The following is a 100182-nucleotide window of genomic DNA, read 5'->3' as shown; positions in this document are numbered from 1 at the left end:
GCTGCAGCGGTTTCTCTTGTGCTGTTTGCTCGGTCCGGCTGCCACCACCCCGTGACAGTGCTAAGGTTCCGGCCTAGCTTTTTGTATTCTCCAAGGAAGCCCTTATGCCGGACGCCTCGTCCCTCACCCCAGGTTTTATGGTGGTTCACGGTAACCGCCTGGACGAGTTGCGCAGCCTGGTGGTCAGCTGGATGCGGCGGTACCCGCTGGCTCCTCTGGAAAATGAAATCGCCCTGGTGCAGAGCAATGGCATCGCGCAATGGCTGAAGTTGGCCCTGGCTGAAGATCCTGAAGAGGACGACTCCGGCGGTTGCGGTATTGCCGCCGCCATCGATGTGCAATTGCCTGGCAGCTTCATGTGGCAGCTTTATCGCCTGGTATTGGGACGCGATGAAATCCCGCCTAAATCCCTTTTGGACAAAGCCCCGCTGACCTGGCGTCTGATGCGCCTGCTGCCAGAACTGATCGATGAGCCCCACTTCGAACCCCTGCAGCGCTTCCTGACCCACGACAGTGATTTGCGTAAACGCTACCAACTGGCAGAGCGCCTTGCCGACCTGTTCGACCAGTACCAGGTCTATCGGGCCGATTGGCTGGAGGACTGGGCCGCTGGACGCCATTCACTGCGTAACGTTCGTGGTGAAGCCAAAGCCCTGACCCCGGCCAACTGCTGGCAAGCCGAACTGTGGCGAGCACTGCTTCTGGATGTGGGTACCGAAGGCATGGCCCAGAGCCGAGCCGGAGTCCACCAACGCTTTATCGAGCGGATCAATAACCTGGATCAAGCTCCCGCTGGCCTGCCGTCACGGGTGATCGTTTTCGGTATTTCTTCCTTGCCGGCCCAGGCCTTGGAGGCTTTGGCCGGATTGGCCCGTTTCAGCCAAGTCCTTCTCTGTGTGCACAACCCCTGTCGCCATCACTGGGCGGACATCGTTGCCGACAAGGATCTGCTGCGCCATCAGTACAAACGCCAGGCGCGCAAAGCCGGTATGCCACTGGCCCTGGACCCGCTAACCCTGCACCAGCATGCCCATCCGTTGCTGGCCGCCTGGGGCAAGCAGGGCCGTGACTACATCAACCTGCTGGACAGCTACGACGACCCCAACAGTTATCGCGCGGCTTTCCGCGATGGCCGCATCGACCTGTTCAGCGACAGCCAGCCACGCACCATGCTTCAGCAGCTGCAGGACGATATCCTCGAGCTGCGTCCCCTCAACGAGACTCGCGAACTGTGGCCCGAAGTCGATCTCCAGCAGGACCAGTCGATCCGTTTTCACATTGCTCACAGTGCCCAGCGCGAGGTGGAAATCCTCCACGACCAGCTCCTGGCACGCTTCAGCGCCGAGCCCGACCTGCGGCCTCGCGATGTGATCGTCATGGTCCCCGACATCGACAGCTACGCCCCGCATATCCGTGCGGTATTCGGCCAGTTGGAGCGTGATGACCGACGTTTCATTCCCTTTACCCTCACCGACCAGGGACAGCGCGGTCGCGACCCGTTGCTGATCGCCGTCGAACACCTGCTCAAACTCCCGGACAGCCGCTTCCCGGTCAGTGAGATTCTCGACCTGCTGGACGTCCCGGCATTGCGTGCGCGTTTTGGTGTCGATGAAGCCGACCTGCCCACCTTGCACCGCTGGATCGAAGGTGCCGGCATCCGTTGGGGCATGAACGCCGAACAACGCGCCGAATTGGGACTGCCCCAGGAGCTTGAGCAAAACAGCTGGCGTTTCGGCCTGCGCCGAATGCTCCTGGGATATGCGGTCGGCCGCTCCGATGCCTGCGACGGCATTGAGCCTTATGACGAAATCGGCGGCCTGGATGCCGCGCTGATCGGCCCCTTGGTCGCGCTGCTGGATGCCCTGCAGATCGCCTACCAGCAACTCACCCAGCCTGCTGTGCCAGCCCAATGGGGCGAGCGCCTGCAGCACTTGCTGGAACAGTTCTTCCTGGCTAGCACCGAGCATGACGATTACCTGTTGGGCCAGCTCGAGGACCTTCGGGAAAACTGGCTGGAAACCTGCGACTCCGTCGGTCTGCAAGATCAATTGCCCCTGACCGTGGTGCGTGAAGCCTGGCTGGCGGGCCTTGATCAGGGCCGCTTGTCCCAGCGCTTCCTCGCCGGCGCCGTGAATTTCTGCACCCTGATGCCGATGCGTGCAATCCCCTTCAAGCTGGTGTGCCTGCTGGGCATGAATGACGGTGACTATCCACGGGCGCAACCGCCCCTGGACTTCGACCTGATGGGCAGCGACTACCGCCCCGGCGACCGTTCCCGACGCGAAGATGACCGCTATCTGCTGCTCGAGGCGTTGCTCTCAGCCCGGGACCAACTCTATGTCAGTTGGGTTGGCCGCAGCATCCGCGATAACAGCGAACGGCCTGCCTCGGTGCTGATCGGCCAGTTGCGCGATCATCTGGCCGGTGGCTGGCGATTGGCCGATGCGCGGCAATCCCTGCTCGAGGCCCTGACCCAGGAGCACCCGCTGCAGCCCTTCAGTGCCCGCTACTTTCATGACAATGACGTCCTGTTCAGTTACGCCCGGGAGTGGCAGGTATTGCATCAGGCCCCGGCAGAAACCGGCACCACCGAACGCCTTGAGCCTTATGTACAGGAGGAGCCCTTAAGCCTGGCCCAGTTGCAGGATTTTCTGCGCAACCCGGTACGGCACTTTTTCACCCAACGGCTCAAGGTGTTTTTTGAAGCCATGGAAGCACCACTGGCTGACGAGGAGCCCTTTGTCCTCGACGCCCTGCAACGCTACAGCCTCAGCGACAGCTTGCTGGAGGCCGCATTGAGTGATGCCGCACACCCGGATCAGGCCTTGCAGGCCCAGGCGCAAAGGCTGCAAGCCAGCGGCCTGTTGCCCATGGCCGGTTTCGGCGAGTGCCTGCAACGCGAACTCATGGAACCCCTGCCGGACTTGTTGCAGCGCTACCGGCAACTGCTGGATCTGTGGCCAACCCCGGTTACCAGTGCATTGCCTGTCAGCCTGGAATTGCAGGGCGTGCGCCTGGAAGGCTGGTTGAGCCACCTGCATCAACGGGCGGATGGCGGACTATTGGCCGTGACCACCATTCCCAACGGCATAGGTTCGCTCAAAACCCGCAAATGGCACCGCTTGATCAAGCCCTGGATCAACCATCTGCTGGCCTGCGCCAGCGGTTACTCCCTGACCACTGCGTTGGTGGCCAGCGATGACAGCCTGCTGTTACCGCCGTTGGAACAGGATCAGGCTCGGGCGATCCTCGGCAATCTGCTGCTGGCCTGGCAATCGGGCATGCGGCAGCCATTGCCGGTGGCCGTCAAGACTGCCTTCGCCTGGCTGGGCCAGACCGATCCTGACAAAGCCGCTGCCGCGGCCCGCAAGACCTACGATGGCGATGGCCAGAACAGTGAAGGCGAGCGTCGAGAAAGCCCGGCATTGGCTCGGCAATTCGCCGACTACAACGCCCTGATCGCTGATGAAACCTTCAGCGGCTGGGCCGAGACACTCTATCGCCCCCTGCTGGACGCCCCCTGGCGTTCAGCCCTCGGCGAGGAGGCCGGCGCATGACTCAACAAGTCCCTCTGGCCCTGGCCTTCCCGCTACGGGGTAGCCAACTGATCGAGGCCAGTGCCGGCACCGGCAAGACCTTCACCATCTCCGCGCTCTATCTGCGTCTGGTGCTGGGCCACGGTGGCGAGTCCGCAGGCTTTGGTCGCGAATTGCTGCCACCGCAGATCCTGGTGGTGACCTTTACCGATGCGGCCACCAAGGAGTTGCGCGAACGCATCCGCACCCGTCTGGCGGAGGCCGCACGCTTCTTCCGTGACGAAACCAGCGCCCCCGACAGCCTGATCGTCGAGCTGCGGGAGCAGTACCCCGCCGAACAATGGGCCGCCTGCGCCAACCGCCTGGACATCGCCGCGCAGTGGATGGATGAGGCCGCCGTCTCCACCATTCACAGCTGGTGCCAACGCATGCTCCGCGAGCACGCTTTCGACAGCGGCAGCCTGTTTACCCAGACCCTGGAAACCGACCACAGCGATCTGCTGGGGCAGGTGCTGCGTGATTACTGGCGCTTGTTCTGCTATCCGATGCAGGGCGATGCGCTCAACTGGGTGCGCTCCAACTGGGTCGGCCCGGCCCAATTGCTGCCCCGGGTGCGGGCGATGTTCGGCAGCGAGCGTCGTGAGCCGTCGGAACAGACCCCCAGTGAATTGATCGAAGCCTGTCTGCAGGAGCGTCGGGAAGCGCTGGTGCAGCTCAAGGCGCCCTGGCGGCAATGGGCGGTGGAGTTGCGGGAGATCTGTCTGCAAGGCGTTGCCAGCAAGAGTGTCGACGGCCGCAAGATGCAGGCTCGTTTCTTCGAGCCCTGGTTTGAAAAGATCACGGCCTGGGCCGAGGACGAATCCGTTGAGCAGTTGGATATTGGCACCGGCTTCACCCGCCTGACCCCAGACGGAATGAGCGAGGCCTGGAAAGGTGAAGCTCCGCAGCACCCGGGGCTCGATGCCATGGCTGGACTCAAGGCCAGCCTCGACGCCTTGCCCAGCCCGGACGCCGCGGTCCTGCAGCATGCTGCGCAGTGGGTCGGTGCGCGTTTTGAGGAAGAGAAGCGTCGCCGCGCCGAAATGGGCTTTGACGATATGTTGCTGCGTCTGGACAGCGCCCTGCAAAGCGACGGCGGCGAGCGCCTGGCGACTTTGATCCGCGAGCAGTTTCCGGTGGCCCTGATCGACGAGTTCCAGGACACCGATCCGGTGCAGTACCGGATCTTCGAAAGCATCTACCGCATCGAGGCCAACGACCCCGAAACCGGGCTGTTCCTGATTGGCGACCCCAAACAAGCGATCTACGCCTTCCGTGGCGCCGACATCTACACCTACCTGCGGGCCCGCCAGGCCACAGCGGGACGCTTGCATACCCTGGGCACCAACTTTCGTTCCAGCCAGGCCATGGTCAGTGCGGTCAACCATGTGTTCCTGCAAGCCGAACAGCGCCAGCAAGGGCAGGGGGCCTTCCTGTTTCGCGAAGAGGATGGCGAGAATCCGGTGCCCTTCCTGGCGGTAGCCGCTCAGGGCCGCAAGGAGCGCCTGCAGGTGGATGGCCAAGCGGTGCCAGCGCTGAACTTCTGGCAACTGCCTTCGGAGCAACCGCTGTCCGGGGCCCAGTATCGTCAGCAGCAGGCCGCGGCCTGTGCCAGTGCCATTGTCGATCTGCTCAATGGCGGTCAGCAGGGGCGCAGTGGTTTTGCCCGCGATCAGCAGGAACTCAAGGGTCTGTTGCCGGCGGATATCGCCATTCTGGTCCGCGACGGCAAGGAGGCCCAGGCGGTGCGCGGTGAACTGGCCGCCCGTGGGGTGCGCAGCGTGTATCTCTCGGACAAGGACTCGGTGTTCGCCGCCCAGGAAGCCCGGGACCTGCTGGTGTGGCTCAAGGCTTGCGCCGAACCGGATGTGGAGCGTCCGCTGCGAGCCGCCCTGGCCTCCCTGACCCTGAACCTGTCCCTGGTGGAACTGGAGCGGCTGAACCAGGACGAATTGGCCTGGGAAGCCCGAGTCATGCAGTTCCGCGGATACCGCACGATCTGGCGCAGCCAGGGCGTGCTGCCGATGCTCCGACGCTTGCTCCATGACTTCCAGCTGCCCCAGGCGCTGATGGCCCGCAGCGACGGCGAGCGGGTGCTGACCAACCTCCTGCACCTGTCTGAGTTGTTGCAGCAGAACGCTGCGGAACTGGACGGTGAGCAGGCACTGATCCGCCATCTGGCCGAGCATCTGGCGTTGTCCGGGCAGGCCGGTGAAGAGCAGATCCTGCGCCTGGAAAGCGACGAGCAACTGGTCAAGGTGGTGACCATCCACAAGTCCAAGGGCCTGGAATACCCCCTGGTGTTCCTGCCCTTCATCTGCTCCACCAAACCGGTGGATGGCAGTCGCCTGCCGCTGCATTACCACGATGCTGCCGGCAAGGCCCAGGTCAGTTTGCGACCGACGCCGGAGCTGATCGCCCAAGCCGATGAGGAGCGTCTGGCGGAAGATCTGCGTCTGCTCTACGTGGCCCTGACCCGGGCCCAGCATGCCTGCTGGCTGGGAGTGGCCGATCTCAAGCGCGGCAACCACAGCAGCTCGGTGTTGCACTTGTCGGCCCTGGGCTACCTGCTTGGCGGCGGTGCCCTGTTGGGCGAGTCCAAGGGATTGCTGCGCTGGCTCCTGGACTTGCAGCAAGGCTGTGAGGCCATCGGTGTCAGCGAGCTGCCTGCGGCCGATGACCAGCGCTTTTACCCGCCGCGCAATGACGCCAGGCTGCTGGCCCCGTTACAGCCGATTCGACGGGCGGCGGAGAACTGGTGGATCGCCTCCTACAGTGCCTTGCGCATCAGCGATACCTTGGGCAGCGGTAGCACCGAAGCACCGGAAAATCCCCAGGCACAGAAGCTCTTCGACGATGAGCGGCTGGACCCCGAGGCCCCTCGGGAAGTCGTCGCCAGTGGTGGCGATATTCACCGGTTTCCCCGGGGCCCGAACCCCGGCACCTTCCTCCACGGTCTGCTGGAATGGGCCGGGGAGGAGGGTTTTGCCGCCGCCCCCGCGGTGATCGAGGATGCCATCGCCCGCCGTTGCAATCGTCGCGGCTGGCAAGGCTGGATTTTGACCCTCAGCGATTGGCTGCAGCACTTGTTGCAGGCGTCCCTGCCTGTGGGGGATGGGCAACCGCCAGTGGTGCTGGGGCGACTGACCCAGTACCGGGTCGAAATGGAGTTCTGGTTTGCCAGCCACAAGGTCGACGTGCTCAAGCTCGACGAGCTGGTGCGCCAGCAGACCCACCAGGGCGCGCCTCGGGTCACCGCCGAGCCGGTGCTGCTCAATGGCATGTTCAAGGGCTTCATCGACCTGACATTCGAACATCAGGGCCGCTATTACGTGGCCGACTACAAATCCAACTGGCTGGGCGTGGACGACGCGGCCTACACCGAGCAGGCCATGGAGCAATCGATTCTCGACAACCGCTACGACCTGCAATACGTGCTCTACCTGCTGGCGCTGCATCGGCAGTTGAAGGCCCGGTTGGCGGACTACGATTACGATCGGCACATCGGCGGCGCCTTGTACCTGTTTTTGCGTGGCAGCCGTTCCGCGAGCCAGGGCGCGTACTTTGCCCGGCCGCCACGGCAGTTGATCGAACGCCTCGACCGCATGTTCCAGGGCCAGCCCGAGCCGCCCAAGGCCGAGCCCGCCTGGGAACAGGGAGTGCTGTTATGACCCAGGATCTGTTTGCCCAGTTGGCCGAGCCGCCAGCGCCCCAGTTAGCGCTGGCGCCCCTGGCTCGCGCCGAAGACCTGCTGTTGTTGCTTGAGCGCTGGGTCGAGCGCGGCTGGCTGCGGGCCCTGGACAAGGCTTTTGTCGGCTTCCTCCATGAGCTGGACCCCGGCTGCGATCCGTTGGTGCTCATGGCCGCGGCCCTGACCAGTCACCAGTTGGGTCATGGGCATGTCTGCCTGGACCTGTTCGAAACCCTCAAGGAGCCGGACTTCGCTCTGTCGCTGCCGCCGGAAGGGGATTCGCAAGGCGGTGCCACGGTGCTGCCTTCCCAGGTGTTGGCGAATCTGGAGGGAGCTCACTGGTGCAAGGTCCTGGCCGGCAGTCGGTTGGTGGCCCTGTCGGCTGATCACGGCGAGGCGTCCCAGCAGCGGCCGTTGGTGCTGTCCGGAAAGCGCCTGTACCTGCGGCGCTACTGGGCCTATGAACGGCGGATCGACAACGCCCTGCGCCAGCGCCTGGCGTCGACGGAAGCGACTCCGGAGAATCTGGCCCAGCGCCTGGACGGGCTGTTTGGCCCGGCCAAGGCTGCCGGGCCCATCGATTGGCAGAAACTCGCCTGTGCCCTGGCGACCCGAGGCGCCTTCAGCATCATCACCGGTGGCCCCGGCACGGGCAAAACCACCACCGTGGTGCGTCTGCTGGCGTTGCTCCAGGCCCCGGCGGTGGAGGCGCGCAAACCCTTGCGCATTCGTCTGGCGGCGCCCACTGGCAAAGCCGCGGCCCGCCTCACCGAGTCCATCAGCCTGCAAGTGCGGTCCCTGGCAGTCGCCGACGAGGTACGGGAAAAGATCCCCAGCGAGGTGACCACGGTGCACCGCTTGCTGGGCAATCGCCCGGGCACCCGGCATTTCCGCCACCACGCCGGCAACCGCCTGCCCCTGGATGTGCTGGTGGTGGACGAAGCTTCGATGATCGACCTGGAAATGATGGCCAATCTGCTGGACGCCTTGCCCATTCATGCCCGCCTGGTGCTGTTGGGGGACAAGGATCAACTGGCGTCGGTGGAGGCGGGGGCGGTGCTCGGTGACCTGTGTCGCGATGCCGAGGCCGGCTGGTACAACCCGCAGACTCGCGCCTGGCTGGAAGCGGTCAGCGCTGAGAACCTGGGCGCCAGCGGCTTGCAGGAAGACACCGGGCACCAGCATCCCCTGGCACAGCAGGTGGTGATGCTGCGCCACTCCCGGCGCTTCGGCGAAGGCAGTGGCATTGGCCAGCTGGCGCGCTGGGTCAATCAACAACAGGCCGAGGAGGCCCGGCGCCTGCTGGCGGCTCGCAGCCATGCGGACTTGTACAGCCTGAGTCTCAAGGGCGAGCAGGACAGAGCCCTTGAGCGCCTGTTGCTGGAAGGCCACGGCGAGGGGCCACAAGGCTATCGGCATTACCTGAATGTGCTGCGCAGTCAGCGTCCACCCGCGGACACCGCCCTGGAAGACCGCCGCTGGACCGATTGGGCGCGCAACGTCCTGCAGGCCTTCGATCGCTTCCAGTTGCTCTGTGCCGTGCGCAAGGGGCCGTGGGGTGTCGAAGGATTGAACCTGCGGATCACCCAGGCATTGTTCAAGGCTCGGCTGATCGACAGCGACCAGCAATGGTACGAAGGTCGCCCTGTGCTGATGACCCGTAACGACTATGGTCTGGGCCTGATGAATGGTGATATTGGCATCGCCCTCCAGCTGCCGGAACATGAGGGGCCGCAAGCCGGGCGTCAGGTGCTGCGGGTGGCTTTCCCGCGCAACGATGGCCAGGGCGGGGTACGCCTGGTACTGCCGAGCCGGCTCAATGACGTGGAAACGGTCTACGCCATGACCGTGCACAAGTCTCAGGGTTCGGAGTTCGCCCATACTGCGCTGATCCTGCCCGACGCCCTGAACCCGGTGCTGACCAAGGAATTGATCTATACAGGAATCACCCGGGCCAAGGATTGGTTCAGCCTGATCGAGCCTCGGGCCGGGGTGTTTGAAGAGGCGGTGCGGCGCAAGGTCAAGCGCCTTAGCGGGTTGATGCTGGAACTGGACTGAGCACTGCGTTGCTGTCCAGTGCCCAGCACCGTATTGGGGCGCTGGGCTCGCTGCATTTTCCCGGGCTGTGCTATCGTTGCGGCATCATTTCCGTGAAATTCAAAGAGAATCCCTGCATGGACGTGGCTGTCTTCAGGACAGAGCGCATTTTGGGGTGGAGGCAGTGTGTACTGTCGACCATTCTTTGCCTGTTCAGTCTGCTTGCCATTGCGCAACCAGAGCCGTCAGCCTCTACCAGCTTGGCGGAACAGCGGGCCAAGGCAGTGACGCAAGTGGTGTTGGGTATCCTCAGCTACGCTCGCTGGCCGGTGGAACCTGCAGAACTGCGCCTGTGTGTGGTGGGCCCGACCGAATACACCGACGATCTGCTCAAGGGCACTACTCAGGCTACCGGCCGTCCGGTGCTGGTGCGTCGCCTGTTGGCCAGCAGCCCGGCAATCGTCGGTGAGTGCGACTCGGTCTATGTCGGCAAACTGAGCAACGATGAACGGAGCCGCCTGTTCAATTCGCTGATCGGCCAACCCGTGCTGAGCATCAGCGAGGGTGGCGACCAGTGCACCGTTGGCAGCCTGTTCTGCCTGCGGGTCAGCGACAACCAAGTGTCGTTCGAGGTCAACCTGGATTCAGTGGCCCGCAGCGGGGTGAAGATCCATCCCAGCGTGCTGCAACTGTCGCGTCGTCGCCCGGCGGCGCCATGAAGCTGTTCAAGCCCAACGCCCGCCCGACCCTGCGGTCGGTTATAGGTCGCGGTCACCTGATCGTCGCCCTGTTGGCGATCTCCATGGCCAGCCTGTCCCTGACCTTCCTCGGGGTCCTGGCATTGCGCGTCTATGCCGATCACAACCTGCACCTGATTGCCCGGTCCATCAGCTACACCGTGGAAGCGGCGGTGGTGTTCAACGACAGTGTGGTGGCCACCGAGGCCCTGGCCCTGATTGCCTCAACCGAAGAGGTGGCCGATGCCAAGGTCTATGACAACCAGGGCCGTCTGCTGGCCAGTTGGCAACGTCCGGAAAGCGGTCTGCTGACCCGCCTGGAAATGCACGTTGCCAGTGCGATCCTGGAAAAGCCCATCAGCTTGCCGATTCTTCATCAGAACCGAGAAGTGGGCAGCGTCAACGTCACCGGCCATGGCGGCAGTCTGCTGCGCTTTCTGCTCAGTGGTCTGGTGGGTATCGTGCTTTGTACTGCCTTGAGTGCCTGGGTGTCGCTGTACCTGGCACGCCGGCAACTGCGGGGGATCACCGGGCCCTTGCGCAGCCTGGCGGAAGTGGCCCACGCGGCGCGGCGCGAGCGGGCCTTCGATCAGCGGGTACCGCCTGCGGAAATCGCTGAACTGGACAACCTCGGCAACGACTTCAATGCCCTGCTCGATGAGCTGGAAGCCTGGCAGACTCACCTGCAAAGCGAGAATGAGACCCTGGCTCACCAGGCCAGTCACGACAGCCTGACCGGCCTGCCCAACCGGGCGTTTTTCGAGGGGCGGCTGATTCGTGCACTGCGCAGCGCCAACAAGCTCAACGAGCGCATGGCGGTGCTGTTTCTCGACAGTGACCGGTTCAAGGAAATCAACGACAACTTCGGCCACGCCGCGGGTGATGCGGTGCTGGTGGCGGTGGCCACGCGAATTCGCGCGCAGCTGCGTGAAGAGGATCTGGTGGCCCGGCTGGGCGGCGACGAATTCGCCGTGCTGCTCAGCCCGCTGCACCGGGTTGAAGATGCCCAGCGCATCGCAGACAAAATCATCCACAGCATGGACGTGCCGATTCAATTGCCTGGCAACCTGTCGATCATGACGTCGCTGAGCATCGGCATTGCCGTGTACCCGGATCATGGCGTGACGCCCGGCAGCCTGTTGAACGCTGCCGATGAGGCCATGTACCACGCCAAGCGCGGTTCGCGAGGCGGGCAACACACAGTGGGGGCGGAGCTCCCTATCGTTCAGGTTCAAAACAGGAGCTAATTCCCTTGTTCTCGATGACGCAACGTTCGGTTCGACTGTTCAGCACCCTGGTGTTCATGGCCCTGTTGGCCCTGGCTGGCTGCCAGAGCGTGCCGCCCAAAGGTCTGACCCCGAAACAGATCGCGGTACTGAAACAGGAGGGCTTCGAACTGACGGATGAAGGCTGGGCCTTCGGCCTGTCGGGCAAGGTGCTGTTTGGCAGCGATGTGGAAACCTTGAACCAGGCCAGCACCGAGATCGTCCAGCGCATCGGCAAGGCCTTGCTCAGCGTCGATATCCAGAAGGTCCGGGTCGACGGCCATACCGACGCTTCGGGCAAGGAGGCCTACAACGTGCAGCTGTCGGTGCGCCGGGCCAAGAGCGTGGTCAAGGTGCTGACCCAGGTCGGCATGCGTGAAGAAAACATCCAGCTGCGCGGCCTGGGCAGCAGCGAGCCGGTGGCTTCCAACAGCACCGCAGCCGGGCGCACCGAGAACCGCCGGGTGTCGATCGTGGTGATCGCCGACTGATCGGCGATCCACATTTTCGCGGCTTTAGCTTGGCGGTCGCTAAAGATCAGGGGGCGGCGAACAGCATGCTGCGACTGTCCCCCATGAGCAGCGGCCGATTCTGCTCGGTCACCTCGCGGATGTAATCCCACAACAGGGTAATCCGTTTCAGTTTGCGCAGGTCTTCACGGCAGTACATCCAGAATTGCCGGGTCAGGTTGATCTCCTTGGGCAGTACTGGCAGCAGCCGCGGGTCCTGGGCCGCCAGGAAGCACGGCAGGATCGCCAGCGAGCGGCCCTGCTGCGCCGCCACGTATTGGGCGATGACGCTGGTGCTGCGCAGGTTGGCGCTGGCCCCGGGCACCACATTGGCCAGGTACAGCAGCTCGGAACTGAACGCCAGGTCGTCCACGTAGCTGATGAATTGATGTTCCCCCAGGTCGCTGGGGCGGCGGATCGGCGGGTGACGGTCGAGGTATTCCTGGGTGGCGTACAGCTGTAGGCGGTAGTCGCACAGCTTGCAGCACACGTAGGGGCCGTGCTCCGGGCGTTCCAGGGCGATGACGATGTCCGCCTCGCGCTTGGACAGGCTGATGAAGTGCGGCAGCGGCAGGATGTCCACTGAGATCGCCGGGTACTCATCGAGGAAGTGGCTCAACTGCGGGGTGATGAAGAAGCTGCCGAAGCCCTCGGTGCAGCCCATGCGCACATGCCCGGACAACGCCACCCCGGAACCCGAGACCTGCTCGCAGGCCATGTGCAGGGTGCTTTCGATGGACTCGGCATAACCCAGCAGGCGCTGGCCCTCGGCGGTCAGAACAAAACCGTTGGTGCGGGACTTTTCGAACAACAGGGTGCCCAGGGCGGTTTCCAGCGAACCGATGCGCCGCGACACCGTGGTGTAGTCCACCGCCAGGCGCTTGGCCGCGCTGCTGGCCTTGCGGGTGCGCGCCACTTCGAGGAAAAACTTCAGGTCGTCCCAGTTCAGGGTGCTCAGCGAGGTGATGTTTTTTTGCATGTTGGACCGGATTTTATGTGCGTTCTTATTAGGAATTTGCACATCTATACTCCAAAAACCGTCCGACACCAACTCGCGACAGCCCCTCTTTCAAGGCGCTTGCCCGCCTTGGTTCCCTGCATAAGAACTCAAGAAGTCAGGAGACCCCATGAACGCATCCCTCAAGCCCGACGGCACCACCCTGCAACAGGTCAAATTGCTGATCGACGGTGAATGGGTCCAGTCCCAGAGTCAGGAATGGCACGACATCGTCAACCCGGCGACCCAGGAAGTGCTGGCCAAGGTGCCCTTTGCCACCGCCACTGAAGTCGATGCCGCGATCGCCGCCGCCCAGCGCGCCTTCCAGACCTGGAAACTGACTCCGATCGGCGCGCGGATGCGCATCATGCTCAAGCTCCAGGCCTTGATCCGTGAGCATTCCAAGCGCATTGCCGCAGTCCTCAGCGCCGAACAGGGCAAGACCCTCGCCGACGCCGAGGGTGACATCTTCCGCGGCTTGGAAGTGGTGGAGCATGCCTGCTCCATCGGCACCCTGCAGATGGGCGAGTTCGCCGAGAACGTCGCCGGCGGTGTGGACACCTATACCCTGCGCCAGCCGATCGGTGTGTGCGCCGGGATCACCCCGTTCAACTTCCCGGCGATGATTCCGCTGTGGATGTTCCCGATGGCCATCGCCTGCGGCAACACCTTCGTCCTCAAGCCTTCCGAGCAGGACCCGCTGTCCACCATGCTGCTGGTGGAGCTGGCGGTGGAAGCCGGGGTCCCGGCCGGCGTGCTCAACGTGGTGCACGGCGGCAAGGACGTGGTGGATGCGCTGTGCACCCACAAGGACATCAAGGCGGTGTCCTTCGTCGGTTCGACCGCGGTCGGCACTCACGTCTATGACTTGGCGGGCAAGCACGGCAAGCGCGTGCAATCGATGATGGGCGCGAAGAACCACGCCGTGGTCCTGCCCGACGCCAACCGCGAACAGACCCTCAATGCCCTGGTGGGCGCCGGCTTCGGCGCGGCCGGTCAGCGGTGCATGGCCACCTCGGTGGTGGTGCTGGTGGGCGCTTCGAAACAATGGCTGCCGGACCTCAAGGCCCTGGCGCAGAAACTCAAGGTCAACGCCGGCAGCGAGCCGGGCACCGATGTGGGCCCGGTGGTGTCCAAGCGCGCCAAGGCGCGGATTCTGGAGCTGATCGAAAGCGGCGTGAAAGAAGGCGCCAAGCTGGAGCTCGATGGCCGCGGCATCCAGGTCCCGGGCTACGAGCAAGGCAATTTCATCGGCCCGACCCTGTTCTCCGGGGTAACCACCGATATGCAGATCTACACCCAGGAAATCTTCGGCCCGGTGCTGGTGGTGCTGGAGGTCGACACCCTGGATCAGGCCATTGCCCTGGTCAACGCCAACCCCTTCGGCAACGGCACCGGCCTGTTCACCCAGAGCGGGGCGGCGGCGCGCAAGTTCCAGAGCGAAATCGACGTCGGCCAGGTCGGTATCAACATCCCGATTCCGGTGCCGGTGCCGTTCTTCAGCTTCACCGGCTCCCGAGGCTCCAAGCTCGGTGACCTGGGCCCGTACGGCAAGCAAGTGGTGCAGTTCTACACTCAGACCAAGACCGTCACCGCCCGCTGGTTCGACGATGACAGCGTCAACGACGGTGTGAACACCACCATCAGCCTGCGTTGAGGAGCCTGACATGAACATTGCATTTATCGGCCTGGGCAACATGGGCGCACCCATGGCCCGCAACCTGATCAAGGCCGGGCATCAGCTGAACCTGTTCGACCTCAACCAGAGCGTGCTGGCGGAGCTGGCGCAACTGGGCGGGCGCGTTGCTGCCTCGCCCAAGGCGGCTGCCGAAGGTGCCGAACTGGTGATCACCATGCTCCCGGCTGCGGCCCATGTGCGCAGTGTGTGGCTGGGTGAAGACGGGGTGCTGGCAGGGATTGGCCGTGGTGTCCCTGCGGTGGACTGCAGCACCATCGACCCGCAGACCGCTCGTGAAGTGGCCGCTGTGGCTGCCAAGCAAGGTGTGGCCATGGCCGATGCGCCGGTGTCCGGCGGCACCGGTGGTGCACAGGCCGGGACCCTGACCTTCATGGTCGGCGCCAGTGCCGAGCTGTTCGCCACCCTGCAGCCAGTGCTGGCGCAGATGGGGCGCAACATCGTACATTGCGGCGAAGTGGGCACCGGGCAGATCGCCAAGATCTGCAACAACCTGCTGCTGGGGATTTCGATGATCGGTGTCAGCGAAGCCATGGCCTTGGGGGATGCCCTGGGCATCGATACCCAGGTGCTGGCGGGGATCATCAACAGCTCCACCGGCCGTTGCTGGAGTTCCGATACCTACAACCCGTGGCCTGGAGTGATTGAAACCGCCCCTGCGTCCCGGGGCTACACCGGCGGCTTTGGTGCCGAGCTGATGCTCAAGGACCTGGGGCTGGCCACCGAGGCCGCGCGCCAGGCGCATCAGCCGGTGGTGCTCGGCGCCGTGGCCCAGCAGTTGTACCAGGCCATGAGCCAGCGTGGGGAAGGTGGCAAGGACTTCTCGGCCATCGTCAACAGCTACCGCAAGCCGCAGTAAGGCAAAGATTGTGTAGGCGCTGCTGCAGGCTGCGAACGGCTGCGCAGGAGACGCAGCGATCTCAAAGCGGGATAGCGCCAAGCAAGGCCCTGCGGTCCTTTTCGCAGCTTCGCGGGCTCAGCAGCGGCTACAAGGATAGGTGTAGCCGCTGCCGCAGGCTGCGAACGGCCCGAAGGGCCGCAGCGATTTCAAGTCTGGCGAAGATTGGTATTGAACGCGGCCCCTTCAGCCGGGGCGTTTGCGGGAATCTGCGTCGGGCAGGTTCCCGCTTTTTTGTGGGTTCAGTTCGGGCGATTGGCAGCGGTGTGCGGGGGAGGGTTGAGACGGGTGTCGAGGCCGAAGCGTTCCTGGATCACCACCTGGTACAGCCCTTTGGCCAGCAATGGATTGATCAGAATGTTCCAGCTGTGCCGGGACACCGATGAGGGCACCAGCACGAATGGATGGTCGGCCAGCAACTGGTCGGCGAATTTCTGCTGGCCGGCACTGGGGATGCCCGGGATCAGCCAGTTGGGATTGGGCAGGCTGCGCTCATCCACGCGGTAGATGGCCGACGGGTCCTGGATCAGGGCGCCAGTGAGGACATGGGGCACGTTATCCAGTGCGGCAAAGCCCTTGTGCACCGCCACTTCCAGAATCGCCGTGGCCGGATCGGCGCTGCCATACACGGCCTTGATCCCTTTGGAGTTCCAGCGGCCGCCGCAGAGCTCGGCACCGATGCCACTGTCCCAGCTATCGGCGTGCCGGGCGGCGTCCAGTCGCCAGAAATGAATCTCGCTGCTGCCCGGAATACTGATCACTGATAGACCCCGTATTCCAGGCGGGTGAGGAACTCGTCCACCAGTTCGAAGCCGATGGGGTTGGTCAGCAGATCCACCGGTTTATGGCCGTCGAGGCCCATCACCGGCTTGGCCATCCAGTCCTGTGCCTCTTCACTGCTGCCGAAGACGTCCTGGGCCTTGGCCAGCACCTGGGCAAAGCGTACCGCGCGGGCACTCTGCTCCGGGTTCAGGGGTTCGTCCGGGGTTTTCAGGCGCCGATGCAGGGTGCGTTCGGAGAGGCCGATGATCTTGGCCAGGACCTGTTCGTCCTTGAGCATGGGGACCGAGGAGACGAACTTGATGATCGCCGTCAGGGGGATGCCTTCCTCGGTCAAGCGATAGATCGAAATGCGGTCGTCAAACCGTGCCCGGCCACCCAGGAGGATGTCCGCAGACTGTTCTTTCAATACCAGTTTGCCCCGCCGCTTGGGGGCAATGCCGGTGCCTGTCAGCGCAACCATGAGTGCTACTCCTGCCTTTGCCATTTGGCAGTGATTATATAGACATTTGGCGGAGCGCGTTGTGTTCAATGGCAATGCCGGAAGGGGAGCCCGGGTCGAAGGGGCCCCCCGGTGTGTTCTGACTCAGGCAAACACGAAGTATTTGCGCACGGTTTCCACCACTTCCCAGGTGCCTTTCATCCCGGGTTCCACCACGAAGATATCGCCGGCACGCAAGTGGATGGGATCGCGGCCATCCGGGGTGATCACGCAGTACCCTTCCTGGAAATGGCAGTACTCCCACTTCTCATAGGCCACCCGCCACTTGCCCGGGGTGCAGATCCAGGTGCCCATGATCTTGCTGCCGTCCTCGCTGGTGTAGGCGTTGAGGTTGACGGTGTGGGGATCGCCCTCGAGTTTTTCCCACTTGCAGGCGTCGAGGACGGGCAGTGGGTGGGTATCGCGCAGAACGGTAATGGGTTGCGACATGCTGTGCTCCTAGCGGGCAGAGAACTGAAGATGCACCCTATAGCGGCCCACGTTCAGGGGGATGTCTGTTCTCGACCTCGGGGTATCCAGAAGCGCAATGCGAGAGTCGCTGCCGGCTGGGGGATAACGGGCGGCTGGCGCTTGAAACATTCCCTCGACAAAGGGCGGTTTTTTAGCAGGATTTGCGAAATATCTGACGATGCCCGAGTTATTTCGCAAGAATCTTTACTGGTATCGCTCGTATCATTCAGTCCGGAGTGACCGAGAGCCGCACGAATGGAAAATACACCACGCTGGTGGGATATCAGCCCGCCTTTGAGTACCGCGACCCCGACCTGGCCGGGGGACACACCGTTCCAGGAGGAGCGCGTCTGGCAGTTCGGGCCCGAATGCCCGGTGAATGTCGGGCGCGTAACCCTGTCGCCCCACACTGGCGCCCATGTCGACGCACCCCTGCATTACCGGCCGGACGGCTTGCCCATCGGCGAGGTGTCGCTGGATGTCTACATGGGCCCGTGCCGGGTCCTGCATTGCCTGGACAGCGGCGCCCTGGTGCAGCCTGAAGCCGTGCTCGGACGCTTGGACAACTTGCCTGCGCGAGTCTTGTTACGCACTTATCCACAGGCGCCGCTGAGCACGTGGGACCCGGACTTTACCGCGGTAGCTCCAGCCACCATCGAACTGCTGGCCAGCCTCGGCGTGCGCCTGATCGGTATCGACACCCCGTCCCTCGATCCCCAGCAGTCCAAGACCATGGATGCTCATAACACCGTGGCCCGTCACGGCATGGCGATCCTTGAGGGGATAGTCCTGGATGAGGTGGCCGAAGGCGACTACGAACTGATTGCCCTGCCACTGCGCTTTGCCCACCTGGATGCCAGTCCGGTGCGGGCGATCCTGCGCCCCCTGGCCGATTGATTCCTACAATAAATACACAGCTGGCCGTCCGCGCCGTTGTGCATCCCGCCCCGGGTTGCACAGCCTGCGGGTGGTAACCGCTGCCTGAGGCGAGGAGCCCACGCCATGAGCCAATGTCCTTTTTCAAGCAACCCACCGGATGAATGGCATAACGCCGAGCTGAATTTCTCCGATTCCATGAGCTACGGCGACTACCTGGACCTGGGGCGTATTCTCAGTGCCCAGCATCCGCTGTCGCCGGACCACAACGAAATGCTCTTCATCATCCAGCACCAGACTTCGGAGCTGTGGATGAAGCTGATGCTTCATGAGCTCAAGGCCGCCCGCGAGCAGGTGCGCCAGGGCCAGTTGCCCCCGGCGTTCAAGATGCTGGCGCGGGTCTCGCGGATCTTCGACCAACTGGTGCACGCCTGGGCCGTGCTGGCCACCATGACGCCGTCCGAGTACAAGTCGATCCGCCCGTACCTGGGCCAGTCCTCGGGCTTCCAGTCGTTCCAGTACCGGGAAATCGAATTCATCCTCGGCAACAAGAGCGCGGCCCTGCTGCGGCCCCACGCCCACCGTCCCGAGCTGCTGCAGTCCCTGGAAGAATCGATTGCCACGCCGTCCATGTATGACGAAGCGATTGCCCTGATGGCTCGCAGCGGCTTGAGCATCGACCCCGCGCGCCTGGCCCTGAACAGCACCACCACGACTCAGCATGACCCGTCGGTGGAGGCGGCCTGGCGCGAGGTATACGCCAACCCTTCGGCCTATTGGGACCTGTATCAGTTGGCGGAAAAGTTCATCGACCTGGAGGATTCCTTCCGCCAGTGGCGCTTCCGTCACGTGACTACCGTGGAGCGCATCATCGGCTTCCAGCCTGGCACCGGCGGCACCGAAGGCGTGGGCTACCTGCGCAAGATGCTCGACACCGTGCTGTTCCCCGAATTGTGGCGAGTGCGATCCTCGCTCTGACCGCCCTGTTCGCTCAACAAGAAACGGCGCGTCCTCACCTTGGGGACGCGCCGTTTTTGTAGTGTTTGCCGATTGCCCTGTGGCGAGGGAGCTTGCTCCCGCTGAGGGGCGCAGCACCCCATCTACGGCCTGTAAGCGTTTTCAGGCATCCCGCGCCAGCAGGCTTTGCGATTGCTGCGCAATCGAACGGGAGCAGGCTCCCCCGCCACATTCCTCGTTCGCCATCAGCGACGGTTGCAACAGCTGACGTGGGGCCGTTGTGCGGCTAAAGTGGTCGCCCCTTGTGCGTTATTTTCATTTGATCAGGCAGACCACGTGGCCCGGACCTTCGAGCTTGAAACCCTCAACATGCGCCTCAACGATCCGCAGTTCGCGCCCCTGGACCTGCATCAGCGCATCCAGCGGGCCTTGCGCGGGCTGATCCTCGACGGTGCTCTGGGCCCTGGGGTGAAACTGCCGGCCACCCGGGGTCTGGCCAAGTCGCTCGCGGTGTCCCGGGATACGGTGGAGAACGCCTATGTGCAGTTGCAGCGCGACGGTTTCATCGTGCGCCGCGAAGGTTCGGGGAGCTACGTCTGCGAAAGCATCGGTGCCCAGTTGCGCGGAGCCGCCCGGCGTCGCCTGCGTTTGCAGGAGCAGCCCCACAGCGCCCGGGAGCCGGGCTCGGGGCTGAGCCGCCGGGGCCGGATGCTGGTCGAGCGCGGCGGTGTCACCGACCAGCAGGCGGTGAGTGCATTTGCCACGGGCTTGCCGGAAACCCGCAGCTTTCCCCTTGATGTCTGGGAGCGCCTGCAACGCCAGGTGCTCAAGGCCTATCGCGGCAACGTGTTGCTGCACGGCGATCCGCAAGGCGCCGAGCCGCTGCGCCAGGCCATCGCCGCCTACCTGAACCTGGAGCGCGGGGCCAAGGTGCGTGCCGAGCAGATCCTGGTGCTGAGCAGTACCCGGCAGGCGCTGTACCTCTGTGCCCAACTGCTGGTGGATGCCGGCAAGCCGATCCTGATGGAGAACCCCGGCTACTTCGGGGCTCGCAAGGCCTTCGAGGCCGCCGAGGCCTGGATCAATCCCATCGATGTCGACGACCAGGGCATTCGCACCGACCTGCTGCGGGCCGATCGCAGTGGCGGTCAATGCGTCTACGTGACGCCGTCGCACCAGTACCCCAGCGGTGTGACCCTGTCCCTGGAGCGCCGCCTGGAACTGACCCGCTGGGCCGCCGAGCAGGAGAAATGGATCATCGAGGACGACTACGACAGCGAGTTCCACTACGACGGTTTGCCCACCGCCTGTGTCCAGGGCCTGGACCCGTATCAGCGCACCCTTTACATCGGCACCTTCAGCAAGACCCTCTACCCGGGCCTGCGCATGGGCTACATGGCCCTGCCCAGCGAGCTGGTGAACGCCTTCAGCGCGGCCCGCAGCATCATGGACGGGCACACGCCGCAGATCCTCCAGCTGACCTTGGCGCGGTTCATGGAGGAGGGGCACTACAACGCCCATGTGCGGGCCATGCGCAAGCTGTACGCCGAGCGTCGGCAAGCCATGCTCGATGCCATCGGGCGGCATTTGCAGGGCATTGCCGTGGCCTTGCCGCCACCGGGCGGGTTGCAGATTCCTTGCCTGCTGGAGCCCGGCTGGAGCGAAGCGTTGACCCTGCAACGAGCCGCCAGGGCCGGTATCCAGTTACCAGGGCTCAGCCGGCTGTATGCCGGGGAGCACAAGCAGCCAGGCTGGTTGCTGGGCTACGCCTCGCTCAGCGCCCATGAAATCGAAACGACCATGGCACGCCTGGCCCAGGCCCTGAGAAAGGCCTAGCCAGGTGCTGGCCTTCAGGGTTTGACGGTACGGGCGGTCAACAGAGTGGCCCGGCCATGGATCAGCAGGTGCGCGGTCAAGCCGGCCACCAGCCCCCAAAAGGCACCGCCGACCCCGAGCAGGGTGACGTTGGCCGCGGTGGCGAGGAAGGTGATCAGCGCGGTTTCCCGGGTGGCCGCGTCGGCCATGGCATTGGCCAGGCTGCCGCCGATGGCCCCCAATAGCGCCAGGCCCGCCAGGGCGCTGATAAAGGTCTTGGGCAGCACCATGAACAGGCTGGCCAGGGTCACGCCGAAGGTGCCCACCAGGATGTAGAACAGCCCGCAGGCGATACCGGCGATGTAGCGTTTTTTCGGGTCAGGATGGGCGTCCTTGCCGGTACAGATCGCCGCGGTAATGGCCGCCACGTTGAAGGCATGGGCGCCGAACGGTGCCATCAGCAGCGAACCCAGGCCGGTGACCGTGAGCACTGGATTGGCGCTGGTGCTGTAGCCGTCATTGCGCAACACCAGCATGCCGGGCATGTACTGGCCGGTGAGGGTGATGACGAACAGCGGCAAGGCCACTCCGAGCAAGGCCTGCAGGGAGAACTGCGGCGCGGTGAATACCGGCACGGCCAGGCTCAAGTGCACGGCAGAAAAGTCGATCCGCTGCTGAGCGATGAGCAGCCCCAGGCCGATGACCAGGATGCCCACCACGGCAAAGCGCGAGGTGAAACGCCGCAGCAGGGCGTAGGACACCAACAGCACTGTCACCAATAGCGGGTCGGCGCTGGCGCCGCCAAAGGCATTGATCCCGAACTGCAACAGAATGCCCGCCAGCAGGCCGGCGGCGATGCCCTTGGGGATCATCCGCACCAGTTTGTCGAAGGCCCCGCAGCCGCCGAGGATGATGAACCCCAGGGCCGAGATCAGGTAGGCGCCGATCACCTCGGCGTAGGGCGTGAAGGGCATCACCGTGGCCAGGAAGGCCGCGCCGGGTGTGGACCAGGCAGTGATGATCGGCGCTCGGTAACGCAGGCTCAGCCACAGCCCGGTCAGGCCGACACCGACCGACACTGCCCAGACCCAGGACGCGGTCTGGGCCGCTGACAGCCGCGCCAGCTCGGCGGCCTGGAACACCAGGACAAAGGTTCCGCCGTAGTTCACCAGCACTGAAATCAGCGCCGCCACGGTGGGCGAGAAAACATCGGTCCAGCGCAGGCTTGTCGCCGTTCTGTTCATCAGCCGCTCTCCATCCAGAAACAGGCTCCCAGGCTCAGGTGCCGGGAGGGAGTCGATTCTAGAGAGAGGGCGGACTGTTGTTTCAGGCCACATTCACCCTAATTGGCAGACCGCTTTTGCGCCGCCAACAAAAAAGCCCGGCCTTGATCCCGGCCGGGCTTTCGGGTGTTGCAAGCCTGAGGCTTAGTGCAGGGCGGGCTGTCCGGCCTTGCGTGCATGACTCAGGCGGTAGAAGCCCCAAATCACCAGGACCCACACCGGAATCGCATACACCGAGGCGCGGATGCCCGGGATCATCCACATCACGCCGATGATCATCACCATGAACGCCAGGCACAGGTAGTTGCTCAGTGGCGACCAGAAGGCCTTGAACGACGGCACCACGCCACGCTCGGCCATGGCCTTGCGAAAGCGCAGGTGGGTCAGGCTGATCAGCGCCCAGTTGATCATCAGTGCAGCCACCACCAGGGCGAACAACAGCTCCAGCGCTTCATGGGGCGCCAGGTAGTTGACCAGTACGCAGAGCAGTGTGATCAGCGCGGAAATGCCCAGGGCCAGAATCGGCACGCCCTGCTTGTTGAGCTTCATCAGCGCCTTGGGTGCGTCGCCCTGTTCGGCCAGGCCATAGAGCATGCGGCTGTTGCAGTACACACCGCTGTTGTACACCGACAGTGCTGCGGTCAGGACCACGAAGTTGAGGATCTGCGCCGCCGCATCACTGCCGATCAGCGAGAAGATCTTCACGAAAGGGCTGCTGCTGTAGGCGTCGCCGCCGGCGTTGAGGCTCACCAGCAGTTCATCCCACGGATACAGCGACAGCAGCACGGCCAGGGCGCCGACGTAGAAGATCAGCACCCGGTACACCACCTGATTGATGGCCTTGGGAATCACTTTGCGCGGCTCGGCGGCTTCGGCAGCGGTGATGCCCACCAGTTCCAGGCCGCCGAAAGAGAACATGATGAAGGCCATGGCCATCAGCAGGCCGGTGCCGCCGTTGGGGAAGAAACCGCCGTGGGACCAGAGGTTGCTCACCGACGCCTGGCTGCCGCCGCTGCCGCTGAACAGCATGTAGCAACCGAGGACGATCATGCCGACGATGGCCACCACCTTGATGATGGCGAACCAGAACTCGGCTTCTCCGAAGAACTTCACGTTCATCATGTTGATCAGGTTGACCAGCACGAAGAACACCGCCGCACTGACCCAGGTGGGGATTTCCGGCCACCAGAACTGCACGTACTTGCCCACCGCGGTGAGCTCGGCCATGCCCACCAGGACATACAGCACCCAGTAGTTCCAGCCGGCGAGAAAGCCGAAGTAGCCGCCCCAGTACTTGTGGGCGAAGTGGCTGAAGGAGCCGGCCACCGGCTCTTCGACGATCATTTCCCCCAACTGGCGCATGATCAGGAAGGCAATGAATCCGGCAATCGCATAGCCGAGGATCATCGAAGGTCCGGCGGACTTGAGCACCCCGGCCGAGCCGAGGAAGAGTCCGGTGCCGATCGCCCCGCCCAGGGCGATCAACTGAATATGGCGATTCTTCAAGCCACGCTTGAGTTCACCTTGTTGCAAGGTTTGATCCACTAATGTGCGCTCTCTTCTAGTTGTTATCAGGACCGATCCCGTGGTGAACGGGACCGATCGCGGCTCAATGCTGACGGGATCAGATATTACTCTCGGTAAACCGCTCGTAATACAGCTGAACGCGGTTAAGTTGCTGTTCTTGCAGCCAGGTTCGGATCGAATCGACCATCGGTGGCGGTCCGCAAACGTACAGGTCGCTGTCTTGGTCGCGCAGTTCGCTGCTGTCCAAGTGCTCGGTGATGTAGCCGCGCTTGCCCGACCAATCCGGGTCGACGTCGCTGATCACCGGGGTGAAGCGAAACCCTTGCAGGCGCTCGCCCAGCGCCTGGATACGCTCCAGTTCGCACAGATCGGCACTCTGGCGCACGCCGTAGTACAGGTGCACCGGTTGCTGGCAGCCCTGCTCGACGATCTGTTCGAGCATCGCCAGCAGCGCCGACAGCCCGGTGCCGCCGGCCACCAGCAGCAGCGGCCGGCTGATCTGGCGCAGATAGAAAGCCCCCAGCGGCGCCTCCAGTTCGATGCTGTCGCCCACCAGGCAACGCTCGCGGATGTAGTTGCTCATTACCCCGTCGGGCAGCAGGCGGATCAGGAACTGTAACTGGTTGTCCGCACCCGGCCGGTTGGCGAAGGAGTAGGCCCGGCTGCTGTCGGTGCCGGGAACTTGCAGGCGCGCGTACTGGCCGGGGAGAAACTCCAGCGGTGCCTCGCTGCTGCCCAGCTCCAGGTGCAGGATGGCGGTGCTGTCCGAGACTTGGCGCACGTCGATCACCGAGCCGGTGCGTCGCACCGGATCGGCGTTGTGGCACAGACTGGAATCGAAGTCGAAGTAGAACGCTGCATCGGACTGCACCCGGGTCTGGCAGGTGAGCATCTTGCGTTGCTCCAGGTCCTGGGGCGAGAGGGCTTCCTCGTCCACGTAGTCCTGGCTGTACTGGCCCGACTCGCAACGGCCCTGGCAGGTGCCGCAGACGCCTTCGCGGCAGTCCAGGGGGATCTTGATGCCGTTGCGCAGGGCAGCGTCGAGCAGTATTTCATTGGCCTTGACCGGGAAGAACAGGGTCTTGCCGTCGGCAAAGCTGAACGCGACCTTGTGCGTCATGAAGGGATGTCCGTCGAGTCAGAGGTGGTAGAAGTCGAGCACCGAGTTGATCGTGTCGTTGAGCAGCAGCACGTGCTTGCGCTGGATCAGCCAGCTGTCGCCATGGGGCTTGAGGTCGTAGGTGGCGTGACCGTAGAAGTCCTCGGAGGTGGCCAGGCGATAGAACAGCGTGTGCCAGTTCAGGCGCACCTGCAGCAGCCCGTTGGCGCCCTCGGCGATGCGCAGGTTGCTGACCATGTGCAGGGTGCGCGGCATGGGAATGGTCGAGGCCGCCTTGCCGGTGCGCAGGCGGAACACCCTGTCTTCCAGGCCCGAACGGTTGGCGTAGTAGATCAGCGACATCTCGCGCTTCGGGTCCCGGGTGTAGACGTGTTCCGAGTCCCACTGCGGCAGGTGGAACTCGCTGTCCACGGCGAACAGCTGCAGGTAGGCGTCCCAGTCCTGGGCGTCGCAGAGTTCGCACTTGCGATAGAAGAATTGCTCGATCAGGTACTGCAATTGCGCATTCATGTTCATACCTCACGCAGTTTCAGGGACTGGCGCTGCAGGCCGTCGAGGAGGAATTTCTGCCAGTTGCGGTGCTGGTTGACGTACAGCCCTTCATGGGTGATTTCGGTGCCGGTCATGGCCGGCTGGATGCCCAGGTTCTCGCTGTTGGCGGTGGGGCCGGTGGCCCAGCGGTGATGGCCGCGCGAGACATCGCTCCAGCGCTCCAGGCGTCCCTGGAAGCCGCGCTGGGCCTCGCGAAACTCCACCAGGTCATCCGGCGTGCCCATGCCCGAGACGTTGAAGAAATCCTCGAACTGGCGGATGCGGTTTTCCCGGTCGGCATCGCTCTCGCCCTTGACCCCGATGCACTGGCTGATGATCTCGGTCTTGTTCCAGGCGATGGGGCGGATGATCCGCAGCTGGGAGCTGATCTGGTCGAGGAAGAACAGGCTGGGGTAGATGTTCAGGTTGCGCAGGCGGTGCATCATCCACTCGGCCTTGGCCTGGCCGTGCTCTTCCACCAGGCGGGGCATGATGCTGGCGTAGCCGGAGCGCACCGCCGGGTTGGGCATTTCGCTGAACAGCACGCTGTGGCCGTTGTTGAAGGCGAACCAGCCGTCGTCGGTGCTGGCGTCGCCGGCGCCGAGCTTGCTGTAGTCCAGGGTGGTGCTGCTGCCGCTGCCGTTGTCACGGTTGACCTGCTGACGGTGCTGCACCGTGGCCACGTAGTTGTAGTGCACGGTGCTGACGTGATAACCGTCCAGGCCGTTCTCGTTCTGCAGCTTCCAGTTACCGTCGTAGGTGTAGGCGGACTTGCCCGGCAGCACTTCCAGCTCACCGTTGGGGGACTGGGCGACCATCATGTCGAAGAAGATCCGCGCGTCGCCCAGGAAGTCTTCCAGGCTGTTGTCGGCGGCCACGTCCAGGCTGATGAAGACAAAGCCCTTGTAGCTGTCGATGCGGGCCTTTTTAAGGCCGCGGGTGGCCTTGTCGAAGCCTTCGTCGTATTCCCCCGGCGCCTTGACCTTCACCAGGCGCCCGTCGCTCTTGTAGCACCAGGCGTGGAACGGGCAGGTGAAGGTCGACTGGTTGCCCTTGCCCACCCGGGTCAGGGTGGTGCCGCGGTGTTGGCAGGCGTTGATCAGGGCATTGAACCGGCCCTCGCCATCGCGGGTGATGATCATCGGCTGGCGCCCGGCGCGCAGGGTGATGAAGTCGTGGTTGTTGGGCAGTTCGCTTTCGTGACAGGCGTAGATCCAGTTCTTCTCGAAGATCAGTTCCATCTCCAGATCGAACAGCTCGGGCTCGGTGAACATCTCCCGGGCGATACGGAACACTCCGTCCGCGGGGCGAAAATCCAGGCAGCCGTGGATGAAGTCCTGCCACTGCTCGACGCTTCTTGCACCACTCATGAGTCGGTACCTTTTTTATTCAGGTCAATCGGGTGCCGTCATTAGAGAGAGTGCGGGGCGCCGGTGGCTATCCGCTTAGTCGGCCAAGGCCATCCATAAAATTGCCTGGGTAGTTGTGACCCAGCTGCGACCCACCTTTGAGCGGATCGGCGATCGACAGCTGCACCACGGGGCGCCGATGGGCTACTGTGGGCCCGGCCAGATGAGGACGATGGGGGCGGGTTATCCACTTAGTGGGCGATTGCTATCCACTGGGTTGGCAGCGTTGCCGGCTGGCGCAAAACTTGCCCTGTCACACAAGACGCGCCGTCAGAGCGCGCTGAATAATAATTGCCGTGGGTGCGCCGTGATGAATAGCAAGGCTGATGGGCTGTTTCGCGAGATTCGTATCGATCGCTATGACCTTGAAGGGGCCAGGAACTGGATGGCGGGTATCTGTGGGCCGCACCGCCTGGAAACCGCTAACCCCGAACGCATTCGTTTCCACCACAGTGCCAACGTCCTCAGGTCACGCGCCACGACCCTGGGCATCATCGAATACGGCACCGATGTGGTCGTCGATATCGAGGACACCGAGCGCTTCAGCAGCTACAGCCTGAGCCTGCCCCTGTGCGGCGAGCAGGAGCTGAGCAAGGACGGTCGCCTGCTGCGTTCGGACCCGGACCAGGGGGTGATCGTTGCTCCCAACGAAAGCCAGGTGCTGGCCATCTCCGGCGACTGCCGCAAGTTGCAGGTGGTGATCTCCCGGCCGGCCATGAGCGAAGCCCTGGAGGCATTGCTGCAACGCCCGGTCGAGCAGCCGCTGCGCTTCGAGCCTGCCATGGACGCACGGCAGGGCGCCGCCGCGGCCTGGTGGCGCATGGCGCATCACTTCATTGGCGAACTGGCCCAGGGCAACGAACTTTACGAGCAACTGGCCTTCACCCGGGAAATCGAGAGCTCCCTGATCAAGGGCCTGATCCTGGCCCAGCCCAACAACTACTCTGCGGAGCTGCAGGCGATGCTCGGGGTCAAGCTGCCGCATTACCTGGTGCGGGCCCGCCAGTACCTGCACGAGCATGCCCGAGAGGCGGTGCACCTGGAGGACCTGGAAGCCGCCGCCGGTGTTTCACGCTTCAAGCTGTTCGAGGCCTTCCGCAAGTACTTTGCCCTGTCGCCCATGGCCTATCTCAAGCGCTATCGGCTCAATGGCGTGCGCCAGGACATTCTCGAACACGGCGCGGCGCGCAATATTTCCGAGATTGCCCTGGCCTGGGGCTTTACCCACCTGGGGCGGTTTTCCGCGGAGTACCGCAAGCTGTTCGACGAGGCGCCGAGCGCCACAGTCCAGCGCCACCAGGCGCGGCGCCCGGTGGGGTTCTAGGACGTACTACTTGCGCAGCACCAGATCCAGCAGGCCGTCCTGTTCCTTGATCTTCTGCAGGACGATTTCCGAGCGGATATCGGTAACCCCGGACGCGCGGTTCAAGTGATTGACGATGAAATCCGAGAAGTGCTTGAGGTTGCGCGCCTGCACCCGCAGCACGTAGTTGCTGGCGCCGGTGATCACGTAGGCGGCCACCACTTCCGGCCATTGCTGGACCTTGCTGATAAAGGTCTCGTGCCAGCCCTCCACATCCTGGCGCAGGGACACATGGACGATGGCTTCCAACTCGATCCCCAGGCGCTCGGCGTTGAGCTGGGCGCGATAGCCGCTGATGATCCCGTCGCCTTCGAGCATGCGCAGGCGGCGCAGGCAGGCCGAGGGTGAAAGGGCGACTTTCTCCGCCAGTTCCTGATTGCTGATACGTCCATCCTGTTGCAGGAAGTAGAGGATGCGCAGGTCGGTGGAGTCGAGGGTCATGGCTGGCATAAATCCGCGTTTTTTATTGGAGGATTAGAATTTTATTCGAGATTAGTACGATAACGCGCTGCACTTTGCACGAAAATTCTAGCTGGCTTCGTCCATTATTTCCTGAGTTTGCGGGTCGTCCAGACCCCGTGCCCGGCCTGTTCCAGGCGGGCATGACCTTGACCAAGACAGGACTTCCAATGATCGATAAAAACCACTGCCTGCGTCTCGATGAACAGGACCCACTGGCGCCGCTGCGCCAACAGTTCGCCTTGCCCGAGGGGGTGATCTACCTCGATGGCAACTCCCTGGGTGCTCGCCCTGTGGCCGCCCTGGAACGGGCCCGGCAAGTGATCGAGCAGGAGTGGGGCGACGGCCTGATCCGCAGTTGGAACAGCGCCGGCTGGCGTGACCTGTCCCAGCGCCTGGGGGATCGCCTGGCCCCGCTGATCGGCGCCGGCAGCGGCGAAGTGGTGATCACCGACACCACGTCCATCAACCTGTTCAAGGTGCTCAGCGCCGCCCTGCAGGTGCAGGCCCAGCGTGCCCCCGAGCGGCGGGTGATCGTTTCCGAGAGCAGCAATTTTCCCACCGACCTGTACATCGCCGAGGGCCTGACCCGGATGCTTGAGCAGGGCTATTCCCTGCGCCTGGTAGACAGCCCGGAACAACTGCCAGCCGCCATCGACCAGGACGTGGCGGTGGTGATGCTCACCCACGTCAACTACAAGACCGGCTACATGCACGACATGCAGGCCGTCACCGGGTTGATCCACGAAGCCGGCGCCCTGAGCCTCTGGGACCTGGCCCACTCGGCCGGCGCAGTGCCGGTGGAGCTGAATCGCAGCGGCGCCGACTACGCCATCGGCTGCACCTACAAATACCTCAACGGCGGCCCGGGTTCGCAAGCCTTCGCCTGGGTTGCTCCTGCCCTGTGCAACCTGGTGACCCAGCCGCTGTCCGGCTGGTTCGGCCATGCCCGGCAGTTCGACATGGCCACCCAGTACGAGCCCGCCAGCGGTATCGCCCGCTACCTGTGCGGCACCCAGCCGATCACTTCGCTGGCCATGGTCGAGTGCGGCCTGGAGGTCTTCGAACAGACCGACATGCAGAGCCTGCGGCGCAAGTCCCTGGCCCTGACCGACCTGTTCATCGAACTGGTGGAACAGCGTTGCGCCGGCCACGACCTGAAGCTGGTGACCCCACGCGATCACGCCAAGCGTGGCAGCCACGTGAGCTTCGAACACCCTGAAGGTTATGCCGTGATCCAGGCCCTGATCGCCCGGGGCGTGATTGGTGATTATCGCGAGCCGCGCATCATGCGTTTCGGCTTCACCCCGCTGTACACCCGTTTCAGCGAAGTCTGGGACGCGGTGCAGATTCTCGGTGAAATCCTCGATCAGAAAACCTGGGCCCAGGCGCAGTTCCAGGTGCGTCATAGCGTGACCTGAGACGCGCTTTATCCCCTGGTTGCTGCTGCATGCGGCAACCAGGGCAGCGGCACAAGGACGGGCCGTCACAACGATTCATACGTGCACACAACAATAAAGAGGCACTCAAAGTGACCACCTCCAACAAGGGTTTCGAAGCGATTTCCAATCGCGAGCACGGCCTCAGGCGGCAGTTGACCGCCGGCCAGATGAGCATGATCGCCATCGGCGGGGCCATCGGCACCGGCCTGTTCATGGGCAGTGCCTATGCCATCGGCTATGCCGGCCCCAGCGTGCTGCTGAGTTACGCCATCGGCGCGTTGATCACTCTGCTGCTGATGGGTTGCCTGGCGGAAATGACCGTGGCCCATTCCACTTCTGGCTCCTTCGGCGCCTACGCCGAGTTCTACATCGGCCCGCTGGCCGGGTTCCTGGTGCGTTATGCCTACTGGGCGGCCATCGTGCTGGCGGTGGGCGCCGAGGTCACGGCCATCGCCATGTACATGAAGTACTGGTTCGCCAACGTTCCGGAGTGGGTGTGGATTGTTTCCTTCTCCAGCGTGCTGATTCTGCTTAACGCCATCAGCGTGAAGACCTTCGGCAACTTCGAATACTGGTTCTCCACCATCAAGATCGCCGCCATCGTCGGTTTCATCATCCTTGCGGTGTATGTGGTGTTCGGCTCCGGCAACCCCGATTACGGCGTGCACAACTACAGCGCCCACGGCGGCTTCTTTCCCAATGGTTTCCAGGGCATGTGGATCGCGGTGATCGTGTCGATCTTCAGTTACCTGAGCGTGGAAATGATCGCGGTGGCGGCGGGGGAGGCCAAGGACCCGCAGCGCGCGGTGAAGCAGGCGTTTCGCGCCACCATCGTGCGCCTGGTGGTGTTCTACCTGCTGACCCTGGCCCTGATGCTGGCCATCGTGCCCTGGGTCCAGGCGGGCAAGGCCCAGAGCCCGTTCGTCACGGTGATGCAGACCATCGGCATTCCCGGGGCCACCGGGGTGATGAACTTCGTGATCCTGATCGCGGCCCTGTCGGCGATGAACAGCCAGCTCTACATCACCACGCGGATGATGTTCAGCCTGTCCCGCGCCGGCTTTGCGCCCAAGTCCATGGGCGCCCTGAGCAAGACCGGGATTCCGCTGAATGCCTTGTTGCTGTCCAGCTCCGGTATTGCCCTGGCCACCTTGATCAACGTGCTGTACCCGGAGAGCTCATTCGTCCTGATGATGGCGATCTCGATGTTCGGCGCGATCTTCACCTGGTTCATGATCTTCCTCACCCACTACTGCTTCCGTCGTTATCACCAGCGCCACGGTGAACAGCAACTGTCATTCCGCATGCGCCTGTTTCCCTACAGCACCCTGCTGGGGCTGGTGCTGATGGGGGCGGTGATGATCACCACCTTCTTCACCGAGGCGTTCAAGATGACCCTGGTGTTCGGGGTACCCTTCCTGCTGTTGCTGACCCTGGTCTACTACCTGTGCTTCCGTAAGCCCAGGACGGTCGCCGGACTGTCCGAGGTCTGAGGCCACGCCTCCCGGATGTCCAGCAGCTTGGCGTGTTCTCGTATACGTGGAGGCCGGTGTACCGGCCGATCACCCCATTCATGGGCTTCGCATCCTGGTCGATACGATTCTCCGCGAGCTGAGCGATCTGCTGGACACCCGCCATGCGGACGCTGGGCGGCCGTCGAATCCGTCTGAGCGGATTCTCCGGGCATCGCTGGTGCAGGTTGTGTATAGCGTGCGTAGTGAGCGACTAAGGAGGGTGGTGAGGCCTCGCCACCTTGCGAGGTTGGGTCACCTGGGCCTTAGCGGCTTACAATGCGATCCGCCTGGGCGCAATCGCTGGGTGGTGGCAGCCATCCCCGACATGAGTTGTGGTGAGTGTCGCGCTTGCGACGAACGAGCCGACTTGAAAATCCAAAACCTTCAAAGGTGCTGCGCATGACAAATTGGCAACGTGGTGACTTAGTCGAGCTGGACGGCCTTCTTGCGGTCGTGGTCGGCATTGAGGGGGACCCAAATGTCCCCGAGGAACACATCGCAGTTTGGTTTGGTGCCCCAAGTTGCCTCCGAAAGTCTAAGGGCGGAGCTGGTGGAGCGAGTCCGGAGGTCTGGACGGTGCCAGCGGACTTGTTCGTGCGAGCCGCTGAGCCTGATTGGCGTCACTAATTAATTGAATTTTCTATCGGAATGCACCTTTCTGCTCCTTTCTCAACGACCCGCTAGAGGCTGCCCAAGGGGCACTCTTCGCGAGCCTGTTGCAGGCTGGTCTCGAAGACTTCGAGCCGGCCCTGCAACTGCTGCAAGTCATCGATCTGTTGTTGCAGCTCGCGCCTCTTTTGCGCCAGGGCGGCCTGTGCGCGGTCCCAGGGAAAGGCCTGGCCCTGGTGCGTGGCGAACACCTGCTGCAATTCCTTGAGTTTGAAACCCAACTGCTGCGCGCACTTGATGAACATCAGTTGCTCGACGCTCTGGGCGTCATAGAGACGGTAGCGACCCTGACGCGGAGCTTCGGGCAACAGGCCGATGGCTTCGTAGTGACGGATGCTCTTGACCGTGGTCCCGGACAGTTGCGCGGCTTGGCCGATGTACATGAAAACTCCTTGTTCAGTACCGATTTCGGGCGGTGGACAGCCTTGCGCATTATCCGGTGGATTCACTGCCTGGCAAGGTATTGCGCCTGCATCAGCCAATCCGCCTTGCGTTCTTCGCTGGCGTCCAGCACCGGGCCAAAGGTCAGGGTGCGCAACGGCTTGATGCCGCAGAAGGCCAGGGTGGTGCGGCGCATCTGCTGCAAGCCGGGCATGCGATAGAACCAGCGGAAATACCAGGGCGGGGTGTCCATGGTCACCATCAGGTGGGCGGTGCGGCCCTTGAGCAGTTGCTCGGGAAAGGCCTTGCCGGGGCGGTACTTGAAGGCGAAGCCCGGCAGCAGCACACGGTCGAGAAAGCCCTTCATCAGGGCTGGAATCCCGCCCCACCAGATGGGGAAGACCCAGGTCAGGTGCTCGGCCCAGAGGATGTCGGCCTGGGCCCGTTGCAGGTCTTCCTCCAGAGGCTGGATCTGCCGGTAGCCTTCGCGCAGCACCGGATCGAAGCGCAGCTCGCCGAGCCTGAGCTGGCGCACGTCATGCCCGGCTTCCTGCGCCGCCTTCACATAGCGCTCGCTCAATGCCGCGCACAGGCTGTTGCGCGAGGGGTGGCCGAGAATCACCAGGATGCGTTTGCTCATTGCCGTGGTCCTTGAGGGATTAAACCCCAAGGCTAAAGTCTGCCCCTAAGGGGAGAGTCAAGGCGGCAGCAGTGCCGCGCACAAACCTTGGGCATACAGCGGCAGCGTTGCGAAGTCACGGGCGCACAACAGCAACCGGCGCCGGGCCCAGGCTTCGCTCAGCGGGCGCGACTGCAACGGCAGGTGACGGTTGCGCTCCAGGGCCGCCAGGGGCACCAGCGCCAGCCCGGCACCACGGGCCACCATGCGCAGCAGGGCGTCGAAGCCTTCGGCGCGGATGCGCAATTGCATGCGTCGTCCCAGGTGCAGGGCCTGTTCCTCCAGATACACCGCCAGGGCGCTATGGCTGGCCAGGCCAACGTAGTCGTGGGCCAGGGTGTCGTTGAAGCTGGGGTTGGGCTGCAGGCTCAGCGGGTGATCCTGGGGCATCACCAGGACCAGCGGATCATCACGGAAAGGCCGGCTCATCAGTCCCTGAATGTCCACCGCGTCGGAGACGATACCCAGGTCTGCCGCACCCTGGCGCAGGGCGTGGGTGATGCGTTGGCTGGGCAGTTCCTGCAGGTCGATATCCACCTGGGGCTGGTTGTGCAGGTAGTCCGCCAGCAGCTCCGGCAGGTACTCGCTGAGGGCGGTGGTGTTGCACAGCAAGCGCACCTGGCCCTTGATTCCCTTGGCGTATTCGGCGAGGTCCTGTTGCAGGTGTTCGGCGTACAGCAACAGCGTCCGGGCATGTTGGGCCAGGGCCTTGCCGGCGGGCGTCGGGCGAATGCCGCGGCGCCCGCGTTCGAGGAACTCGATGCCCAGGGAGGCTTCCATGGCGCGGATTCGAGCGCTGGCGGCGGCCAGGGACAGATGGCTGCGAGCGGCCCCGGCGGTGATGTTGCCGGCGTCGAGAATGTTCAGGTACAGCCGCAGGTCGATCAGGTCGAAGTGCATGGGGCATTCCTCGGGGAACGGGGTCTCTTACGGAGGCCGTGCAGATGTTTTTGTAGGAGCCGGCTTGCCGGCGAAGAGGCCTTAGGATTTTGCATCGGGCTTGAGCGCGCCTTCGCTGGCAAGCCAGCTCTTACGGAGGTACGGGCAATAGGTTTTGGTATGTGCCTATTGCCTGGCAAGAGGCTGGCTCAGTATATGGCAGATTTTCAGCGCGGCGTGCAGGGCGCAGGATAGGCCCATGAACAGCTCTCTCGCGTTTTACCAGAATCTTGGCATGGCCCTTTCTTTGCTGGTCATCGGCACCTTCGTACTGGCCGGTATGGTCAAGGGGGTGATCGGTCTCGGCCTGCCCACCATCGCCATGGGGTTGTTGGGACTGGCTATGGCTCCGGCGCAGGCTGCAGCCTTGCTGATCATTCCGGCGACCCTGACCAATCTCTGGCAACTGGCCTTTGGCGGGCACCTGCCGGCCTTGCTCAAGCGCCTGTGGCCGATGTTGCTGGCGATCTTCGTCGGCACGGCCGTCGGTTCATTGTGGCTGGGCATCGAGGGCGGGCATTGGGTGGTGCGGGGGTTGGGCGCGGCGTTGCTGCTGTATGCCCTGAGCGGCCTGCTGTTGCCGACCCTGCGCGTGTCGCCGGCCCAGGAGCGCTGGCTGGCGCCGCTATGCGGGCTGATCACCGGGGTCATCACTTCGGCCACCGGGGTGTTCGTGATCCCGGCGGTGCCCTATCTGCAGGCCCTGGGCTTGAACAAGGATCAGTTGGTGCAGGCCCTGGGCCTGTCGTTCACCGTCTCGACCCTGGCCCTGGCCGCCGGCCTGCTGTGGCGTGGCGCCCTGGGCAGCGCCGAGCTGGGGGCTTCCTTGCTGACCCTGGCCCCGGCGCTGTTGGGCATGTGGCTGGGGCAATGGTTGCGCCAGCGCATCAGCGCCTTGCTGTTCAAGCGGGTGTTCTTCATCGGCCTGGGGCTGCTGGGCGGGCATCTGTTGATCAGCGGCTAGACCTTTGGCTCAGCGGCCAGCCGTGGCCGGGCTGAGCATGTCGATGGCGCGGATCTCGAAGTCGCGCTCCAGGTAGTCCATGCGCGCGTCGAGAAACTGCTGCATGTGCGGCAGGCCAGAGTGGCTATCCAGCGCCTCCTGGGAGGCCCAGACCTCATAGAAGATGAACAGGCTCGGGTCTTCCCGGTCCCGCAGCATGTGGTACTCGATGCAGCCGGCTTCAGCGCGGCTGGCGGCGACATGGCTCAGGAAGAACGCCTGGAAGGCGTCGGCGCGCTCGGGACGGGTCTTGGCGTGAAGGATAAAGGCCTGGGGCGTGGACATGCGCAAAGCACTCATTGACGGGGAAGGTGCTGAAGATCCTAAGGCAAAGATCGGCTATCGATTCGTGCGTTTTAGTCAAATGTATTTTGAGCACCCCGGGCTTATTCTCCGCGCCCTGCCTGATTAACCTGCCGCCATCGTTTGCAACCTTCACAACCCGTCGCTGCCGATGCGCGATGGGCTGTCCCCGATGAGGCCGGATCATGAAAAAAGTACTGCTGCTCAATGGCGCCAAACAATTTGCCCACTCCGATGGCCGTTACAACGCCACCCTGCACGACACCGCCTTGGCGGTGCTGGATCGCGGCGGCCTGGAGGTCAAGGTCACCCATATCGACGAGGGCTACGACATTCAGGAAGAAGTGGCGAAGTTTCTCTGGGCCGACGTGATCATCTACCAGATGCCCGGCTGGTGGATGGGCGCGCCGTGGATCGTCAAGAAGTACATCGACGAAGTCTTCACCGAAGGCCACGGCAGCCTCTACGCCAGCGATGGCCGGACCCGTTCCGACGCCTCGCAGAAATACGGCAGCGGCGGCCTGATCCAGGGCAAGCAGTACATGCTGTCGCTGACCTGGAACGCGCCGCAGCAGGCCTTTGACGACCCGACCGACTTCTTCGAAGCCAAGGGCGTGGACGCGGTGTACTTCCCGTTCCACAAGGCCAACCAGTTCCTCGGCATGCGCGGCTTGCCGACCTTCCTCTGTGTCGACGTGATGAAGCGCCCGAACATCGAAGCCGACGTGCAGCGCTACGCGGAGCACCTCAAGGCGGTGTTCAATCTCCAGAGCTGAATCCGGCTACTATTGAGCGCCTTGAAGCGGGCCTGCGGTTTATCCAGGGCCCACCCGCGCCGATAAAGGACTCCTGTGAAAGCCCGATCCGACGAGTTGCAAGTCTTGGTTTGCGTCATCGAGTGCGGTTCGATTTCCGCCGCTGCCGAGCAATTGGCCCAGACCCCTTCGGCGGTCAGTCGCAGCTTGTCGCGGCTGGAGGCCAAGCTCGACACCACGCTGATCAACCGCACCACTCGACGCATGGACCTGACCGAAGAAGGTCGCTACTTCTTCGAGCAGGCCAAGCGCATTCTCGACCAGATGGACGAGCTCGAAGAGCGCCTGTCCTCGCGCCAGCGCAATCCGTCCGGGCGCTTGCGGATCAACGCCGCAGCGCCCTTCATGCTGCATGCCATCGTTCCCCATGTGGCCGAGTTCCGCCGCCTGTACCCGGATATCCAGCTGGAGCTCAACAGCAACGACCTGATCATCGACCTGCTGGAGCAGAGCACCGACATTGCCATCCGCATCGGCGTGCTGGCGGATTCGACCCTGCATGCCCGCTCCCTGGGCTGCAGCCCGTTGCACATTCTGGCCAGCCCCGATTACCTGGCCCGCCACGGCACCCCGCAGAGCGTGGCGGAACTGGCCGGGCACACCTTGCTCGGCTTCACCCAGACCGAAACCCTCAACCACTGGCCGTTGCGCCATGTGCACGGTGATCGCTGGCAGATCCAGCCGGGCATCAGTGCCTCCAGCGGCGAGACCTTGCGCCACCTGGCGCTGGAGGGGCAGGGGATTGCCTGCCTGTCGCATTTCATGACCATCGACGACATCCGCGCTGGGCGCCTGCAACCGGTGCTGGCCTCGTTCAACAGCGGCTACCGCCAGCCGATCAACGCGGTGTACTACCGCAACTCGCAACTGGCCCTGCGCATCCAGTGCTTCCTGGATTTCATCCAGGGCAAGCTCGCGGACTACGCCAGCCCCGAGTTCCAGGGCTGAGCCCAGTTGGTACGAGCGTACTGCGATTGGCGATTGCTCGAAATGCAATAGCAGGCCTATGTTCTTGCCGTTCAAAAACAAGAAAAGGAAGGACTTTATGCGCATCCTGTTGTTCAAGACCCTGGCCCTGACGGCCGCCATCGCCGCCAGCAGTTCGGCGTTCGCCGTGACCCTGGAAGGCGGCGCGGTGGCAGCGCCCAACCAGTACGGCGCCGATGTCGCGGCGCAGATCCTGAAGAAAGGCGGTAACGCGGTGGACGCCGCGGTGGCCACGGCCTTCGCCCTGGCAGTGACCTACCCCGAAGCCGGCAACATCGGCGGCGGCGGTTTCATGACGATGTTCGTCGATGGCAAACCCTACTTCCTCGACTACCGGGAAACCGCGCCCAAGGCCGCGACCCGGGACATGTACCTGAACGAAAAGGGCGAGGTGATCGAGAACCTGAGCCTGGTGGGCGCGCGCGCCGCCGGGGTGCCGGGCACCGTGATGGGCCTGTGGGAAGCCCACCAGAAATTCGGCAAGTTGCCGTGGAGCGAGTTGATCACGCCGGCCGTGGGCTACGCGAAAAACGGTTTCAAGGTGGCGGACAAGCAGTACCAGTACCGCGAGGATGCGTTGAAGCTGTTCAACGGCAGCACCAACTTCGGCGACTACTTCGGCAGCATGAAACCCGGTGAAACCTTCCGTCAGCCGGAGCTGGCCGCGACCCTGGAGCGCATCGCCGACCAGGGCGCCAAGGAGTTCTACAGCGGCAAGACCGCCGATTTGCTGGTGGCGCAGATGCAGGCCGACAAGGGCCTGATCACCAAGCAGGACCTGCAGGACTACAAGGTCCAGTGGCGCCAGCCGCTGCAGGTCAGCTTCCGTGGCAACACCCTGTACACCGCACCGCCACCCAGCTCCGGCGGGGTGGCCCTGGCGCAGTTGATCAGCATCAAGGAAGAGCGTGCCGCGGACTTCAAGGGCGTCGAGCTGAACTCGGCCAAGTACATCCACTTGCTGGCGGAAATCGAAAAGCGCGTGTTCGCCGACCGTGCCGACTACCTGGGCGACCCGGCGTTCTCCGACGTGCCGGTCAAGCAACTGACCGACCCGGCCTATCTGAAAAAACGCGCCGCCGAGGTCAACCCCAACGCTATCTCGGCCACCGAGAAAGTGCGTCCCGGGCTTGAGCCGCACCAGACCACCCACTTCTCCATCGTCGATGCCCAGGGCAACGCGGTGAGCAACACCTACACCCTGAACTGGGATTACGGCAGTGGCGTGGTGGTCAAGGGCGCAGGCTTCTTGCTCAATGACGAAATGGACGACTTCAGCGCCAAGCCAGGCGTAGCCAACGCCTTCGGCGTGGTGGGTGGCGATGCCAACGCCATCGCCCCGGGCAAGCGCATGCTGTCGTCCATGAGCCCGAGCCTGGTGACTCGCGACGGCAAGGTCACCCTGGTGCTGGGTACCCCCGGTGGTTCGCGGATCTTCACCTCGATCTTCCAGGTGCTGAACAACCTCTATGACTACAACCTGCCCCTGGAAAAGGCCGTGGCCGCGCAGCGCGTGCATCACCAGCTGTTGCCCAAGGACACGATCTACTACGACGCCTATGCGCCGCTCACCGGCAAGGTCGCCGAAGAGCTGAAAACCATGGGCTACACCCTGGAAGACCAGGGCTGGGAGATGGGCGACATCCAGGCGATCCGGGTCAACGGCACCGCGCTTGAAACCGCTTCCGACCCCCGCGGTCGTGGCGTCGGCAAGGTCGTCAAATAACCGCTGAACCGCTGTAGGAGCCGGCTTTCCGGCGAACGGGCCCGTCAGCCTGGCGCCCGATCGAGCGCCGCTTCGCTGGCAAGCCAGCTCCTACTTTTGTTGTTCACGCGCCGACGAGCGGCTGTTCGGCGGCGCTTCAATTCCGTACCATTGCCCGCCTTTTTCCGCTCTCCCCCAGGACCGCGTCCGCCGGTTTGTCGATCAGGTCAACCATGAAAGCAAAACGTCTGCGCGCCGATGTCCTGGCCGGACTCACCACGTCCTTCGCCTTGCTCCCCGAATGCATCGCCTTCGCCCTGGTGGCTCACCTCAACCCGTTGATGGGCCTGTACGGCGCCTTCTTCATCTGCACCCTGACCGCGCTGTTCGGTGGTCGGCCCGGGATGATCTCCGGCGCTGCCGGTTCCATGGCGGTGGTGATCGTCGCCCTGGTGGTGCAGCACGGGGTGCAGTACCTGCTGGCCACGGTGTTGCTGGGCGGGCTGGTCATGGTCGCCTTTGGCCTGCTGCGCCTGGGCAAGTTGGTGCGCATGGTGCCGCACCCGGTGATGCTGGGGTTCGTCAACGGCCTGGCAATCGTCATTGCCCTGGCCCAGCTGGAGCATTTCAAGAGCGGTGAACACTGGCTCAGCGGCCAGGCGCTGTACCTGATGGCCGGGCTGGTGGCGCTGACCATGGCCATTGTCTACCTGCTGCCACGCCTGACTCGGGCTGTGCCACCGGCCCTGGTGGCGATCCTCGGCGTCGGCGTATTGGTGTACCTGCTGGGCCTGCCGACCCGCACCCTGGGGGACATGGCCCACATCGCCGGCGGTCTGCCGAGCCTGGCGCTGCCCCAGGTGCCGTGGAACCTGGACACCCTGGGCATCATCGCGCCCTACGCGTTGCTGATGGCCATGGTCGGCCTGCTGGAAACCCTGCTGACCCTGAACCTCACCGACGAAATCACCGAGAGCCGTGGCTACCCGGACCGCGAATGCGTGGCCCTGGGCGCGGCCAATGTGGTTTCGGGCCTGTTCGGCGGCATGGGCGGCTGCGCGATGATCGGCCAGACCGTGATCAACCTCAGCTCCGGTGGCCGCGGGCGCTTGTCCGGGGTGGTGGCCGGGGGGCTGATCCTGCTGTTCGTGCTGTTCCTGTCGCCGCTGATCGAGCGCATTCCCCTGGCGGCCCTGGTAGGGGTGATGTTCGTGGTGTCGCAGCAGACCTTTGCCTGGGCCTCGTTGCGGGTGATCAACAAGGTGCCGATGAACGATGTGCTGGTGATCCTCGCCGTGAGCGTGATCACGGTGTTCACCGACCTGGCCATAGCAGTGTTCTGCGGCATTGTGATCGCGGCGCTGAACTTTGCCTGGCAGCAGGCCCGGGAGCTGTACGCCGACGCTCACCTGGAGGCCGACGGCAGCAAGCGCTATCAGTTGCACGGCACGTTGTTCTTTGCTTCCACCACGCCGTTTCTCAATCAGTTCGACCCGGCGGGTGATCCACAGCATGTCACCGTCGACTGTCGCCACCTGAGCTTTGTCGACTACTCGGCCATCGCCGCCCTGAAAACCTTGCGCGAGCGCTATGCCAAGGCCGGCAAGCAACTGCGGGTGCTGCACCTGTCGGAGCGTTGCAAGAAGCTGCTGAAACGAGCCCGGGTACAACACGACTGAAGCCCGGGGCGAGTGGCAGCGCTCGCCCGTTTTTCAATGCGCGGGGATGAAAATAGCCACTACCGATTTTCATCCCTCGCGCTTTTGCATAGCTGTTCGCGACAAGGCCTGCCTCTTTACGAAAATTAGTTTCACTTGGTTTGAAACAAAACTCCTTAAGTGATTAAAGAGTTTCACAACCATTCAAAAGTGACGCTGTTTTCAAGGAGAACACCATGGCTCCCGCAACGGGTTATTGGCTGCTGGGCTACGCCGCAGTCGCCATCATTGCGTTGATCGTGTTGATCGCCCGCTACCGACTCAATCCCTTTATCGTCATCACCCTGGTGTCCGTCGGCCTGGCGCTGATGGCCGGCATGCCGCCGTCCGGCGTGGTGGGTGCCTATGAAGCCGGGGTCGGCAAGACCCTGGGCCATATTGCCCTGGTGGTGGCTCTGGGCACCATGCTCGGCAAGCTGATGGCCGAATCCGGCGGCGCCGAGCAAGTGGCGCGGACCTTGATCGACCGCTTCGGCGAGCGCAACGCCCATTGGGCCATGGTCTGTATCGCCTTTCTGGTGGGGCTGCCGCTGTTTTTCGAAGTGGGTTTTGTACTGCTCATCCCCATTGCTTTCACCGTGGCGCGGCGGGTGGGGGTGTCGCTGCTGATGGTGGGTCTGCCCATGGTCGCCGGGCTGTCGGTGGTCCACGCTCTGGTGCCGCCGCACCCGGGGGCGATGCTGGCGGTGCAGGCCTATCAGGCGTCGGTGGGGCAGACCCTGCTGTACGCGATCCTGATCGGCGTGCCCACGGCGATCATCGCCGGTCCGGTGTATGCCCGGTTTATCGTGCCGCACATTCATCTGCCGGCCGAGAACCCCCTGGAGCGTCAGTTCATTGCTCGCGAACCCCGGGCGCGCCTGCCCAGCTTTGGCCTGACCATGTTCACCATCCTGCTGCCGGTGGTGCTGATGCTGATCGGCGGCTGGGCCAACCTGCTGGCCGAGCCCGGCACCGGGCTCAATCAGTTCCTGCTGTTTATCGGCAACTCGGTGATCGCCCTGTTGGTGGCCACCCTGGTGAGTTTCTGGACCCTGGGGCTGGCCCAGGGGATCAACCGTGAATCGATCCTCAAGTTCACCAACGAGTGCCTGGCGCCCACGGCCAGCATCACCTTGCTGGTGGGGGCCGGTGGTGGCCTGAACCGGATTCTGATCGACTCCGGGGTCACCGAGCAGATCGTCGGCCTGGCCCATGAATTCCAGCTGTCGCCGCTGTGGATGGGCTGGCTGTTTGCGGTGTTGATGCGGGTCGCCACCGGTTCCGCCACCGTGGCCCTGACCACCGCTTCCGGGGTGGTGGCACCGGTGGCCGTCGGCCTGGGGTATCCCCACCCGGAACTGCTGGTGATTGCCACCGGGGCCGGTTCGGTGATTCTGTCCCACGTCAACGACGGTGGCTTCTGGCTGGTGAAGGAATACTTCAATATGACCGTCATTCAAACCTTCAAGACCTGGACCGTGCTGGAGACGCTGATTTCGCTGATCGCCTTCGGCCTGACCCTGGGACTCGCGGAGCTGTTGTAGATGGACATTCTTTATCAGATCCGTTCGCGCCTGGATGACTTCAGCGCCGGGGAAGGGCGGATCGCCCGCTTGCTGCTCGACGACGTGGGCTTTGCCGCCTCCGCCAGCCTCGACGAACTGGCCCAGCGCGCCGAAGTCAGCGCCGCCACCCTGTCGCGCTTTGCCCGCAGCGTCGGTTGCCGCGATTTGCGCCAACTGCGCTTGCAACTGGCCCAGGCCAGCGGTGTCGGTAGCCGCTTTCTCGACCCGGCGGGAGCGCCCGAGCAGTCCGGTTTCTACCGGCAGATCCTGGGCGATATCGAGTCTGCGCTGCATCAGCACCTGGCCGGTTTCGAGGAAACGCAGTTTGCCGATGCGGTGCGCTTGCTGGGGCGCGCACGGATGATCCACGCCTTCGGCATGGGCGGCTGCTCGACGCTGTGCAGCGATGAACTGCAGGTGCGCCTGGTGCGCCTGGGCTACCCCATCGCCGCCTGCCACGACCCGGTGATGATGCGGGTGACCGCCGCCGCCCTGGGGCCGCAACACGCGGTGATCGCCTGTTCCCTGACCGGCATCACCCCCGAATTGCTGGACGCGGTGGCCCTGGCCCGCAACTACGGTGCCGGCATCCTCGCCATCACCCTGCCCGAGTCACCCCTGGCGCAACTGGCGGACGTGGTGCTGCCTCTGCACAGCGCCGAAACCTCGTTCATCTACAAACCCACCGCGGCCCGCTACGGCATGCTGCTGGCCATTGATGTGCTGGCCACCGAGCTGGCCCTGGCCCTGCCCGATGACAGCCAGGAACGCCTGCGGCGAATCAAGCTGGCCCTGGACCATTACCGGGGCGGCGACGACTGCCTGCCCCTGGGAGACTGACATGCGCTACGACACGCTGATCCGCAACGCCCTGATCATCGACGGCAGCGACCGCCCGGGCTATCCCGCCGACCTGGCGATCGGCGACGGTCGCATCCAGCGCATCGGCGACCTGTCCGCGGCCACCGCCGAGCACGAGATCGATGCCGGCGGCCGGGTCCTGGCCCCGGGCTTCATCGATGTGCACACCCACGACGACACCGTGGTGATCCGCCAGCCGCAGATGCTGCCCAAGCTCAGCCAGGGCGTGACCACAGTGATCGTCGGCAACTGCGGGATCAGCGCTGCGCCGGTGAGCCTCAAGGGCGATCCGCCGGACCCGATGAACCTGCTGGGCGAGCGCTCGATGTTTGTCTATCCGCACTTTCGCGACTATCGCGCGGCGGTGGATGAGGCGCGCCCGGCGGTGAACGTCGCGGCCCTGGTGGGGCACACGGCGCTGCGCAGCAACCACCTTTCGGACCTGCATCGCACCGCCAGCGCAGGCGAAATCGCGGCCATGCGCGAGCAACTGCGCGAAAGCCTGGAGGACGGCGCCCTCGGCCTGTCCAGCGGGCTGGCCTATGCCAGCGCGTTTTGCGCCGAGACCGATGAAGTGCTGCAACTGGCCCAGGAACTGACGGCGTTCGGGGCGGTGTACACCACCCACCTGCGCAGCGAGTTCGAGCCGGTGCTGGAGGCCATGGACGAAGCCTTCCTGATCGGTCGCGCGGCCCGGGCGCCGGTGATCGTCTCCCACCTCAAATGCGCCGGGGCCGGCAACTGGGGACGCAGCCCGCAACTGCTGGCGGCCCTGGAACAGGCGGCCCAGGATCATCCGGTGGGCTGCGATTGTTATCCCTACGCCGCCAGCTCTTCGACCCTGGATCTCAAGCAGGTCACCGATGCGTACCGCATCACCATCACCTGGTCCACGCCGCACCCCGAACAGGGCGGTCGTGATCTGAACGAGATTGCCGACGAGTGGGGCGTCAGCCTGCTGGTCGCCGCCGAGCGCCTGCAACCGGCGGGGGCGGTGTACTACGGCATGGATGAAAGCGACGTGCGGCGCATCCTCGCCCATCCGTTGTCGATGATCGGCTCCGATGGCCTGCCGGAAGATCCCTTCCCTCATCCACGGTTGTGGGGGGCCTTCCCTCGGGTACTGGGCCACTTCAGCCGCGACCTGGGCCTGTTCCCGCTGTACACCGCGGTGCACAAGATGACCGGGCTTTCGGCGGCGCGATTCGGCCTGCACCAGCGCGGCGAAATCCGCGAGGGGCATTGGGCCGACCTGGTGCTGTTCGACCCGGCGCGGGTGCGCGACGTGGCCGATTTCAAGCACCCGCAGCAAGCCGCGCAAGGGATCGACGGGGTCTGGGTCAATGGCGTGCGCAGCTACGCCGAGGGCCAGGCCAACGGTCAGCGCTCGGGACGTTTCTTAGCGAGGGAGGGGGACTTGCGCCGGGGCTTCACATTCGCAGTCTGATTCTATGATCTTCGTCACAGCGATGGCGCTGTGCCATTAAAGAATCCTGGCGCGGCGCCGAAGTGCTGGGAATCGCCGCCTGTAGAGTCGGCCTATTTCAGTCAGGGAGTCATGCAATGAGCTTTGGCAAAACCACCCCTATCCTGCGGATCTTCGATGAAGCCAAGGCCCGGGAGTTTTACCTGGACTTCCTGGGGTTCAACCTCGATTGGCAGCACCGCTTCGAGGACAACTTCCCGCTGTACATGCAGGTATCCCGGGGCGATTGCGTGCTGCACCTGTCCGAGCATCACGGCGATTGCACCCCGGGCGCGGCGCTGCGGATCGAGACCGATGAACTGGAAGCCTTCCAGCAGCAATTGCTGGCCAAGCAGTACCGTTTTTCCCATCCGCAGATCCAGGCCATGCCCTGGGGCAGCCAGGACATGGCCATCAGCGATCCGTTCGGCAATCGGCTGGTGTTCACCAACGCCATCAGCGTCTGAGCGGGCTCAGGCCTTGCCGGCGCTTAGCGCGGTCTGACGAAACTGTCCCGGGGTCAACCCGGTGCGGCTCTTGAAGCTGCGGTGAAATGAACGGGATTCGGTAAAGCCCAGGCAATCGGCGATCCCCTGGATCGACAGCTCGCTGTGGCACAGATAGTGCTCGGCCAGCTCCTGGCGCAAGTCATCGAGAATCTGTTGGTAGGACGTGCCGGCCTGTTGCAGCTGGCGCTGCAGCGTGCGTTCGGACATCTGCAACTGCTCCGCCACCTGCTCCTTGCGCGGCAGACCGTCCTTGAGCAACTGGCGCAACACGTTCTGCACCTGCAACGCCAGGGGCGCATCGGCCAACGAGGCCATCATCGCCTGGGCGTGATCCTCCAGGGTCTTGAGCAGCCGCGCATCGGCCTGGCGCAAGGGCAACTGCAGGTAGTGCAGCGGTGCCACCAGGGCCGAGCAGGCTTGCCCGAACAGCACCGGGCAGCCGAACAGGGCCTCGTACTGCGTCACCTCGGCCGACTCCGGCCGCGAATGCTCGAACCACACCGTAGTGGGGGAGAGCTGCGAGTCGGCGATCCAGCGCGCATACAGCAGCCAGGAGGCCAGGACGTTTTCCACCAGATGCCGGCGAATGTCCGGGCGCCGATGACGACAGCTCCAGATCAACCGCACCTGATCGCCCGCCACCTCGGCCCGGCTGGTGCCCATGTCCCCCACCAGTTTTTCGAACGGCATGATGCGGCCCATGGCTTCGCCCAGGGTCGCGCAGTTCATGGTGATGTAGCCCAGCACGTTCCAGGAGCTGGGTTTGACGAAGCGCGCCGAATTGAGCCCGAACAGCGGATCGCCGGAGTGCTGGCAGAAGTAGTCGAGCAACCGCTCATGCACCTCCACCGGCAGGCGCAGGCTGGTGTCGTTCAACTGCGCGGCTTCAAGCCCCGCCGCCGCTAGCGCCGGCGCCGTGGCAATACCCAATTGCTCGGCATAGAGCAGATATTTGAGCAAGGGTGGGACCGAGGTAAAACCGAGGCTGGGCATCGAGATATTCCTGGTGACAGATCCTTCGGACAGCAGGACGCAGACCGGGAAAGGTAAGGGCAAACCCCAAGTGCTGTAAATGGCCGGCGCCCCCGCTTCTTGTAGCCGCTGCCGCAGGCTGCGAACGGCCCCGAAGGGGACGCCGTCCTTGAGGGCCTCTGAAGGCCCTGCGGGCCTTGTCGCAGCCTGCGGCAGCGGCTACAGGGATGCGATAAAGTTTGCCTCTGATGGCGGATTTTCGCTTTGATTTGTAGGGCATTTCCGCGAGAATCCACCCGTTACATTTCAACTGTTTGCATGGCTTGTGCCTATCGAATGTCCAGGGCTAGTCTTCGGCCGTCGCTGCATTTCAGCGATCGGGTTTGGTAGCCCGCATCACTTCAGGCACAAGCGCCGCTGACTTTCGACAGGCCTTAATCTGTCGACGTGTTATGGCGGCTGTGCGCAGGGCACCTCGTGTGCGCTGGGTTTCCTGGAGTCCCGGTCTACCAACCTGCGTATGGCCGCCACCTTGATCGTTTGGTAGCGATGCGTGGCGGTTCAACTTCTCCAGGAGTTTTGCCGTGAAGAAGATCGTTCCCGATCCACCCGTTCTGCAACCCAGCCGTGAGTTGATCACTGCGCTGGAAGAACCCAACAAGACCTTGCTACAGGCGCTGCAAAACACCGCGCTTTCGCCCCCTTTGCATGAGCACTTCACTGCCACTGGCAGCAACCGCTTTGGTTGCCGGGATGGCGAGGGCCGTCCGCTGTTTGCGGTATGCGAAGGGGTCAATGCCGAAGAGGCGCTGCTGCACGTTTCATTGCTGCTCAAGTGCGCCGAAGAGACGGCCGACGAAATCACCAGTGCCAGCGGCATCGAGCGCGGGCTGATCTGGTCGATGATTCATTCGGTGGAGATGGCGCGGGCGGTGGTGGATGCGCTGCTCGACGGTGCCGAACAACCCTCTGTAGCCGCTGCCGCAGGCTGCGAACGGCCCCGAAGGGGACGCCGCTCTTGAGGGCCTAGGAAGGCCCTTCGGTCCTTGTCGCAGCCTGCGGCAGCGGCTACAGGACCGAAGGGCGCGCCGCGAATCAGACGCGGAAGTGGCTGACCATCATCTGCAACTGGCCGCCCAGGCGCGCCAGTTCAACACTGGAGGCGGCGGTTTCGTCGCTGGCGGCGGCGGTCTGTTCGGACACGTCGCGCACGTTGATGATGCTGCGGCTGATCTCTTCGGCCACGGCGCTCTGCTGCTCGGCCGCGGCGGCGATCTGCTGGTTCATCGATTGGATGTTGGACACGGTGCGGGTGATGCTTTCCAGCGAGGCACCGGCCTTGCGGGTCAGCTCGACGCTGCTGTCGGTCAGGCTGCGGCTGTTGTTCATCACCGTGGCCACTTGCTGGGTGCCGTTCTGCAGGCCGGCCACCAGTTCCTCGATCTCTTCGGTGGACTTCTGGGTGCGCTGGGCCAGGGCCCGCACTTCGTCGGCGACCACGGCGAAACCACGCCCGGCTTCACCGGCACGGGCGGCTTCGATGGCGGCGTTCAGCGCCAGCAGGTTGGTCTGTTCGGCCACGGCCTTGATCACGTCCATGACGCTGCCGATCTTGTCGCTTTCCTGTTGCAGCACGGTCATGGCATCGGTGGAACGCACCACTTCGCTGGCCAGGCGCTCGATCTGCTCGATGGCCTGGGCCACCACTTTGTCGCCTTCGCGGGCTTCGCCGTCGGCGGCGGCTGCGGCCTGGGAAGCTTCTTCGGCATTGCGCGCGACTTCCTGCACGGTGGCGGTCATCTCGTGCATGGCGGTGGCCACCTGGTCGGTCTCGACCTTCTGGCTGTTGACCCCGGCGCTGGTTTCTTCGGTCACGGCGGACAGTTCTTCGGCGGCGCTGGCGATCTGGGTCACGCCGTCGCGGATGCCACCGATCAGTTCGCGCAGGGTCACGCCCATGCGCACGATGCCTTGTTGCAGCACGCCCAGTTCATCGCGACGGGTCACCCGCAGGTTTTCGGTGAGATCGCCCGAAGCGATGCGCTCGACCACGGCCAGGGTTTCCCGCAGCGGACGGGTGATCTGCCGGGTGATGATCACGGCAGCCAGTACGCCCACCAGCAGGGCCAGCAGGGTGCTGATCAATTGCAGGCTGCGGGCCTGGGCGCTTTCGATGTCGCGGCGCTCCAGCTGGATCTGGTACAGGGCGTCGCTGCGGCTGACGATGTCGGCGCCCTGCTCGGTCATTTCCTTGCGCGCCTGCACGGCGTCGGTGAAGGCGACCTTGAAGGCCTGCAGCGAACTGCGGTAGCCGCTCAGTGCGGTTTCCAGCTGTTGCAGGGCATCACGCTGGGTGCTGCTGAAATGGCTCTTGAGCTGATCCATTTCGGCAATGGCCGCGTTGAGCTGGGTGACGGCTTTCTGTTCGGTGTCCGGGTTGTTGGTGGTGACGTAGCCGCGCACTTCATAGCGCGCCAGTTGGAAGGCTTCCTTGGCCTGGGTGATGGCCTGGAACTGTTCGAAGCGCGCGTCGCTCAGGGGCAGTTGCTTGACCCAGGTGTTGATGCCATTGATCAGGTCATTGGCGCGTTCGGCGTTCTGGTTCATCGCCAGGCGCGCAGCGTCGCCGGTGCGGTAGGCATTGCGCATCTTGTTCAGCGAGTCCTGATAAGCGCTGATGGTGGCGCCCAGACCTTGCAGGAGCTTGATGTTTTCCGGGCTCTGGAACGTGGCCAGGAGTTTTTTCTGCTGGGCGCTGAAATCATCCAGGGTCTTCTGCACGCCCTGGGCGGCGGTTTCGTCGCCGTTGGCCAGCATGTACTGCAGACGGGTGACCCGCAGTTTGGTCAGGCCGCTGTTGAGCTGGGTGATGTCGCTCATCCAGTTACTGCGGTCGATCAGGTTGCCCAGACTGGTCCAGCCGGTCAGTGCCAGGATGCCGGTGAGGGCCAGAACCAGGCCGAAACCCAGGCCCAGCTTAAGGTTGACGCTGATGTTGGCAAACCAACTACTCATTGAATTCCTCCAGGAACGTAGCTCTTCTTGATCTTGAGTTGGCTGGAAGATTGTTGTTGTTGGTGACCAGCAAGGTGTTTTGTAGGGGGTGTATCGGCGGGATGTGCCATAGCTGAAACGATTTCGTCCGCATTGTCCCAAGACAATGTTTTCGGCGATGGACGGTTATTTTGCGGGATGAACCACCCGTGCGTTGAGCTTTTTTTCACATTGATTTCACCGCTCCCCAACGGTGTGCGCCCTAGAGTCGGTCCGGTTGCTGCCAGCGTGCCCGGCCGCGCTCAATGGTCATCCGGGTTCTGTAGCCTCGCTACGCGCTGCTCAAAACCCCGGATCACTCTCAAAGGGCGGCAGGACTGTGGCTACAAGACTCGTGCTGGCGGTGGCCAAGCGTCCGCCCTTTAGGCGTTCCCTGGTCCGTTACAAGAACGCGCTGGCGCTGCTGGGCGTGGTGCTGCTGCTCCCCTTGAGTCTGTACCTGCTCAAGCCGGCGGCGGTGCCGGACCTGGCCCACGGCAACGTGGCCGGGATCAGGGCCTTGACCCGCAGTTGGGCCAAGGGCGACATGATTGTCCTGGTGCGTCACGTGGAGCGCTGCGATCGCTCCAGTGCCACCTGTCTCGGGCCCGCCGATGGTATTACCGATCGAGCGCGGGAGGTGGCGGTGAGCATTGGCGCGCAGTTCGAGCAGTTGGGCCTGGAACGCACCGACCTCTATAACAGCCCCCTGACCCGCACCGCGCAGACGGCCGGCTATATGTTCAGCAAGGTCAGCAGTGGCGATGACTGGCTGTACAACTGCAAGAACGGCCTGCTGCGCGACGTGCTGGCGCATAAGGTCGCTGGCCGCAATCTGGTGCTGGTGACCCACAGTGAATGCATGGACCAACTGGAGCAGGAACTGAAACTGTCGACCCCGACCCTGGGTTACGGCGCCTCGCTGTTTGTGTCTACCGATACCCTCAACGGGGCGCCGAAGATGCTCGGGATGATCGAGGCCAGTGACTGGCGTTCGGTAAACCTCAAGCCCTGACGGCCCCCGGGGCCGGCCGTCGCGGCCGGTGATCAGGCTCAGGGGGCCAGCAGGTCCGGATCGGCGGGAGGGGGTGCCGCGGGAGCCAGCGCGCCGGGCGCAGGACCTTCATTGATCCGCTGTGGACTGATCAGATTGGTGAACTCCTCGATCAGGCGCTGGATCGCCTCCGGCGGCTCGCAGTCGCGAAACTCCATGCAGATCTGCACTTCGTCCGGATCGCGCTCCTGGCCTTCGCGCTTGCCGCTGCCGAAGGTGACGAAAAACTTCTCGCTCTGCAGTTCGCCATTCTCCAGGTCGTGGCTGGCCTTCTGCAGTTCGGTGCCCTGCATGCGCACCGACAGGTCGACGGTCATCTTGTGCAGGGCCAGGCCCTTGGGCGAGACCAGGGCAATCAACGGGACGTTGATGATGTGCTGTTCGTTGAGGGCCACCTCGACCATCTTGGCCTTCATCGGCGTACCCAGGTCGTTGACGTTGTAGTCGAAGAACTGGTCGAACAACTTGATGTATTGCTGGGCGATCAGGTTGTGGGTCGCGGCGGCGGCCTGGTGCATGCCACGGGTGATGTGGCTCAGGTCGCTGGCGGACATGGGCTCCTTGCGACGGGAAAAAAACGCCATGGATCATGCTCCTTGTTCGATGGCTGAAGTGCCCCGCCGTGGCGGCGGGGCGGGTGGGTCAAACGTGGTTGTCAGGGCTTGTCGCCGCTGTTTTGCGCCGGAGCATCGGGCATTTTCAGCGCGTTGGCGGTGGGCAGCTTGTCGGTGTCGGTGGCGGTGGCGCTCGGCAGCATCACCGGTTTGGTGGCGGCGTCGGTGAGGAAGTCGATCACCCGCATCAGGGCTTCCGGTGGGTCCTGGCGGACGATCTTGGTGCTGATGGCGTAGCGTGCCCGGGTGTCGGTCTTGCGGGTCTGCGTGGATTTGTGGCTCGCCGCACCCTTGACCGAAACACTGAACGGGCCCCAGCCCATCTTCGCCTCGAAACTGCCGGAGGCTTCAGTGGAACTGGTGTCCTCGGCCATCTGGCTGATGGTCAGCTCGAACTCGATGGAGCCTTCCTCGATGGTGATGTTGGGGTGACTGATGGCCGCCAGCAGCGGGATGCGCATCGACTTCTTCACCGTACCCTTGTAGACGCCCTGGTCATCCACCAGGGTTTCGTCGTAGTCGAACTGCACCGATACCGCCTGGCCGTTCTGGATACACACACCCATGAGGAAGTCCGCATAGGCTTTGCTCGCGGCGACCTGCGCCTGGATCATTGCCATCAACGGACCGGTGATCATCTTGTCCAGGGGCAGGGCGGCAATCACGCCGCCGATCAAGCCCTTGTCGATATCTGGCATGGTCAATCTCCTTATCGTTTATGCGCGAGTTGCGCCCTTGCACCTTAAGCAAGCCCGCGCCGCCGATTCAGCGGGAATCGATTACCGGTGAGTGTTGGCTTCCAGGCGGCGGATGTTGCCGATCTGCCGCAGGCTCAGGCCGTACTTGTCCGCCAGGACGCTACGGGAGATGCCTCCCAGGCTTTCCAGCTGGATGTGCTGATTGCGGATCTGCCGGCAGAAGTGGTCGGCCTTGGGGATCTCCAGGGCCAGTCCGGCGAAGCGTTCGATCAGGGCGTTGAGAGCATCGGGAGGCAGGATCAGCGCCAGCGAAGTGCGCTCGGCGTGCTTGGGGATGTACTTGGGACGGCCGCCGTATTCACGTGTCAGGCGGTAGGCGTTTTCCAGGCCGATGCAGTCGATGAGGGCCTGGAGTGAATGGGGTAGCTGGCGAATATCGATAAGACTGAGGTCTTTCACGTCCATTTGGTACCTCCTTGGAATTATGAATACAGCTGGTTCGATCCTAAGGAGGTGTGTCGTCCTCTGTTCAGTGGGAAATTTCCCCCCTATTAAAGGGAACTATTACATTCTGATGTTGTATCGGTCGCTGGTGATGCACTGGATTTTCTTCAACTGGAGGAGGAAATATCCATGTCACGCTATGCGATTGATTTCAGTTTTATCGCCGCTCTGGAAGGCGGTGCCATGACCCGCGGTTATGTGCCCGATGCGGCCAACAGCAAGAGCGGGGTCACGGTGGGCACGGGCTTCGATCTGGGGCAGCGAGGGGTGAAGGATTTGCAGGCGCTCAATCTGCCGGCAGATCTGGTGCGGCGCTTGACGCCCTACCTGGGCCTGACGGGGCTCAAGGCCAAGGCGTTTCTCGATGGTCAGCCCTTGAGCATCGGCAGTGACGAGGCCGAGCTGATCGATGAGGCGTTCAAGGCGCCCTTTGTCGATCGCCTGGCGGCGAACTACGCCAAGGCCAGCGGGGTGGATTTCGCCCAACTGCCGGCACCGATGCAGACCGTGATCGCCTCGGTGGCCTTTCAGTACGGCGACCTGGCCAGCCGCACGCCGAAGTTCTGGGCCCAGGTGGTGGCCCGCGACTGGAAGAGTGCCCTGGCCAACCTGCGTAACTTTGGCGACAGCTACGGCACCCGCCGGCGCAAGGAGGCCGATCTGCTGAGCTCGCAGATCGCTTCATGAGCCGTTGCCGCCCAGGCTAACGGCCTGGGCGGCTTGTCGGTTTCAGGGGCAGGGGATGATTTGCAGCAGGCTCGCACTGCCCATGTGGCTGGTGTCATCGGGCCGGGTGCCAGTGGGCAGCGAACGCCAATCCACCAACAGGCACAGCGCCTTGAGGGACTTGCCCCGGGCCTGGCCGATGGGCGTGGCAAACTCATGGCGGTACAGCGCCTGGGTGGTGTTTTGCGCGGTTACGCTGCTGGCATTGCTCAAGGTGGTGCGAGCCATGTCCGGCAGTTTGTCCTGGGTGATGGTGAAGCGCGGTTGTTCGCCCGCGGTATTGAAAGCGCCCTGGTCCCGGGCGCGTTTCCACAGCTGCTGCCATTGGCTGCTGCCGGCGGTGCTCCCCAGGGTGGCGGCGTAGGCCTTCAGGGTTTCGGCCGGGGTGCTGGTGGTGTCCAGGGCGTGGGCGGCGCTGGCCAACAGGCTCAGGCCGATGATCAGTGAACGCAGAATCAACATGGGGCAACTCCTTTTGCAGGCCGCTAGGGCCCGACATGAACACAGGGAGGACCCCGGCGACAGGGCATCGCCGGGGGACAAGGCTCAGCGGGCGTCGAGGTAATCCCAACGCAGGCCTTCCTTGTTGTTTTTCGCCGTCAGCTCCTTGGCCACGGTGTTCTCGATGGCGTTGACGTTGATGTTTTCCACTTCAAGGATGTTTTTGTCCGCCAGTTGCTTGCGGAACTCGGCCTTGTTGGTGAGGAACTGGCAGGCGTGCCCCAACTCATGCATCAGCACCAGGGCCGGGGACAGGCGCTCGACCCGGTCACTGGCGAACAGCGCGAGGAATTTCTGGAAGTTGCTCAGGTCCGGCTGTTTGTATTTTTTCTCGATGGCGTACACCTGGGACTTGAGGTTCCACACCACGCGTCCGGCGGACGTGGTGGAGTTGGCGGCCGGAGGAATCCAGCGGTCGGTCTTGTCCGCTGCCGACGAGTTGGTGACTTCCACGATCAGCTCTTCCTTGACGGCGATCAGTTCGTCGATCAGGAAGTTGGCCAGGTCGGATTGGCGCAGATAGTGGCAGGCATCGTCGAAACGCTTCTGGGCGACGGCCTGGTCCAGGGTAGAGGTGGTAACGGTGATGCTCATGACTGACTCCTTCGGGGATTGCCCGTCGTTGGGCAGGAGTCATGGTTTCAAGGGCGGTGAGCGGGTATCAGCGGGAAAGGGTTCAAGGGGTATGGGCGGCGGGGATGGGCAAACGGCACCTGATTCAGGTGCCGGTTTTTGCGCTTCAGCCGGCGGGCGCCAGGCTGACGAAGTAGTAGGCCTGGCGCCCGACCATGAGGGTCTGTTGGATCTGCAGCGGCGGCTTGGGTGCCTCGGCGCCGCCCAGTACCGCCATGTGCTGCGGCGACTCGGCGAGAAAGGCCAGCAACTGCGCCTCGGTCTGCAGGTCCTTGAGCAGGCTCTGGGTGTAGAACACGCTGGCGCCGGCAATGCGCTCGTTGGCCTGGTACAGCGCCAACTGGTGCCCGCTCCCCTGCAACGCCATGATCCGGTCGGTCACCGGGACGAACGACAGTTCACGGTCGGCCCGGGGCGCGGCCCATTGGGCGTTCACCAGATAACCGCCAATGATCAGGCTCATGAGGGCGATCGCCAGGCCCTGGCGCCGACGCCCCACCACGCTCCAGAACCCTGCCCCCTGGGCCCGCTGCGCGAGACGCTGGTACAGCACCGCGGCATATTCCGCCGCCAGCACCGCCGCCGCCGGGGTCAGGGACATCAGGTAAACCGTGCGTTTGCTGGAGGCCAGGCACAGCAGGGTGAACTGCGCCAGCAACCAGAGGCTGAAGAACAGCAGGTAGCGGTTCTGCAGCAGGGTTTTACGGAAGTGCCACAGCCCCAGGTAGACCAGGATGTTCCACGGCAGGAAGGCCTGGGGCAGCTTGGCCAGGTAGTAATAGAAGGGTTCGTAGTGCCCGGCCTCGACAAAGGAGCCGCCGAAGCGCCCGACGCTGTTGGTCCACAGCACTTCGCCCAGGGCTTGCAGGCCGCCGCGCTGGTAGAGCAGGTACAGCCAGATCATCAGCGGCACCAGGCCCAGCAGGGTCAGCAACCCGGGGCGCAACCAGTGGCTGAGGGTGAAGTGTTTTTCGATCAGGCTGTCGGCCAGCAGGTAGGCGAAGATCACCACCCCCGGCATGGCCAGGCCGAGCACGCCCTTGCTCAGGGTGGCGATGGCAATGCCGCCGGCGAACGCCAGCCAGGCCAGCCGCGCCGGTTGCTGTTCGGCCTGACGGCGCTGGGCCTGAAAGAACGCCAGCAGGGCCAGGGTCACTCCGAGGCTGAGCAGGGCATCCTCACCCACGCCGCGCACGTTGCTCCAGTAACTGGCCATGGTCGCCAGCATCAGCCCGGCCACCGCGGCCAGGGTGGCCGGCCGGCCAAAACGGCGCAGCATGGCGTACAGCAGCATCACGCTGAACAGCCCGGCGAAGGCCGAGGCCAGGCGCACTGCCAGCGGCGTGCCGCCGAAGGCGCGGATGGCGCCGGCGTCGAGCCACAGGCTCAGGGGCGGCTTCTCCAGAAACGGCGTGCCGAACAGGCGCGGCGTGACCCAGTCATCATCCAGGTGCATTTCCATGGCGATCCCGGCCACCCGGGCCTCGGTGGAGCCTTGCAACTGGTGATTGCCCAGGGCGAAGAAGAACAGCAGGCAGGCCAGCAGGAACAACAGCGGAGCGGGTCGTGACATGGGTTGTGCGCCGGCAGATCAAGAGGCGCAGCCGGAAGGCTGCGGGCAAGCGCCAAAGTATACGGAGGCAAGTCTTAACAAATTGTGAACAAGTAGGGGGAAATAGTCGGTTTGTCCGAGCACGGCCGAATCACCCCGGGGCTTTCAGGTAGGCGGCCACGGCATGCGGGAACAACTGCTCGTAGAGGGGGTAGCCAATGCCCAGCACGCTGATCTCGATGGCCTCTGCACCGCACTCGGCAGAGTAGTCCTGGAGGCTCACGCCCATGGCCGGCACGGGCTGGTCGAGGTGATACACCTGCAGTTGCAGCGAGCTTTGGTCCGCGCCCCCCGTCAGTGCCCGCACCTGCTCCTGAAGCGCGGCCTAGGCCGGGGCGGCGATGAATTGGCCCCAGGCCACGCCCATCGGCGGGTCGTTCGATTCCAGCGCGGACCCGCCGAGCAGGGTCGTGCCTTGGTAGATCTTGAACCTTGGATAAGCATCCGCTTGGGCTGGCATGGCGAGACCTGCTGTAAGGGGAACAATGGCGGCTAGTGAAGGGCGGCTTCCTGCTGGCGGCGCTGGAGGCGCCCGTGGCCCCAGGCGGACAGCGCCTCGATCACCGGTTGCAGCGATCGGCCTTCGGCGGTCAGTCGGTATTCGACCCGTGGCGGCACTTCGGCGTACACCGTGCGCGAGACCAGCCCGGCGCCTTCCAGGTCGCGCAATTGCTTGGTCAAAAGGCGTTGGGAAATCCCCGGCAGGCGGCGTTGCAGCTCGTTGAAACGCAGGAACTCATTGGCCAGCAACTGATGCAGGATCACGCCTTTCCAGCGGCCGTCGATCAGGTCCAGGGTCACCTCCACCGGGCAGCCTGGAATGTCCTGGTAGTGTTTGTTTTTCATCGCCTGACGGTCCTTTTGCGTAGCAGGTACGCAAAAGTACCCTACTTGTGCGAGCAGGGCATGAGGGATTTAAGTGTGCGCTTTCCAACGCCAAGGAAGCTCTGCAATGAAGGCCATCGCCTACCTCAAAGGCTCGTCGCTGTCCGACCCCCAAGCCCTCTACGACCTGGATCGGGACGAGCCGTCACTCGAACCCCATGACCTGCTGGTGGCGGTCGAGGCGGTGTCGGTCAACCCGCTGGACACCAAGGTCCGCGCCGGCAAGGTCGCGGTGCCGGACGACGTGCGCACCCTGGGCTGGGACGCCAGTGGCGTGGTCCGCGCGGTGGGCAGCGCGGTGACCCTGTTCGCTCCCGGGGACGCGGTGTACTACGCCGGCACCTTCACCCGCGAGGGGGCCAATGCCGAGCTGCACCGGGTCGATGAACGCCTGGTGGGGCACAAGCCCAAGCGCCTGTCCTTTGCCCAGGCGGCGGCCATGCCGTTGACCGCGCTGACCGCCTGGCAATTGCTCTTCGAGCGCCTGGGCCGGGTGCCCGGCGAGCTGTCCCGGCAGGGCACGCTGCTGATTGTCGGTGGCGCCGGTGGCGTGGGTTCGGTGCTGATCCAACTGGCGCGCCAGATGACCGGGATGACGGTGATCGCCACCGCCTCGCGGCCGGACAGCCGCCAGTGGTGCCTAGACCTGGGGGCCCATCGGGTGCTGGATCATTCCCGCTCGCTGGTGCCGCAAGTGGCCGCCCTCGACCTGCCGCCGCCGAGCCATATCGCCGCCCTGACCCACACCGCCCGGCACTATGCCGAGCTGAGCGAAATCATCGCGCCCCACGGCCATTTCGCGCTGATCGACGATCACGACTTCTTGGATGCGCTGCCGCTCAAGGCCAAGAGCGTGTCCCTGCACTGGGAGATGGTTTTCACCCGGGCGCTGTTTCAGACCCCGGACATGATCGAGCAGCACCACATCCTCAACCGGCTGGGGCAACTGCTGGACCAGGGCGTGATACGCAGCACCTTGAATGAAGTCATTCACCCCTTCAGCGCCGACAGCCTGCGCCGGGCCCATGCCCGGGTGGAGCAGGGCGGCCTGCTGGGCAAGGTGGTGGTGGCCCGCGAGGCCGAGCCCGGCGCCTCGTTGTAGAGGCTGTCGCGGTCAGCGCAGGTGGCGCCCGCTGCGCCACCAGAAGACGCCGCCGAGGAAGGCCCCCGCACAACCGAACAGCGGCGCCAGTGGCAGGTAGCGCGGCAAACCCTCGGGTAGCGGTTCCTCTTCGGCCGGGTCGGAATAGAAGCTGGAAGGGGCCAGGCTCGCGACCACGGGGATGGTCGGCATGGCGGCCACAGCGCCGCTGAACAGGTAGATCAGCACGTTGCGCCAGGCAAACCGTTGGGCCAGCCAGAAGAACAGGGCGCAGGGCAGGGCCGTGATAATGCCGATCAGCACGCCACTGACCACCAGGGTCAGCAGGCCCACGAACAGCGTCTGGGTAATGATGTCTGCGTTCAACGAGCCGGCGCTGGCCAGCATCGCCAGCATGATCAGCAAGGCCAGGATCACGGCCATGGCCGTGACGCCGATGAAGTAGGCGGCGAACCAGTCTTCTGGCTGCACGCTGCGTTGGGGTGGAGTTGTTGTGGACATGGCAAAGATCGCTGTATGGGTGGCTGCTCTGGCCCTGTTCAAGGGTGCCTTGGCGTCGGGCCGCTGGTGAATAAAGGCTCGGTTCAGCGCAAGTGACGCCCGCTGCGCCACCAGAACACTACCCCCAGAAACACCCCACAGCCGCCGAACATCGATGCCAGCTGCAAATAGTGCAGCGCAGCGCTGACGCCGTGCGGGAGGTTGAAGAGTTCGGGGAGCAGCTGGGTCATCACGGGAATGGCGAACTGCGCCGCCAGGGCTCCGCTCACCAGGTAGATCCACAGGCGGCGCCAGGTAAAGCGCTGGGCCAGCCAGAAGAACAGGATGCACGGCAAGGCGGCGATCAGGGTAATCAGCACCAGGCTCACCATCAGCACCGCCACGCTGAACGACAGGGAGTTGAGCAGCGATTGCCACGGCGTCTGGCTGGTGCTCAGCAGGATCAGATTGACCACCAGCATCAGGGCCAAGGCCAGTCCCGCAACGCCGATGAAGTACGTGGCGATCCAGTGATAGGGGCTCAGGGTGCGAACGGAATTGGGCGTTTGGGGCATGGTGGGCACGGGCTTCAGGCTGAGGATGACCGGACCCAGGCTATCGGCAAGCAGGCGGTTTGATTGTGGAGTTTGCGTGGTTTTTTTGCGGTCAATGTTCTTTGGTGGATGACGTCGGGGCAGAAAATCCCTTATACAGGCAGCGGCCCGTCGACTGTTCACGGGCCCGGCTTGCGTCACCCACCCAGAAGGAGATGGACATGTTCAAGTTCCTGACGATTACCGAGTTGCCCCGTACCCCTGCGCATCGAGATACAGGCTCCGTTAGCGGAGCGATCAATGCCTGGGAGCTGAAAAATCGGGCTCTCAATACCAAGGGGTTTGTTACATGTCCAAAGAATTACTCGGAGTTTCTGCTGTAGGGCTGATGGTGCTGGGCGAGTTTTGCGCCATCTACAGTGAAGTGGTGGTGGCGCGGCTGGCCCATTCCGGCAACACCTCCGGTGCCGAACTGGCGTTGCCGGTGCTGATCATGTGCCTGGGCGGTATCTGCCTGCTGGCGGCCTACTGGCTGGGTTACGTGGCGGTGGGCGACATCTGGATCATCACCGTGGTCTCGGTGACCTCGCTGCTGCTTCTGGAGCCGCTGGTGATCTGGGCGCTGTTCCAGCAGGCGCCCGGGCGCGGTGCCTTGATCGGCTTCTGCCTCGGTGCGCTGGGGATGTTGTCCGCCGTGTTCCTGTAGCACGGCCTCGCTCAGGCTCGGGTCCTTCAGGCCCGGGCCCGGGCAAAGTAACGACTGGGCGCCTCGCCCAGGACCTTGCGAAACACACTGCTGAAGGCACTCGGGCTGCTGTAGCCCAGGTCGCTGGCGACCCGGGTCACGGCCTCGCCCTGGCCCAGGCGCACCACGGCCGCCAACAGGCAGGCCTGCTGGCGCCATTCGACGAAACTGATGCCGGTGTGCTGGCGAAACAGCCGGGTGAAGGTGCGACGGCTCATGCCGGCGCGCTCGGCGATGGCATCGATCCCCAACTCCAGCGATGGCTGTTCCAGCAGCTCGCGACAGACCCTGGCCAGCCGCGGCTCGTCCGGCAGCGGGGCGTTGAGGGTCAAGGCCGGCATGCTGGCGACTTCATGCAGCAGCAGGTTCATCAACTGCCCCGGCACACCGTCCCTGGCGTAGAGCGTGGGGAGGTGCATGGCCCGCAGCAGTAGCTGGCGCAGCAACTCGGACACTTCCCGCACTTCGCATTGCTCCGGCAAGCCCAGGCGCTTTGCCGCCCGGGGACGCACATAGGTGTTGAGCATGGTCACCGGCCCGCTCATGTGCATGGCGTGGGTCACCCCGGCCGGCACCCAGATCGCCCGTTGCGGCGGCACCACCCAGTTGCCCTGTTCGGTATAGACGCTGATCACCCCGGTAGCGGCGTAGGCGAACTGCCCGCGTCGATGCTGGTGTGCGGCGAAGTGCTGGCCGTGCGCGTAGTCGATGGCCGTGACCAACGCGTCTCGGGGGATATTTTCGTAGGGATCGATATCGATAGGGTGCATGGCCCGAATCTACTGATAGTTGACCTGATACTGCAAGCGGGCCATGGCGTGCTCCGGCGATAGTTCGCCCCCGGCCGGGGATTTGCTCGCGGCCGCCTTTCCTGGACCGCGCGACATGCAGAAAAAACACCTGTTCCTGGCCTTGCTGGTGACGGCCTTGTGGGGCCTGAACTTCCCCATCACCAAGTTTGGGCTGGCGAGTATCGATCCATTGCTGCTCACCGCCTTGCGCTTCACCCTGGCGGCGTTGCCCTGGGTATTTCTGGTGCCGCGCCCGCCGGTAGGGTTTGGCTGGCTGGCGGCCTACGGGCTGATTTTCGGCGTGGCCATGTGGGCGCTGATCAACCTGGGAATTGAGCAGGGCGTGGCGCCGGGCACGGCTTCGCTGTTGATCCAGTTCAGCGCGTTTTTTTCCCTGGGCTGGGGCGTGTTGCTGTTCGGCGAGCGCCTGCGCTGGCAGCAGGTTCTGGCCACGGCCATTGCGCTGTGGGGGCTGTTGCGGATCATCGGCGACAGCCCCGGGCACGCCACCAGCCTGGGTTACGCCTTGCTGCTGGTGAGCGCCTTCAGCTGGAGCGTGGGCAACGTCATCATCAAGCGTTGCGGGGTTCGCGAGGTGTTCGCCTTCGTGGTCTGGGCCAGCCTGTTTGCGCCGTTGCCGCTGCTGGCGTTGACCTGGATAAGCCATGGCAGTGCGCCGTTTCTGCAACTGGCCGGGCAGGTGTCCGTCAGTGCGCTGCTGTCGCTGATGTTCCAGGTCTATGCGGCAACGCACTTCTGTTACTGGGGCTGGAACCTGTTGCTGCGGGAGTATCCCGTCTCTCGGGTGGCGCCCTTGTCGTTGCTGATCCCGGTGTTCGGCATGGCCGGGTCGGTGTTGATCCTGGGGCAGCCAGTGGGCATCGATGACGGAGTATCCATGGGCCTGATCCTGCTGGCGCTGGCCGTGGGGCAGCTCGACTGGCGCCGGTTTTCGGCCCTGGGGCGCCGGTCCCTGTAGCCGCTGCCGCAGGCTGCGAACGGCTCCGGAGGAGGCGCGGCGATCTTGAAGGCGCCGGAGGTTCGGCCGGTAATCATCAAGTCGGTGGCGCAGGCGGGTTTCTTATCCTCGTTCAGTCACCGTTCAGGGGTATCGCGCGCACCATGTCCAGCCTTACGCCGAGCTTATGGCACGGCACTTTCTGGTGGGGCGAAGATGGTTCGAGAAACGCGTTTCGGGATTGAGTCCTGGGGTATCTACCTGGTGGCCCTGCTGCTGTTCACCTTTGGCATCTGGGACGAGCAGCCCCAGGGTTTCGACGGCCGTTGGGCGCTGTTTCTGCAGGAGATGTTCCGTCACGGGCCGAGCCTGTTCCCCACCACTTACGGCCAGCCCTATCCGGACTATCCGGCTACCGCGACCTTCTTCAGCTACCTGTTTGCCCAGGCCTTTGGCGCCCCCAATCACTTGGCCAATATCCTGCCCACCGCGCTGGCTTCGGCCGGGGTGCTGGCGTTGCTTTATCGCCTGCTGGCGCCCTCGGGGCGCACCTGGGCGCTGCTCGCGGTACTGCTGACGGCGCTGACCAGCCAGCTGTTGGACAAGTCCCGCTCGGTGTGCCTGGACCAGATGGTTTCACTGCTGTGCCTGGGGGCTTTCTACCTGCTGCACAGCGGCGAACAGCGTGGCTCGCGGCTGCGGCCATTGATGGTGCTGCCGCTGTTCGTACTGGCCTTCGCCATTCGCGGGCCCTTGGGGCTGGTGGAAGTCTGCGGCGTGGTCTGCACCTACTGGCTGCTGGGAGAGAGTCGTACCCAGGAGGCACGCCGTATCTTGTTCAAGCGCGTGCTCGGCTACGGTTTCAGCGGCCTGCTGTTGCTGGCAGCCTGCTGGTGGCTGCTGCTGAAGCTGGCTTATTTCAGCGGCGGCGAGGCCTTTGTGCAGCAGGTCTACCACATGCAGGTGGGCGGGCGTCTGGATGAGAGTGGCGAGCCGTTCTACTTCTACTTTCAGTTGGCGTTGTACCGCTACTTCCCTGTGGTGCCCCTGGCCCTGGTGACGCTGTGGATGCTGCGCCACCAAGTGTTCCGGCGCCATGCCGACCCGCAGCTGCGCCTGGTACTGCGTCTTGGCGCCTGCGGACTGATGATTCTGCTGGGCTTGTCGGTGCCGCATTTCAAACGCGCCTATTACATCTTGCCCATAGTGCCGATGTTCGCTGCAGTGGCCGCCTACGGCCTGCTCATGGCCCGGGGCCGGATGGGCAAGATGCGCAGTGCCTACCTGTGGCTGGTGGGTGTGCTGCCGGGGCTGTGCATCCTGGTGCTGTTGGTTCTTAAACACAGCTGGCACAAACACGGTTACTGGCCGCCGGTGTCCATGCCGTTGCTGATCGCGATCTTTGTCCTGTTGCAGCTGCTGGCTCTGTACTGCTGGCGCAAGACCCTGGGCAGTTTCGGCCGGCGGCTGGTACTGCTCAGCGGCCTGGCCCTGGCGGCGCAATGGACGCTGCTGGTGGCAGTGGTGGACCCGGCCAAGGATCTGCAATTCGATACCCAGGGTTTTGTTTCCCAGGTGGAGCAACGGCGCGCGGCCGAACACGGTCCCCTGGTGTTCTTCAACCTGGGCCAGGACACCTGGGCCGTGCGCTACATGATGAACCTGGACCACGACGAACAGCCGCTGTTTGTCAGCGGCGATGCCCCCGGACAACTGGACACCTTGCCCCACGGCTCCTGGGTGATCGTGGCGCGCAAGGATCGAGAGAAGCTGTTGGGCACCTCGCTGGAAAACCAGCAGCCGGTGTACGAGGGGCGCTTGAATGACAATCCCTGTTTGGTGTTTCAGTTGCAGTAAGTCCTTGGCAGCGAGTGGTGCGGGTCGTATTTTTGGCCCCTGCGATCCGCGTTGAAACCAGGGAGTGGTCATGGAATGCCAAGTTCGTCCGGCCCTAGAGGCCGATGCCGCGAGGGTCAGCCAAGTGATCCTCGCGGCTCTGCTCACCAGCAATGCCCAGGACTATCCCGCCCATGTGATCGAGCGGGTGCAAGACAGCTTTACCCCGGACGCTGTCCTGCAACTGATGCGGCGTCGGCAAATGTTCGTCGTCCTGGTGGACGGGGAATTGCTGGGCACCGCCAGCCTCGACGGGCGCGCGGTGCGCTCGGTGTTTGTCGATCCGGCGTACCACGGCCATGGCCTGGGCCGGCAACTGATGGCTGCGGTCGAGCAGGCGGCGCTGGACTCGGGTTTGACCTCGCTGGTGGTGCCCTCATCGGTCACCGCCGAAGGCTTTTATGCACGCCTGGGGTTTGTTCGGGTCCGCGAGCATTACGAGGGCGAGGAGTTGACGCTGATCATGGAGCGGGGCCTGTCCGGGCTGGCTTGACCTTTCCCGCGATGAGCCTTGTAGGAGCGCGCTTGCTCGCGGTGGACGTCAACGATAACGTGCGTTCGCTGGAGGAATGCGGCGCTCTTGGGAGCTTCGCGAGCAAGCTCGCTCCTACAGGGCTGGGTTGAGCTCAAGGCACCTGGATACCTCCCGGGTGCCGGAGCCATCAAGTGCTTATGCCGCCGCCAGCCGCCGGGGCCGCAGCCAGCCGATCACCACCGCGGCAATCAGCAGGAACCCCAGGTAGCCGAAGAACGGATAGACCTGCCCCACCAGGCTGATAAAGCCCACCAGGCTGCCGACAAACGCCAGGGCACCGGCGGCAATGGAGCCGAGGCGGAACTGCCGGGTGCCGGCCGGCAACAGCCGCGCGGAGAAGGAGTACAGGGTGCCCACGGCGGTGTTGAGGATCATGCAGAAGATGATCAGCGCCATCAGCAGCCCCAGGGCCGGGGAGACTTCGCCGGCGATCGACAGCATGGGCATCGGCAGATCCGTCACGCTGTCCAGGCGCGACAGCAGGCCCAGGCTCATCACCAGCATCAGCAGGCCCAGCAGCGCGCCGCCGAGAATGCCGCCCCACATCGCCTGTTTCTCGCCCTTGGCCGCGCCGCCCATGATCGCCAGGATCGGCACCCCGGCCACGATGTTGTAGGACACGTAGAGCAAGGCGCCCAGCAGCCAGTGGCTGGCGCCGGCTTCTTGCTTGGCCGCCAGTTGATTGAGTTCACCGAAGCTCAGGTCGCGAGTGGCGGCGCCATACAGGGCCACGCCCACCGCGGTGACGATCAGGAAGGGCGTCACCGCGCCGATCATGCCGATGACCTTGTGCACGTCCAGGCACACGATGGCGACCACGATCAGGGTCACCAGCACGCTGCCGGCGATGGCTGGAATGCCGAACTGCTGCTCCAGCAGGGCACCGCCGCCGGCCAGCATCACCACGGTCACGGCGAACATGAAGAAGGTGATCATCAGGTCCACCAGCGCGCCCAGGTGCTTGCCGCACAGGGCTTGCACCACGTCCTTGTGCGACGCTGCCCGCAGGCGGCTGCCCATGCTGGCCAGGGCCATGCCGAGGAAGGTGAACAGCGCCGCGCTGACCACCGCGCCCGCCAGGCCCCAGGCGCCGAAGTCGACGAACATCAACAGCAGTTCACGACCGGAGGCGAACCCCGCGCCGACAATCACACCGACGAAGGCGCCGGCGATCTTCAGACTTTCTTTCATGACGATTAGCCTCGATTTGTTGTTGTTATGTGGGGTGGACGGCCGCGTCATCTATTGGCGTGGCGGTCCTGGGCATCGCACTTGAGGGCTGGGGCGGGTGACTCAGCTTTCGCCGACCCAGGCCTGGACTTCGATCTCGACATCGACCCCCAGCGCCAGTTGGGCGCTGACGGTGGAGCGCACCGGGAAACCGTTCTTGAAGTGACGCTGGTAGACCTCGTTGAAGCCGGCGAAGTGCTGCATGTCGGTGAGCCAGACGGTGCTCTTCACCACCTGGTCGAAGCTGGCGCCGCACGCGGCCAGGGTTTCGCCGATGCGCGCCATGGCGGCCTCGGTCTGCACGCGGATGTCGCCGTGCACCACTTCGCCTTCGGCGCTCATCGGCACCTGGCCGGAGAGGAACAGGAAGCCGCCGACGCGGATCGCCCGGGAGAAGGGGTAGGGCAGGTGGCTGGGGTAACGCTGGATATCAGTGGACATGGCAAGGGCCTCGTGGGCTGGGTGGGTTAACGCAAGCGAGCGGGGGCCAGGGCCTGGGCATCGACGCCCTGGCTCAGCAGTTCTTCGGGGACCGGGTGGCCCAGCAGCAGGGCGCAGGCCAGTTGCGAGACGCCGGCCGCCGACTGGATGCCGTAGCCACCCTGGGCGGCGAGCCAGAAAAAGCCTTCGCAGTTGTCATCCCAGCCCACCACCAGATCGCCGTCGGCGACGAAGGAACGCAGGCCGGCCCAGCTGTGGCGCGGGCGGCGGATGCTCAGGGAAGTGACGTTCTCGATGTGGTAGATGCCGGTGGCGATGTCCAGCTCTTCGGGCATCACGTCCTGGGGCGGCACCGGGTCGGCATTGGCTGGGGAGCCAAGCAACTGGCCGGCGTCGGGCTTGAAGTAGAAGCTTTCGTCAATGCCGATCACCGCCGGCCAGCGGCTGAAGTCTTCATCCGGTGGGCCGTCGAAAGTGAAGGCGCTGCGCCGGCAGGGTTGCAGGCCGATGGGGGCCACGCCGCACAGCTGGGCCACGTCATCGACCCAGGCGCCGGCAGCGTTCACCAGATTGCGCGCCTGCAGGGAACGGCCATCGCTGAGCGTGAGGTTCCAGTGGCGGTCTTCGCGGCTGGCTTCGACGACGTGCGTGTCGCACTCCAGTTGCCCACCGGCCCGGCGCATGGCCCGCAGGAAGCCCTGGTGCAGGGCGTGCACGTCCAGGTCCTGGGCGGCGGTTTCCAGCATCGCCCCGGCGACGGCGTCGGGGCGCAGGCAGGGCACCAGGGCCCGGGCCTGCTCGGCCGTGATCAGGCGCACATTGGCGGAGCGGGCGCGGGTTTCGTCGTAGGTCTGCTGCAACTGTTCCAGCTGTTCCTCGCTGGCGACGTACAGGCAGCCACGGGGCTCCATCAGCGGGTGTTCGCAGAAACCCTGCGGCGGCCGCTGGTAGAAAGCCCGACTGGCGCGAGTCAGGGCCTGGATCTGCGGGGTGCCGTAGGCCTCCATGAACATCGCCGCCGAGCGCCCGGTGGCGTGATAGCCCGGCTGCGATTCACGCTCCAGCACCAGCACGCTGGCCTGCCCGGCCAAGCGGTAGGCCAGGGAAGCACCGGCAATACCGGCGCCGATGATGACGAAGTCGAAGCATTGGTTTGCGTGCATGCCGGGGTTCCTGAATCGCTGGAAAATGACAGGGGTTAAAATTCTCACATACGAGAAATGTAAGATATGAGAATTTTCCAGTCAACCCGGGGTCATGGGTTAATATTTCGCCACGTGCCCCGGCCAGCGTCGCGGTTGCCCTTATTTGCCTGACAGAGAGCCCCAATGAGTTCCGACCGAGCCCAGCCCGCCTCGAGCTCCCACGCCCATCCACTGATCGACCGGACCCAGGTCGGCGCACGCCTGCGGACCATTCGCAAAAGCCAGAAGCTGACCCTCAAGCAGCTCTCGGAACGCTCCGGCGTCGCGCTGTCGACCCTGTCGAAAATGGAGCTGGCCCAAGTCTCGGTCAGCTACGAAAAACTCGCCGCCGCGGCCCGCGCCCTGGGCGTCGACATCGCCCAACTGTTCACCCCGGCGCCGAACCTGACCCAGACCCGCAGCGCCCAGGTGCAACCGACCGTGGTCAGCACCACCATCGCCGACGCCCCCGGCTACAGCACCGGCAACTACGACTACCACCCCATGGCCGGCGACTTTCCCGGGCGCAGCATGACCCCCATGTACGCGCGGATCTTTGCCCGCGAGTTGCAGCAGTTCGAGGACTACATCCGCCACCCGGGGCAGGAATTCGCCCTGGTGCTGTCGGGGCGGGTGCGGATTCAGTTTGAGACCGGAGAGGCGGTGAGCATCGGATCGCAGGAGACGGCGTACTTCAACAGCAGCGTCGGCCATATCTACCTGGCGGAAGGGGAGGAGGATGCGGAAGTGATGGTGGTGATGTCGGAGCGCTGAAGCCCCTGATCATCCTCTGCGCCCTCCTGAGTCATAGGCGGTTGGAGTTGAAGGTAATTAGAACTGTTGTGCAAAGCCCGGATTGTATTTGGTGCAGTTCAAATCCTGATCCTCGCCAGCATATCTTCGCCGTCTGCATCCATACCAACCTCGACAAACCCGAAACTGGAGTAAAACCCTTTAGCTACGATGTTGTTGGGGTTGTAGCAAATTTCAATTTCTTTCAAATCTGCGATCTGTTTTATTTCATGTAGGGCGAGGCCCAACGCTACTCTGCCGATGGATTTCTGCTGATGTTGTTTATCCACCATAAAGCGCCAGATAGAAACTTTGCCTTTTGACTCTTGCACCCACATAAAGAAGCCTACAGGCTCTCCATCCGCGATTATGGCGCGTGTGAAGTAACCTGGGTTGTACGCAGCCTCAACGAGCGACCAGGTATTACTTGCCACGTAGTCTTCCTGCTCTTCAGTGACCTCCAGTTCACAAATCGCTTCATAGTTTTTTTGCGTTACTTGGGTAAGTGAGATTTTCATAAAGTCTCCTGAACTGGGGTGTGGATAAGGCTCAATTAACTTTCACGGGCATTCAGTTCCTCCTGCGCCTTCGCCAGCAGCGCGACGAACAGTTCGGCGCTGTCCTGCGGCAGGCTTCGCACTCTAGCTGTTGCAGTTCGCGGCAGTGCTGGGGCGGCGGGGGATTCCGGTTAGTTCTCCGTGCAGCTCCAAGTAAGGTTTGAACTCCTCTGCGGCGTTCGTGCGGTATACGTCGTCACCAGGCTGCGTCCGTCGGTTGTGGCCGACATTCACCGGTACCTTTGGTTTGTGTCCTTACTCTTTCGTATGGTCCAGCCATTCTTGGTAGGTGATACGGCTAATGTGTTCTGTCCGATAGTCTTGGAGGAACTGGTTGTATTTGTTTTCTTCTGTGTGATGAAAGCGAAAGCCACACTTCGATTGAGCAGCATAGGACTGGATGTTGTTGGCGAAGTAACCACACCAAAGTGCTTTGAGATTCAGGTTTTCAAAGGCGTGTCGCATCACTTCACGCACGGCTTCCGGAGTCAGGCCTTTGCCCCAGTACGGCACACCGATCCAGTAGGCGATTTCACCTTCCTGCTCACTGATTTCAAAATTGCTGTTGCTGCCTATGAGAATGCCCACACAACCAACAGCACGGCGATTTTCCTTCAGTTCGACCGCGTACACCTCGGGGTGATTGAAGACCGTACGGATGATGTCGGCACTGTTCTCCACACTGGTGTGGGGGGGCCAGCCAGCGATAGGGCCGACTCGGGCGTCTTTGGCATATTCGTATAGATCGGCGGCGTCTGCGTCCTGCCAGGGGCGCAGCAAGAGTCGTTCTGTTTTAAGTGTCATGTCCTGTACCCGAATGGATTGGTTCGTTCGGGACAGAGTATTGGGAGTCAGATCATCGGTACACGCCAGTACCTCGGCGTTTTCGGTACTTTTAGAAACAGCTACGCCAAGCGGTGATACGATTTTGGCTCTTGTTTGTTCTAGCGCTGGGTCACTATGCATCACATTCCGAAACTTTCCGCTCCTGACGACTCGATGCCGATGGGAGAGACCACGCTAGCGGAAGGGCAAGGTTTGCCGCTCTCCTTCGGCCATGCTTACTTGACGTTGCTGGTATGCCTCTGCGGTAGTGCCCACTTCACTCTTAACTTCAAAGAGCATGCGGTTAGGAGCGGTGATGTGATGCTGCTGGCTGAGGACACTATTGCCTTACTCAAACGTCGCTCGCGCCGCTTCAAGGTGTTTTTCTGCCTTATGCCGAAAAGTTTTGCAGCGGAGGTTGCCTACCCGCTACCCAATACCTTGTTCGTATTTCTGCATGACCATCCTCATTGCACTCCATCCAAGAACGACATGCCGCTGATCGAGGGATGGGTGACGCAGATGCGGAACATTGCGCAGACCTGTCCCACCTACCAACGCATCATGTTGCGCAATCAGCTGCAGAACCTCTTTTTGAAAATAGCCGAGCAACTTCCAGCCAACCAGATAGAAAACAGGGGATTCAGCCGGAAGGAAATGCTCAGTTGGCGCTTCTGGGAATTGATAGGCAAACACTGCATCCGCCACCGAGATGTGAAGTTCTACGCCGACGCACTGAATATCACGCCGTTCTACCTGTCGCAGTTGACCAAAGCGTTTTTCAATGACACTCCCAAGGGGTTGATCGATCGGCAGGTGACCTTGGAGATCAAGGCTCTTCTTTCATACAGTGACTTGGCCATTGGCCGTGTGGCCGACGAACTGAACTTCGTCGATGCGTCTTACTTGTGTCGCTACTTCAAGCGCCAAACGGGAATTTCGCTCTCCCGTTATCGTAAGCACAAGAGAGAGGAGGGAGGTAGGACTGACCTGCAATCGAAATAGAGAATGGAAGGCGCACTAGGGAAAAGGTTTCCTTCCTAGATACAAGATTGATTCCAGCACGCCATCGGTTGTCCATAGGACGAAGCCAATTTCATCAGAAGCTGACCCTACAACAGCTCTCGGAACGCTTCGGCGTCGCACTGTCGACCCTGTCGAAAATGGAGCTGGCCCAGGTCTCGGCCAGCTACGAAAAACTCGCCGCCGCGGCCCGCGCCCTCGGCGTCGACATCGCCCAGCTGTTCACCCCCGCGCCGAACCTGATCCAGACCAGCAGCGCCCAGGTGCAACCGACCGTGGTCAGCACCACCATCGTCGACGCCCCTGGCTACAGCACCGGCAACTACGATTACCACCCCATGGCCGGCGATTTTCCCGGGCGCAGCATGACCCCCATGTACACTCGAATCTTTGCCCGCGAGCTGCAGCAGTTCGAGGACTACATCCGCCACCCCGGGCAGGAATTCCCCCTGGTGCTGTCGGGGCGGGTGCGGATTCAGTTTGAGACCGGGGAAGCCGTGAGCATCGGCCCGCAGGAGACGGCCTACTTCAACAGCAGCATTGGCCATATTTATTTGGCGGAAGGGGATGAGGATGCGGAGGTGATGGTGGTGATGTCGGAGCGCTGAAGCCCTTCATCATCAAGCAACAGCGCGCCAGATCGTGCTGCCGCGCCGTGCTTTCGTGGGGCGTTCTACTTCAGTGTGGGTATAGGGCGACTGCCATCGAGCAGGGCATCCACCACTGCCCGCGCCATCTCCACCGAGTGCACCAGGGACCAGATCAGACCGCGCTCGATGCCGCTGCCGCGTTCGGTGATTTCATCGGAAACCTCTTCGGCGCTTTTCAACAGCAGGGAGACGTGGAGCAAGGCTTCTTCGGCGCTGATGCCGCCGCGTACCGAGAACAGAGAATCGCGACTCACCGGGGTACTGATGGTTTGCTTCAGTGACTGGATCAGAGAGGCATCGGCAGGCTGAAGTGACAGCTTCTGCCGGATCTGCTGATTGGCCAGATCGTGCTCGGGGTTTCTGTCGCGCTGGGTTGCAGTGTGGGGCGGATCGGGGACGAGCTTTTTCATGGCGTAACTCCTAATCGATGGTAGGAGCCTTCACCGTCGCTGCTAAACGATGGGGTGGCGGCCGTTCGCAGGTTAGCAGTACCGGTCGATTAGGAACCCGGCGCACCCGAAGATGCCCTGCGCACGGCCGCCATAAAACGGAGCCCAAAAACGCCGCGTAGATGGCGGCGCTGTGCGCCTAATCGATTGCGGGCTGCTAAACCCGGTCACTGAATGTGCAGTGACGGATCGAGGCTAGCCAGCGGGTACACCAGGCGCAAGCGGCTAGGAGTTTCTAGGAAAATTCGCACAATAGAAAGAGACTTAACGCTGCTTTGGGGCAACCAATGCTCGGTCCGTGAAAGCGGGGAGGGGCGGTTGGCGATGGTGGCGGAACGTTAAGGCCAGAAACAACAAAGCCCGCACAAGGCGGGCTTTGTTGGTGCTTCGTTTGGTGGAGCCGGGGGGATTTGAACCCCCGTCCGCCAGTACTCCGCTGTCGGTACTACATGCTTAGCCGTGTCTATTGAGTTAACCCTCAGCGACCCGACGGGCAGGGTGCTTTGGGCGAGTTGTGTAAGTTTTAGCCGCTTCGTCCACAACGTACTGCACGGCGATTCTGTTCTATATGACAATCATTTTGGGTTTACAGACATCCCCTGATGATTGCTGGACCCGAAGGTACCAGGGGGGAAGGGCTAAGGCTGCTTACGCAGCGAGAGCGTAATCCCCGTAGGTTTCGTCATTGGCAACTATAGGAAGTTGCAACAGTGGATTTACGAGTTCTGTTACCAACTCGGCATGCACCTAAAGTTTCGCAACCGGCGTCGAATCCTAAACGGCCCCGAACCTGTTGTGCATTACCAACAGGTGGGCGGATTCTACGCTAAGCGAGCGCAGAAGGCCAACCCGAAGGTTGGCCGATGTATCGCCTATTGACCGCCCTTGGTGTTGTTCTGCAATTGCTGGATCGCCTGGGTGGTCAGGGAGATGCAGTTCTTGGTGCCTTCCTCGGTGCCTTTGGCCTGTTCGGCGGTGGCTTGCTGGACCTTGGCGTCGATGTCGCTGCTCAGGTCCGAGCTCATGGCCTCGGTGCTGACCTTGGCATCCTTGATCTTTTGCAGGTTGATCTGGCACAGGTCCTCTTGCCCGGCGGCAAACACCGGGGAGGCCAGCATCGCGGCGGTGATGAACAGTCCAGCCAGTGCGGAACGCTTCATGGTTATCTCCTTGATCGCAGGGGCTCGGCGTTGCCGGTCAACAGGACGGGCGGCCGAGTGGGGCTAAGCCCTTTTTGTGCGGGCCTGGAAAATGGACTACAGCGGTGCGCCGGGGTTCTGTTTTTTTTGCGATGAACTGGAACAGTCGTTATCGCGTTTAAGCAGGTACAAAAAAGGGGCGAAGCCGCCCCTTGTTGTCCTGCCCCTGAAGTCAGACGGCTTTGGCCCGGGTGACCCGGTCCACCAGGTAGACCAGCCCGTGATAGTCGATCCCACCGTGCTGGCTGAGGCCGATTTCACAGGTGCGGCTGGTGGAGATGCCTTCGCTGCAGTACTGCACCGCGTCCTTGAGGCTGCGCAGGGAGTGGGCATTGAGCTCGGGGGTGGTGAAGCCCTTGTCGCCGGCGAAACCACAGCAGTGGATGCCTTCGGGGATCACCACATTGTTGCTGCAACGCCGGGCCAGTTCGATCAGCGCCTGGCTCTCGCCCAGGTGCTGGGTACTGCAGGTGACGTGCACCGCGATCGGTGCTTCTTGTGGGGTGAACTCCAGGCGTTCCAGCAAGTGGGTGCGGATGAAGCGCACCGGGTCGTAGAGGTCCAGGCGCACGTCCCCCAGGTCCTGCACCAGGCGCAGGGTGCAGGGGCTGGTGTCGCAGTAGATCGGGTCGAGGCCGCCCCGGCTGGCGTGGAGCAGGGCGCCGATCAGTTCCTGGCGCTTGTCCTCGGCCTGGGTGGCGTAGCCCTTGGAGGCGAAGGGCTGGCCGCAGCAGAGGTTGTCCAGGTTGTCCGGCAGCACCACTTGATAGCCGGCCTTTTCCAGCAGGCCGCGGGTTTTTTCGTAGAGCGACGATTGTTCCTTGTCGCCTGCTGCTGGCCCCATCACTCGGGACACGCAGGCCGCCAGGTACACCACTCGCGGGCGCGCGTCGCTGACGCTCGGGCTGAAGCGAATGGCCTTTTCCGGCTGGGGCATGGCGTTGTTCCACTGCGGCACCCGGCCTTTGGACAGGCGCGTCAGGCTCGCCGACAGCTTGCTCAGTCGCGGCGCGCCCAAGAGCATGCGCGCGCCGTTGGCCACGTGCAGGGTGAAGCGCGCGCCCTGCAAGGTGCTGGCGAAGTGCGAGCTGAGCCATTCGGCGGTGCCGCTGTGGGTGGCGTGCTCGCTGCGCAGTTTCTTCACCAGCTCGCCGGTGTTGATGCCCACCGGGCAGCGCTGGGCGCACAGGCCGGTGGCGGCGCAGGTGTCGATGCCCTGGTACTGATAGGCCGCCTCTAGCTCGGAGGTGTCGATGCCGGCGCGTTTGCGTGCCTGGATGTCGCGCCAGATGACGATGCGCTGGCGCGGGCTCAGGGTCAGGCCCTTGGATGGGCACACCGGCTCGCAGAAACCGCACTCGATGCACTTATCCACAATCTCGTCGGCCGCCGGCAGCGGCTTGAGATGCTTCAGGTGGATCTGCGGGTCTTCGCTGAGCACCACGTCCGGGTTGAGGATGGCGTTGGGGTCCAGCAGGCGCTTGAGCTGCCACATAAGCTGGTAGGCATCGCTGCCCCATTCCAGCTCGACGAAGGGCGCCATGTTGCGCCCGGTGCCGTGTTCAGCCTTCAGCGAACCGCCGAATTCCACCGCCACCAGTTGCGCCACATCGTCCATGAACGCCTGGTAGCGGTTCACTTCCTCGCTGCTGTTGAAGCCCTGGGTGAAGACGAAGTGCAGGTTGCCCTCCAGGGCATGGCCGAACAGGATCGCTTCGTCGTAGTGGTGCTTGTCGAACAGCTCGATCAGGCGGTTGACGCCGATGGCCAGCTGCTCCACGGGGAAGGTCACGTCCTCGATGATCACCGTGGTGCCGGTCTTGCGCACCGCGCCCACCGCCGGGAAGGTGTCCTTGCGGATCGCCCAGAGCTTGGCGTTTTCCTGCGGGTCTTCGGTGAAGTCCACCTGTTTTTCCACCGGGAAGGCGGCCAGGGAATTCATGATCTGCGCCAGTTGCTCGTGCAGTAGCGACGAGGACGCGGCGCGGGACTCGATCAGCAGCGCGCAGGCGTTGGCCGAGAGTTGCTGGACGAACGCCGGCATACCGGGCTTGTCCTGCACCGAGCGCAGGCTGCGGCGGTCCAGCAGCTCCACTGCCGACACTGGTTGGCTCTTGAGCACGGTCACCGCGTTGCAGCAGGTTTCCACGTCGGGAAAGACGATCAGCGCCGAGGCCTTGTTCGGGTGGTCGATCACCGTGTCGTAGGTCACCGCGCTGATAAAGCCCAGGGTGCCTTCGGACCCCACCAGCAGGTGGCTGAGGATGTCCAGCGGGTCGTCGAAATCCACCAGGGCATTGAGGGACAGGCCAGTGGTGTTTTTCAGCCGGTACTTGTGGCGGATCTTCGCTGCCAGCTCGCTGTTGGCGCGGGTGCTGCGGCCCAGTTCGGCCAGGCGCTCCAGCAACGGACCATGGCTGGCGCGGAAGGCGCTAACGCTGGCCTCATCCTCGGTGTCCAGGCGCGTGCCATCGGCCAGCACCAGACGGATGCCGGCCAGGGTGTGGTAGGTGTTCTGCGCGGTGCCGCAGCACATGCCGCTGGCGTTGTTGGCGACGATGCCGCCGATCTTGCAGGCGTTGATCGAGGCCGGGTCGGGGCCGATCTTGCGCCCGAACGGCGCCAGCCAGGCGTTGGCCTGGGCGCCGATCACCCCGGGCTGCAGACGAATCTGCGTACCCTGATGGCGAATCTCCTTGCCGTTCCAGTTATCCCCCAGAACGATCAGCACCGAGTCGCTGATGGCCTGCCCGGACAGGCTGGTGCCGGCGGCGCGGAAGGTCACCGGCACCCGGTCGCGCTGGGCCAGCTGGAGCAGCGCGACCACTTCATCTTCGGACTCGACGCGGACCACCAGCTTGGGGATCAGCCGGTAGAAGCTGGCGTCGGTGCCAAAGGCCAGGGTCGAGAGCGGGTCGTCGAAACGCCGCTCCTGGGGAATCAGTTGCTGGGCATCACGCAGAAAAGCGGCCGGTAGGCTCATTGGTCCTCCAGGATCAGCACCACCAGGTCTTTCGGGCCGTGGGCGCCGTAAGCCAGGACTTGTTCGATATCAGCGGTCTTCGATGGGCCGGACACCAGCAGCGCGTTGGTCGGCATGCCGGCAGCCCAGTTCATCTGTTGCTGCACCTGATAGAAGTTGTCGCGGATTTCGCTGGCCTTGAGCAGGGCGAAATGCACCGGCGGCACCAGGCTCATCAGCCGCGGTTCTTCCCGGGTCGGCCAAAGGATCAGGCTGCCGGTGGCGGCGATGGCACCCAGGGTGCCGGTGAGGCTGGCCGGGGTGTCGTTGAACAGCTCGGCTTTCCACTCTTCCACCGGGCGGTCGTAGGCCTTGAGCGCCGGCAGGTGCGGGTGCTCGGCCCAGTGCTGGGTGACCCGCTGGCCGTGGGGCGTGCTCGGGGCGATCAGCAGGCTGGGCAACTGGCGCTCCTGCAGCAGCTTTGCCAGCAGCTCCGGCCAGCCGGCGGCGGTGCTCAGGTGGATCTCGGTGTGCACCGCTTCCATCTGTTTGCGCAGCTGTGGAATGCGTTGCTCCGCCGTGTAGCTGTAAGGCTCGGTGACCAGCGCCTCGTCGAAGTTATCCACAATCGGCGTGGTGCCGGTCAGGCTGTTGCGCAGCTTGGCGAGGATGTTGTGTTTCGCGCTCATCAGCGGTCTCCCTGCTTGTCCAGGTGCTCACGGGCCAGGTCATGCAGCGACCGGGCGGCGGGTTTTGGCGCGCTGTGGTTCTGCGTCCAGGGGCCGACCTTGCTCGGGGTGAGGGCGCGCAGGCGGGTGGCGGCCAGGGTGAACAGGCGATACAGGGTCGGCGAGCTGTTGAGGCGGGCCCAGGCGTTCCAGATGAAGCGCTCCTTGCGCGAGTACTTGCTGCCCTGACCGCGCATCACTTGATGCGGGCTGTCCGGAGCCTTGACGTTCTCTTCCCGCAGGCGTCGCAGCAGTGCCGGGATCGGGATCTTCACCGGGCACACTTCGCCACAGGCGCCGCACAGCGAGGAGGCGCTGGGGTGATCCGGCACCTTGGCCAGGCCGACCATGTGCGGGGTGATGATCTTGCCGATCGGCCCCGGGTAGACCTCGCCGTAGGTGTGGCCGCCGACCCGGGTGTAGACCGGGCAGTGGTTCATGCAGGCGCCGCAGCGGATGCAGTTCAGGGTCTGGCGCAGTTCGCTGTCGGCAAAGGCCTGGCTGCGGCCGTTGTCCAGCAGCACCAGGTGCACTTCCTGAGGGCCGTCCAGCTCATGCTCCTTGCGCGGGCCGGAGATCATGTTGACGTAGGTGGTGATGGGCTGGCCGAGGGCCGAGCGGGTCAGCAGTGAAAGCAGCGGCACCACATCGCGCAGGTTCTCGACGACTTTCTCGATCCCGGTGACGGCAATGTGCACTGGCGGCACGGTGGTGGACATGCGCCCGTTGCCTTCGTTTTCCACCAGCAGCAGGGTGCCGGTCTCGGCCACGGCGAAGTTGACGCCGGAGACGCCGATATCGGCTTCGAAGAATTTCTGCCGCAAGACCTTGCGACCGATCTGAATGAGTTGGTCAACGTCCTTGGTGTACTCCACGCCGAGTTTGTCGTGGAACAAGGACGCGACCTGACCGGCATTCTTGTGGATCGCCGGCATAATGATGTGTGAAGGCTTCTCGTGGTCGAGCTGGACGATGAACTCGCCCATGTCCGACTCAAGGCATTCAATGCCTTGTTCAGCGAGGACATGGTTCATTTCCATCTCTTCGCTGACCATCGATTTGCCCTTGATCACTTGCCGCGCCTCGTGAGCACGGATGATCGAGAGGACGATGCCATTGGCTTCGTCCACCGTTTCCGCCCAGTGCACTGTCACACCGTTGCGGGTCAGGTTCTGTTCCAGGCGCTCGAGCAGGTCGGGCAGCTTGGATAACGCCCGGGCGCGAATCGCGTTGCCCAGGGCGCGCAGGTGTTCTCTTTCGTGGGCATCGCTGAACGAGGCCGCACGCTTGGCCATGAGTGAATCCATGGCACTGCGAAAGTTGTTTCGCAGTTGTTTATCACCCAGGGCTTGGTGGGCCCGGGTTCGGAAATCGTCCGCCACGTTGGTGGTCGGAATCAGCTCGGGGGTGCTCATTGCGCACCTCCGGTACGTTGCCAGAGGAAGCTCGCCAGGTGCTGGCCGCGCAAGGCCTCTTGCTGTTTCTCCAGCGCGCCGTTGATGTTCATCAAGCAGCCGCAGTCGGCACTCAGTACCTGATGCGCGCCGGATTCCTTCAGCGCGCGGGTCTTGTCCGCGACCATGGCGCCGGAGATGTCCGGCATTCGGACGCTGAAAGTCCCGCCAAAGCCACAGCATTCGCTTTCGTGGCTGTGTTCTACCCGTTCCACATTGCTCAGCTGTGACAGCAACTCACGGCCGTGCAGGTGGGTGTTCATTTCCCGACGGGCCGAGCAGGAGGTGTGCAGGGCCACCTTGACCGGCGCGCCGCTGTCCTTGAGCTGCACCTTGCACACGTGCAGGAGGAACTCGGCCAGTTCATAGGTGCGGGCTGCCAGGGCCTGCACTTGTTTCAACGTCTCGGGCTCGTCTTTGAACAAGTCCGCGTAATGCTCGCGCAGCATGCCCGCGCAGGAGCCCGAGGGCACCACCACCGGATAGTCACCGGCAAACAGCGCCAGTTGCGAGCGGGCCACGGTGCGCGCCTGCTCGGTGTAACCCGAGGTATAGGCCGGTTGTCCGCAGCAGCTTTGCCCTTGTGGGTAGTCCACGCGAATGCCTTCGCGTTCCAGCAGGTGAATCGCATCCATCCCGGCTTCGGGATAGAACAGGTCGACCACGCAGGTGCCGAACAGGTAGACCCGCGCAGGTTTCGCGCTGGGGTACTGCCGAGGTGCGGCCAGCGGCGGTGCGACGCGGGTCGCATTGGGCACGGCGTTGTAGAAAAGCTCGCTCATCAGGCGTGTCTCCGGGTGGTCCCGGTTATTCGTCCGTTGCGGCGGCTGAAAGATAAACCAGCAAGCTTTCAGCAGCCTTGCAGACCGGGTGGTGAATGCGGACGCCGCGGGTGAATGCGGCGTCGGTTCTTTCGGTGTTGCTTAGTGCACCAGCATGCCGGTGAACCAGTAGGCCTGGGCCAGGGTGATCAGGCCGACAATAGTGGCAAAGAACAGGCTGTGCTTGAGGGTGAAGCGGAATAGATCCGACTCCTTGCCCACCAGGCCGGTGGCGGCGCAGGCCACGGCGATCGATTGCGGCGAGATCATCTTGCCGGTCACGCCGCCGCTGGTATTGGCCGCCACCAGCAGGGTGTCATTGACTCCGATCTGGTGCGCGGTGGTGGCCTGCAGCGAACTGAACAGGGCGTTGGACGAGGTATCGGAACCGGTGAGGAACACCCCGAGCCAGCCGAGGAACGGCGAGAAAAACGGGAACGCCGCGCCGGTGCCCGCCAGGACCAGGGCCATGGTCGAAGACATGCCCGAGTAGTTGGTGACGAAGGCGAACGCCAGCACCATGCCGATGGACAGGATCGGCCAGCGCAGCTCGTAGAAGGTCTCTTTTAAAGTGGTCAGACCAGTTTTAACGTTGATCTTCAGCACCAGCATGGAGACCAGCGCGGAGAAGAAAATCGCCGTGCCGGTGGCGGAGATCGGGTCGAGCTTGAACACCGCCGGGATGGCGGTGGGGGTGGTCACGATCGGCGCCATCTTGATCACCAGCTGATCCAGATGCGGGATGGCGAAGTTGAACACCCAGCCGTACATCGAGCCGCCGGCGGCGAACATCGCCTTGAAGGGCTTGAGGGTCCAGATGGTCACCAGCACGGTGAGGATCAGGAACGGCGACCAGGCCTTGAAAATCTGCCCCAGGCTGTAGGGTGAAGCGACGGTGTTGCGTGGCTGACCGAAGCCGCCGACGCTGGCGATGACGGCCTCGCTGGAGGTGGCGCCGGCGATCTGCGCACCGGCGGTGCGCTTGGGCTGCCAGATTTTCAGGAACAGGGTCAGGGAGATCAGGCTGGCCAGGGCCGAGGTGATGTCCGGCAGTTCCGGGCCGATGAAGTTCGAGGTGAAGTACTGAGTGATGGCAAAGCTCAGACCGGCTACCAGCGCGGCGGGCCAGGTCTCTTTGACGCCGCGCATACCGTCCATCATGAACACCAGCCAGAACGGCACGAACAGCGACAGCAGTGGCAGTTGGCGGCCGGTCATGGCGCCGATCTTGAAGGCGTCGATGCCGGTCACCTGGCCGGCGACGATGATCGGAATCCCCAGGGCGCCGAAGGCCACGGGCGCGGTGTTGGCGATCAGGCACAGGCCGGCGGCGTACAGTGGGTTGAAGCCCAGGCCCACCAGCAGGGCGGCGGTGATCGCCACCGGTGCGCCAAAACCTGCCGCACCTTCGAGGAAGGCGCCGAAGCAGAAGCCGATCAGCAGCACCTGCAGGCGCTGGTCGTCGGTGATCGACAGTACCGAGCTGCGGATGATTTCAAACTGGCCGCTTTTCACCGTCAGTTTGTAGAGGAACACGGCGGCGACGATGATCCAGGCGATGGGCCACAGACCGTAGGCAAATCCATAGCCAGCGGCAGCGAAGGCCATGTCGGCGGGCATCTTGAAGGCGAAGATCGCCACCAGGATCGACAAGGCCAGGGTGATACTCCCGGCGACGTGTCCTTTGAGACGGAACACGGCCAGAGCCAGGAAGAAGAACACGATCGGGATAACGGCGGCGAGGGCGGACAGGCCGAGGCTGCCAAGCGGGCTATAGAGCTGTTGCCAGGTTTGCATAATGGGGTGGCCCCTAATTGTTGTTGGTCAGGCACTGCTAGCGTCTTGGTTAATTGGTAAGACCAATTTACAATCGCTGTTGGCTAGGGTAAAAGCGTTGTGCGCGGTGTGTCAATTTGCCGCCCTAAAACTTTTGTCGAATGCGCTATGGCGCGGCCATCTGATGGGTACAAATGGCTGCGTTCTGCCAGGTGTTGGCGCGCCGTGAATAGGCCAGAATAGAGCCCCCCGGCGATGGGTCGGGAGGGTGGAGAGTGAGTCATGGGGTTTGATCAGATACGCCAGCGCCGTTTGTCCGACGATATTGTCGAGCGTCTGGAAGGGATGATTCTTGAAGGCACCTTGAAGGCTGGCGAGCGGCTGCCGGCCGAGCGTGCCTTGGCCGAGCAGTTCGGTGTCTCCCGTCCCTCACTGCGCGAGGCGATCCAGAAGCTGACGGCCAAGGGCTTGTTGATCAGCCGTCAGGGCGGCGGCAACTACGTGGTGGAATCCCTGGGCTCGACCTTCAGCGATCCTTTGCTGCACCTGTTGGAAAACAACACGGATGCCCAGCGCGATCTGCTGGAGTTCCGCCATACCCTGGAGGCGTCTTGCGCTTATTACGCGGCGTTGCGCGCGACGGCGGTGGATCGTGAGCGGCTGACTCAAGCTTTCGAGGAGCTGCAGGATTGTTATTCCCGCTCCGACGATGTCAGTCGTATCGAGGAGGGGGCGGCGGATGCCAAGTTCCACCTGGCGATTGCCGAGGCCAGCCATAACGCGGTGTTGCTGCACACCATTCGCGGCCTGTTCGACCTGCTCAAGCGCAACGTGGTGACCAACATCGGCGGCATGTACAAGCAGCGCACGGAAACTCGCGACATGCTTATCAGTCAGCACCGCGATCTGTACTTGGCGATTATTGAAGGGCGTGCGGAAGAGGCTCGGGAAGTTTCCAGTCGGCACATTCTTTATGTGCAAGAGGTGCTTGAGGAAGTGCGTCAGGAAGTGCAGCGAGTAGCCCGGGCCGAACGGCGCAAGGGCATGTAATGCAAATCGCCGGCAAGCCGGCTCCTACCTGGGTGTTGTAGGAGCCGGCTTGCCGGCGAAAGCGACCTCAAGGCAGGAAGATCAGTCTTCCTTGCCCTTGGTCCGCACCGCACGCTGCAGCTCGCGATCGGAATCGCGCTCGCGTTCGGTGTGACGCTTGTCGTATTCCTTCTTGCCCTTGCCCAGTGCGATTTCACACTTGACCAGGTGCTTGCTCCAGTAGAGCGAAAGGCACACACAGGCGTAACCCTTCTGCTGCACGGCGGCGAACAGCTTTTCCAGCTCGCGCTGGTTGAGCAGCAGCTTGCGCGAGCGCGTCGGGTCGGCAATGACGTGGGTACTTGCAGTGGTCAGCGGGGTGAAATGGCTGCCGAACAGCCAGGCCTCGCCATCCTTGAGCAGCACGTAACTGTCCACCAGTTGCGCCTTGCCCGCCCGCAGACTCTTTACTTCCCAGCCGGCCAGGACCAGTCCAGCCTCGAACCGATGTTCGATGAAGTAATCGTGACGCGCCTTTTTATTTTGCGCGATGGTCCCTGTTGGGTGTTTCTTCTGTTTAGCCATAGGGGCGGCATTATAGGGAGTTGCGCGCGCGTCGGCTACGGTGACGCAGCGTGCTTGAGCAGGTTGATTGAATCCCGGACAATGCGGCCTCTTTTTTTTCGGTTGGGCGCGTTAACGATGTCGACAGACAGGGTCTCTGTCCACGGCGGCTGGGCAAGCCGCTGGGTCTTTATACTCGCTGCAACTGGTTCGGCCGTGGGCCTGGGGAGCATCTGGAAATTCCCCTACATGGTCGGTGTCTATGGTGGTGGTGCTTTTGTCCTGGTGTTTCTGGCGTGTATTGCGCTGATCGGCTTGCCGGTGATGCTGGCGGAAACCTTGATTGGCCGTCGGGCACGGCAGAGTCCGGCCAATGCCCTGAAGGTGCTGGCTCTGGAGGCGGGGCATTCGGCTAAGTGGTCCTGGGGCGCCTTTGCCGGAATGATCACGGCGCTGCTGATTCTTTCCTTCTATAGCGTGGTGGGTGGTTGGTCCCTGGACTACATCATCGATATGGGGCGCGGCGATTTTCAGGGTGTCACGGCGGATCAGGTCAGTGTGTACTTCTCCGCGGTGACGGCCGACCCGTGGCGACTGACGCTTTGGCACACGCTGTTCATGCTGCTGTCGGCATTGGTGATTGCCAAGGGAGTGGTCGCTGGGCTTGAACGCAGTTTGCGGATCATGATGCCGCTGCTGTTCGTGATGCTGTTGGTGCTGCTGGGCTACAGCATGACCACCGGGCATTTCATGCAGGGCCTGCATTTCATGTTCGACTTCAGCCTGGACCGCTTGTTGGACGGGCTGCTGCCGGCCATGGGGCATGCGTTCTTTTCCCTCAGCGTGGGGGTTGGTTCGATCATGATCTACGGTGCCTACATGCCCAAGCATTCGTCCCTGGCTGGCACCGTGGTCGGTGTGGCGCTGCTGGATACCTTCGTTTCGCTGGTGGCGGGGATGGCCCTGTTCCCCATCGTATTCGCTGCCGGGCTGAATCCCAGCGAGGGGCCGGGCCTGATGTTCATCAGCCTGCCGTTTGCCTTCGGCAATGTGGCGTTCGGCCAGCTTATGGGCGTAGTGTTCTTTATCCTGGTGGCGATTGCTGCCTGGAGTTCGGCGATTTCCTTGTTGGAACCGATGGTGGCTTATCTCGTCGAGAGGACTAAAATCCGCCGCGGCTGGGTGACATTCTGGCTGGCGTTCAGTTGCTGGTTCGTGGGATTGGGAACGGTGTTCTCTTTCAACATCTGGCAGCAGGCCAAATTCTTCGTGAACGAAGGCGGTGTTTTTCATCTCTATCGATGGGGCGCGGCCGGCGGTCTGGATTTCTTTGGCGTAATCGACTTTTTCACCTCGCGGATCATGTTGCCTCTTGGCGGTTTGTGCTTCGTGGTGTTTGCAGGTTGGGTGATGGGCCGTGAGGCTGTTCGTGATGAGTTGTCGTTGCGTAGTCCGTTGTTGTTCACCCTGGCCTTGTTTTTGATGCGCTATGTGGCGCCCGTCGGCATTCTTGTGGTGTTTGCCGCCCAGTTGTGGAAATGAAGCTCACATGACGACCCATATTCAACGTTCGGCCCTTTTGCCCTATCCGGCGCAGTTTCTGTATGACCTGGTTAATGATGTGGCCCGTTACCCGGAGTTTCTGCCCTGGTGCTCTTCGGCCGAGGTGCTGGAAAATAGCGAGGAACGGATGCGTGCCAGTCTGGCGGTGGCCAAGGGCGGCATGAGCCAGCGTTTTGTGACTTGCAATACCCTGGTGCCGGGACAGTCGATCGAGATGAACCTGGAAGAGGGGCCGTTCAACCAACTGCATGGGTTATGGGTGTTCAAGCCGTTGGGGGAGAAGGCCTGCAAGATCAGCCTCGATCTGTCGTTTGACTACGCCGGGCCGTTGGTGCGTGCCACCCTGGGGCCTCTGTTCAATCAGGCGGCCAATACTCTGGTGGATGCATTCTGCCAGCGGGCCAAGCAACTGCATGGTTGAGCCTCTGATTGTCATCGAGGTGGTTCATGCTGCCGTCGACCGCCAGGTGCTGCTGAGTGTGCAAGTGCCCCAGGGTTCGACCCTGCTTGCAGCGTTGGAGGCTTCTTCTGTAAAGGAGCATTTTGCGGGGCTGGATCTGGCGGCGTGTCCGGTGGGAATCTTCGGAAAGCAGGTATCCGATCCTGGGCAATATGTAGTTCAGGCCGGAGATCGAATTGAAATCTATCGTCCGCTGTTGGCCGATCCGAAAGAGGTGCGGCGTCTGCGTGCCGCCAAGGCGGCCGAGGCTCGTAAGCGTGAGCAGTGATCGTTAGCGACAGCCAATAAAAAGCCCGGGCATGCCCGGGCTTTTTTATTCGCCACAAATTATTGCGGAGAAGTGTCCAGTGGTTCAGGAGTAGGCACTGGTACGGTTTCGACGCCATCCACATCCTTCTGGATCTGGTCCAGCAGCGAACCCGGTTTGACCGGTTTCTCGGCTTTTGGCTTCTCGGCGTTCTCGGCAGGGGCGGTAACGGTGTTGCCGCTCTCCTTGCCCAACAGGGCTTCGTCGCGGCTTACGCCTGGCATGAAGTCGCCGGCCAAGCTAACCAGTTGGTCGTTGCCGTTGAAGATCAGGCTGACGCGTTCCTGTTGGCGTTCACCACCACCAGGTTGCAGGCTGTAGAGATAATCCCAGCGATCGGCATGGAACGTGTCGGTCAACAGAGGGTTGCCCATGATAAACCTTACTTGCCGTCGGGTCATTCCAGGGCGCAACTGGTCTATCATGTCCTGCGTCACGACATTGCCCTGCTGGATGTCGATTTTGTAAACCCCGGGGAATGAACAACCGGCGAGTGCGAGCAGTCCCACGAAGGTGAAACTGGTTAGCAAGAGCTTGGTGTTTTGCATCGGTGGGCGACTTCCACTATCTTGGCTGGGACAACGTAAACCCCGATCATACCCGCATTAAGAGAAGCTGCGAAGCAGCATCGGCGAGAAAGCTGACCATGGTTGAAAATAGCGAACTACGTAAAGCCGGCCTTAAAGTGACTCTGCCACGGGTCAAAATTCTACAAATGCTCGACTCCACCGAGCAGCGGCACATGAGCGCTGAAGATGTCTACAAGGCGCTGATGGAAGCTGGTGAGGATGTGGGTCTGGCCACGGTTTACCGTGTACTGACTCAATTCGAAGCAGCCGGACTGGTGGTGCGCCATAATTTTGATGGCGGTCACGCTGTATTCGAGCTGGCGGATGGCGGTCACCACGACCATATGGTCAACGTGGAGTCTGGCGAAGTGATCGAGTTCTTCGACGAAGAAATCGAAAAGCTTCAGAAGGCGATTGTCGAAAAGCACGGTTTCGAGTTGGTGGATCACAATCTTGTGCTGTATGTGCGCAAGAAGAAGTAAGCCTCTCACGCGACTGGCATAGTCGTGAAACGATCGAAGGCGACCTCAGGGTCGCCTTCGTGCTTTGTGCCTATATAAAAGAAGCGCTACAACCTCAGGCCTTGGTGGTTACTACCATTTTCTTGGCGTGGGCCAGGGACTCCTTGGTCAAATCGATACCGCCCAGCATGCGGGCAATTTCCTCGATTCTTTCGTTCTTGCCCAGTTTGGAAACGGCGGTATGGGTCGCGTTGTTGCCACGGACCTTGTGCACGAACAGATGTTGATGCCCCTGGGCGGCAACTTGTGGCAGGTGAGTAACCGTCAGCACCTGGCCGCGCTCGCCGAGACGCCGCAGCAATTGGCCGACGATCTCGGCAGTCGGGCCGCCGATCCCTACGTCGACTTCGTCGAACACCAGGGTAGGCACTCGTGAGGTTTGTGCCGTGATGACCTGGATCGCCAGGCTGATGCGTGACAACTCGCCACCCGAGGCGACCTTGGCCAGTGCCTTGAGCGGTTGTCCCGGGTTGGCGCTGACCAGGAGTTCGACCTGCTCCAGGCCGTTGGGCAGCAGCTCATCGCTGGTGTTGGCTCGCAGCTCGATCGTGAAGCGTCCGCCGGGCATGCCCAGGCGCTGAATTTCAAGTTCTACCGCGCTGGCCAGTCCGGTGGCCGCCTGCTCCCGCAAGCGACTCAGTTCTTGGGCTTTCTCCTGATAGTGGCGGGCGAAGGACTGCAGCTCTTCGCCGAGGCGCTCGATGCTCTCGTCGTTGGCGTCCAGGGTTTCGATTTCATCCAGCAGGGTTTGCTGCATGGCCGCCAGTTCGAAGGGCTGGATGCGATGCTTGCGTGCCAGGGTATAGATGGAGTCCAGGCGTTCCTCCAGCTGTTGCAGGCGTGCCGGGTCGGCATCGAAGTGATCGAGGAAGCGATTCAATTCGCCCACGGCTTCTTCCACCTGGATCTGGGCGCTGGCCAGCAGGTTGGTGGCCTCGCCTAATGCTCCTGTCGAGTTGCCGATGCTGGACAGGCGGTTGAGGCTGACGGTCAAGGCGTTGAGGACATTGCCGGAGTCGCTTTCGCTGCACTGTTCGACCACCTGGCGGCAGATGCCCAGCAGGGTTTCGGCGTTGGTCAGGTTCTTGTGTTCCTGCTCCAACTCTTCGAGTTCGTTTTCTCCCAGGCCGAGATTCTCCAGCTCTTCAAGCTGATAGCTCAGCAGTTGATGGCGGGCGCGCTGCTCATCGCCGGAATTGGACAGGCGCTCCAGCTCCTGGCGGGTCTGGCGCCAGCGTTGGGCTGCCAGTTGTACCTGGCGGGCAAGATCGGTAGCGCCGGCATATTCATCCAGCAGGCGTCGATGGGTATCGGTCTTGAGCAGTGACTGGTGCTCGTGCTGGCTGTGGATGTCGATCAGCAGTTCGCCCAGGGCCTTGAGGTCTCCGAGCGGGCAGGGCGTACCGTTGATATAGCCGCGGGAGCGTCCTTCGGCGGTGATCACCCGGCGTAGTATGCACGGCCCGTCGTTATCCAGATCGCGCTCGGCCAGCCAGCTGTGGGCCTCGGGAATGTCCGACAGGTCGAAGGTGGCAAGGATGTCGGCCTTGTCGGCGCCGGGTCGTACCACGCCACTGTCGGCGCGATCGCCCAGGGTCAGGCCGAGAGCGTCGAGCATGATCGACTTGCCGGCGCCGGTTTCGCCGGTAATGACGCTCATTCCGCGATCCAGTTCCAGATCCAGGTGTTCGACGATGGCGTAATTGTGTACGGACAGGTGCACCAACATTAAGGCCGCTCCCAAACTAGATGTCTGGTTATTTATACAGTGTTTTGTTTCGGGCTGACAATGCTTTCCCTTAGCTCGATTTGCTTGGTCATTCTGGCTTTTTAGTGCCTCGGGAGTGTTCGCGTACAGGATTTATCCGGTCGGAACAACTTTTGCTGTGGCTGCGGGCTTGAAGCCTGAAAATGCGACCCCATATAGCTGTGCAGAAGAGTGAGCCTGGCTCACAGACGATATTGAAAGGAGAATTTCATGGCTGATGAACAGACGCTGGATACGCAAAATCTAGACGCCAATCAGGCCCCCGAGGCTTCGGGTGAAGACCTGGCGGCTCGTGTACAAGTGCTCGAAGAGCAACTGGCTGGTGCGCAGGATCAGGCTTTGCGTGTTGCAGCCGATCTGCAAAACGTCCGCCGCCGCGCCGAGCAGGATGTGGAAAAGGCTCACAAATTTGCTCTCGAGAAATTTGCCGGTGACCTGTTGCCGGTGATCGATAGCCTGGAGCGTGGCCTGGAGCTGTCCAATCCGGACGACGAAAGCATCCGCCCAATGCGTGAAGGTATCGAACTGACCTTGAAGATGTTCCACGACACCCTCAAGCGTTATCAGTTGGAAGCCATCGATCCTCACGGCGAACCATTCAACGCTGAACAGCATCAGGCCATGGCCATGCAGGAAAGCGCGGATGTAGAACCCAACAGTGTTCTCAAAGTGTTCCAGAAGGGTTATCAGCTCAATGGTCGCCTCCTGCGCCCGGCCATGGTCGTGGTCAGCAAGGCGCCTGCACCGGTTTCGCCTTCGATTGACGAAAAGGCTTGAAAACGGCTGTAGAGCCCCCATCTAACAGTCAAGCGTTTAAGTGCTACCGCAGTTTGCCACCACAACTGCGGCATCCAAATCTAAAGTTTCGGGAGAGTTAACATGGGCAAAATTATCGGTATTGACTTGGGGACCACCAACTCGTGCGTCTCCATTCTTGAAAACGGCAACGTAAAAGTTATCGAAAACGCTGAAGGCGCGCGTACCACGCCGTCGATCATCGCTTACGCCAACGATGGCGAGATTCTGGTAGGTCAGTCGGCCAAGCGTCAGGCTGTTACCAACCCGCACAACACCCTGTACGCAGTTAAGCGTCTGATCGGTCGTCGTTTCGACGAAGAAGTTGTGCAGAAAGACATTCAGATGGTCCCTTACAAGATCGTCAAGGCTGACAACAACGACGCCTGGGTTGAAGTGAACGGCCAGAAAATGGCTCCGCCACAGATTTCGGCTGAAATCCTTAAAAAGATGAAGAAGACCGCCGAAGACTACCTCGGCGAAGCAGTGACCGAAGCGGTCATTACTGTTCCGGCCTACTTCAACGACAGCCAGCGTCAGGCCACCAAGGACGCCGGTCGTATCGCTGGTCTGGACGTCAAGCGCATCATCAACGAACCAACCGCAGCCGCTCTGGCTTATGGCATGGACAAGGCCAAGGGCGATCACACCGTGATCGTTTATGACCTGGGTGGCGGTACGTTTGACGTTTCCGTGATCGAGATCGCTGAAGTCGACGGTGAGCATCAGTTCGAAGTACTGGCCACCAACGGTGACACCTTCCTGGGTGGTGAAGACTTCGACATCCGTCTGATCGACTACCTGGTTGATGAGTTCAAGAAAGAAAGCGGCATGAACCTCAAGGGTGACCCGCTGGCCATGCAGCGTCTGAAAGAAGCTGCCGAAAAAGCCAAGATCGAGCTGTCCTCGAGCCAGCAGACCGACGTCAACCTGCCGTACATCACAGCAGATGCCACTGGTCCTAAGCACCTGAACGTGAAGATCTCCCGCGCCAAGCTGGAATCTCTGGTTGAAGACCTGGTTCAGCGCACCATCGAGCCATGCCGCATCGCTCTGAAGGACGCCGGTATCGACGTTGGCGCGATCAACGACGTAATCCTGGTCGGCGGCCAGACTCGTATGCCGCTGGTACAGAAAGCCGTAACCGACTTCTTCGGTAAAGAAGCTCGTAAGGACGTCAACCCGGACGAAGCGGTTGCCATGGGTGCTGCGATCCAGGGTGCGGTTCTGGCCGGTGACGTGAAAGACGTACTGCTGCTGGACGTTAGCCCGCTGACCCTGGGTATCGAAACCATGGGTGGCGTGATGACCGCGCTGATCGAGAAAAACACCACGATTCCTACCAAGAAATCCCAGGTGTTCTCGACTGCCGACGACAACCAGGGCGCCGTGACCATTCACGTGCTGCAGGGCGAGCGTAAGCAAGCCGCGCAGAACAAGTCTCTAGGCAAGTTCGACCTGACCGACATTCCACCTGCTCCACGTGGCGTGCCGCAGATCGAAGTGACCTTCGACATCGACGCCAACGGCATCCTGCACGTAGGTGCGAAGGACAAGGCTACCGGTAAGACTCAGTCGATCGTGATCAAGGCCAACTCCGGCCTGTCGGATGAAGAAATCCAGCAGATGATCCGTGACGCTGAAGCCAACTCGGAAGAGGATCGCAAGTTCGAAGAGCTGGCCACTGCCCGTAACCAGGGTGACGCGCTGGTGCACTCGACTCGCAAGATGGTGGCTGACGCCGGCGACAAAGTGACTGCGGAAGAGAAGACCGCGATTGAAGCTGCCGTGGTTGCTCTGGAAGCCGCTGTCAAAGGTGACGACAAGGCTGCCATCGACGCCAAGGTCGAAGAGCTGTCGAAAGTCTCGGCCCCGGTTGCCCAGAAGATGTACGCCGAACAGGCTCAGCCTGCTGAGGGTGCAGCACCGCACGCTGAGTCTGCTGAAAAAGCCGACGACGTCGTCGATGCCGAGTTCGAAGAAGTAAAAGACCACAAGTAATGGCTTGTTGGTCGGCCGGTTGACTGCCTTTGGGCGGTGACTGGTAGGATGTCGCCGCGCGGGAGCTTGCTCCCGCGTTGGCGTGTCTGGAGTCAGCGAATTTTGATGGTGTGCAACTTCCGTTTGTGCACTGGCGGTCGGGTCGGAGAAGCTCCTGCTTTCCGGCTGCGATGACCGCAATGATCGACCTGCAACCGGGTCGTCTATCCAAGACCAGGATCGTTGAATTGACGTGAGTTGGGTCCGGGCCTGTATTGGGGCTCAGCGAGTTTGGCAGAGCTCAGGAGGGTTTGCCGGGCGTCCTTAAGAGTGCAAAGACTTATGGCAAAGCGTGACTATTACGAAGTATTGGGTGTGGAGCGTGGCTCCAGCGAAGCGGAGCTGAAAAAGGCTTACCGTCGCCTGGCGATGAAGCATCACCCGGATCGTAATCCCGGCGACAAAGCGTCGGAAGACATGTTCAAGGAGGCCAACGAGGCCTACGAAGTGCTGTCCGACTCCAGTAAGCGCGCAGCTTATGACCAGTATGGTCATGCCGGTGTCGATCCGAGCATGGGTGGTGGTGGCGCCGGTTTTGGCGGTCAGAACTTCTCCGATATCTTCGGTGATGTGTTCAGTGATTTCTTCGGTGGCGGTCGCGGCGGCTCTCGCGGTGGCGCGCAGCGCGGTAGCGATCTGCGTTACACCCTGGAACTGAATCTGGAAGAGGCGGTGCGGGGCACCACGGTTAACATCCGTGTGCCAACACTGGTCAATTGCAAGCCGTGCGATGGTTCGGGTGCCAAGAAGGGCTCGTCGCCTGTCACTTGCCCGACTTGCGGTGGTATTGGTCAGGTGCGCATGCAGCAGGGCTTCTTCTCGGTGCAGCAGACCTGCCCGCGTTGCCATGGTCAGGGCAAGATCATTTCCGATCCGTGCGATTCGTGCCACGGCGAAGGCCGCGTCGAAGAGTACAAGACGCTGTCGGTAAAAGTGCCGGCAGGTGTCGATACGGGTGACCGTATCCGTCTGTCCGGTGAGGGTGAGGCGGGGACCCAGGGTGGTCCGACTGGTGACTTGTATGTGGTGATCAATGTGCGCGAGCACTCGATCTTCCAGCGTGACGGCAAGCATCTGTTCTGCGAAGTGCCTATCAGCTTTGTTGATGCGGCCTTGGGCGGCGAGCTGGAGATTCCGACTCTGGATGGTCGGGTCAAGCTGAAGATTCCTGAGGGGACTCAGACCGGCAAGCAGTTCCGGATTCGCGGCAAGGGCGTTGCTCCGGTGCGTGGCGGCGGTGCTGGCGATCTGATGTGTCGGGTTGCGGTGGAAACGCCAGTGAACCTGAGTCGTCGTCAGCGCGAGCTGCTGGAAGAGTTGCGCGGTTCGCTGGATGGCGACAATTCGCACTCGCCGAAAACCACGGGTTGGTTTGAGGGCGTCAAACGCTTCTTCGGCGATCTGTAAGGAGTAATGCATGCGACGTATAGCAGTGATGGGCGCCGCGGGGCGCATGGGCAAGACTTTGGTCGAGGCTGTGCAGCTGCGCTCGCCGCTCTCTGGGTTGACGGCGGCGATCGTTCGTCCTGGCAGTTCGCTGGTGGGGGCGGATGCAGGTGAGCTGGCGTCCCTGGGGCGTCTTGGCGTGTCGATGTCCGATAGCCTGGAGAAGGTTGTCGATGAGTTTGATGTGCTGATCGATTTCACCTTGCCGGAAGTGATGCTCAAGAACCTGGCCTTCTGCCGTAAGGCGGGCAAGGCCATGGTGATTGGTACTACGGGTTTGGGCGCCAAGGAAAAGCAGTTGCTGGCTGAGGCGGGCAAGGAGATTCCCATCGTCTTCGCTGCCAACTTCAGTGTCGGGGTGAACCTTTCGCTGAAGCTGCTGGATATGGCGGCTCGGGTGCTGGGCGATGATGCGGACATCGAAATCATCGAGGCTCATCACCGTCACAAGATCGATGCGCCTTCGGGTACTGCTCTGCGCATGGGTGAGGTGATTGCCAATGCCTTGGGGCGCGACCTGCAACAGGTTGCGGTCTATGGTCGCGAGGGGCATACCGGTGCGCGTGAGCGCGAAACCATCGGTTTCGCCACTGTGCGTGGTGGTGATGTGGTGGGGGATCACACTGTGCTGTTTGCCACTGAGGGCGAGCGCCTGGAAATCACCCACAAGGCCTCCAGTCGCATGACCTTCGCCAAAGGTGCGGTACGTGCTGCCCTGTGGCTGGATGGTCGCGAGGCCGGTCTTTACGACATGCAGGATGTGCTGGATTTGCGTTGAGATGCATCTGAAGTGGGGTTGAGGCTGTCCTTCAGCCCCGCTTCACACCGCTAGGCGATGTTCTGTCGCATTCCTCTGCCTTTAAGGCTCATTAGCGGTGGACCGAAAAAGCCTTTTTCTGTAAGCTACAGCTTTAGTGTGTCCACTAAAAGCGCGCAGATAATTCGACGAAGAAGCGGGGTGACGTGTCTATACGTCATTCCGCTTTTTTGCAACCTGCGATCGCCCTTTCAGGCTCTATTTACGGGAGGTCTTCTTGACTAAGCCAGCCATACTCGCCCTTGCTGATGGCAGCATTTTTCGTGGCGAAGCCATTGGAGCCGACGGTCAAACCGTTGGTGAGGTGGTGTTCAACACCGCAATGACCGGCTATCAGGAAATCCTTACCGATCCTTCCTACGCCCAGCAAATCGTTACCCTGACCTATCCCCACATCGGCAACACCGGCACCACGCCGGAAGACGCCGAGTCCGACCGCGTCTGGTCGGCCGGCCTGGTTATTCGTGATCTGCCGCTGGTGGCCAGCAACTGGCGTAACACCCTGTCCCTGTCCGATTACCTGAAAGCCAACAACGTTGTGGCGATCGCCGGTATCGACACCCGTCGCCTGACCCGCATCCTGCGTGAAAAAGGTGCTCAGAACGGCTGCATCATGGCCGGCGACAACATCTCCGAAGAAGCGGCGATTGCAGCAGCGCGCGGCTTCCCGGGCCTGAAAGGCATGGACCTGGCGAAAGTCGTCAGCACCAAGCAAAGCTACGAATGGCGTTCGACTGTCTGGGATCTGAAAACCGACAGCCACGCCACCATCGAAGCCGCCGATCTGCCGTACCACGTGGTTGCCTATGACTTCGGGGTCAAGCTGAACATCCTGCGCATGCTGGTGGAGCGCGGCTGCCGCGTGACCGTTGTGCCTGCTCAGACCCCGGCGAGCGACGTCCTGGCCCTCAATCCAGATGGCGTGTTCCTGTCCAACGGTCCTGGCGACCCCGAGCCTTGCGACTACGCGATCAAGGCTATCAAGGAAATCCTCGAGACCGAGATTCCGGTGTTCGGCATTTGCCTGGGTCACCAATTGCTGGCCCTGGCTTCCGGTGCCAAGACCCTGAAAATGGGCCACGGCCACCACGGTGCCAACCACCCGGTCCAGGACCTGGACACCGGCGTGGTCATGATCACCAGCCAGAACCACGGTTTTGCGGTGGATGAAGCCACGCTGCCGGGCAACGTCCGGGCGATCCACAAGTCGCTGTTCGACGGCACCCTGCAGGGTATCGAACGTACCGACAAGAGCGCGTTCAGCTTCCAGGGCCACCCTGAAGCTAGCCCGGGCCCGAACGATGTGGCGCCGCTGTTCGACCGCTTCATCAACGAGATGGCCAAGCGACGCTAAGCGCTCGCCTTGAAAATGTAGCGAGCAGCGCCTGAGGGCGGCCCCGGCGAGTCCGGCGGAATAATCCCCTCAGGTGCCTCAGAGAATGTTCAAGACGGCTTGCCGACTGACCTGCGGATTTGAGTGACAACCCATGCCAAAACGTACAGACATTAAAAGCATCCTGATTCTTGGCGCTGGCCCGATCGTGATCGGCCAGGCCTGCGAATTCGACTACTCCGGCGCCCAGGCCTGCAAGGCCCTGCGCGAAGAGGGTTACCGGGTCATCCTGGTGAACTCCAACCCGGCCACCATCATGACCGACCCGGCCATGGCCGACGCCACCTACATCGAGCCGATCAAGTGGCAGACCGTTGCCAAGATCATCGAGAAAGAGCGTCCGGATGCGCTGCTGCCAACCATGGGCGGCCAGACGGCTCTGAACTGCGCTCTGGACCTGGAGCGCGAAGGCGTTCTGGAGAAGTTCGGCGTAGAGATGATCGGTGCCAATGCCGATACCATCGACAAGGCTGAGGACCGTTCGCGCTTCGACGCTGCCATGAAGTCCATCGGCCTGGCGTGCCCACGTTCCGGTATCGCTCACAGCATGGAAGAGGCCAATGCAGTCCTCGACAAGCTGGGTTTCCCTTGCATCATCCGTCCGTCCTTCACCATGGGCGGCACCGGTGGCGGTATTGCTTACAACCGTGAAGAGTTCGAAGAGATCTGTGCCCGCGGTCTGGACCTGTCGCCGACCAAGGAACTGCTGATCGACGAATCGCTGATCGGCTGGAAAGAGTACGAGATGGAGGTGGTCCGCGATAAGAAGGACAACTGCATCATCGTCTGCTCCATCGAAAACTTCGACCCGATGGGTGTGCACACCGGTGACTCGATCACCGTAGCTCCGGCACAGACCCTGACCGACAAGGAATACCAGATCCTGCGTAACGCCTCCCTGGCGGTACTGCGTGAGATCGGCGTGGAAACCGGCGGTTCCAACGTGCAGTTCGGCATCTGCCCGAACACTGGCCGCATGGTCGTGATCGAGATGAACCCACGGGTGTCCCGTTCTTCGGCGCTGGCCTCGAAAGCCACGGGTTTCCCGATCGCCAAGGTCGCTGCCAAGCTGGCGGTGGGTTACACCCTGGACGAGCTGTCCAACGACATCACCGGCGGCAAGACTCCAGCCTCCTTCGAGCCGTCCATCGACTACGTCGTGACCAAGCTGCCGCGCTTCGCCTTCGAGAAATTCTCCAAGGCTGACGCGCGCCTGACCACCCAGATGAAGTCGGTGGGTGAAGTCATGGCCATCGGCCGGACCTTCCAGGAATCCCTGCAGAAAGCTCTGCGCGGTCTGGAGGTCGGTGTTTGCGGCCTGGATCCGAAGCTCGACCTGAGCAATCCGGAAAGCATGAACGTCCTCAAGCGCGAGCTGACCGTGCCAGGCGCCGAGCGTATCTGGTACGTGGCTGACGCCTTCCGTGCGGGCATGACCGTCGAGCAGATCTTCGGCATGAACATGATCGATCCTTGGTTCCTGGTGCAGATCGAAGATCTGATCAAGGAAGAAGAGAAGGTCAAGACCTTGGGTCTGTCGGCTATCGGTCGCGACCTGATGTTCCGCTTGAAGCGCAAAGGCTTCTCCGACCAGCGTCTGGCCAAGCTGCTGGGTGTGACCGAGAAGAACCTGCGCACTCACCGTCATAAGCTGGAAGTGTTCCCGGTCTACAAGCGCGTCGACACCTGCGCCGCCGAGTTCGCTACTGACACCGCTTACCTGTACTCGACTTATGAAGAAGAGTGCGAAGCCGCGCCATCGACCCGCGACAAGATCATGATCCTGGGCGGCGGTCCAAACCGTATCGGCCAGGGTATCGAGTTCGACTACTGCTGCGTACACGCTGCACTGGCACTGCGCGACGATGGTTACGAAACCATCATGGTCAACTGCAACCCGGAAACCGTTTCCACCGACTACGACACCTCCGATCGCCTGTACTTCGAGCCAGTAACCCTGGAAGACGTGCTGGAAATCGTCCGCGTCGAGAAGCCAAAAGGCGTGATCGTTCAGTACGGCGGCCAGACTCCGCTGAAGCTGGCCCGTGCTCTGGAAGCGGCCGGTGTGCCGATCATTGGCACCAGTCCTGACGCCATCGACCGTGCCGAAGACCGTGAGCGCTTCCAGCAAATGGTTGAGCGCCTGAACCTGCGTCAGCCGCCAAACGCCACCGTGCGCAGCGAAGACGAAGCGATTCGTGCCGCGACCAAGATCGGTTATCCGCTGGTGGTGCGTCCGTCCTATGTTCTGGGCGGCCGTGCAATGGAAATCGTCTACGAGGAAGAAGAGCTCAAGCGCTACCTGCGTGAAGCGGTGCAAGTGTCCAACGACAGTCCGGTGCTGCTGGATCACTTCCTCAACTGCGCCATCGAGATGGACGTGGATGCGGTCTGCGACGGCACCGACGTGGTGATCGGCGCAATCATGCAGCATATCGAGCAGGCCGGTGTTCACTCCGGTGACTCCGCGTGCTCTCTGCCGCCGTACTCGCTGCCGGCGCACATCCAGGATGAGATGCGTGAGCAGGTCAAGAAAATGGCCCTGGAACTGGGGGTGGTCGGCCTGATGAACGTACAGCTGGCCCTTCAGGGTGAGCAGATCTATGTGATCGAGGTTAACCCGCGTGCTTCCCGCACCGTGCCTTTCGTGTCCAAGTGCATCGGCGTCTCCCTGGCGATGATCGCGGCTCGTGTGATGGCTGGTAAGACTCTGAAAGAGCTGGGCTTTACCAAGGAAATCATCCCGAACTTCTACAGCGTCAAGGAAGCGGTGTTCCCGTTCGCCAAGTTCCCGGGTGTTGACCCGATCCTCGGCCCAGAGATGAAGTCCACCGGTGAAGTCATGGGTGTGGGCGATACTTTCGGTGAGGCTTTCGCCAAGGCCCAGATGGGCGCCAGCGAAGTGCTGCCGACTGGCGGTACTGCATTTATCAGTGTTCGTGACGATGACAAACCTCTGGTTGCAGGAGTGGCCCGTGATCTGATCAACTTGGGCTTCGAAGTGGTCGCTACTGCGGGCACCGCCAAGCTGATCGAAGCGGCCGGCCTGAAAGTGCGTCGTGTGAACAAGGTGACTGAAGGTCGTCCGCATGTGGTCGATATGATCAAGAACGACGAAGTCACCCTGATCATCAACACCACTGAAGGTCGTCAGTCGATTGCTGACTCTTACTCCATTCGTCGTAACGCCTTGCAGCACAAGATCTACTGCACCACCACCATTGCTGCTGGCGAAGCTATCTGCGAAGCGTTGAAGTTCGGTCCGGAAAAAACCGTGCGTCGCTTGCAGGATCTACACGCAGGATTGAAGGCATGAATAAATACCCAATGACCGTCCAGGGCGCTCGCGCCCTGGAAGAAGAGCATGCTCACCTGACCAAGGTCGTGCGTCCTAAGCTCAGCCAGGACATCGGTACGGCCCGCGAGTTGGGTGACTTGAAGGAAAACGCTGAATACCATGCTGCGCGTGAACAGCAAGGCATGGTCGAGGCTCGGATCCGTGATATCGAAGGCCGCCTGCAGAACTCGGTGGTCATCGATGTCACGACCATTCCTCATACCGGCAAGGTGATCTTTGGCACCACGGTCGAGATCGCCAACGTCGAGACTGACGAAAGCGTGACCTACCAGATCGTTGGTGAGGACGAGGCTGATATCAAGCTCGGTAAAATCTCCGTCGGCTCGCCGATTGCTCGTGCCTTGATTGCCAAGGAAGAGGGTGATGTGGTGGCGGTCAAAACGCCTGGCGGTGTAATCGAGTATGAGATTGTCGAAGTCCGTCACATCTGAAAGAAGGCGCCCACTGCATGCGGGCGCCATGCTTTGGCAGCTGACCCAGATGCTGTGGGTCGGCGGCTTATGGCTGTTGCATTTCGGTTTGTTTCCCGTCCTGGGCCAGATTGGCCTTGCTCCCTTGCTGATCGAAGAGATTTCTACCCTGCTCAGTGCTTTGTTGGTGGGCTTTTCGGGGGCGTGCCTGGTTCTGCAGACGCTGGTGCTGATTCAGTCCGAAGGATTGAGAAGTCTTTGGCGGGATATTCGGGGGCAACTGCTGTTGATGGCAATGTATGCGTGCGGCATGTATTTCGCTGTGCGTATTCTGTTGCCTGAAGCTCAACGCTGGCAGTTGTTCAGCTATCTGGTTCTGGGATTTTCCGGCTTGATACTGGTATTGCAGCCGGTGCCAGGATGGGGTGGAAGGGTGCGCCAGGCACACCCTTGACCCGAGTCGACGTCAGTTGAAACGATGGACGTTCGACAATTGCTTGTTTACCTTGGCGTTCTTGCGGTAGATCAGCGCCATCTTGCCGATGACCTGCACCAGATCCGCTTTGCCGGCCTTGCACAGTTCGGCAATGGCTTCCAGGCGCGATTCGCGCTCGAGGATGTTGAGCTTGATCTTGATCAGCTCGTGATCGCTCAAGGCGCGTTCAAGTTCGGCTAGCACACCTTCGGTCAAACCGTTGTCAGCCACAGTCAATACTGGTTTCAGATGGTGGCCAATGGATTTGTACTGTTTCTTCTGCTCTTGAGTGAGCGGCATAATCTGACCCCTGCGTCTGATCTTGTAAAAAGCGGCGGCCAGTTTACCCGAGCGAGTCCGGGACCGCCCAGTTAATCACGACCCGTTTTATTTTGAGGTGGCCCGTGGCCCGTTCCAAAACTAGCCATAACTGGCTGAAAGAGCACTTCAACGACCCATTCGTCAAAATGGCGCAAAAAGATGGGTACCGTTCCCGTGCCAGCTACAAACTGCTGGAGATCCAGGAAAAGGACCGCCTTATCCGTCCTGGCATGAGTGTTATCGACCTGGGGGCTGCCCCGGGGGGCTGGTCGCAGGTGACCAGTCGTCTGATTGGTGGTCAGGGGCGATTGATCGCCTCGGATATCCTGGAAATGGACAGCATCCCCGATGTGACCTTCATTCAAGGGGACTTCACCGAGGATGCGGTGCTGGCGCAGATTCTCGAAGCTGTCGGAAATTCAGAGGTTGACCTTGTGATTTCCGATATGGCCCCCAATATGAGTGGGTTAGCAGCCGTGGACATGCCTCGGGCGATGTTCCTGTGCGAATTGGCGCTGGATCTTGCGGGTAGGGTACTACGGCCAGGTGGTGATTTTCTGATCAAGATTTTCCAAGGTGAAGGTTTTGATGAGTACCACAAGAGCGTTCGGCAGATGTTCGAGAAAGTGCAGATGCGCAAACCGACATCTTCCCGTGACCGTTCTCGGGAGCAATATCTGCTGGGGCGGGGCTTTCGTGGTCGCAGCGAGTAAGTAAGGTTTTTGACTGGGGTGATAGGATTTTCGTATTTCGCCCCGTCAGATTAAACGCATATTGTGTAGTCTAAGTTTCACATAGGGTTACAGACAGCGCCTGCCAGAGCTGTAGGTAATGTAGTAAGTTAGGCCGGTGAATATCATGCGAAGCGCGCGCCAGTAGCGGCGCTTGCTTCAGAGGGTAGTTAATTGAACGACATGGCAAAGAATCTGATCCTTTGGTTGATCATCGCTGCCGTCCTTGTGACGGTGATGAACAACTTCTCCAGCCCTAACGAGCCGCAAACCCTCAACTACTCCGACTTCATCCAGCAAGTTAAGGATGGCAAGGTCGAGCGCGTAGCTGTTGATGGCTACGTTATTACCGGCAAGCGCAGCGATGGCGATACCTTCAAAACCATCCGTCCTGCCATTCAGGACAATGGTCTGATCGGCGATTTGGTGGACAACCATGTCGTGGTCGAGGGCAAGCAGCCCGAGCAACAAAGTATCTGGACCCAACTGCTGGTAGCCAGTTTCCCGATCCTGGTGATCATTGCCGTCTTCATGTTCTTCATGCGGCAAATGCAGGGTGGCGCAGGTGGCAAGGGCGGGCCGATGAGCTTTGGCAAGAGCAAGGCGCGTCTGCTCTCTGAAGATCAGGTGAAAACCACTCTCGCTGACGTTGCTGGTTGTGACGAGGCCAAAGAGGAAGTTGGCGAGCTGGTTGAATTCCTTCGTGATCCAGGCAAGTTCCAGCGCCTGGGTGGCCGTATTCCTCGCGGCGTGCTGATGGTGGGGCCACCGGGCACCGGTAAGACCTTGCTGGCCAAGGCCATTGCGGGCGAAGCCAAGGTGCCGTTCTTCACTATCTCCGGTTCCGATTTCGTCGAGATGTTCGTTGGTGTTGGTGCCAGCCGTGTTCGCGACATGTTCGAACAGGCCAAGAAACATGCTCCATGCATCATTTTTATCGATGAGATCGACGCTGTCGGTCGTCACCGTGGTGCCGGCATGGGCGGCGGTCATGATGAGCGTGAGCAGACCCTCAACCAATTGCTGGTTGAGATGGACGGCTTTGAAATGAACGATGGCATCATTGTTATCGCCGCCACCAACCGTCCTGACGTGCTTGACCCAGCGCTGCTGCGGCCCGGTCGTTTCGACCGCCAGGTAGTGGTTGGTCTGCCGGATATTCGCGGTCGTGAGCAGATTCTCAAGGTCCACATGCGCAAAGTGCCAATGGGCGAAGATGTTGCTCCGGCGGTGATTGCGCGTGGTACGCCGGGCTTCTCCGGTGCCGACTTGGCAAACCTGGTAAACGAGGCCTCGCTGTTCGCGGCTCGTACCGGTAAGCGCATTGTCGAAATGAAGGAGTTTGAACTGGCCAAGGACAAGATCATGATGGGCGCAGAGCGCAAATCCATGGTCATGTCCGAGAAAGAGAAGCAGAACACCGCTTATCACGAAGCTGGCCACGCCATTGTTGGTCGAGTTGTGCCTGAGCATGACCCAGTCTACAAAGTCTCGATCATTCCTCGCGGTCGGGCATTGGGCGTCACCATGTTCTTGCCGGAGGAGGATCGCTATAGCTTGTCCAAGCGAGCCCTGATCAGCCAGATCTGCTCGCTCTATGGCGGTCGTATTGCAGAAGAGATGACGCTGGGTTTTGACGGTGTGACCACTGGCGCATCCAACGACATCATGCGCGCCAGCCAGATTGCTCGGAACATGGTCACCAAGTGGGGGCTCTCCGAAAAACTCGGCCCGCTGATGTATGCGGAAGAAGAGGGCGAAGTGTTCCTGGGGCGCAGTGCAGGCAGTCAGCATGCCAGTTTGTCCGCTGAAACAGCGAAACTGATCGACTCCGAAGTACGCAGCATCATTGATCAGTGCTATGGCACCGCCAAGCAGATCCTCACTGATAACCGCGACAAACTGGACGCCATGGCAGATGCCTTGATGAAGTACGAAACCATCGATGCTGATCAGATTGACGACATCATGGCTGGGCGTACTCCGCGTGAACCTCGTGATTGGGAGGGCGGTTCGGGTACTACTCCTCCAGTAGTGCAAAACGAACGTCCGGAAACACCCATTGGCGGCCCTGCTGCCGACCACTAAGGTTTTAAATGACTTCTGTTCCTTCCTCCACCCGGTTGCCTTGCGGCAACCGGGTTCTTGATTTGGCCCGTGCGCATGTCATGGGCATTCTCAATGTAACCCCCGATTCCTTCTCCGATGGCGGTCGCT

93 protein-coding genes, 1 other RNA gene and 2 pseudogenes (1 of these 96 running past the window's edge) are annotated in these 100182 nt (G+C 62.3%); 50 read left to right on the top strand and 46 right to left on the bottom strand.

The window, feature by feature from the left end; all coding sequences use genetic code 11:
* Positions 1-104: 104 nt before the first annotated feature.
* From recC to Q8O96_RS14755, 6 genes are all read left to right on the top strand, one after another.
* On the top strand, positions 105-3557 hold the full coding sequence (gene recC / locus Q8O96_RS14780) for an exodeoxyribonuclease V subunit gamma (protein ID WP_305949019.1): 3453 nt from the start codon (positions 105-107) through the stop codon (positions 3555-3557).
* On the top strand, positions 3554-7246 hold the full coding sequence (gene recB, locus Q8O96_RS14775) for an exodeoxyribonuclease V subunit beta (protein ID WP_305949018.1): 3693 nt from the start codon (positions 3554-3556) through the stop codon (positions 7244-7246). The genes recC and recB overlap by 4 nt, the downstream gene beginning before the upstream one ends.
* Positions 7243-9324 (top strand): exodeoxyribonuclease V subunit alpha, encoded by a 2082-nt coding sequence (gene recD, locus Q8O96_RS14770; protein ID WP_102861013.1) that lies wholly within the window; start codon positions 7243-7245, stop codon positions 9322-9324. The genes recB and recD overlap by 4 nt, the downstream gene beginning before the upstream one ends.
* A 116-nt stretch (positions 9325-9440) precedes the next feature.
* Positions 9441-10022: a YfiR family protein gene (locus Q8O96_RS14765; RefSeq protein WP_305949017.1), complete on the top strand. Its 582-nt coding sequence runs from the start codon at positions 9441-9443 to the stop codon at positions 10020-10022.
* Positions 10019-11287 carry a diguanylate cyclase domain-containing protein gene (locus Q8O96_RS14760; RefSeq protein ID WP_102861014.1) on the top strand — a complete coding sequence of 423 codons (1269 nt, stop codon included), beginning with the start codon at positions 10019-10021 and terminating at the stop codon, positions 11285-11287. The genes Q8O96_RS14765 and Q8O96_RS14760 overlap by 4 nt, the downstream gene beginning before the upstream one ends.
* A gap of 14 nt (positions 11288-11301) precedes the next feature.
* Complete coding sequence (locus tag Q8O96_RS14755) at positions 11302-11796, top strand: OmpA family protein (RefSeq protein WP_060841871.1); 495 nt, start codon at positions 11302-11304, stop codon at positions 11794-11796.
* Positions 11797-11842: 46 nt separating this feature from the next.
* Here the strand turns inward: Q8O96_RS14755 and Q8O96_RS14750 are convergent, their stop codons facing one another.
* Positions 11843-12793: a LysR family transcriptional regulator gene (locus tag Q8O96_RS14750; protein ID WP_115581547.1), complete on the bottom strand. Its 951-nt coding sequence runs from the start codon at positions 12791-12793 to the stop codon at positions 11843-11845.
* 148 nt (positions 12794-12941) lie between these two features.
* On the opposite strand from Q8O96_RS14750, the gene Q8O96_RS14745 reads away from it, so the two are divergent.
* On the top strand, positions 12942-14468 hold the full coding sequence (locus Q8O96_RS14745) for a CoA-acylating methylmalonate-semialdehyde dehydrogenase (protein ID WP_305949016.1): 1527 nt from the start codon (positions 12942-12944) through the stop codon (positions 14466-14468).
* A gap of 10 nt (positions 14469-14478) precedes the next feature.
* On the top strand, positions 14479-15366 hold the full coding sequence (gene mmsB / locus Q8O96_RS14740; protein WP_102861018.1) for a 3-hydroxyisobutyrate dehydrogenase: 888 nt from the start codon (positions 14479-14481) through the stop codon (positions 15364-15366).
* Between the two features lie 281 nt (positions 15367-15647).
* Here mmsB and Q8O96_RS14735 read toward each other — a convergent pair whose 3' ends face one another.
* The 3 genes from Q8O96_RS14735 to Q8O96_RS14725 all read right to left on the bottom strand — a co-directional run bounded on the left by Q8O96_RS14735 (position 15648) and on the right by Q8O96_RS14725 (position 17116).
* Positions 15648-16166, bottom strand: coding sequence for an RES family NAD+ phosphorylase (locus Q8O96_RS14735; RefSeq protein ID WP_305949015.1), 519 nt, complete (start codon positions 16164-16166; stop codon positions 15648-15650).
* Complete coding sequence (locus Q8O96_RS14730; RefSeq protein ID WP_102861020.1) at positions 16163-16648, bottom strand: antitoxin Xre/MbcA/ParS toxin-binding domain-containing protein; 486 nt, start codon at positions 16646-16648, stop codon at positions 16163-16165. The genes Q8O96_RS14735 and Q8O96_RS14730 overlap by 4 nt, the downstream gene beginning before the upstream one ends.
* Positions 16649-16771: 123 nt before the next feature.
* Positions 16772-17116 (bottom strand): cupin domain-containing protein, encoded by a 345-nt coding sequence (locus tag Q8O96_RS14725; protein ID WP_102861021.1) that lies wholly within the window; start codon positions 17114-17116, stop codon positions 16772-16774.
* Positions 17117-17392: 276 nt separating this feature from the next.
* Between Q8O96_RS14725 and kynB the strand changes: the two genes are divergently transcribed.
* The 3 genes from kynB (at position 17393) to Q8O96_RS14710 (ending at position 20806) form a co-directional block, all read left to right on the top strand.
* Complete coding sequence (gene kynB / locus Q8O96_RS14720; protein ID WP_102861022.1) at positions 17393-18034, top strand: arylformamidase; 642 nt, start codon at positions 17393-17395, stop codon at positions 18032-18034.
* Positions 18035-18139: 105 nt separating this feature from the next.
* Positions 18140-18991 carry a tryptophan 2,3-dioxygenase gene (kynA, locus tag Q8O96_RS14715; RefSeq protein ID WP_102861023.1) on the top strand — a complete coding sequence of 284 codons (852 nt, stop codon included), beginning with the start codon at positions 18140-18142 and terminating at the stop codon, positions 18989-18991.
* Between the two features lie 315 nt (positions 18992-19306).
* Entirely contained in the window at positions 19307-20806 is a 1500-nt protein-coding gene (locus Q8O96_RS14710; RefSeq protein ID WP_305949014.1) for a PLP-dependent aminotransferase family protein, read from the top strand.
* Between the two features lie 14 nt (positions 20807-20820).
* On the opposite strand, the gene Q8O96_RS14705 is transcribed toward Q8O96_RS14710, so the two are convergent.
* The 5 genes from Q8O96_RS14705 to antA all read right to left on the bottom strand — a co-directional run bounded on the left by Q8O96_RS14705 (position 20821) and on the right by antA (position 26616).
* Positions 20821-22029, bottom strand: a complete 1209-nt coding sequence (locus tag Q8O96_RS14705) for a benzoate/H(+) symporter BenE family transporter (protein ID WP_115581551.1) — start codon at positions 22027-22029, stop codon at positions 20821-20823.
* A 183-nt stretch (positions 22030-22212) separates the two neighbouring features.
* On the bottom strand, positions 22213-23613 hold the full coding sequence (locus Q8O96_RS14700) for an amino acid permease (RefSeq protein ID WP_305949013.1): 1401 nt from the start codon (positions 23611-23613) through the stop codon (positions 22213-22215).
* A 79-nt stretch (positions 23614-23692) separates the two neighbouring features.
* Complete coding sequence (gene antC / locus Q8O96_RS14695; RefSeq protein ID WP_305949012.1) at positions 23693-24715, bottom strand: anthranilate 1,2-dioxygenase electron transfer component AntC; 1023 nt, start codon at positions 24713-24715, stop codon at positions 23693-23695.
* Positions 24716-24733: 18 nt separating this feature from the next.
* Complete coding sequence (antB, locus tag Q8O96_RS14690; RefSeq protein ID WP_305949011.1) at positions 24734-25225, bottom strand: anthranilate 1,2-dioxygenase small subunit; 492 nt, start codon at positions 25223-25225, stop codon at positions 24734-24736.
* Positions 25226-25227: 2 nt separating this feature from the next.
* Positions 25228-26616 (bottom strand): anthranilate 1,2-dioxygenase large subunit, encoded by a 1389-nt coding sequence (antA, locus tag Q8O96_RS14685; RefSeq protein ID WP_305949010.1) that lies wholly within the window; start codon positions 26614-26616, stop codon positions 25228-25230.
* Positions 26617-26965: 349 nt separating this feature from the next.
* Here antA and Q8O96_RS14680 point away from each other — a divergent pair, with 349 nt between their 5' ends.
* Entirely contained in the window at positions 26966-27979 is a 1014-nt protein-coding gene (locus Q8O96_RS14680; protein WP_102861030.1) for an AraC family transcriptional regulator, read from the top strand.
* A 6-nt stretch (positions 27980-27985) separates the two neighbouring features.
* Here Q8O96_RS14680 and Q8O96_RS14675 read toward each other — a convergent pair whose 3' ends face one another.
* Positions 27986-28459 carry an Lrp/AsnC family transcriptional regulator gene (locus Q8O96_RS14675; RefSeq protein WP_102861707.1) on the bottom strand — a complete coding sequence of 158 codons (474 nt, stop codon included), beginning with the start codon at positions 28457-28459 and terminating at the stop codon, positions 27986-27988.
* Between the two features lie 188 nt (positions 28460-28647).
* Between Q8O96_RS14675 and kynU the strand changes: the two genes are divergently transcribed.
* On the top strand, positions 28648-29898 hold the full coding sequence (kynU, locus tag Q8O96_RS14670) for a kynureninase (RefSeq protein WP_305949009.1): 1251 nt from the start codon (positions 28648-28650) through the stop codon (positions 29896-29898).
* A 110-nt stretch (positions 29899-30008) separates the two neighbouring features.
* Positions 30009-31422 (top strand): annotated as a pseudogene (locus Q8O96_RS14665) (amino acid permease); the annotation flags it as partial.
* A 691-nt stretch (positions 31423-32113) separates the two neighbouring features.
* On the opposite strand, the gene Q8O96_RS14660 reads toward Q8O96_RS14665, so the two are convergent.
* The 3 genes from Q8O96_RS14660 to Q8O96_RS14650 all read right to left on the bottom strand — a co-directional run bounded on the left by Q8O96_RS14660 (position 32114) and on the right by Q8O96_RS14650 (position 34062).
* Positions 32114-32485, bottom strand: coding sequence for a MerR family transcriptional regulator (locus Q8O96_RS14660; protein WP_102861034.1), 372 nt, complete (start codon positions 32483-32485; stop codon positions 32114-32116).
* Positions 32486-32547: 62 nt separating this feature from the next.
* Positions 32548-33123 carry an NAD(P)H-dependent oxidoreductase gene (locus Q8O96_RS14655; protein WP_115581555.1) on the bottom strand — a complete coding sequence of 192 codons (576 nt, stop codon included), beginning with the start codon at positions 33121-33123 and terminating at the stop codon, positions 32548-32550.
* A 57-nt stretch (positions 33124-33180) separates the two neighbouring features.
* On the bottom strand, positions 33181-34062 hold the full coding sequence (locus Q8O96_RS14650; RefSeq protein ID WP_305949008.1) for a LysR substrate-binding domain-containing protein: 882 nt from the start codon (positions 34060-34062) through the stop codon (positions 33181-33183).
* 238 nt (positions 34063-34300) lie between these two features.
* Here Q8O96_RS14650 and Q8O96_RS14645 point away from each other — a divergent pair, with 238 nt between their 5' ends.
* Positions 34301-35065, top strand: a complete 765-nt coding sequence (locus tag Q8O96_RS14645; RefSeq protein WP_305949007.1) for a sulfite exporter TauE/SafE family protein — start codon at positions 34301-34303, stop codon at positions 35063-35065.
* Between the two features lie 9 nt (positions 35066-35074).
* Here Q8O96_RS14645 and Q8O96_RS14640 read toward each other — a convergent pair whose 3' ends face one another.
* Positions 35075-35389, bottom strand: coding sequence for a putative quinol monooxygenase (locus Q8O96_RS14640; RefSeq protein WP_207167035.1), 315 nt, complete (start codon positions 35387-35389; stop codon positions 35075-35077).
* A gap of 203 nt (positions 35390-35592) precedes the next feature.
* On the opposite strand from Q8O96_RS14640, the gene Q8O96_RS14635 reads away from it, so the two are divergent.
* The 8 genes from Q8O96_RS14635 to Q8O96_RS14600 all read left to right on the top strand — a co-directional run bounded on the left by Q8O96_RS14635 (position 35593) and on the right by Q8O96_RS14600 (position 44972).
* The gene (locus Q8O96_RS14635) at positions 35593-36183 is read left to right on the top strand and encodes an NAD(P)H-dependent oxidoreductase (protein ID WP_305949006.1); all 591 of its coding nucleotides are present in this window, start codon (positions 35593-35595) and stop codon (positions 36181-36183) included.
* Between the two features lie 75 nt (positions 36184-36258).
* Positions 36259-37170: a LysR family transcriptional regulator gene (locus Q8O96_RS14630; protein ID WP_305949005.1), complete on the top strand. Its 912-nt coding sequence runs from the start codon at positions 36259-36261 to the stop codon at positions 37168-37170.
* A 97-nt stretch (positions 37171-37267) separates the two neighbouring features.
* Positions 37268-38935 carry a gamma-glutamyltransferase gene (gene ggt, locus Q8O96_RS14625; protein ID WP_305949004.1) on the top strand — a complete coding sequence of 556 codons (1668 nt, stop codon included), beginning with the start codon at positions 37268-37270 and terminating at the stop codon, positions 38933-38935.
* 212 nt (positions 38936-39147) lie between these two features.
* Positions 39148-40593 (top strand): SulP family inorganic anion transporter, encoded by a 1446-nt coding sequence (locus Q8O96_RS14620; RefSeq protein ID WP_305949003.1) that lies wholly within the window; start codon positions 39148-39150, stop codon positions 40591-40593.
* A 215-nt stretch (positions 40594-40808) separates the two neighbouring features.
* Positions 40809-42158, top strand: coding sequence for a gluconate:H+ symporter (locus tag Q8O96_RS14615; protein ID WP_102861043.1), 1350 nt, complete (start codon positions 40809-40811; stop codon positions 42156-42158).
* Positions 42159-43019, top strand: coding sequence for a MurR/RpiR family transcriptional regulator (locus tag Q8O96_RS14610; protein WP_102861044.1), 861 nt, complete (start codon positions 42159-42161; stop codon positions 43017-43019).
* A gap of 1 nt (position 43020) precedes the next feature.
* The gene (locus Q8O96_RS14605) at positions 43021-44487 is read left to right on the top strand and encodes an amidohydrolase family protein (RefSeq protein WP_305949002.1); all 1467 of its coding nucleotides are present in this window, start codon (positions 43021-43023) and stop codon (positions 44485-44487) included.
* Between the two features lie 116 nt (positions 44488-44603).
* Positions 44604-44972 carry a glyoxalase superfamily protein gene (locus Q8O96_RS14600; RefSeq protein ID WP_102861046.1) on the top strand — a complete coding sequence of 123 codons (369 nt, stop codon included), beginning with the start codon at positions 44604-44606 and terminating at the stop codon, positions 44970-44972.
* 6 nt (positions 44973-44978) lie between these two features.
* On the opposite strand, the gene Q8O96_RS14595 is transcribed toward Q8O96_RS14600, so the two are convergent.
* Positions 44979-46007 (bottom strand): AraC family transcriptional regulator, encoded by a 1029-nt coding sequence (locus Q8O96_RS14595; protein WP_305949001.1) that lies wholly within the window; start codon positions 46005-46007, stop codon positions 44979-44981.
* 563 nt (positions 46008-46570) lie between these two features.
* On the opposite strand from Q8O96_RS14595, the gene Q8O96_RS14590 reads away from it, so the two are divergent.
* Positions 46571-47008 (top strand): DUF3077 domain-containing protein, encoded by a 438-nt coding sequence (locus tag Q8O96_RS14590; protein WP_305949000.1) that lies wholly within the window; start codon positions 46571-46573, stop codon positions 47006-47008.
* A 73-nt stretch (positions 47009-47081) separates the two neighbouring features.
* On the opposite strand, the gene Q8O96_RS31275 is transcribed toward Q8O96_RS14590, so the two are convergent.
* Positions 47082-47786, bottom strand: a complete 705-nt coding sequence (locus Q8O96_RS31275; RefSeq protein WP_371826182.1) for a methyl-accepting chemotaxis protein — start codon at positions 47784-47786, stop codon at positions 47082-47084.
* Between the two features lie 201 nt (positions 47787-47987).
* Positions 47988-48866 (bottom strand): annotated as a pseudogene (locus Q8O96_RS31270) (methyl-accepting chemotaxis protein); the annotation flags it as partial.
* Between the two features lie 493 nt (positions 48867-49359).
* Here Q8O96_RS31270 and Q8O96_RS14580 point away from each other — a divergent pair.
* Entirely contained in the window at positions 49360-50034 is a 675-nt protein-coding gene (locus Q8O96_RS14580; protein ID WP_305948999.1) for a histidine phosphatase family protein, read from the top strand.
* A gap of 38 nt (positions 50035-50072) precedes the next feature.
* On the opposite strand, the gene Q8O96_RS14575 is transcribed toward Q8O96_RS14580, so the two are convergent.
* The 3 genes from Q8O96_RS14575 to Q8O96_RS14565 all read right to left on the bottom strand — a co-directional run bounded on the left by Q8O96_RS14575 (position 50073) and on the right by Q8O96_RS14565 (position 51850).
* Complete coding sequence (locus tag Q8O96_RS14575; RefSeq protein ID WP_102861051.1) at positions 50073-50657, bottom strand: DUF2589 domain-containing protein; 585 nt, start codon at positions 50655-50657, stop codon at positions 50073-50075.
* A 71-nt stretch (positions 50658-50728) separates the two neighbouring features.
* A complete protein-coding gene (locus Q8O96_RS14570; protein WP_102861052.1) occupies positions 50729-51385 on the bottom strand; it encodes a DUF2589 domain-containing protein in 657 nt (218 codons plus the stop codon).
* Between the two features lie 81 nt (positions 51386-51466).
* Complete coding sequence (locus Q8O96_RS14565) at positions 51467-51850, bottom strand: transcriptional regulator (RefSeq protein ID WP_102861053.1); 384 nt, start codon at positions 51848-51850, stop codon at positions 51467-51469.
* A 168-nt stretch (positions 51851-52018) separates the two neighbouring features.
* On the opposite strand from Q8O96_RS14565, the gene Q8O96_RS14560 reads away from it, so the two are divergent.
* Positions 52019-52576 (top strand): pesticin C-terminus-like muramidase, encoded by a 558-nt coding sequence (locus Q8O96_RS14560; protein ID WP_102861054.1) that lies wholly within the window; start codon positions 52019-52021, stop codon positions 52574-52576.
* Between the two features lie 42 nt (positions 52577-52618).
* Here the strand turns inward: Q8O96_RS14560 and Q8O96_RS14555 are convergent, their stop codons facing one another.
* From Q8O96_RS14555 to Q8O96_RS14530, 6 genes are all read right to left on the bottom strand, one after another.
* Positions 52619-53077, bottom strand: coding sequence for a hypothetical protein (locus tag Q8O96_RS14555; RefSeq protein ID WP_102861055.1), 459 nt, complete (start codon positions 53075-53077; stop codon positions 52619-52621).
* Positions 53078-53161: 84 nt separating this feature from the next.
* On the bottom strand, positions 53162-53710 hold the full coding sequence (locus Q8O96_RS14550; protein ID WP_240321948.1) for a hypothetical protein: 549 nt from the start codon (positions 53708-53710) through the stop codon (positions 53162-53164).
* A 145-nt stretch (positions 53711-53855) separates the two neighbouring features.
* Positions 53856-55322 (bottom strand): glycosyltransferase family 39 protein, encoded by a 1467-nt coding sequence (locus tag Q8O96_RS14545; RefSeq protein WP_305948998.1) that lies wholly within the window; start codon positions 55320-55322, stop codon positions 53856-53858.
* Positions 55323-55452: 130 nt separating this feature from the next.
* Positions 55453-55668, bottom strand: coding sequence for a hypothetical protein (locus Q8O96_RS14540; protein WP_305948997.1), 216 nt, complete (start codon positions 55666-55668; stop codon positions 55453-55455).
* 18 nt (positions 55669-55686) lie between these two features.
* Complete coding sequence (locus Q8O96_RS14535) at positions 55687-55821, bottom strand: hypothetical protein (RefSeq protein WP_305948996.1); 135 nt, start codon at positions 55819-55821, stop codon at positions 55687-55689.
* Between the two features lie 32 nt (positions 55822-55853).
* Positions 55854-56207, bottom strand: a complete 354-nt coding sequence (locus tag Q8O96_RS14530; RefSeq protein WP_221809619.1) for a helix-turn-helix domain-containing protein — start codon at positions 56205-56207, stop codon at positions 55854-55856.
* A gap of 106 nt (positions 56208-56313) precedes the next feature.
* Between Q8O96_RS14530 and Q8O96_RS14525 the strand changes: the two genes are divergently transcribed.
* A complete protein-coding gene (locus Q8O96_RS14525) occupies positions 56314-57348 on the top strand; it encodes a zinc-binding alcohol dehydrogenase family protein (protein ID WP_305948995.1) in 1035 nt (344 codons plus the stop codon).
* Between the two features lie 12 nt (positions 57349-57360).
* Here Q8O96_RS14525 and Q8O96_RS14520 read toward each other — a convergent pair whose 3' ends face one another.
* Positions 57361-57849 carry a hypothetical protein gene (locus Q8O96_RS14520; protein ID WP_305948994.1) on the bottom strand — a complete coding sequence of 163 codons (489 nt, stop codon included), beginning with the start codon at positions 57847-57849 and terminating at the stop codon, positions 57361-57363.
* Positions 57850-57932: 83 nt separating this feature from the next.
* Positions 57933-58403: a hypothetical protein gene (locus Q8O96_RS14515; RefSeq protein ID WP_240321949.1), complete on the bottom strand. Its 471-nt coding sequence runs from the start codon at positions 58401-58403 to the stop codon at positions 57933-57935.
* Between the two features lie 367 nt (positions 58404-58770).
* Between Q8O96_RS14515 and Q8O96_RS14510 the strand changes: the two genes are divergently transcribed.
* The gene (locus tag Q8O96_RS14510) at positions 58771-59088 is read left to right on the top strand and encodes a hypothetical protein (RefSeq protein ID WP_011059155.1); all 318 of its coding nucleotides are present in this window, start codon (positions 58771-58773) and stop codon (positions 59086-59088) included.
* 26 nt (positions 59089-59114) lie between these two features.
* Here the strand turns inward: Q8O96_RS14510 and Q8O96_RS14505 are convergent, their stop codons facing one another.
* Positions 59115-59897 carry a helix-turn-helix domain-containing protein gene (locus Q8O96_RS14505; RefSeq protein ID WP_305948993.1) on the bottom strand — a complete coding sequence of 261 codons (783 nt, stop codon included), beginning with the start codon at positions 59895-59897 and terminating at the stop codon, positions 59115-59117.
* Between the two features lie 115 nt (positions 59898-60012).
* On the opposite strand from Q8O96_RS14505, the gene Q8O96_RS14500 reads away from it, so the two are divergent.
* The 3 genes from Q8O96_RS14500 (at position 60013) to Q8O96_RS14490 (ending at position 63265) form a co-directional block, all read left to right on the top strand.
* The gene (locus Q8O96_RS14500; protein WP_305948992.1) at positions 60013-60897 is read left to right on the top strand and encodes an EamA family transporter; all 885 of its coding nucleotides are present in this window, start codon (positions 60013-60015) and stop codon (positions 60895-60897) included.
* A gap of 195 nt (positions 60898-61092) precedes the next feature.
* On the top strand, positions 61093-62733 hold the full coding sequence (locus Q8O96_RS14495) for a glycosyltransferase family 39 protein (RefSeq protein ID WP_305948991.1): 1641 nt from the start codon (positions 61093-61095) through the stop codon (positions 62731-62733).
* A 70-nt stretch (positions 62734-62803) separates the two neighbouring features.
* Positions 62804-63265, top strand: a complete 462-nt coding sequence (locus Q8O96_RS14490; protein ID WP_305948990.1) for a GNAT family N-acetyltransferase — start codon at positions 62804-62806, stop codon at positions 63263-63265.
* Positions 63266-63442: 177 nt separating this feature from the next.
* Here Q8O96_RS14490 and Q8O96_RS14485 read toward each other — a convergent pair whose 3' ends face one another.
* The 3 genes from Q8O96_RS14485 to Q8O96_RS14475 form a co-directional block, all read right to left on the bottom strand.
* A complete protein-coding gene (locus Q8O96_RS14485; protein ID WP_305948989.1) occupies positions 63443-64498 on the bottom strand; it encodes a hypothetical protein in 1056 nt (351 codons plus the stop codon).
* 102 nt (positions 64499-64600) lie between these two features.
* Positions 64601-64978, bottom strand: coding sequence for a RidA family protein (locus tag Q8O96_RS14480; RefSeq protein ID WP_221809601.1), 378 nt, complete (start codon positions 64976-64978; stop codon positions 64601-64603).
* A gap of 26 nt (positions 64979-65004) precedes the next feature.
* Complete coding sequence (locus Q8O96_RS14475; RefSeq protein ID WP_305948988.1) at positions 65005-66141, bottom strand: FAD-binding oxidoreductase; 1137 nt, start codon at positions 66139-66141, stop codon at positions 65005-65007.
* Between the two features lie 165 nt (positions 66142-66306).
* Between Q8O96_RS14475 and Q8O96_RS14470 the strand changes: the two genes are divergently transcribed.
* Positions 66307-66936 carry a helix-turn-helix domain-containing protein gene (locus Q8O96_RS14470; RefSeq protein WP_305948987.1) on the top strand — a complete coding sequence of 210 codons (630 nt, stop codon included), beginning with the start codon at positions 66307-66309 and terminating at the stop codon, positions 66934-66936.
* A gap of 98 nt (positions 66937-67034) precedes the next feature.
* On the opposite strand, the gene Q8O96_RS14465 is transcribed toward Q8O96_RS14470, so the two are convergent.
* Positions 67035-67472, bottom strand: a complete 438-nt coding sequence (locus Q8O96_RS14465) for a GNAT family N-acetyltransferase (protein WP_221809598.1) — start codon at positions 67470-67472, stop codon at positions 67035-67037.
* 294 nt (positions 67473-67766) lie between these two features.
* Complete coding sequence (locus Q8O96_RS14460; protein ID WP_221809597.1) at positions 67767-68315, bottom strand: GNAT family N-acetyltransferase; 549 nt, start codon at positions 68313-68315, stop codon at positions 67767-67769.
* 156 nt (positions 68316-68471) lie between these two features.
* Here Q8O96_RS14460 and Q8O96_RS14455 point away from each other — a divergent pair, with 156 nt between their 5' ends.
* Both Q8O96_RS14455 and Q8O96_RS14450 read left to right on the top strand, forming a co-directional pair.
* On the top strand, positions 68472-69341 hold the full coding sequence (locus tag Q8O96_RS14455; RefSeq protein ID WP_305948986.1) for an AraC family transcriptional regulator: 870 nt from the start codon (positions 68472-68474) through the stop codon (positions 69339-69341).
* A gap of 47 nt (positions 69342-69388) precedes the next feature.
* On the top strand, positions 69389-69967 hold the full coding sequence (locus tag Q8O96_RS14450; protein WP_305948985.1) for a helix-turn-helix domain-containing protein: 579 nt from the start codon (positions 69389-69391) through the stop codon (positions 69965-69967).
* Positions 69968-70032: 65 nt separating this feature from the next.
* Here Q8O96_RS14450 and Q8O96_RS14445 read toward each other — a convergent pair whose 3' ends face one another.
* The 8 genes from Q8O96_RS14445 to Q8O96_RS14410 form a co-directional block, all read right to left on the bottom strand.
* Entirely contained in the window at positions 70033-70419 is a 387-nt protein-coding gene (locus tag Q8O96_RS14445) for a DUF6124 family protein (RefSeq protein WP_305948984.1), read from the bottom strand.
* A gap of 431 nt (positions 70420-70850) precedes the next feature.
* Positions 70851-71244, bottom strand: a transfer-messenger RNA (tmRNA) gene (ssrA, locus tag Q8O96_RS14440).
* An 86-nt stretch (positions 71245-71330) separates the two neighbouring features.
* Positions 71331-71618, bottom strand: a complete 288-nt coding sequence (locus Q8O96_RS14435; RefSeq protein WP_102861064.1) for a hypothetical protein — start codon at positions 71616-71618, stop codon at positions 71331-71333.
* 211 nt (positions 71619-71829) lie between these two features.
* Positions 71830-74640, bottom strand: a complete 2811-nt coding sequence (locus Q8O96_RS14430) for an FAD-binding and (Fe-S)-binding domain-containing protein (protein ID WP_305948983.1) — start codon at positions 74638-74640, stop codon at positions 71830-71832.
* Complete coding sequence (locus tag Q8O96_RS14425; RefSeq protein ID WP_060837471.1) at positions 74637-75308, bottom strand: lactate utilization protein; 672 nt, start codon at positions 75306-75308, stop codon at positions 74637-74639. The genes Q8O96_RS14430 and Q8O96_RS14425 overlap by 4 nt, the downstream gene beginning before the upstream one ends.
* Positions 75308-76762: a LutB/LldF family L-lactate oxidation iron-sulfur protein gene (locus Q8O96_RS14420; protein WP_102861067.1), complete on the bottom strand. Its 1455-nt coding sequence runs from the start codon at positions 76760-76762 to the stop codon at positions 75308-75310. The genes Q8O96_RS14425 and Q8O96_RS14420 overlap by 1 nt, the downstream gene beginning before the upstream one ends.
* Entirely contained in the window at positions 76759-77583 is an 825-nt protein-coding gene (locus tag Q8O96_RS14415; RefSeq protein ID WP_102861068.1) for a (Fe-S)-binding protein, read from the bottom strand. The genes Q8O96_RS14420 and Q8O96_RS14415 overlap by 4 nt, the downstream gene beginning before the upstream one ends.
* A 141-nt stretch (positions 77584-77724) precedes the next feature.
* Positions 77725-79419: a lactate permease LctP family transporter gene (locus Q8O96_RS14410; protein WP_305948982.1), complete on the bottom strand. Its 1695-nt coding sequence runs from the start codon at positions 79417-79419 to the stop codon at positions 77725-77727.
* 261 nt (positions 79420-79680) lie between these two features.
* Between Q8O96_RS14410 and Q8O96_RS14405 the strand changes: the two genes are divergently transcribed.
* Positions 79681-80448, top strand: a complete 768-nt coding sequence (locus Q8O96_RS14405; protein ID WP_102861070.1) for a GntR family transcriptional regulator — start codon at positions 79681-79683, stop codon at positions 80446-80448.
* 81 nt (positions 80449-80529) lie between these two features.
* Here the strand turns inward: Q8O96_RS14405 and smpB are convergent, their stop codons facing one another.
* On the bottom strand, positions 80530-81012 hold the full coding sequence (gene smpB / locus Q8O96_RS14400) for an SsrA-binding protein SmpB (RefSeq protein WP_047283878.1): 483 nt from the start codon (positions 81010-81012) through the stop codon (positions 80530-80532).
* A gap of 117 nt (positions 81013-81129) precedes the next feature.
* Here smpB and Q8O96_RS14395 point away from each other — a divergent pair, with 117 nt between their 5' ends.
* The 3 genes from Q8O96_RS14395 to Q8O96_RS14385 are packed head-to-tail and all read left to right on the top strand — an operon-like array spanning position 81130 to position 83282.
* Positions 81130-82533 carry a sodium-dependent transporter gene (locus Q8O96_RS14395; RefSeq protein WP_115581578.1) on the top strand — a complete coding sequence of 468 codons (1404 nt, stop codon included), beginning with the start codon at positions 81130-81132 and terminating at the stop codon, positions 82531-82533.
* 7 nt (positions 82534-82540) lie between these two features.
* Positions 82541-82975: a type II toxin-antitoxin system RatA family toxin gene (locus Q8O96_RS14390; RefSeq protein ID WP_016967218.1), complete on the top strand. Its 435-nt coding sequence runs from the start codon at positions 82541-82543 to the stop codon at positions 82973-82975.
* Positions 82968-83282 carry an RnfH family protein gene (locus Q8O96_RS14385; protein WP_207167049.1) on the top strand — a complete coding sequence of 105 codons (315 nt, stop codon included), beginning with the start codon at positions 82968-82970 and terminating at the stop codon, positions 83280-83282. The genes Q8O96_RS14390 and Q8O96_RS14385 overlap by 8 nt, the downstream gene beginning before the upstream one ends.
* Before the next feature lie 59 nt (positions 83283-83341).
* Here Q8O96_RS14385 and Q8O96_RS14380 read toward each other — a convergent pair whose 3' ends face one another.
* Entirely contained in the window at positions 83342-83869 is a 528-nt protein-coding gene (locus Q8O96_RS14380; protein ID WP_102861073.1) for an outer membrane protein assembly factor BamE, read from the bottom strand.
* Between the two features lie 98 nt (positions 83870-83967).
* Here Q8O96_RS14380 and fur point away from each other — a divergent pair, with 98 nt between their 5' ends.
* Positions 83968-84372, top strand: coding sequence for a ferric iron uptake transcriptional regulator (fur, locus tag Q8O96_RS14375; RefSeq protein WP_011059185.1), 405 nt, complete (start codon positions 83968-83970; stop codon positions 84370-84372).
* Positions 84373-84466: 94 nt separating this feature from the next.
* On the opposite strand, the gene recN is transcribed toward fur, so the two are convergent.
* Entirely contained in the window at positions 84467-86140 is a 1674-nt protein-coding gene (gene recN / locus Q8O96_RS14370; RefSeq protein WP_102861074.1) for a DNA repair protein RecN, read from the bottom strand.
* 249 nt (positions 86141-86389) lie between these two features.
* Between recN and grpE the strand changes: the two genes are divergently transcribed.
* From grpE to Q8O96_RS14330, 8 genes are all read left to right on the top strand, one after another.
* Entirely contained in the window at positions 86390-86956 is a 567-nt protein-coding gene (grpE, locus tag Q8O96_RS14365; RefSeq protein ID WP_102861075.1) for a nucleotide exchange factor GrpE, read from the top strand.
* A 102-nt stretch (positions 86957-87058) separates the two neighbouring features.
* On the top strand, positions 87059-88975 hold the full coding sequence (gene dnaK / locus Q8O96_RS14360; protein WP_102861076.1) for a molecular chaperone DnaK: 1917 nt from the start codon (positions 87059-87061) through the stop codon (positions 88973-88975).
* Between the two features lie 321 nt (positions 88976-89296).
* Positions 89297-90421: a molecular chaperone DnaJ gene (gene dnaJ / locus Q8O96_RS14355; protein ID WP_102861077.1), complete on the top strand. Its 1125-nt coding sequence runs from the start codon at positions 89297-89299 to the stop codon at positions 90419-90421.
* Positions 90422-90431: 10 nt separating this feature from the next.
* Positions 90432-91238, top strand: coding sequence for a 4-hydroxy-tetrahydrodipicolinate reductase (gene dapB, locus Q8O96_RS14350; protein WP_102861078.1), 807 nt, complete (start codon positions 90432-90434; stop codon positions 91236-91238).
* A 256-nt stretch (positions 91239-91494) separates the two neighbouring features.
* Positions 91495-92631 carry a glutamine-hydrolyzing carbamoyl-phosphate synthase small subunit gene (gene carA / locus Q8O96_RS14345; protein ID WP_102861079.1) on the top strand — a complete coding sequence of 379 codons (1137 nt, stop codon included), beginning with the start codon at positions 91495-91497 and terminating at the stop codon, positions 92629-92631.
* Positions 92632-92764: 133 nt separating this feature from the next.
* Complete coding sequence (gene carB / locus Q8O96_RS14340) at positions 92765-95986, top strand: carbamoyl-phosphate synthase large subunit (RefSeq protein WP_102861080.1); 3222 nt, start codon at positions 92765-92767, stop codon at positions 95984-95986.
* The gene (greA, locus tag Q8O96_RS14335) at positions 95983-96459 is read left to right on the top strand and encodes a transcription elongation factor GreA (RefSeq protein WP_011059193.1); all 477 of its coding nucleotides are present in this window, start codon (positions 95983-95985) and stop codon (positions 96457-96459) included. Before carB ends, greA begins: the two co-directional genes overlap by 4 nt.
* Before the next feature lie 28 nt (positions 96460-96487).
* Positions 96488-96892 (top strand): MFS transporter, encoded by a 405-nt coding sequence (locus Q8O96_RS14330; protein ID WP_102861081.1) that lies wholly within the window; start codon positions 96488-96490, stop codon positions 96890-96892.
* Between the two features lie 12 nt (positions 96893-96904).
* On the opposite strand, the gene Q8O96_RS14325 is transcribed toward Q8O96_RS14330, so the two are convergent.
* On the bottom strand, positions 96905-97213 hold the full coding sequence (locus tag Q8O96_RS14325) for a YhbY family RNA-binding protein (protein ID WP_102861082.1): 309 nt from the start codon (positions 97211-97213) through the stop codon (positions 96905-96907).
* A 104-nt stretch (positions 97214-97317) separates the two neighbouring features.
* Here Q8O96_RS14325 and rlmE point away from each other — a divergent pair, with 104 nt between their 5' ends.
* From rlmE to folP, 3 genes are all read left to right on the top strand, one after another.
* Positions 97318-97947 carry a 23S rRNA (uridine(2552)-2'-O)-methyltransferase RlmE gene (rlmE, locus tag Q8O96_RS14320; RefSeq protein ID WP_047283886.1) on the top strand — a complete coding sequence of 210 codons (630 nt, stop codon included), beginning with the start codon at positions 97318-97320 and terminating at the stop codon, positions 97945-97947.
* Positions 97948-98148: 201 nt separating this feature from the next.
* The gene (gene ftsH / locus Q8O96_RS14315) at positions 98149-100053 is read left to right on the top strand and encodes an ATP-dependent zinc metalloprotease FtsH (protein WP_102861083.1); all 1905 of its coding nucleotides are present in this window, start codon (positions 98149-98151) and stop codon (positions 100051-100053) included.
* Between the two features lie 8 nt (positions 100054-100061).
* Positions 100062-100182, top strand: the 5' end (the start) of a protein-coding gene (folP, locus tag Q8O96_RS14310) for a dihydropteroate synthase (protein ID WP_207167051.1). 731 nt of this gene lie beyond the right edge of the window; 121 of the gene's 852 nt are visible here — the first part of the coding sequence; it begins with the start codon at positions 100062-100064; the stop codon falls past the right edge of the window.

The sequence above is a fragment of the Pseudomonas sp. LPH60 genome (assembly GCF_030718165.1).
Classification (GTDB): domain Bacteria; phylum Pseudomonadota; class Gammaproteobacteria; order Pseudomonadales; family Pseudomonadaceae; genus Aquipseudomonas; species Aquipseudomonas danubii.
The sequence above is the reverse complement of the archived record's forward strand: the minus strand, read 5'-3'. Positions and strand labels throughout refer to the sequence as shown.

Coding starts and splice junctions, on each gene's coding strand:
- recC (WP_305949019.1), top strand. CDS start 105: ATGCCGGACGCCTCGTCCCTCACCCCAGGTTTTATGGTGGTTCACGGT.
- recB (WP_305949018.1), top strand. CDS start 3,554: ATGACTCAACAAGTCCCTCTGGCCCTGGCCTTCCCGCTACGGGGTAGC.
- recD (WP_102861013.1), top strand. CDS start 7,243: ATGACCCAGGATCTGTTTGCCCAGTTGGCCGAGCCGCCAGCGCCCCAG.
- Q8O96_RS14765 (WP_305949017.1), top strand. CDS start 9,441: ATGGACGTGGCTGTCTTCAGGACAGAGCGCATTTTGGGGTGGAGGCAG.
- Q8O96_RS14760 (WP_102861014.1), top strand. CDS start 10,019: ATGAAGCTGTTCAAGCCCAACGCCCGCCCGACCCTGCGGTCGGTTATA.
- Q8O96_RS14755 (WP_060841871.1), top strand. CDS start 11,302: ATGACGCAACGTTCGGTTCGACTGTTCAGCACCCTGGTGTTCATGGCC.
- Q8O96_RS14750 (WP_115581547.1), bottom strand. CDS start 12,793: ATGCAAAAAAACATCACCTCGCTGAGCACCCTGAACTGGGACGACCTG.
- Q8O96_RS14745 (WP_305949016.1), top strand. CDS start 12,942: ATGAACGCATCCCTCAAGCCCGACGGCACCACCCTGCAACAGGTCAAA.
- mmsB (WP_102861018.1), top strand. CDS start 14,479: ATGAACATTGCATTTATCGGCCTGGGCAACATGGGCGCACCCATGGCC.
- Q8O96_RS14730 (WP_102861020.1), bottom strand. CDS start 16,648: ATGGTTGCGCTGACAGGCACCGGCATTGCCCCCAAGCGGCGGGGCAAA.
- Q8O96_RS14725 (WP_102861021.1), bottom strand. CDS start 17,116: ATGTCGCAACCCATTACCGTTCTGCGCGATACCCACCCACTGCCCGTC.
- kynB (WP_102861022.1), top strand. CDS start 17,393: ATGGAAAATACACCACGCTGGTGGGATATCAGCCCGCCTTTGAGTACC.
- kynA (WP_102861023.1), top strand. CDS start 18,140: ATGAGCCAATGTCCTTTTTCAAGCAACCCACCGGATGAATGGCATAAC.
- Q8O96_RS14705 (WP_115581551.1), bottom strand. CDS start 22,029: ATGAACAGAACGGCGACAAGCCTGCGCTGGACCGATGTTTTCTCGCCC.
- antC (WP_305949012.1), bottom strand. CDS start 24,715: ATGACGCACAAGGTCGCGTTCAGCTTTGCCGACGGCAAGACCCTGTTC.
- antB (WP_305949011.1), bottom strand. CDS start 25,225: ATGAATGCGCAATTGCAGTACCTGATCGAGCAATTCTTCTATCGCAAG.
- antA (WP_305949010.1), bottom strand. CDS start 26,616: ATGAGTGGTGCAAGAAGCGTCGAGCAGTGGCAGGACTTCATCCACGGC.
- Q8O96_RS14680 (WP_102861030.1), top strand. CDS start 26,966: ATGAATAGCAAGGCTGATGGGCTGTTTCGCGAGATTCGTATCGATCGC.
- Q8O96_RS14675 (WP_102861707.1), bottom strand. CDS start 28,459: ATGACCCTCGACTCCACCGACCTGCGCATCCTCTACTTCCTGCAACAG.
- kynU (WP_305949009.1), top strand. CDS start 28,648: ATGATCGATAAAAACCACTGCCTGCGTCTCGATGAACAGGACCCACTG.
- Q8O96_RS14660 (WP_102861034.1), bottom strand. CDS start 32,485: ATGTACATCGGCCAAGCCGCGCAACTGTCCGGGACCACGGTCAAGAGC.
- Q8O96_RS14655 (WP_115581555.1), bottom strand. CDS start 33,123: ATGAGCAAACGCATCCTGGTGATTCTCGGCCACCCCTCGCGCAACAGC.
- Q8O96_RS14650 (WP_305949008.1), bottom strand. CDS start 34,062: ATGCACTTCGACCTGATCGACCTGCGGCTGTACCTGAACATTCTCGAC.
- Q8O96_RS14645 (WP_305949007.1), top strand. CDS start 34,301: ATGAACAGCTCTCTCGCGTTTTACCAGAATCTTGGCATGGCCCTTTCT.
- Q8O96_RS14640 (WP_207167035.1), bottom strand. CDS start 35,389: ATGTCCACGCCCCAGGCCTTTATCCTTCACGCCAAGACCCGTCCCGAG.
- Q8O96_RS14635 (WP_305949006.1), top strand. CDS start 35,593: ATGAAAAAAGTACTGCTGCTCAATGGCGCCAAACAATTTGCCCACTCC.
- ggt (WP_305949004.1), top strand. CDS start 37,268: ATGCGCATCCTGTTGTTCAAGACCCTGGCCCTGACGGCCGCCATCGCC.
- Q8O96_RS14620 (WP_305949003.1), top strand. CDS start 39,148: ATGAAAGCAAAACGTCTGCGCGCCGATGTCCTGGCCGGACTCACCACG.
- Q8O96_RS14615 (WP_102861043.1), top strand. CDS start 40,809: ATGGCTCCCGCAACGGGTTATTGGCTGCTGGGCTACGCCGCAGTCGCC.
- Q8O96_RS14610 (WP_102861044.1), top strand. CDS start 42,159: ATGGACATTCTTTATCAGATCCGTTCGCGCCTGGATGACTTCAGCGCC.
- Q8O96_RS14605 (WP_305949002.1), top strand. CDS start 43,021: ATGCGCTACGACACGCTGATCCGCAACGCCCTGATCATCGACGGCAGC.
- Q8O96_RS14600 (WP_102861046.1), top strand. CDS start 44,604: ATGAGCTTTGGCAAAACCACCCCTATCCTGCGGATCTTCGATGAAGCC.
- Q8O96_RS14595 (WP_305949001.1), bottom strand. CDS start 46,007: ATGCCCAGCCTCGGTTTTACCTCGGTCCCACCCTTGCTCAAATATCTG.
- Q8O96_RS31275 (WP_371826182.1), bottom strand. CDS start 47,786: ATGACCGCCACCGTGCAGGAAGTCGCGCGCAATGCCGAAGAAGCTTCC.
- Q8O96_RS14575 (WP_102861051.1), bottom strand. CDS start 50,657: ATGGCGTTTTTTTCCCGTCGCAAGGAGCCCATGTCCGCCAGCGACCTG.
- Q8O96_RS14570 (WP_102861052.1), bottom strand. CDS start 51,385: ATGCCAGATATCGACAAGGGCTTGATCGGCGGCGTGATTGCCGCCCTG.
- Q8O96_RS14565 (WP_102861053.1), bottom strand. CDS start 51,850: ATGGACGTGAAAGACCTCAGTCTTATCGATATTCGCCAGCTACCCCAT.
- Q8O96_RS14560 (WP_102861054.1), top strand. CDS start 52,019: ATGTCACGCTATGCGATTGATTTCAGTTTTATCGCCGCTCTGGAAGGC.
- Q8O96_RS14555 (WP_102861055.1), bottom strand. CDS start 53,077: ATGTTGATTCTGCGTTCACTGATCATCGGCCTGAGCCTGTTGGCCAGC.
- Q8O96_RS14550 (WP_240321948.1), bottom strand. CDS start 53,710: ATGAGCATCACCGTTACCACCTCTACCCTGGACCAGGCCGTCGCCCAG.
- Q8O96_RS14545 (WP_305948998.1), bottom strand. CDS start 55,322: ATGTCACGACCCGCTCCGCTGTTGTTCCTGCTGGCCTGCCTGCTGTTC.
- Q8O96_RS14535 (WP_305948996.1), bottom strand. CDS start 55,821: ATGCCAGCCCAAGCGGATGCTTATCCAAGGTTCAAGATCTACCAAGGC.
- Q8O96_RS14530 (WP_221809619.1), bottom strand. CDS start 56,207: ATGAAAAACAAACACTACCAGGACATTCCAGGCTGCCCGGTGGAGGTG.
- Q8O96_RS14525 (WP_305948995.1), top strand. CDS start 56,314: ATGAAGGCCATCGCCTACCTCAAAGGCTCGTCGCTGTCCGACCCCCAA.
- Q8O96_RS14520 (WP_305948994.1), bottom strand. CDS start 57,849: ATGTCCACAACAACTCCACCCCAACGCAGCGTGCAGCCAGAAGACTGG.
- Q8O96_RS14515 (WP_240321949.1), bottom strand. CDS start 58,403: ATGCCCCAAACGCCCAATTCCGTTCGCACCCTGAGCCCCTATCACTGG.
- Q8O96_RS14510 (WP_011059155.1), top strand. CDS start 58,771: ATGGTGCTGGGCGAGTTTTGCGCCATCTACAGTGAAGTGGTGGTGGCG.
- Q8O96_RS14505 (WP_305948993.1), bottom strand. CDS start 59,897: ATGCACCCTATCGATATCGATCCCTACGAAAATATCCCCCGAGACGCG.
- Q8O96_RS14500 (WP_305948992.1), top strand. CDS start 60,013: ATGCAGAAAAAACACCTGTTCCTGGCCTTGCTGGTGACGGCCTTGTGG.
- Q8O96_RS14495 (WP_305948991.1), top strand. CDS start 61,093: ATGGTTCGAGAAACGCGTTTCGGGATTGAGTCCTGGGGTATCTACCTG.
- Q8O96_RS14490 (WP_305948990.1), top strand. CDS start 62,804: ATGGAATGCCAAGTTCGTCCGGCCCTAGAGGCCGATGCCGCGAGGGTC.
- Q8O96_RS14485 (WP_305948989.1), bottom strand. CDS start 64,498: ATGAAAGAAAGTCTGAAGATCGCCGGCGCCTTCGTCGGTGTGATTGTC.
- Q8O96_RS14480 (WP_221809601.1), bottom strand. CDS start 64,978: ATGTCCACTGATATCCAGCGTTACCCCAGCCACCTGCCCTACCCCTTC.
- Q8O96_RS14475 (WP_305948988.1), bottom strand. CDS start 66,141: ATGCACGCAAACCAATGCTTCGACTTCGTCATCATCGGCGCCGGTATT.
- Q8O96_RS14470 (WP_305948987.1), top strand. CDS start 66,307: ATGAGTTCCGACCGAGCCCAGCCCGCCTCGAGCTCCCACGCCCATCCA.
- Q8O96_RS14465 (WP_221809598.1), bottom strand. CDS start 67,472: ATGAAAATCTCACTTACCCAAGTAACGCAAAAAAACTATGAAGCGATT.
- Q8O96_RS14460 (WP_221809597.1), bottom strand. CDS start 68,315: ATGACACTTAAAACAGAACGACTCTTGCTGCGCCCCTGGCAGGACGCA.
- Q8O96_RS14455 (WP_305948986.1), top strand. CDS start 68,472: ATGCATCACATTCCGAAACTTTCCGCTCCTGACGACTCGATGCCGATG.
- Q8O96_RS14445 (WP_305948984.1), bottom strand. CDS start 70,419: ATGAAAAAGCTCGTCCCCGATCCGCCCCACACTGCAACCCAGCGCGAC.
- Q8O96_RS14435 (WP_102861064.1), bottom strand. CDS start 71,618: ATGAAGCGTTCCGCACTGGCTGGACTGTTCATCACCGCCGCGATGCTG.
- Q8O96_RS14430 (WP_305948983.1), bottom strand. CDS start 74,640: ATGAGCCTACCGGCCGCTTTTCTGCGTGATGCCCAGCAACTGATTCCC.
- Q8O96_RS14425 (WP_060837471.1), bottom strand. CDS start 75,308: ATGAGCGCGAAACACAACATCCTCGCCAAGCTGCGCAACAGCCTGACC.
- Q8O96_RS14420 (WP_102861067.1), bottom strand. CDS start 76,762: ATGAGCACCCCCGAGCTGATTCCGACCACCAACGTGGCGGACGATTTC.
- Q8O96_RS14415 (WP_102861068.1), bottom strand. CDS start 77,583: ATGAGCGAGCTTTTCTACAACGCCGTGCCCAATGCGACCCGCGTCGCA.
- Q8O96_RS14410 (WP_305948982.1), bottom strand. CDS start 79,419: ATGCAAACCTGGCAACAGCTCTATAGCCCGCTTGGCAGCCTCGGCCTG.
- Q8O96_RS14405 (WP_102861070.1), top strand. CDS start 79,681: ATGGGGTTTGATCAGATACGCCAGCGCCGTTTGTCCGACGATATTGTC.
- smpB (WP_047283878.1), bottom strand. CDS start 81,012: ATGGCTAAACAGAAGAAACACCCAACAGGGACCATCGCGCAAAATAAA.
- Q8O96_RS14395 (WP_115581578.1), top strand. CDS start 81,130: ATGTCGACAGACAGGGTCTCTGTCCACGGCGGCTGGGCAAGCCGCTGG.
- Q8O96_RS14390 (WP_016967218.1), top strand. CDS start 82,541: ATGACGACCCATATTCAACGTTCGGCCCTTTTGCCCTATCCGGCGCAG.
- Q8O96_RS14385 (WP_207167049.1), top strand. CDS start 82,968: ATGGTTGAGCCTCTGATTGTCATCGAGGTGGTTCATGCTGCCGTCGAC.
- Q8O96_RS14380 (WP_102861073.1), bottom strand. CDS start 83,869: ATGCAAAACACCAAGCTCTTGCTAACCAGTTTCACCTTCGTGGGACTG.
- fur (WP_011059185.1), top strand. CDS start 83,968: ATGGTTGAAAATAGCGAACTACGTAAAGCCGGCCTTAAAGTGACTCTG.
- recN (WP_102861074.1), bottom strand. CDS start 86,140: ATGTTGGTGCACCTGTCCGTACACAATTACGCCATCGTCGAACACCTG.
- grpE (WP_102861075.1), top strand. CDS start 86,390: ATGGCTGATGAACAGACGCTGGATACGCAAAATCTAGACGCCAATCAG.
- dnaK (WP_102861076.1), top strand. CDS start 87,059: ATGGGCAAAATTATCGGTATTGACTTGGGGACCACCAACTCGTGCGTC.
- dnaJ (WP_102861077.1), top strand. CDS start 89,297: ATGGCAAAGCGTGACTATTACGAAGTATTGGGTGTGGAGCGTGGCTCC.
- dapB (WP_102861078.1), top strand. CDS start 90,432: ATGCGACGTATAGCAGTGATGGGCGCCGCGGGGCGCATGGGCAAGACT.
- carB (WP_102861080.1), top strand. CDS start 92,765: ATGCCAAAACGTACAGACATTAAAAGCATCCTGATTCTTGGCGCTGGC.
- greA (WP_011059193.1), top strand. CDS start 95,983: ATGAATAAATACCCAATGACCGTCCAGGGCGCTCGCGCCCTGGAAGAA.
- Q8O96_RS14330 (WP_102861081.1), top strand. CDS start 96,488: ATGCTTTGGCAGCTGACCCAGATGCTGTGGGTCGGCGGCTTATGGCTG.
- Q8O96_RS14325 (WP_102861082.1), bottom strand. CDS start 97,213: ATGCCGCTCACTCAAGAGCAGAAGAAACAGTACAAATCCATTGGCCAC.
- ftsH (WP_102861083.1), top strand. CDS start 98,149: ATGGCAAAGAATCTGATCCTTTGGTTGATCATCGCTGCCGTCCTTGTG.